Source organism: Bacillus sp. MYb209 (genome assembly GCF_002975175.1).
GTDB lineage: Bacteria > Bacillota > Bacilli > Bacillales > Bacillaceae_G > Bacillus_A.
This window is the reverse complement of record NZ_PCNZ01000013.1, coordinates 1-115,343: the sequence shown is the minus strand read 5'-3', so window position 1 is coordinate 115,343 and position 115,343 is coordinate 1. Positions and strand designations below refer to the sequence as shown.

The window sequence follows — 115,343 nt, the reverse complement described above, 5'->3', positions numbered from 1 at the left end:
AAGTGCTACAACGACCATCGCTATACCAGTTCCCCATTTTGCTGCAAAACGCTGAAGTAAAAAACCTCGAAAAACAAATTCTCCGATAATAGGTGCGATAAATACAACCATAATAAATTGATATACATATCCCCCTGTACTATCTATAATCGGTTCATGCAAGGCATTCATAATAAAATCTGGTGTAATCCAGGCAAAGCTGTACATGTACAAAATAAGATAACCGTAACTAAAAACACATAGCATAATTGCGATGTACAAAACTTGCACCAGGTTAAATGTTTCATTTCTATTAATAAATAATGAAAATGAAACACGATGCTTTCTATATCCATAAAAGAGCCATAGTATTGGAAGGATATAAAATATAAAAATATTTATAAAAGAAGAATTTTGTATATGAAATGTATTTTCTAGCAATTCATTACTATTTCGTGCTATCAAAATTAATAATGCAAATACAATTAAAAAATATCTAGCTCGCATCGTTTGAAACGGATTCACACTCATCTCCTCCCCATGTTACTTTTATCATATCATCTGAATCTTAATTTTTTGTGAAAGGAAACCTTAAAATTTCCTTAAAAATTCCATAAGTTACAAAAAGATGATATGATATTCGAGGAAATTAGGAGGGATTCATATGTATCGCGCAAACATTTTACTCGTTGATGATGAAACAGCAATTTTACAATTACTAACTACCATTCTTGAAAAAGAAGGTTTTTCTCATATTACAACTGCAACATCTGCGGCAATAGCCTTATCTCTCACCGAGCAAAACAATTACGATTTAATCATTTTAGATGTGATGCTTCCTGGACAGTCCGGTTTTGACATTTGTCCGATCATTCGCCAAAAAACGGATTGTCCTATCTTCTTTCTAACAGCAAAAACATCTGATTTAGATAAAATTTCCGGATTTTCATACGGTGCCGATGATTATATTACGAAACCATTTAATCCACTAGAAGTAGTCGCTCGTATGAAAGCACAACTTCGAAGACATATGAAACAAAACATACAAGAACAAAGAATATACTCCTCTTCATTTGGGAGATTTGAAATTGATCAACATTCTGCGGAACTAACGGTAGATGGGAACGTTGTCGAATGTTCCGCTCAACTCTTTCAACTACTACTCTTCTTTTGTGAGAATCCGGACTATGTATTTTCGAAAGAAGAAATATATGAAAAAGTTTGGGGAGCACCTGCCTATAATGGAGATGATAATACTGTTATGGTTCACATTCGAAAACTACGTGAAAAAATTGAACAAGATCCAAGTAATCCATTGTACATCAAAACGGTTCGTGGACTTGGCTATAAGTTCGTTACAAAGTAGGTTAAAGATATGAATTTTAATAAACGACTTATAATCCAGTTTATCTTACAACATGTTTTTGTCTTAGTTACGTTACTTATCGCAGTAGTTGCTTCTTTTTCTTATTTAATTTTTCTTCTTAATAGTACTTTATATGAACCTAATATTTCTGATTATGATACCTTTACAATCTCCCAATATATTTCTTCTGAAGACAATAACATTACTTTAAAATCTGAGGTAAAAGATTTAATAACAGAAAAGAGTGATTGGCTTCAAATTGTAGATGAAGATGGAAAGGTCCTTTACAACTTTAATACACCTAACGATGTTCCGACCGCTTACACAAAGACATCCTTACTTACATATTTACAGAATAGTAGCAACAACATTTATAAATTTAACTATTGGGAAATTAAATTAGAAAAGAAACCAGTGCTCGTTATTTACGGTGCCAAACTAAAAAGTAATGCATTACTAAAAACGATACAACAAGGACATCCTTCTTTATCATTAAATGAATTTGCATTAACTGAACAAGAAAAACAATTACTTTCTAAAGAAAAAGCAACACTGCAAATATTTAATAACAATGGCGAAGAAATTTTTTCCTATCCAACTGGGAAGAAAAAAACATTTTCGGCTATAAAAACAGCTCTTAATGAAAAAGAACCGTGGAATTATAAAGAAAATACATCTAGTTTTTACGATTCAAATAGTGGTCATCTCGTCGTTGTATCCGCCCCAAACGCTCATTATTATCCAGATGATGAATTAGATGATGTATTTACCAAGAAACTTCTAATCGGATGTAGCTTAATCCTCCTTATTGTGTTTGTTTATTTAGTCATTCTTTCAATTTGGTATGGAAATAAGTTTGGAAAGCCTTTATTACACACGATGCACTGGCTTAAAAACATAGCCGGCGGCAAATATGAAGAACCTGTTAGTAAAAAAGGAAAACCCGTTCGGTTCCGGCGCTCCGGTAAAGAAAAATGGTCGTTCCGCATATTTAAAGATGTTACGAACTCACTAGAGCACCTTTCTATTACTTTGAAAAAGAACGATGCAATGAGAAAAGTACTGCAACAAACACGTGAAGAGTGGATTACCGGCCTGACGCATGATCTAAAAACACCGCTTAGCTCTATATACGGCTATGCATTATTATTAGAATCGAAGCAATATAATTGGACTGATCAAGACATTCAACAATTTGGCCATGTAATGAAAGAAAAATCTCAATATATGACTACATTAATTGACGACTTAAGCTTAACGTATCAATTAAGAAATAATGCCCTTCCCGGACAGCATGTAAATGTTGAAATTAACCAGTTCGTTCAAAAAGTACTACTGCAATTTATTAATAATCCAACGCTGCAAAATCAAAATATTGAATTCGTGCCAAGTTCAAGTAAGATTCAATATTTTATTGAAGAAAAATGGTTCCAGCGTATTATCGAAAACTTATTAGCAAATGCTGTAAAACATAATAATGAAACGACAAACGTAATCGTAAAACTTTCCCAAAATGCAAATTCATTTACACTTTCTATTTCAGATAACGGAAAAGGAATGGATGATAAAACGAAAGAGCTTCTATTCGAGCGATATTACAGAGGAACAAATACAGAAGAAAGCAATATAGGAACTGGGCTTGGCCTAGCCATTACAAAACAACTCGTTCATGCCCATAATGGGACGATTTCTATTGATAGTGAACTTGGAAAAGGAACGACGATTATTCTTGTATTTCCATTGTAAACGTCAAATAACTCCAAAATGTACGACTACAGTTAATTTTAGAGTTATTCCCTTATTGAGTAAGAGTGCAACAGTACATGAAATTATATCGACTTAACTACAAAATACGACAATAGTAGCAACTTATTAATAAGAGAAGACCGTCCAGAAATACCTTTTGGACGGTCTTTCTTTCTATTATTTCTTCTTCACCGGTATCCAAAGCTCAACTTGAGCGAACTCACTCTTATCTGCATGGCAGCGCTCATCGTATAGTTCAAACTCTGTAACTCCGCAATGTTCATATCCTGAATGCGGGAACCATTCTGAGAATACCGCATTCCATGTTTGATGAATAGACGATACCATTTCTTCATGAGGAACTTTTGGCGTTGTAAATACTGCATACGTTGCGGATGGGAATGTACGCTTTGCAATTGCATTTGGTACATTTTCAAAGTCTGTAACTTCCATTCCAATAATATAAGTGAAGTCCCCTGTTTCTAAATTAAAATCGGTACATAATCCAAGCTCTACCCATTGGCTCGTATCTTTACGATTTGGAATCGTCGTTCCAAGATCTTTTTGTAAATACTCTTGCCAAAAGGCCGGGATGTCTTGATGATTTTTCCCTTCTTTACTCGTCGTCTTCAGCTCATAACCCGCCATTAAAAATTCCGGTTTATTTACAATACGATATTCCATTTGTATGCCCCCTAAATATGGATTTAATTTTCTTTGTTTTACATTCACTCTATAATACATTGGTGTTTCAATTTCTTGTTTTCGATATTCGCTTGGTGTCATTTGAAATAATTTTTTAAAGGCTCTCGTGAACGTTTCGTGAGATTGAAAGCCATGCTCAAATGCGACATCAATAATTTTTTCATCCGTATGAGAAAGTTGATAAGCTGCCCGGGCCAACCTCCTCTTCCGAACATACTCCATTACTGTATCGCCTACTAACGCCTGGAATACGCGATGAAAATGTGATTCAGAAAAACATGCAATGCGAGCTAAATTACGCAGCGTTTGTTTTTCCATTACATCCTCTTCAATATAATCAATTGCCCTTTGAATTTGAGTTTCATAGCTTTCCACCTCTGTTCACCCGCCTTATATGTATTATGATAAAAGAGAATCCTATCCAATTCTTGACGTTTTTTACTATAATTCCATAAAAAATCGTAACTTTTTTATATGTATTTCGTTGTTATGTATGAAGGGAGGGAGGGAAATGTAGTGAAACAAAGTCAATCATTAGAAGACATTTACTCAGAGCACATGCATGATTTATTTCGCTATCTTCTCTCCCTAACCGGAGATCCCCACTGTGCTGAAGATCTCATGCAAGAAACTTTTTACCGAATGCTCGTCCATATTGACTATTATAAGGGAGAAGAAATTAGGCCGTGGTTATTTACAATTGCCTACAACGCCTTTATCGATTGGTACCGAAAAGAAAAGAAGTATAAAACAACTAAAATTGAAGAATTCCATTTACCAAACGTGCCAAGTACAGAGCACTCTTATTTCGTAAAACATGAGATTACTAGTTGGTTAGAAAGTTTATCTTCTCTTCCGCTCCAAAGACGAAATGTGTTACTACTACGAGATTACTACGGATTCTCCTATAAGGAAATAGCAGAAATGACCGGTCTTTCATTAGCGAAAGTAAAAATTGAATTACACAGAGGGCGAAAAGAAGTAAGAAACATAAAGGAGTGATACAGATGGGATGTACAGAGTTTAAAAAACTATGGGAGAAGTACGAAAAAGGAACGCTCACACATGATGAACAAGAACAGTTAGAAAATCATATTGAGACATGCGAAGAATGTGAAGCTCACTTGGATGAATTATTAACAAAAACAGAACCCGTTAAGAAAAGGTTACCGCCAAAAGACCTTAAAGTTCCTTTTTGGAGGATTAAATGGAAACATCGTTTACAAACGCTTGGTTTTATACTAGCAATTTGTATCGTTATATATATGATCGGCGGGGTATTATCTGCCTTTTATTTTCAAGCTGATAATGATAAAAGACTAGAAGAAATAAGAAGTGTTCCTTCTCTTGCACTTGAAGCAACTATCCCAAATAGCCGTGTTATGGGGGGCGGAACAAGTGTAGAAGCTTTTTTTCGTACGAACAGTCACTTTGATTTAGTGAAGACCGTCGGCAAAAAAGAAATACCACTCGGTACAATAGAAACAAGCAGCTTCTTATCTTCTTTAAATGTCACAAATAAATCTTGGGTGAATATGCACTATCAACCCAACATCTTCTTTGTTCATCCAAAAATAAAACAAGGTGATTATTTAAAAGTAGCATCTAAAAAAGTTTGGGATACACTTGGAAAGGTGCATGAGGGAACCGTTGCAGAAGTAGCAATATCTTTTGACAAACCTTACACTTTAAAAGAATTAGAACCACTTCTATATAGCGTATTTGGGGCACAAGAAATGCCGCCAACTCCTTTATGGTACGCTTTAGATACAGGACAAGAAAGAATAAATGAAGAAGATTTCATCCTATCTGGGAGCGACTTTATAGGATTTCCAGAACATATAGGATTCCTTGATGATGAAACAGAAAATCAGAAAACGCAAGAGGATAAAGTAATTGAAATGATGCGCATTCTTTCTACACATAAAAAAACTGTAAGTACAGTTGCTATGCTTCCTGAAAACGAACTAAACTTAGATAAACGTTATAAATATGTAAAAGATAACGGAGTAAAAGTATACGGCATTGTAATTACTGGACCTTCAAAAGAATTATTAAAATTACAAAATTCCCCTCACGTACGTTATGCTACTCTTGGAGATATTGAGGTTTGGAATTGGTTTGATAATTAATAAGAAAAAGGTAGAGCATCCAAACGATGCTCTACTCTTTTTTAATTAGAAATCACTTTCACATACATCCCTCTCACCGCTTTTTCATAAGTAATATCACTCATCTGTTTTATTCTTTCTGATATGGCAGACGATTGAACAACTTTCCCTTCACGAAGTAACGGAGGATTAATAAGGCGCACTTTATTTTTCTGATGTAAATCATAATCATTTCTATCTTCTTTCACTTCTACACTTGGATGAATTTTATTTAATAAAGCATCTACTTCTTGATCTTTATATTGCTTCAATTTCGAAATTAACTCGTAATCTTCAAGAAGAAAGTCATCTGCATGAATGACCTTTTTATGAAGAGCTACTTTTAACGTTTTAGCTAACATATCATTTCCGTAAATATTCATTGGCTTCATAAAGAAATCGATTACCTCTTTGTAATACGTCTTCGTAAACCATTCAGCAATCTCGATATTTTGAAGAACCATTTTTCCATTAACTGCGATTAAATCCTCTAAAAAATCTTGAGCTTCTTCTAAAGAAATATATCCATATGCATACATATCTCTCAATGTGTAATCCACTCGGTCTGCACATAATTCTGGCGCAGATCTTTCAAGTAATGTCCACTTCGAATCATCTAACAAAATATCTTCATAGTTATAACCATGTTTTAAAAGAATCGCCGGGATTTCCGAGTTTTTAACGACAGCGCTAAATATTTCTTCATGATAACTTTCATTTTCGTTATCAAAAACATAATCAATGACATGCGAAAAAGCAGTGTGTGATACATCATGCAATAAACCAGCAATCTGTTCTTCTACCGGACCACCAAGTTTTTTAATTAACAACATAACACCAACTGAATGATCAAAACGTGTTACATTCCATTTCTCGTTCATTAAGTAACTCGCTCCAGCCTGATGAACCCCTTTCAGCCTTTGCACTGGTTTACTTAAAATTAACTCTTCTAGCACTTTATCTACTTCAAATTCTCCGTATAGTACATCTGATATGATCACTTACAGTCCCCCTTTTTCAAGCAGAGTCTTCTTATAGTATCTCTTTTTTCAGAGAGTAAATAAAGAACTTCACTCGAATATTTTGTACCTTTAAATAAAAAAATAGAGAGCACTCAGCTCTCTATTTCACATACCTATTCAAACGTAACTTCCACCTGCACAATCTCTGACCTGCTTCCAAGTCTTAGCGGTGGTCCCCAAAATCCGAATCCAGAAGAAACAATGGCGTGGAATGCACCTTTTTGTGCGTATCCCCAGTCTAGTTCGTACATTCTTCTCGTCACAATATGATTCGGCGCCATTTGTCCGCGGTGCGTGTGGCCGGATAATAGTAAATCGACGCCGGCATCCGCTGCTTGTTTTAATTCAAATGGCTGGTGATCCATTGCGATAACAGGAAGCGATTTATCTACCGTACTCATTAAACTTTCAAAGCTTTGACGATCACGCTCTGTTTTATCCCTTCTTCCAACGAGATAAAAATGATCTTCAATTGTAATGACTTCATCTAAAAGAATACGAATATCAATCTTATCCATCTCTTGTAAAAACTCAGGAACAGCTCTGCCATAATATTCATGGTTTCCTAACACACCATATACGCCTAATGGAGCTTTCATCTGTTTCATGATTGGTCCCATATTTTTCTGAATGAATACACCTGGATGGTCATCTATTATATCACCGGGCAGTAAAATAATATCTGGTTTCATTTCATTTACATGATGGACAAGTCTCTTTAAATGAGAAACACCAGACAGTTTACCGAAATGCATATCAGAAGCCATCGCAATGCGTAAACTTTTACGCCCTTCTACTTTTTTCGGTATATGCACTTCGTATTTTCTTACTACTGGACTATATGCATTAAATACCCCATATGCGAAGATAAAGACGAACACGAGTAAAACGACCGTTCCTGTCCAAATAATTGCCGTCTCTTTCTCCACTGAAAACTGCAGTAGGAAGACTGCAATATCGGCTAACGGCAATAACATAAGCGCGTATTGTATAACCGCAAACCAAATTGAACCGACCGTTCGCAGGAAAGGAAGGAATTTAAACACTTGCACGAGAATGTACGCATATGAAATAAATCCGACTATGAAAGCGTAATATCCCCAAGATTCCCAGCCCAATACCGTACTGAGCCAAACCCATCCGTTCCAACCGATGTAAAACATAAGTAGCGTGTATACAATTAACATAGTAAATATATTGAAATAACGAAGATTCTTCACAGGCAGCCTCCTTATTGATTTCTTCTATTATATCTTGTTATGCACGTTTAACGGAAATAGTAAGCATTCCAAACGGACCGTAATAAGACTGCTTTATTTATTACAAAACAAAGTTATTTTTACAGGTTTTCTTTATAGTAACCTGCTATTTATGATCCTCTTGCATTAAATCGGACATTTTTTTGTAACTGATATATTAAAACCACCTTTTCTATTTTACACTTGTGAGATTTAATACTCACGTGTATATTTATAATAAAGTGAGCATGAATCTGTTGCATTACAAGGATTAATATCATACACATGATTGTTGTTTAAATCATAAACAACCAACTTTTTATCTCGAGTAATGAATACTACTTTATCTTGAACAACCGCAAAACTTTCTGACCATATTTCCATCGTTAAATTTATTTCATTCCACAACATATGAAAATTTTTATCTTTCATTTGAACTAAAGGAAATTCTGAATAATAATAGAGCCAAACGTCTCCATCTATAACGTTCATTGCATAACAATCATCTATAGGAGGTACATTAAACCTTTCTACATATTGATCATAATTATTAAAAATCAATTTACCTGTAGGATCAAAAGCAACTATACCGTTTGCTCCAATTGGGGACTCTCCAAAAATCCCTTCATCACTATAACTAATCCATATATCTTGATTCACATCAACCTGACAATCTTGAATCCCTTCTCCGGCATAAAACTTACAATATTCACTTCCATCTGTTTCATATAACAGATGAATACTATCTCCATCATAGAAGTAACGTGTCACTTGGCTATTTATATTCTTTTCAATCTGACGGTTATCGTCATCGTACGTATATGTCGCAAATAGAACAACGTATTTATTCATTTTATGTTATTTTGCTAGCAATACTTCAGACCCCTATTTTCACAATAAAAAAGACTATCTAAAATTCAATTTAGAATAGTCTCTCATTATATATTACTCTACAATTTTTGTTTCCCATCCATCATAACTATCACATGTTCCACTGTATAAAATCGCTAACTCCACCATTTGTTTTGTTTCTTCCCAAACATTTCTTTTGTTGGTATACAATTTTCCCCCACTATAAATACATATTAATTTAATAACCCTGTATCTTTATTAAACTTATGGGAGCTTTAATGCAACAAGGACACTCCAAACCAATACGGGGTTTCTTTTAATGTTTAAAAAAATCAACACTATTCTTTAACATAGCTAATAATAAAGAAGACCACTAATTAGTGGTCTTTAATCTAAAATAAGTAAATTAAGTTAATAAGCCGTCCAACCACCATCTACAGCAATAACCTGTCCATTCACAAAACTTGCTTCATCTGAGGCTAAAAAGATGGCCATATGTGCAATTTCTTCTGGTTGTCCAGCTCGTGGATTAATATCCATACCTAATGCTTGGCGACTTGCACCAAATTCGCTCATATTCGTCATTGAAGAGCCAATGTTTGTAATGACTGCTCCAGGAGCGATACCATTGCAGCGAATGTTTTTGTTCGCATACATAAATGCAGTGTTTTTTGTTAAGCCAACAACTGCATGTTTAGAAGCTGTGTACGCAGCACCAGCACGTGCACCGCATAATCCGCCAGCAGAAATGTTATTGACAATTGTACCGTGCCCTTGTTCTAAGAATAGGTTCACAGCAATACGCATTGATTTCATAACAGCTACTGTATTAACCGAAAAAACTTTTTCCCAACGTTCGTCTGAAATTTCACCAACAGGCTCCATCCCATCCATGATACCTGCATTATTAACGAGAATGTCTAATTTCCCAAAAGCTTTTTTTGTTTCAGCGAATAGCTGCTGTAGATCTTCTTCGGAAGCTACGTTTGTTTGAACAGCAATGGCTTCTGCACCTGAAACTTTCATTCCCTCTACTACAGCTTGAGCACCTTCTAAGTTTAAGTCCGATACAACGACTTTTGCACCTTCTTTTGCATAACCTTCTGCAATTGCTTTCCCCATGCCTGATGCAGCACCAGTGACAATTGCTACTTTGCCTTTTAATCTCATTCGAAACGGCCTCCTTTTCTATTGTACAGTTGTTCAATAAAAATTATAATAATATAAACAAACGCTTACAATAAGCAAAAAAACAATATATGTTCATTAAATAACACAAAGCAAGAGATGTGTTCAATAAGAGGTGAAAAAATGACACGTACAGATTTGCGTATTGTGAAAACAAAAGAAGCATTACATAATGCATTATTAGAATTATTAAATGAAAAAGTTCTAGAAGATATCTCAATTTCGGAAATTTGCAGAAAGGCAAAAGTAAATCGTGGTACGTTTTACTTGCATTATAACCAAATTGAAGATTTATTTAAGGATTATTTTAAAGAAATCACAGCAGATTTAGCACGTTCTTATCAAGAACCTTACCGATATGTATCAGTTTTAAAAACGAGTGAATTAGAACCTTCTACAATTCGGATTTTTCATCATATCGAAAAATATAAGCCTTTCTACCGTATTGTTTTTTCAAAAAAAGTCCCTTTAATGTACTATTATTTATTATTCGAGGAAATAACTCATTTATTACTTCAAGATAAAGAAACATTCCTTAAAGAAGGCGTCAATCATCAGCTCTATTGTTCCTATCAAGCAAATGCTATTATTGGCATAATTATTCATTGGTATCAAAATGATTTTTCTTATAGTGCAAGCTATTTAAATAATCAGCTTGTTCAATTTTTAAATATGAAAGTAAACAACTAGTTCCCCTTCACGTTCAGAACTGCGAACTGGGTTGGAAATAATGTAAAAGATGTTGATCAAAAGACGTTTAATAAATCTTTCGTACTAGATTGGAAGAATACAAAATTAGTAAAGAGTAAATAACTATATACACATACAGCAAAGGAAGATTTGAAATTCAAATCTTCCTTTGCTACTTATGCTAATCCTATGTGATCTTATTCAAGGAGAAAATACCGCTAGTCAAAAGGTTCGATTTTTGGGACAGTCCCTTCCCTTCACAATTAAATAACAAAATCCTCCGGAATAAATACCTTCACTTCTTTCGGATGTACGTATACAGACTCACCAGTTTGAATGTTAATCTGTCTGAACTGTTCTTTACTAATTTCCGCCTCTAAATACTCATCTGTTCCGTCGCGCTTCAACTCTACATATACGACAGGTCCAACCACATGTGAGTATGTTACTTTCGCCGGGATTGCATCTACACTTTGTTTCGTACGACCAATTGATAAGTGGTGTGGTCTTACGTACCCCACTCCTTCTACGTTTGAAACGTGCTTATGCTCTGGCGCTTCTAGTTCCACCGATCCTACATTTAGCTTACCTTTATGAACGCGGCCATGAAATAAGTTTACGTTTCCTAAAAAGTCGTACACGAACGGGCTTGCTGGATTTTCATACACTTCTTCTGGCGTTCCCATTTGTTCAATGCGTCCTTCATTCATAACGACGATGCGGTCTGCCACGTCTAATGCTTCTTCTTGGTCATGCGTTACGAATACGCTCGTAATTTGAAATTCGTCATGTAGTTTCCGGAGCCATCTTCGCAATTCTTTCCGCACTTTCGCATCAAGTGCACCGAACGGTTCATCAAGCAATAAAATTTTCGGTTCGACTGCGAGCGCCCGGGCTAATGCGATACGCTGGCGCTGTCCGCCAGATAATTGCGCTGGATAACGTTTTGCAAAACCATCCATTTTTACTAGTTTCAATAGTTCTATTACCTTTTCTTCTATCGCGTATGCTGAAGGCCTTAAACTTTTCTTTCTTACTTTTAAACCGAAAGCGACATTTTCAAATACATTCATATGTTTAAAAAGTGCATAGTGCTGGAAGACGAAACCGACTTGCCGGTTTTTCACGTGAATATCAGTTAAATCTTCTCCATCAAATGAAATCGAACCTTGATCCGCTTCTTCTAGTCCTGCAATAATTCGTAATAACGTCGTTTTCCCAGAACCTGATGGGCCTAATAAAGCGACCAGTTCACCTTTTGGAATATCCAAATGAATGTCTGTCAGCGCTTGAAATGTACCATATTGTTTTGATACATTTTGAATTTGAATACTCACCGCACTCACCCCTTATTGTCGTTTTTCCATTCTCCATTCAATCCAGTTTTTTATAACGAGCGTAAAAACTGCGATGAGTGACATTAAAGTCGCCACAGCAAACGCTGCTGAAAATTGATATTCATTGTACAAAATTTCAATATGGAGCGGCATCGTATTTGTAACGCCGCGCACGTGACCAGACACAACGGAAACAGCTCCAAACTCACCAATGGCACGTGCATTACATAAAATCATGCCGTATAAAAGACCCCATTTTATATTCGGAAGCGTAACGTGCCAAAACATTTTCCAGCCACTTGCGCCAAGTGAAAGAGCTGCTTCCTCTTCACTTTTCCCTTGCGCCTGCATAACCGGGATTAATTCACGCGCAACGAACGGAAACGTAACAAATATCGTCGCAATGATAATACCAGGGACAGAGAAGATAAGTTTTATCCCGTGTTCCAATAACCATCCTCCGAGGGCTGCACGAGGTGTGAAAAGTAAAACGAATACTAATCCTGCAATAACTGGCGACACAGCAAACGGCAATTCAATAAGTGATAATAATAACTGCTTTCCTTTAAACTGAAACTTTGTAATAAGCCAAGCAGCCGCTATTCCGAATATTGTGTTAAGCGGTACAACAATACATGCAACGAGAAGCGTTAACCTGATTGCTGAAAATGCTTCTTGATCTGTTACAGCGGCAATATATACATCAACTCCTCTTTCAAATGCTTTCATAAAAATTGTCACAAGCGGCAGTAATAGAAAGAGAGATAAAAATAAAATTGTGATCGTAATTAATAGAATTGGTACCAATTTAGATTCTTTTTTAGCTGACATGATTTTTACTATTTTCTTCTCCAACACTATTGGCTCCATTTTCTCCCCTCCTATTCGCTTTTCAGTTCATGCCTTCTGCTCCAAGTTTGAATCACATTAATAAGTAGTAGGAAAAGAAGAGAAATAATAAGCATCACAGCCGCTACAGCTGTTGCTCCTGCATAATCATATTGTTCTAGTTTCGTCATAATCATAAGCGGTGCAATTTCTGTTTTCATCGGCATATTACCTGCAATGAACACGACAGATCCATATTCTCCTAATGCCCGCGCAAAGGCGAGTGAAAAACCAGCAAGTAGAGCTGGAAATATTTCTGGAAAAATGATTTTCACAAATATTTGGAAGCGTGACGCTCCTAAACTAGAAGCTGCTTCTTCTACTTCTTTATCAATACTTTGCAGTACTGGTTGCACCATTCGGACGACAAATGGTAAGCCAATAAACGTCAGTGCAATAATAATTCCTAGCTGGGTAAAAGCTACTTTTATATGAAACACACTAAATATTTTTCCAATCCAGCCATTTTCCGCATAAAGCGTCGTAAGTGTAATACCAGCTACAGCAGTTGGAAGAGCGAATGGTAAATCGATTAATCCGTCTAATAACCGTTTCCCTGGAAATGTATCTCGAACGAGCACCCAAGCAATTAATAAACCAAAAATGGCATTTACGATTGCTGCTACAAGTGAAGTTGTGAAACTTACTTGATAGGAATGCAACACGCGCTCACTCGTTATAACTTGTGCGAACTTCTTCCAGCCTAGCTGCGAAGTTTGAATAAATACGATAGAAAGTGGTATAAGTACGAATAAACTCATATACAGCATTGTAAATCCAAGAGATACTCCAAACCCTGGTAAGACACGCTTCTTCCTCATATAACGTCACCTCATCCCCCCTTATTTTTTATACATTTGATCAAATACGCCGCCATCATTAAAATGCTTTTCTTGTGCTTTTTTCCATCCTCCAAATAGTTCATCAACTGTAAATAATTGAACTTTCGGAAATTGTGACGCGTACTTTTCCGTTACTTTCTCATTACGAGGGCGATAAAAGTTTTTCGCTGCAATTTCTTGCCCTTTTTCTGAATACAAATATTCAAGATACCCTTCTGCTACTTTTTTCGTTCCTTTTTTATCAACGACTTTATCTACAACAGCTACTGGTGGTTCCGCAAGTACACTAATCGAAGGCGTTACAATTTCGAATTTATCTTTTCCAAGTTCTTTTTGTGATAACAACGCTTCATTTTCCCAAGCGATTAACACATCACCAATCCCTTTTTCAACGAAAGTTGTCGTTGCCCCGCGTGCTCCTGAATCTAGTACTTCTACGTTTTTATAAATTTGGCTAACAAACTCTTTCGCCTTATCTTCACTATTGTTGTATTTCTTCAGTGCGTATCCCCACGCCCCTAAATAGTTCCATCGTGCTCCTCCAGATGTTTTTGGATTCGGTGTAATGACAGACAAACCTTTTTTCGTTAAATCAGCCCAATCTTTAATTCCCTTCGGGTTCCCTTTTCTCACAAGAAATACAATCGTTGATGTATACGGAGTAGAATTATCCGCAAGTCGCTTCTGCCAATCTTCTGCTAACTGTTTCTTCTTACTAATTGCGTCAATATCATAAGCAAGTGCTAGCGTAACAACATCCGCCTCTAAACCGTCAATAACAGAGCGCGCCTGACTTCCAGATCCCCCGTGCGATTGTTTTACAGTTACTGTCTGACCATGCTTTTCTTTCCAATACTTCGCAAAATCTTTATTGAAATCTTGATATAACTCGCGCGTTGGATCATATGAAACATTTAAAAGTTCGACTGCCTTCTTATCTGTACTTCCTTCAGAGTTACTAGTGGATGTTGCCGAACCACAACCTGACAAAAGAACAAATGCTGATAATAAAACACCTGTACTTTTCATTAATGTTGTCTTACTCCACTGTTTCATATATAAAGCCCCCTTAGTTTGTACAATAGAAAAAGGCCCACAATCTATTCACAAAAGTGAACGTTGTGCGCCTTCAGTTTCTCTGATGAGCTTCTATTGTATTCTGTTTGATTTCTTTTCATTTTAATTCTGTAATTCGTATGTGTCAACTTGGAATTTGTTTTTTTCTTAATAAATGAAAATCGGCGAGGATAGTCCCTCACTGATTTTCATTTCATTTTATTTCTTCAATTTATCCGTCTTCGCAATAAATTGTGCTGCTTCCGCACGGCTTACTGCTTTACCAGGAGCCCAGCCATTATCTGTTCCAATTGAAATGTTTTCTTGGATTAAAATATTGGCATACTTCGCACCCCAATGATTTTTCAAGTCAGCAAATTCTTTTGGTAGTTTAATATTTTCATTTCTTTCTAATTTATATGCATTTACTAGCATAGTAGCCATTGATGCACGGTTAATTATTCCATTCGGATTAAAGTTACCGCTCTCATCACCTTTTACAATACCTGCTTTTTCAACAGCAGCAATATATGGAGTTGCCCAGTGATTTTGCGCATCAGGGAATGATGGCTTCGCATCTTTATTAATTTCTAAACCTAAAACAGTTGCTAATATTTTTGCAGCTGAACTACGATCGATATTTTCAGCTGGAGCAAATGTACCATCTGGCTTACCGTGTACTGCTTCTTTGTCCACTAAATATTGAACTGACTCTTCTGCCCAAGTTGGTACATCAGAGAATTTAGATTTTTTTTCAATCGCACTCGCATCTATTTCAAACTGTACTTGATATTTATGATCATATTTAATTGCTGGAATTAATATATGCATTTGCATATTATATTTTTTCGAAAATTCATCAATTTCAAATTGAACAACTTTCGTACCGTTATTTGTTTTATCTTCGGAGATTACTTTTACATCATGGAATGTCCCTATTTTTTTTGTATCTTCTACTCTAAGATACTGGAAATAGCTACTATCTTGAACTGTTAACGTAACGATTTTTTTGTCACCTTGAATTGTTACTTTAGCATTTTTTAAATATGTAGAAGCAACTGATGTATCATTTGTTTGATCTTTATAAGTCTTCAAAATAACGTCATATGTGCCATCTGCTAGTTTACTATTTGCCTTCATTTCAACCGCTGCATCAGCTTTCGCAATCGGTGCCATAATATCGCTAAATGGAACTACTAAAGTTGCTGCTATAACGAACGCATTAACATGTTTTTTCTTAATCATTATCAATATAACCTCTCTTCTTATATGAATATACTCATAACTATCATATTGATAATGATTATCAATGTCAAATGAAATAAAAAATGTTATTTCCTACATAAGTACGCTTTCCTCTCGTTTTTAAAAAGTAAATAATGGGCCGTATGCACTTTTCTCTCTAAATAGTCCAACGAATACGTACTCGATGGATCTACTAAATCCCCAATCGCTCCTGAAAGGTGATCAATTACCTTTTGCAATGTTTCTAAGTTCTTCTTCTCACTCTCCATATTCATTTCATCCATAATGTCACAAATGAGATATTGCACTTTCCGTAATCGTAATTCCTTCTGCTCCATACATATCCCCTCCGTATTAGTCATATTACGGTTTAAATATATGGGCTTATAGCTTAGTCAATTCTAAAAAACAAAAAGATATCCACCTCTATAACACTTAGTCATAGAGATGAATATCTTTATTTTTATACTTGCAATGCCTTCTCTCTCAAAGCTCTTCGTAACAACTTACCAGTTGTATTCTTCGGCAATTCTGTTAAAAACTCAATGCTCTTTGGTACTTTATATTTCGCTAAATGTAACGTGCAATAATGCATCAGCTCTTCTTCTGTTACGCTCGTTTGTTTCAGAACGACGAAAGCACGCACTGCTTCTCCTAAGTTTTCATCAGGAACACCGATTACGACAACTTCAGCTACCGAATCATGAGTATATAATACTTCCTCTACTTCACGAGGATATACGTTATAACCGCCAACTAAGACAATATCTTTTTTGCGATCAACGATATAGAAGTAACCTTCTTCATCCATTTTCGCTAAGTCTCCTGTATATAGCCAGCCATCTTTAAGTGTCGCCGCAGTATCTTCTGGCGCATTATAGTAACCCTTCATAACGTTAGGTCCGCGAACAATTAACTCCCCAACTGCACCAACAGGTACTTCTTCACCAAGTTCGTTCACAATTTTATTTTCTACATGCCAAATATTTGTGCCAATAGATCCTGGTTTACGAGGACGGTCTAACGGATTAAAACAAGTAACTGGTGACGCTTCTGATAAACCGTATCCTTCTGAAACGATAACGTCAAAACGTTTTTCAAAGTTTTTCAGAAGGGCAACAGGCATTGACGCACCACCTGAAATACAGAGACGAAGCGTCTTCACATCTTCTGCACTTGCTTCTTCAAATAAATATAAGTAATTGTACATTGTCGGTACACCCGCAAAAATCGTTGGTTCATATGTACGACAAATACGGAATACTTCTTTCGGACTAAACTTCGGTAACATTAAAATTGTCGCACCATTAACAATCGGCGCATTTACTGCGACTGTTAAACAGAACACATGGAACATCGGCAGTGCCGCAACGACGCGATCATCGGCAGTATATTGTAAATATGACGCAACATCGCTAGCGTTACTATATAAATTTTTATGCGTTAACATAGCGCCCTTTGGCTTTCCAGTTGTACCTGAAGTGTATAAAATAACAGCTACATCTTCTTCATCTAGTTCAGGACCTTCGTAAGTTAAATCTCCAGTCCCTACAAAACTAGTAAACGTTTTCATTTTTTCGGTTTCTATATGATTAAAATCTGATGAGGTTTCGCATATGATGATATTTTCAAGTGAAGGAAGTCTTGTTGTAAGAGATTGTATAACAGGTAGAAGAACGTCGAGTACGATGATTGTTTTTACATCTCCATTTTGTAATATGTAATGCATTTCGTCTGCTGTATAAATTGGATTAATTGGAATGACAGTTGCTCCTGCTTTCATTGTTCCGTATAAACCTACTAAAAAATGTGGTGAATTGCCAACAGCTAATGCGACATTGTCCCCTTTTCCAATGCCCATTTTTGCTAAATTGCTAGAAAACCTAGTGACCACTTTGTTTAATTGGTCATACGAGACCGACTGATCCATAAATATGTACGCCGGTTTATCCCCCTTCTTTTTTGCCGTTTCAGCCAAAGATTGAACGAGATTCACACAAATCCCACCTTTATAAAATTTAGAATATTTAAAAATTCTAAATTAATTATATTAAAAGAAAATTAAAGTAGCAAGTGATATTCTATTAATCGAATATACAGCAACCACTTTCTTCCAGAACACTTTAGTAAGATACGAGAATTATATGTGAAAGAAACAGGTACAAACATATAGTTAAACTGTAGCTAAAATCATTTTAGGATAATATGCGCTCATCTTGTCTCTAAGCTTATCAAGTTCCTCTTTATTTAAACTCGTATACTCTCCATACAAGTTAATCGCGTCCGCTCCATTTTCATGCAAGTAGACTGTAACATATAGTGTCGGTAATCCCTTATTGTCTTCATCTATCGACAAAATGACATCTGGCGTTTTATTAACAGCACTAAACATTTCATTTCTTTTCTTTTCCATTTCTTATTTTGAAACATAGCTTGTATATCATGTATCTTTCTTTCGTTATCTGTATGCGTATAATATATAACATTATCCCGCATTGGTTTTCCAATAGATAAAATTGTACGACTTGAGGAAGTTTCATCATTACACGCTGTCATTCCGATGCTGAAGCTGAGCAATACTATAACGTACATTACCCTTTTCATTTCGATCCACCTCCTTTTATTATGTATATTCCTTTATAAGGAGCAAATGTCCTGGAAGTGGATGTTTTAATGACGATATTCGTGATAAATGAAATTATATCAGCGATTTTCCGAATATATCGACCGTAACTTAAAATATATCCGCGATTTTTAAAATATATCGATTTCCCGAAAAAACCTGACAAGTTATACAAAAAGAGGCTGTCTTTTATGACAGCCTCCTCTGTTTAGAAGAATAAATGCAAGAAATCTTCTGTTGTAATATTACCGAAATAGCGCGCGATATCTACGCCTTCTAAAGCTACAGTGAATGTATCTTTATCAAATTGTACGCCTGTTAGACGTTCTTCAATGTCATGAACATCTAGTGATCCGAAGAAATCACCGTAAATTTTACATTCTGTTACTGTTCCTTTTTTCACTTCAAGACGCACGTCAACTTGTCCAACTGGGAAACGGTGTGAATGCTGTAAGTTGAACTTCGGAGACTTCCCGTAGTTCCAGTCCCAATTGCGGTAACGTTCTTCAGAAATTTTATAAATCTCTTTCCAATCAGCTTCTGTTAATTCGTACGTTGGAATTTCTGTTTCACCTTCAAAAATTGTTTCTAGAAGAAGTTGTCTAAACTCTTCTGTCGTCATTTTTTCATTTAAGAACTCTGTAATATTCGCAACGCGGCTACGGATTGATTTAATTCCTTTTGATTGAATTTTATCCATTTTCACTTTTAGTGCTGATACAACGTGATCGATTTCAGAGTCAAATAATAACGTACCGTGACTAAACATACGACCTTTCGTTGAAAACTGCGCGTTTCCTGAAATTTTTCTACCTTCAGCTAAAATGTCGTTACGACCACTTAGCTCTGCATTTACACCTAGTTTACCAAGCGCTTTCGTTACAGGTTCTGTGAATTTTTTAAAGTTGCTGAAACTATCTCCATCATCTTTCGTAATAAAGCTGAAGTTTAAGTTTCCTAAATCATGATATACTGCGCCTCCGCCTGATAGACGACGAACGACGTGAATGCCTTTTTCTTTTACGTAATCAGCATTAATTTCTTCCACTGTGTTTTGGTTTTTACCAATGATAATGGAAGGCTCATTAATGTAGAACAGTAAATATGTTTCGTTAATATCTAAATTTTTAACACAATATTCTTCAATCGCTAAGTTTATCGTAGGATCTGTAATCCCTTTATTATCAATAAATAACATCGTATCACCTCATGAATTCCAAACGTAACCACTATGCGCAAGCGTAATATGGCCCCTGAAAATTTGTTTTGCTTCTGTTACTAAATCAGATGGATTGCCTGTATGCGGTAAGTGCGTTAATAAAAGTTCTTTTACATTCGCAGTTTTCGCAATACTTGCTACTTCTGTACTATTCATATGCCCTGCTTTTGCAGCCTCTTGATGTGCATACATATTACATTCACAAATGAAAAGATCAGCATCTTTTGTGAACGGAATAAATTCAGGAATATAGCTTGAATCTGCACTGTATACAACAACATCATCGCCAGCTGTAATACGCATTGCAAAGCATGTAACAGGATGAACAGTTTTTAAGAATGAAATGGAGAACGGTCCAATTTGAAGTGTTTCTTCTGGATTGTACGCGATTCCTTTCGTATGCGGTGCATGCGTTAAAGAATTAAATCCATTCTCATCAAACGAATGACCGTATATTGGTAACTCTGGTAGTTGTCCCTTTGTCGCACTGGTAATTAATCTCGCATATTGCAATACCCCAATGTCTGCAACATGATCGTGATGATAGTGCGACAATACAACTGCATCTATATCAGATGGTGTTATATATTTTTGAAGCTGTGCTAGTACACCACTACCACAGTCTACAAGTAAACGAAAACCATCGTGTTCAAACAAATACCCCGACGTTGCTTCTCCCGCTTCTGGAAAGCCGCCCCAAAAGCCGACAACAGTCATTTTCATATGTATCCATCCTTTCTAAAACCGAGTAGGAATGCCGTTTTTCTCCGTACTTGAGAAAGTTTTTTACTTACATCCTACATTGTTAACTATAATCCATTTCCTAAACTTTTTCATTAATTTTCAACTTTGTTATAAAACAGTTGTTGACTTTTGTTTTTTGTACTAATACAATGATAGTAAGAAATGGAAATGGAGGGATTGACATGATTGATCAACCAATGGAGTTTTTCCGAAATTTACCGACGAAAACTTGTGCACACTGCGGGAAGGAAATTGATGAACAACACGAAGCATACCATAACAAATGTGACGATTGCGTTCACGAAGAATAGTAGTTTGTGAACATAAAAAAACCTAGCAGACATAGTCTACTAGGCTAATAACATCGTATCCTTCATCGTTGAACCTTTCACCAAGAGCTCCAGTTCAAACTCATACAATTCTTTTTGTCGATAATTTTTCGTATGGATTTTATCCATCATTAAGTCGACAACTTTTCGAGCCATCTCGTCGATTGGCTGTTCAATTGTCGTAATGCCTGGCTCTGTAATCTGCGCTAAAATTTGATTATCAAAACCGATCACAGCGAGATCTTCTGGAATACTCCAATCATGGCTTTTCGCCTCCGAGATAATTCCAGCTGCAACCTCGTCGCCTCCTGCCAAAATCGCGGTAGGATTTTTTTTGTCCTTTAATACTTCATGGAATATTCGTTTTCCATCATCCCAAGAGAAAGCGTTTTCAAGAAAATCAATCGCTTCCACTTCTCTACTCTTTTCAGTAATAGCACGTAAAAAGCCCATTTTTCGCTGTTGGCTCACTACTTTCGTTTCGTTACCACGGCAAAAAATAAGATTACGATATCCTTGTTCTAATACATGATTGGCAGCTATGTATGCTCCCTGTGCATGATCGAACTTCACTGTTGGAACATTTGCTTCCTCAATATATTCATTACATAACACGATTGGACCGTGTTGCAAGTATGGCTCCACATTCTCCCATGGATTTTCTAGTGAACATAGAATAATCCCATCTACTTGTTTCGTAGATAATAATTGTAAATACTCCATCTCTTTTTCCGGTAAATATCTTGTTTGACAAATAATCAGTTTATATTTATGTTCAGAAGCAGCAATCTCGATTGCTTCAATAAATCTACTAAAAAAAGGATTTGTAATCCTTGGAACAAGCACCGCAATTGTTTCTGTTTTTTGTTTACGAAGCCTTCTCGCCGCAGAATTAGGAACGAAGCCTAAATGCTTCATTGCTAATTGAACCCTTTTCTTCTTCTCATCTGAAACATATGGATGATTATTGATCACCCTAGAAACCGTTGTCCTTGATAACCCCGCTAATTTCGCCACGTCCTCGATAGTCGACACGAAATTTTCCCCCTTTGCATGAAAACGTTTTCTTATCCTGATTATATAGTATATTATTGGAAACTGCAATATAGGTTCTTATGATTTTACTATATTAATATTATACATAGGGAAAAGTCTGTTAATAGGAGGAGAAAATATGCTGCTTTTAGAATTTCACAGTAAGAATATGAAAAAAGATGTACATACCATAACGTATATACACCTTCTTAATTAATACGAATTCTATTCAATATAAAAAGCCATCAATACGTCGTCTCCATATGATCCATCTTCATATTTAATTTGCTTTCTTTGTCTTCCTTCTTCTACAAATCCAGTACGTTTATACACTTTAATTGCTCTATCATTAATAGAAACTACCCCTAAGCAAATTTTCTCTAAATTTTTCTGCCCTTTAGCCCAACTAATAAGAAATTCAATTAGCTTCGTACCAATGCCTTGATTACAGTACGCCTCTCTAATCCCCATTCCCATTGTACCTGCATGTCGTAAGCGTTCTAGTTCATATCGATTGAAAACCAGAAAGCCAATCACCTTACTATCTACTTCATAAACTATATAAAGATTACCTTTCTCACTACTTTTCCGGATCTTTTCTCTTTCTAAATCAATATCATTTGGTAATTTTTGGGGGGATACTATAAAAAACTTTGTAGTAGTTTCCGATAATATAATTTCTTTTCTAATATCCATAATTGATTCCGCATCAACCTCTTTTGCTAATCGTATCACCGAATCACCTCTTACCTTTTTCTTAAAAGAATAATATTGGAGCTATCAAACTAAGAGTCTCTAAAACTCTCAATATGCAACATTACATATTGAGAATCTTTTCACTTTTGATACAATATTTATAAACCCACATAAAAGGAATGCATACAATGAATCCAATCTTAACAGCTGCAAAACAACTATTATATAAAGGCGAAGTTATTGTCTCTACTTTAAAATGTTCACTTACTGACTATATTAATACGCATAAAGTCCCGTATCCAGGCATGTTATTTGCTACTAACAGAAGACTTCTCTTTTTGGGCCAACATAAAAATACATTGATTGCCGAATTTGAGTATAAAAAAATTGTATCTATAGAAACGAAGAGAAGAATCTTTGACAAAAAAATAATATTTTATTATGAAGATGAATATATAACATTGGGATACATTACAAGCTCGAATATAGACGAGTTCTTAGACTTACTACAAAGAAAATGCACCACTAGTACGGACTCATAATCAGTGAGGCTGTCCCCTCGCTGATTCATTATTTTAACTCCTCCCACTTCGTCCACACTTCTCTCTCATTTACACGATACATATTATCCTCACAATCCATAAACCCATGCACGATAAATTCTCGTCTAATTGTACAAAAATCTTCATGATATTGTTTTATGAACACATTGATTTCTTTCTCAGTATATTGATTCTCTGTATTTAATTTACTGATTAAATGCTCTAACAATACTAGTTTTTTCTTTTTTTGACCTGGAATCGATTTTAAGCGGTCCTCTTTATCGAAAAAGTTACGAATGGTCGTATCCCTAAATTTCATTTCACTTTCGGTCATTTTGTTATCCTCCATCAATTTTTATATAATAAAACTTTATTGTTTATCTTTACCGTTTTTCTTTATTCTTTCACTTAAAATATCAATAAAGTAATATCCACTAATTAACACATAGTAGAATGTAAGTATTCCAAATATATCTTTCATACTTGTATATTCTTCTCTATGAAACAAGATAGGTGAAAGGGTGAAAACAAGAAAGAAGATTAGTGGATATAAGATAAAATAATAAGTTAGATTTCCTTTCATCATATCAACTCCTCTACTCTATGTTTCTCTGTAAATTGTTGTAAATCCTTTTCATTTTTACTCCTCTCATCCACACTTTTTAATTTACTTATCACTCTTATTTTTTTTGTAATTTATTATTCGAATTAATAAATATATGTGGTAAATTATGTTACAATTCACTTATACATACTTTGGAGGGTACATAGTGAAAAAAGCTATTATAGTATTAAGCATCCTATATCTTATTTTAACCGTACATACAGGAGCTGTTCTTTTAGGAAAAGAGGATTACAGAGGTGCTATCAATGCATTAAAGGAAAAGAAGGAAGTCTCTTCCTTTCAATCTGCAAAAGACGGTGTGATTTTATTAAAAGGAACATTAGCTACCGCACAACCTATTACAGAGGAAAAACTTCAAAATAAAGAATTCGCACTTCTTGAAATTAATACATATAAACGACGAAAGGCTAATTGGAAAAACATTGATACCGAGCAGTATATCTCAAAGCAGCTCTTACTAAACAATGAGACTCTTCCTGCATTAAAAGAAATCCGCTTCTCAATGGAACCAATTACACTGTCAGGAAAAGATATTTCCGCCGAAGATTACTCACTAAAAAAGGATGATACTCAATTAACAATTAAAGGTAAAGGATACCGATACACCGGAATAGAAAACAAATCAGACGTTCTTATTTTTGGCATAAAAAAAGGTGATACGCTTGAAGGTTATAGCGGCTCTGAAATTCTAATAGGAAAAACAAAAGAGGACATTGCCAGCAACATGAAACTATATACTTTTGCTGAAAGATATGGCCCATTTGTTTGGATTGTAGCTACAATTATTCTTATAAGTATTGTTATATACTTGTTCCGTAAAAATAGAAAAACAAATGAACTTTCTCAGCCAATAAAACAAGACCAATAAAAAAGGCACCATTTCGGTGTCTTTTTATTTTCCTTATTTAAGCTTCAATTGATTGATTTTCAGCAACATTTCTAAATTGTCGTTTGTGCATCCAAGTTAATGAAGCAATTGTTCCAAGTGATAATAAAACGATAAAGATCATTAGTATCCCTATATTTTGCCACATGAAGTTAAAATCACCGCTTGATACGACTGCTTTAAGTCCTGATACAGAGTATGTCATTGGTAGCCAAGCATTAAAGGGTTGTAAATACTTCGGAATCAACTCTAGTGGGAATGTTCCAGCGCTAGTTGTAAGCTGCATAATTAATGTTAAGATCGCAATGAAACGGCCCGCATCACCAAATGCTGTTACTAAACATTGAATTAATGCGATGAACGCTACACTTGTAACAATGCTAAAGAGTATGAAGTATGGGATGCTTTGTACTTCTACACCTAATCCGAACAGTAATATGACATCTGCTACTATTGCTTGAATAATACCGACTGATAGTAAAACACCAAACTTACTAATAAACCAGCTGAATCCTGATTTCGGAACGCCGACTGTATCGCGTAATGGGTATACGATAGATAATAGTAATGCCCCAACGAATAAACCGAGTGATAAGAAGTACGGCGTAAATCCAGTTCCGTAGTTTGGGACTTCCGCCATTTTCTCCGTCTTCACTTTTACAGGGCTTGCAAACATATCATACGTTTTATCCGTTCCTTTTACTTCACCTGTTTTTTCTGCCCCTTCACCAAGTTTCTCAGCAAGTTCACCTGAACCATCATTTACTTTCACTAGTCCATCTGTCACTCTTCCTGATCCGTCTGCTAGTTTATTTACTCCGTCGATTAGTTGGGTTGAGCCAGTTGATAATGTGCCTAAGCCTGTTGTGACTTGGCCGGAACCATTTGCTAATTGCGTTATGCCACCTGCCATTTGATTTGCGCCTACAGATAATGTGCCTAAACCGCCAGTTACTTGGTTAGATCCATCTGCCAATTGCATTATACCGCCTGACATTTGACTCGCTCCTACAGATAATTGGCCTAAGCCTGCGGTTACTTTTCCTGATCCACTTTGTAATTGAGTTACTCCATCAATTAATTGACCTGATCCTTCTTTCAATTTATCAGTACCTACTTTTGCATTACCTAAACCTTCACCAAGTCTATGAAACTGACTAACAAATTCGTTTTGTGCGTTCGTTAGTTTCGTAATACCACCAGTTAAAGTTTTCAACTCTTTTAGATTTGGTAGATTGTTTTGCGCATCACTTGTTGTTTGATTTATTTCACCTTTTAATTGTTTTACTTCTTCATTTAATTTATTTGTTCCACCTGCTACTCCAATGGCTTTCTGTTGCACCGTCGCTGTACTTTTTACCGCACTTGTTATAAATGGTTGTAACTGCTCTTGATATTCTTTTGGTAAACTCTCGATTTGCTTTTGCAAATTCGCTACATCTTGCGCTGCATTTTTTGCATCTCCTGCTGTTGATTGAGTAAATTCATTTAACTGATTTACATTTTCTCCAGCCCCATCTATTTTCTGATTTACCGTATTTAATATAGTAGGAACTTTCGACTGCATTTCCTCTAAGCCTGCAACAGAATTTTCCACTTTAATATTTAACTCCTGCAAACCCTTTTGAATCTCTTGAGACCCTTTTTCTAATTGTCCTTGTCCTCCAACAAGTTTTTCCATACCATTTGATAGGTCCGTTGTTCCTGTTTTTAATTCACCTGATTTACTTACCAATGTGTTCAAACCGCCGGTCACTTTTTCAGATCCATCACGTAATTCGCCAATTCCTTTTTGCATCTCGCCCGTTTTGCTATTTAACGTATTTAAACCTGCTGTCACTTTCCCAGATCCATCTTGTAATTTCCCAACGCCGGTCTGCATCTCACCTGTTTTGCTATTTAATATATCTAAACCTGCTGTCACTTTCCCAGATCCATCTTGTAATTTCCCTACTCCATCCTTCATCTCCCCAGATTTCCCTTGCAGCGTATAAAGTCCGTCCGTCACTTTACTTGATCCATCATGCAACTCACTAGCTCCATCATGTAACTTATTTGCTCCATCCGCTCCATCTGCTAATCCTTTTGAGACGTCTTTAATAGAATCAAACATTTTCTCTGCATATGTTTTTGTTAACGTGCTTGATACTTCACCTTTAATTTTTTCAATTGCTGTTCCGCCAATTTGTGAAGATAAGAAGTTTAAACTTTCATTTGGAATATATTCTAAGTTTAATGGTTTCGGATCGTCTTTTAATAACGTTGTAGCGTTACTTGAGAAGTCATCTGGAATACGTACTAACATGTAATACTTTCTGCCTTCCATTCCCTCTTTCGCTTCTTTTTCACTTACAAATTCCCATTTAAAACTTTTATTATCTTTTAAGTTATCAACGAGCCCTTTCCCGACCTCAATTGGTTTCCCATCAAGTTCTGCACCTTTATCTAAATTGACTACCGCAACTGGCAAGTCATCTAGCTGTTCATACGGATCCCAAAAGGCCCATAAAAACATACCCGCATATAAAATCGGTACAAATAAAACCGCAATGATTGGGATTAATATTTTTTTACTTTTTATAATCTCTGCAAATTCTTTACTAAGCAACTTATGCCATTTCATAATTTATCCCCCTTTTTAAAAATGACCAAAATGTCTATTTAGTCATTTTCACCCAAATAAAAAGGCTATATCTGTTCATACATATGCCTTATCCCCGAATTTATACTATGCACATTTTCATCTACTTGATTATACTATTTAACCACCCTTCTCATACATTTGACCAATTTGTTCAATTAGTCATTTTTTTATAATATTAAAAGGATTATCTTAATTTGACAATCCTTTTAATAAATAAAGTTCGAATAATTCCGAGATTTTTTCTTTTTCTAACGGTTCATGATTTTTTTCCCAATCAAAAATAAGCGATACGTATAGGCGAAGCATAATAAACGCTGTAATTTCTGGATCACATTTGCTAATCTCACCTTTTTCAATCGCAATCTCTAAATAAGATTGGATGACAGAAATGATTTCCACATCTACTTGTTGCATCACTTCTTGTACTTCTTTCGTTCCCATATCACGCTCTTCTTGAATTAGTTTAATCATGAGCTGATGTTCTTTTCTAAATTCTAATATGCTATATAATGCTCTATGTACATTTTCAAAAAATGAAATATCTGAACGAATTGCATTTTCTGCAACTTGCTTCATTTCTGTAATTAAATTAGAAATAATTTCGCCAAATAGTTCTTCTTTATTTTTGAAAAAAGTATAAATTGTTCCTTTTCCTACATTCGCTAACTTCGCAACTTGATCCATCGTCGTCGCCTTATAACCGAATGCTGAAAAAGACTTTGTTGCAGCTTCAATAATAGAACGTTTTCGATCTATCGCCACATCGTCACCTCCAAAAATGACCAATTGGATAATATAGTCAATCGGTACATATTTGATATTACCACACGCTTACATTCTATACAAGTTCTCTTTTTAGTTATTCCCAGTACAAAAACATTCCAGTCAATCTATATAATACTGTCATAGTGTATCAGAAAAAAAGGGGAAAGGAAAAAATGTTCTTCAGATATAATTTTTATGAACACCTTTTTCTTATTTCAACGTAAAAAGCGTAATTTTATCTGAACTAGAATTCAATATGTCCTCTCTTTTCCTTTCACTCTGACAATCTTCTTCTACAGTTAAACCTTACCTAACAACACAAAAATCCCTCTTTTTCTAATAAACAAATAAAAAAACAAGAAAATCCTTACATTTAATAGTAATATAGAAAGTAGACATATTTATAAAAATAGTGGAGGCTTTTTCAGTCATGATGCGTGCGCTTCGTTTAAATATAAGGCAAGCTTTTTGTAGTCGGGTTTCTTTAATTATTATGTTTAGTGGATTAGTTCTTATTTCTATTTATCATTATTATTATGTAATGCGTTATTTAGGAGACGCAGCGAATGGGGCTATGGCAACTGCTTTTAAATGGATCGGGTTTCGTAATAATGAAATGGATGTTTATTTATTATTAATGCCTGTTATTGCAAGTTTGCCATTTAGTACAAGTTATAATTCCGATAAATCCGATGGTTTCAAAGCTTTTATAAGTAAGGAAATTTCCCTATTCTCGTATTCCTTTACAAAATATATCGTTACATTTTTTTGCGGTGGATTTCTTTATACTTTACCGTTCATTCTTTCTTTATTACTTTGCAAATTAACAATTCCAAATGGAGATCCAACCGTCAGTACTAGCATGATAAACGGCAACGGAATGTTCGCAGAGTTATATTTCTCTTCTCCCATCACTTATATTCATCTATATATTGGGATTAACTTTTTATTCGCTGGTTTAATGGCCCTCTTAGGTTTAGCAGCGTCCACATGGTCACAAAAGGATTACATGGCACTTCTATTTCCATTAGCAGCTACTTCCATTCCTTTCGTCCTGCTAAATACAATATTCCCTACAATAGGCGGAGCACCTATTCACTTATATGATCCGAAACAACCATTACACGGGATGTCACCGTATATTTTACAATGTACATTTTTCTTCCTTGTCAGCTTATTCATGTACATAAAAGGATTACAACGGGACAAAAAAAGATATATGAGAAGACTTCAAAAACGAGATCGATGTAGAAAAGCTTTTCAGCCATTATAAAAACCTAATTTTCTCACGTTATCTTGGAAATTAGGTTTTTTCTATTCATTTACGGCGTACCAGCCAATCCCCACAAAATAACAACAGCCGCAAAGTAAATTGCTTTAATAGCTACCACTAAACATAATGAAATAATTGCATATTTACTTAATTCTCTTCTTGCACCTATTAAAGTAAAAATAACCGCCAAACTAAACGTTACATAGGAAGTTGCTGTATTTATTAAGTAATACATACTATCTAGATTCTGGGTAAGCCCTGTTATATCGGCTACAAACTGAAGCATGACGACTGTACTAAAAAAAATTGCAAGCTGATTCATTAATTTTCCATTTATTTGTGCTACCATATATCTACACCTCTCTCGTTTAAAGTCTGAATATTTAATTAATATTATCACCAAATCATAAAAAAAGGAATTCCCTCTGTATAATTCTATGACGATGTAAAAACAAAAAAGAACGCTTAGTTACCTAAGCGTTCCCCTACTTTAAGAAGCCTTCTTCAAATCAATTTGAGCAAGTACTGGATCGTGGTCACTTACGCGTCCATGTTCTTTCATAATGTTTGAGTTTAAGTGTACAGGGTCTACAATTGTGTGCGGTGCGATGTTATTCGTTACTAAAATATGATCTAGCACTTGTGCATTTCCTTCATGAATGTACGTGTAGCGGTTCTCTTTCGGCACTGTGTTTAACATATCTTTTAAGATTGTTCCTTGCAATGCTTCTAGTGGTTTAGAGAATTCAAAGTCATTCATATCACCTAATACAACAACTGGCGCATTCGTATTCTTTTCTTGAATACCTTGTACGAAATGATTCACTTCTTGTGCTAATTGAACTCGTTTTTCTTCACTCTTTAATACGAGCGGCTGCACTTTTCCAAATGGCGTTGCATCTCCTAATTTTGAGTTTAAGTGATTTGCAACAACAACGACGTTTTGTCCTTGGAATGTAAATTCTGCTGCTAACGGTTTACGTGTACTTTCAAATAATGGATTTTCGTCTCCGATGCGGACTACATTTTTATCTAGTAACTTCGGTACTGTCGCTAATTTCACACGTGATGGATTATAGAAGAAACCGACGCGAATATTAGCTCCTGGTGCTCCTCCGTCTTGATTGTTGCTTGGCGCAATTTCTACATACTCATACTTCGGTCCACGAATTTCTAAAACTGCATCAATAATACGTTTTGCACTTAAAGAAGCATCTGTTGTTCCGTCATTAATCGATCCATTATTATCTTGCATTTCCTCTACACCGATAATATCTGGCATTTTTAAATTGTATTTAATAGAATAAGCTAACGCTTTTACTTTCTCATCTGATGTTTCTTTTTTATTCGCTGAGAAGTTTTCAATATTATATGTAGCAACTGTTAACTTATCAAGACGCGGCTGAATATTTGCCCCTACTTGCTTAAATCCACCGTCTACTGCAGATGGTAATTCCGTTACTGGCGAAATGCGGTATGAACCGTAGTCATATCCTACTACTCCCGTTATATCTCCAGTGAACGTATCGCCTACTTTCGCGACATAATCACGAGGTACCTTTACAGAAAGACGTTCAGGGTTTAATTGGTTTTCATCTAAAAGCGGTGTACCATATTTCGTTACTACTTTATCTCCGCCATTTTTTACTGTTACATATAAATTTCCGTTTTTCTGAGGAGCGATAATTTTTGGCGCTGGCATCGTAACACGCATACCTTCTACACTTTCATAAAAATCGATTGCATCTTCATTTGGATCAAATAAACCGAATGCATCATTATCGATAATTTGATCAGGGATTTTCACACCGTTTTCTCCTAGTACAATCGGTGCTGGTAAAGGTTGATCTTTTGCGATTACAGCAATGCGACTCGCCTTAATTTCAGTCGTCGTTAAGTCTGTTTCAAAACGTTCTGCATATCCAGGTCCAACATATTCTTCTACTTCTCCATCAACTTGAATAAGATCTCCTACCGCTACATTCGCATCTTTTTTGTATACGTAAATACCTTCTGAAGTAGCTGGATCATTATCCGGCTGATTATCTTCTATATAAAAACCATTTTTATCAAGCGCTGTGACAACGCCTTCCACATTATTTACTTTCTTCCCATTGTAAGGAGAAATATGTGATTTCCCTTGAATATCATGAATACGAACTGGTTCATTTGTTACGATTATAAATGAAAATGTTGAAATCGCTGAAGAAGTAAGCCCTTCTTTTTCTGCGATTGCTTTCACTACACTATTTTCATTCACTACAATTTGTCCGTTATAGCGAACGCTTTTATTTGTAGGATTAGAGCCATCTAACGTATAGTAGATTGTTGCTCCTTCTGTGTTCGTTGTTAATGTTACTGCTGTTCCTTTAGCAACTTCCCCGCCATTTGGTGATGCTACTACATCGCTAACACGGTTTTGTTCTTCCCCTTGAAACTTATGAGCTGTTACTGATTTTAAACCTGGGCTACTAAAATATAATTCAAGCGTCCCTGTCAACCTAACTTTCTTCCCGATATTTTCAGGGTGATCTTTCACATTTACTGCCGATCTCACATCGCCTTTTGGCAACTGAACAGGCATGATCTTGTCTGGATTCGTTTCGTTTGGCGAATCGGCAATTGCCACATTTGTGTCGTCAAACTTAGCCGGATCCTTTGTGTACTTAGAAGGACTTTGCGTATATCCAACGATATATCCTTCCACTATCCCCTTCGTTTTCCCTTGCTGCTTGAATACTTGAATTGCTTTTTCTACTGACATAGAAGTAGTTTCTTCCGCCTGCGCTAAAGTTCCAGTAAATGGAAGCAATAGCAATAATGATAAAAAGATACTTAACAATTTCTTCACAGCCATTTTCCTCTCCCTATTTCATATTTTCTCAGCATTTCTATCATATCAAATGATTCGTTATATAGAATGCTATTTCGACAAGTTTTACACAAAATTTATTTAATTTACAAGTTTTCAAACTATAATACAAAATAACTTATATAGGTTTATTGACTAACAGGTATTTTATCCAATAAACAAAACGCCTTCAATATAATTGAAGGCGTTTTGTTTGAAATATTTTAATGTGCGACTAATTCGGTTCCAATTACTTTCTCTAAATGAGATAACACACGCTGTGCCGCTCTCTCACCTTGCTCAATACAAGCCGGAAGACCAGAACCAGCGTAAGAACTACCTGCCAAATACACACCTGGCAATTCTTCCTCCATAAATGTTGTGAGCTTCTGCATTCGCTCCTTATGGCCTACTGTATATTGAGGCATCGCTTCTTTCCATCGGCTTACAATTGTAAACTCTGGATCCTCTGTAATATCCATTGTCTTTTGTAAGTCTTCTAATACGAGCTGCACAATTTCTTCGTCCGTTTGTTCGACAATCGCTTCATCACCTGGGCGTCCGACGTAACAGCGAAGAAGCGTTTTTCCTTCTGGCGTTGTATGTGGCCATTTTTTATGTGTCCACGTACACGCTGTAATCGTGTAATCACTATTTCTTGATACGACAAATCCGGTACCATCAATATCACGCTGAATTGCAGACTTCGGGAAAGCGAGTGCCACGTTTGCAACTGATGTAGACGGAATGTTACGGAAGAAACGAAACTGCTTGTACTGCGCAAACATAGACGGTAATACTTTATGCGGTGCTGCAACTACAATCGCATCTGCTTCCATTTCTTTTCCGTTACTAAGAGTAATCGTATAACTATCACCAAGTTTTGCAACTTTTTCAATACGAGTTCCCTTCATTACCATATCATTAGGAATCTTCACTTCAAGAGATTCTACTATAGATTCTAAACCGGTTTTCACAGTTTTAAAGATTCCCTTTTTCATTTCAGCCTTCTCTTGTTTTGGAGCGAGCGTACGCATACCGAGTGAAATACTACGGTGCTCCTGTTCAATTTGATAAATTTGAGGGAATGTTGACATTAAACTCATTTCATCAATATCCCCTGCATAAATACCAGATAATAATGGCTCAATTAAATTTTCAACGACTTCATTTCCAAGACGATGCCTGAAAAACTGCCCGAGTGATTGATCAGAAACTGGTTTTGATCTAGGCATTAACAAGTCAAAACCAGCTCTTAATTTACCAATTGGGGAGAACAATCCGGAAAAGAGAAACGGCGTAATTTGCGTTGGAATTCCCATCATTGAACCGCTCGGCATTTTATGTAGCCGATTGTTTACGAGAACGAACGATTGACCAGTCGCATTATTTACAAGTTCAGCATCAAGTCCTAATTCTTTCACTAATTTAGCTGCACTCTTTTTTCTTGCTAAGAAGGAATCAGGGCCACGTTCAATTGTAAATCCATCTTTTTGCACGGTTTGAATTTTCCCACCAAGTTTACCAGACGCTTCTATAAGCAATGCATCTATCGGCAAGTTTTTTTCACGAATTTCTTTTTGTAAGTTATACATTGTTGTTAATCCTGTGATGCCACCGCCGATGATCACAACTTTTCCCCTCAAGTAAGCTCCCCCTTTCTACTTACATTACAGATTCTTTTTTCTTTAATACAACATCTGCTAAACAGTCAATAAATGCAGATGATGCGTTTGGCATTTCTGGACGATAATATTTCGCGCCAATTTCATCCGTTACAACTTTACACTCAAAGTCATTGTCATATAAAACTTCTAAATGTTCCGCAACAAATCCAACTGGTGCATATACGAATGAACTGTAGCCGTACTTTTCATTTAGTTCTCTCGTTAAATCTTGTACATCTGGACCAATCCAAGGATCTGGTGTATTTCCGGCACTTTGCCAGCCAACTGCATAATTTGCTACTTCAGCACCACGTGCAATATAGTCAGCTGTTTCATTTAATTGATCTGGATATGGATCGCCGAGTGTGATAATTTTCTCTGGTAAGCTATGTGCAGATACGATTAACACTGCTTTTTCACGTTCTGCTTCTGACATACCGTTATATATACCTTTCACTGCATCGACCCAATACTGAATAAATTTCGGTTCTTTATACCAGCTATCAATGCCGTGAATTGTTAAGTTTCCAAGTTTTTCTGCTTCTTCTTGCGCTCGTCCTACATACGACTTCACGCTAAAAGTAGAATAGTGAGGGGCAAGAACGAGTGCAATTGCATCTTCTATTCCATCTTTATGCATAGCTTGTACTGCATCTTCAATGAACGGTTCAATATGTTTTAAACCAAGATACATGTGGTACTCTACTTCATCTTGCATTTCATTTAAACGCGTCTCTAACTTTTTAGCTTGCTCTAATGTAATAGTAGCTAAAGGAGAAATACCACCAATTGCACGGTAACGCTCTGTTAAATCTTCTAGCATTTCAGGACTTGGCTTTCTTCCTCTGCGAATATCTGTATAGTAACGTTCAATATCTTCTTCTTTATATGGCGTTCCGTATGCCATTACAAGCAAACCAATTTTCTTTTTCATACAGCCAATCTCCTTTACTTCGCTAACTGCTCTTTAGAGTATTCATGAATAAATGTAGTTAAGCGTTTTAATGTATCTGGATTTACTTCTGGGAATACGCCGTGACCTAAGTTAAATACGTAACCTGGCTGCTTCATCCCTTGATCTAAAATACCTTTTACATGTTCTTCAATAACAGGCCAAGGCGCTAGTAAGAACGAAGGATCCATATTTCCTTGTACCGCCTTATGAACACCGCGCGCGCGTGCTTCTTCGATTGGTAAGCGCCAATCTAAACCTACTACATCAAGAGGCAAGTCGTGCCATTCATTCACTAAGTGTCCAGCCCCAACGCCGTGCATAATCATTGGAACACCCATCGTGCGAACTTCTGCAAAAATACGCTCCATCGCTGGTTTAATAAATATGCGGTAATCCGCTACATTTACTGTTCCAACCCAAGAATCGAAAATTTGAACAGCTTTTACTCCTGCGTTAATTTGCGCTTTTAAATATGTAATAACCATATCTGCAAGCTTATCCATTAAAGCGAACCAAGCTTTCGGCTCTGCATACATGAACGCCTTCGTATTATGATAGTTACGAGAAGGACCGCCTTCAATCATATAGCTCGCTAACGTAAATGGAGCTCCCGAAAAACCGATTAACGGTACATCTAACATTTCTGTCGTTAATAAACGAATTGTATCTAATATGTAAGGTACATCATCTTCTGGATTGATTTCCCCTAATTTTTCTACGTCTTGTAAAGAACGGATTGGATTATCGATAACTGGACCAATGCCAGATTTAATTTCCACATCAACACCAATTGCAGGTAGTGGTGACATAATATCTTTATAAAGAATTGCTGCGTCTACGTTATATTGATCAACTGGCAACTTTGTAACGTAAGCGCACAACTCTGGATTATGTGTAATTTCAAATAAAGAATATTTCTCTTTTATCTTTCTATATTCCGGCTGTGAACGACCCGCTTGACGCATATACCATGCTGGTACATACTCTGTACGTTCCCCCTTACATGCTTTTAAAAATGTCTCATTTATAGTTCTTACCAAGACCCTAGCTCCCTTCCTTACCAATGCTTTTTCTTTAAATATGCTCTATTCCGATATTTATCTTTTTTTACTATACAGCTTGTAAAAACAAAATGCATAACATTATGTACGTTGTTCATTAAATTGACACAAACGTTCGTAAAACCGTTTACTATTTTCACAACATTCTTATTATAGCACAGAGAAAAACTACGGTTTAGCTACTTTTGACTTTTCTCCTTCACGGTTCGTTTGTGTGTTATATGGCACAACGTAAAAACTTGGTTTTGAGAATATATTAATAAACTTTTCCTCATATTTCCCTGTTCCTTTTACCGTTCCAACGTGAGTATGCATTCCTTTTTCAACTTTATAAATTCGATACATAATTCTCTCATCAGGAAGCGGCGTCCAGCTTAGTTTCATTGCAAATAAACCGAAAGGACTAAAAGCTAGTTTTGCTTCCACGTTTTTAATCTTATCTAAACGAATCGGCAGCCCAATTGTTTCAACACCTTTTGGTCTATGAAAACTCGCTTTATCTTGTATATTTGCTTTCGTTAAAATCTTTTTAAATAACATCGTTGCAGATGCATTCCCATCTTGTAATTGATGCTCTTTATCGGTGCGGTCATAGCCAATCCAAACTGCACCTACTAAATTCGGTGTATATCCAACAAACCACATATCACGCGCGCCATGGTCATCATTCGGCAATGAAGTTGTGCCTGTTTTTCCAGCTAAAGCTCCATTATATACGCCAGCTTTCGCCGTACCTTCTTTCACAACTCCTTCAAGCATCTTTGTCATATACCATGCCGTTTGCTTCGAAAAGACTTTCGTTTCAGCTTTTGATGATTCTCCAATGACTGCTCCGTGTCTATTTAATACTTTATCGATAACGTGCGGTTCGATAATATTCCCATTTGCTAAAAAAGATCGGTACATTTTGACAAGATCAAATGGAGAAACACCATTTTTCAGCCCGCCAAGTGCTGTGCTTAAACCTGAGTCCGCAATATGAACATTCCCTTTCTCTAAATATTGCTTTCCCTCATCTACCCCTAATTCATTTAATAAAGATACAGCTGGCACATTTGCTGATTCTAATACCGCATCGTACATCGTCATCTCTTTCGCATACTCATGATTATAATTTCGAGGTTCATAGCCTTCAAACGAACTTTTTTCATTCGTTAATAAAGAATATGGATTATATTTCTTCGTCTCGAGTGCAGGTCCATATACAATAAGCGGCTTTAAAACAGAACCAGGCTGCCGCTTTGCAAAAACGCGATTAAGCCCTCTCGGAACATACCCTCTTCCTCCAATCGCGGCTTTAATTCCGCCAGTCTGATTATCCATTAATAAAAATGCACCTTGCGCCCCGTTTTCTTTACCAGGGAAATTTCTCGCATCTTGAAACTGGTTATATGCTACCTTTTGAACTTTTTCATCCATCGGTACGACAAACGTATATCCTCCGCGCAGTACTTCTTGATGCGATAAACCATATAAACGCGCCGCTTCATCTATAACCATATCGATATACGGCATATATGCGAGTTCACGTTCATCTGAATTTTTATAAAGAGCGATTGTTTTTCCTTGGTAACGAACACTATCTTCCGCTGTTAAATAGCCTTGTTTATGCATAAGTGACAAAATAAAATCACGGCGTGCCTTACTCTTCTCAGAAGATACGTACGGTGAATAGCCATTTGGCGCTTTCGGAAGCCCTGCAAGCATGGCTCCCTCTTCCACTGTTAAATCTTCTACATTTTTATTAAAATACAACTTTGCTGCCGCTTGAATACCATATGCCCCATGACCGAAATAAATATGGTTCATATACATTTCAAGAATTTGCTGCTTCGTATATTTTTGCTCTAATTGAAGAGAAATTGCGACCTCTTTCAATTTACGCGTAAATGTTTTTTCGTGAGTTAAAAAGACATTTTTAGCTAGTTGCTGCGTAATTGTACTACCGCCTTCTACCTTCTCTCCAGCTAATGCGTCTTTATAAAGCGCCCGAAATATAGAAGGGTAATCAATTCCTTGATGCTCATAAAAACGAGAATCTTCCACAGCAATAAATGCTTGCTGCACGTACTTTGGAATTTCTTCGATCGGCACGAGCTCTCTATTTTCTACATATAACTTCGTAATTTCTTTTCCTTTCTGGTCAACGATACGTGATGAAGAGTGGAAAACAAGCTGCTTTTCATCCATCATATAGCCACCAGTTAACACAATAAGTTTATAGAGTACAATCGCTACTACAAACGTTGCTACCCCGCCTAATAAAGTCCACTTTGCTTTCTTCATACATCGGCCTTCTTTCCAAATGATGGTACATTTATTATTTGAAAAAGGACTATCTTTATGTATATAATCTTCGAAGTTTTTCACAAGAGTTGATATAATAGAGACAAACTATAAAGGGGGCATTAAAATGAAGGCTATTATTTCATACGAAACACCTCTAGAACAGGCATATTTCACTGCAAAAAATAACGAAAAAGATATGTTTTACAAAGAAAATACTGAAGAATCTGTAGAATCTGCACTTCAGTATGACGTATTAGACGCTGTTGGAGAATTTAAAGGACAACCTGGCTACATCGTTTGTAACAACATTTCTGTAACAGACGAAGGTCGCCCTGTATTTGAAAACCGTTTTAAAAACCGTGCAGGTCTTATCGAAAACGAACCTGGTTTCCAGGCAATCCGCGTTCTTCGCCCATTAAGTAATGATACATATGTCATTTTAACGATGTGGGAAACAGAGCAAAACTTTAAAAACTGGACAGAATCACGTTCATTCGAAAACGCTCATAAAAAACGCCCTGCACATGCAGAAGCACAGGCGCATCCACATGCAGAACAGCAAAAAAGCATTTTCTCTCGCCCGTCGTTCGTGACTACTTTTGATGTGTTAGTTTAGTTTGCTGAGTTCGGAGCCCACGGTATGTGAAATTATATGAACGATTTTTTCAATATATCTATCACATCTTGAAATATATCAACGATTCGACTAAAGATATCGATTTAACGACAAAAAAGGAAACACCATTACACACTGGTGTTTCCTTTTTCTTTGTACCAATTATATATGCAAAGCGCGTCTTCTTTTCGCATATGCTTCACTTTATACCTATGCCCCGCTACCGATATGGCAGCTGTACATAACTCGTCTTTCTTTTGAAAATGCGACTGATTATATCCTACTACTTGAACATGCCTTCTTCGCATGCTTCCTGTATATTTCGCAAGGCCTCGGTACACCATTATTAACTGATTTTCTCGTATCATATATCCACCACTTTTATACCTAGCGTATGCAAGTATTGTAAATACAATAAATAGCAGTATAAGAACGAACAACGCAGTATGTTGTTTAAAATATATACTCGCACCAGCGATTGGCACAGCGAGCACAGCACTTGTAATCCAGCCCATTACGACGTAACGGCGCAATGCAGCCTTCGGTAAATGAACGATTTCTTCTTCTATTTCATACGGCAACTGTAAATAGGCAAGTAACTGCTGTACATCTTTTTTCTTCATGAAAGGATGTAACATCACTTCATTACCGGCGGATTCTATACTTTGAATGATTTCCACTTCGACAGAACAATAACCGAAAGGCTGGCGAAGAATTCCTTCTTTCACAGTAATCGCTTGAATGCGGTGTAGTTTTAAAACAAACTCTTTCTTATCAAATAATCCTTGTACGATGCGAATTTCATTTCCGTTTCGCTCTACTTTAAAGTTCGCATATTTTAACGCATAGCCAATTGTAGAAATGACCCACGAAATCGCCATTAAAATCGCGGCCATAACAATTAATTCATATACACCGTTATCCATCACATACGCTTCTACTTTATTTATGAGCCATTTCGGAAGAAATTCATTAAACTCTGTGTAAATAAGCAGTAGTCCAGAAAATACTAACCCGAATCTGCCAGATGTAATGGATGCGAATAAAATTTCTTTCGCTGTTAACTGATAAACCGTCTTACTTTCTTCTTCTGCGGGCGCCTCTTCACTCAAAACGCTGCTCTCTTTATGTAATAAAGCAATCAGTTCCTTCGCTTTATCTTCTTTAATACCAGCTAACATCACTTCTGGCTCACTACCGCCGCCCGCTACTTCAATATTTAATTTCGCAAGTCCAAGCAGTTGGTAAATGACATTAGAAGATGTACTAATGTTTTGCACACGGTCTTTATTTAAATAACTTTCCTTCTTCACAAAAACACCGTGTTTTATATGTAAAATATTATTCTCAATCCAGTACACTTTGAAATACCATTTTACAGCTGAAAAGATTGCCATAACGAATAATAGAAACAACAAAACAAAATAAAACAAATACCAAGGCTCGTTCTCATCAGAGCGAAATATTACAAGAAAGATAAAAGGCAATAAACCCGCAATTCTAATACCTAATAATATCGTGATCGGATGTTGCCTCTTATACACCCTCATCACTCACTTTCGCAAGTTCTCCAATTTGTCTTTTCAACTGCTCTGCTTCTTCTTTCGTTAAGCCTGGAATACTATGAGAAGTTGCCGCTGTTGAAATATGTAATTCTGCTAAATTATACTTTCTCATAATTGGCCCTTGCTCAATCGTTACGTGCTGCACGCGGATCATCGGAATAAGCACGCGCTTTACAACGAACATTCCTTTTTGAATTTCAATCTCTTCTTCATTTAATCTGTAACTATAATAACGCTGACGTAAATTTGGAAACACAAAATAATCAAGTGGTATAAATGTAATAGCGCCTGTTACTAACAATCCAAACAACCAGCCCCACCAATTAAAATTGATCATAAAAAAGAAATACGCAATTACGACTGCTAGTATAACTGCCGCCCCAATTAAAGCGTGACTTCTCCACACTTTTAGCATATTAGAATGAATCTCCTTTTCTAACGGCTGCATCTCATCACTCCAATTATATGAATTTATTAATTATATATTAGCAGAAAATAAGGTTTTATATACAGTTTTGTAAAATTATAGTTATCACATCGTATCGAGCATTTCTTTAAAATTCCCTTCATTAATCGAATACACTTGAAACTGTATGTAATCTATTTCATTCGTATTAGGACGAGCATATGGCAAAATGTTAAATTTAGAAGCAGATCTTCCTAACATATCTGTAACCATAAGAGCAACATCTACATACTCAAAATCTATACGGAACGCTACCGATTTGCCTGTAAATTCATAATCTTTAATCGCGTCATAAGACTTATTTGCACTAATCAGCATCACTTTTAATAGTTGGTTTAAATTTTCTGGTTTGAAATTAATCATGGACACAACTCTTTTTTTAATAAAACACTACGAAAATAGTGTAATCTTTTACTTTCATAGCTTCACACATCAATTATATTAAAAATAAAGCTAGTTTTTTATAATTTTTTTGATATAATTACTTACGGGAAACGGGAAGACATTTATCTTCCCTTGTGTTTTTATTTGCATCTAGTACTTTTGCTAGATGCTTTTTTTATATCATTTTTATTTATAAAATTTGCTTCCAACTAACATCCTTCACATCTTCGCTAGTCGGCTTTCTAACTAATCCCATACAACATTCCTCGCAAGCACCAAACGCAATGAAATTTTTCTGCGCTTGCCTTAACGAGGCCTTATTTGCTCCGCCTTCAAAGTCATGATCGTTAAACTGAACCTCATCATCTTCCCAATAACATATTTTACAAATTTCATATGTACCTGGTGGTTCTTCTTCTAATGTTTTATATCCGCAGCATGGACAAGTGTATTTCATTTGTTCACTCCATTATTAACTTATTTTTTCTCCCATATATTCCGGTTCACAAAGAATGTAACAGCGCAAATCATAGTTATCCCCATGAAATACATCATTTGAAGAGTACTAGAATCTTCATATGTAGTTGGCATTCCTATCGTTACGAAAAAAAAGATAAAAACAATACTAAAAGCTAAAAGCAAATATAATAGTAAAGATATAATATAGCTCAATTTAAATGGTACAATGATAAATCTAAACAATAACTCTCCAAGAAGACATCCACCTAAAATAATAGGTGCTCCAAAATACAATGTAAGGACTCCCATTTGCGCAGTAGCTTGAATTATATTTCCAAGTATGGTCGAAGTCTCCTCATTAAATCTTTCCATTCTATCATATAAATCAAGTACCGTTAATGAAACAAATAAACTTAATATAGAAAATGAATACGGTATTAAAAATTTCCCCAATCACATTCACCTCACTTTTTTCTTTACATATATTATTAATTATTTTCTATCATTTTTATATAAAAAAATAACCCGTCTTCCATGAAAGACGAGCCATTCCAATTAATTCTCACTTAATCAAGACCAACTAACTTTCTATTCTATAGTATAAATTAGCATAACACAGCAAAAAGAACCCTCTATGATAAAACATAGAGGGAAGAATTTCTATATAAAAACCTATACCTTATCCTGAAGTGAACCCCGAAAACGGGCCACATATTAAATCTGTTCCCTATATTCTTTAGGGGATAGGTGGTTTAGATGTTTTATTAGAAGATAGTATCTTCTTTTTTATAATATTCTTTTGAAATCTCTTCATAAAATGCTGCCGATGTCGCGTAAAAATAAGGCGCTAACCATAAGAAACCGATTCCCATAGTAAGAATACTTAAAATGAACCAGCCAAGGAAACTTAAGCATAGTAAAAAGTAATCCATTTTATGTCCATTCATCATACGGCGACTTTCGGTAATTGCTTGATTCGCTGTGTATTCTGGATGATCATTCAAAATAAAATACGTCATAGAATAAGAAAATGATTTAATAATACCCGGAATAATAAGAAGTAATGTCCATAGCATCAAGTATACATACATTAGTAAATATGTTAAAAATGACTTCATAAACTTACTTCCATCGCTAAACCATCTAAATAAATGACCAATGCGAGCACTAGTCCCACGGATTACATTTAAAACAAGATAATAGGCGCCTATTGTTAACGGACCGATAACAAGCATTGCAATAATATTTACTGTAAGCGAATCACTTGCTTCTTTCCAGCCCCAAAAAATCGAGAAAACACCTGTGATTAGAAGTTCGACAGCTCCAATAAGGATTCCAAGTAATATGGTTGCCCCTACCGCTAATCCCCATTTTCCTTTTAATGCATCAAGTGCTTCTCTTTTCAACTGACTTATCATATACAACCTCCTAATACTATTTCTATTTTAGTATACCATTTATATCAAAACTTCCACAAAATTTCTAGAAATAGAAGCGTACTACCTTTTTTCTAATACATATTAATAAATGTGCACTGTAGTTGTACTAATATATGGATTAAACTAAAGAAAGCCTAGTCCGATTTCAAGCTACTCATTTCTCTATAACAAAAAAGCCTGCCTTTCATAATAGGCAAGCCTTTTCAAGTTAATCCTCACTTATTCTCTTCTTATACCAATCCTGCATTCTCTCCGCATCTTCTACTCTTATATGCTCTAGTTTGTAATCTGATGATGCACTAGAGAACTTATACGTACATAAATCCGCTCGGCGCTGGAAATATGCTTGTGTCTTTTCAATTGACTGCACGTGTCTTCTTCTGACAAGCCCTGTATATTTCCCAATACTGCGGTAAACAAGTGTAATTTGTTCTCCGTTTACACCGTAACCATTTGTTTTAAATGTTGCATATCCAAGTGTAAAGATGAGGATAGCAAGCGGTAATACAGCCCACATGATGAAATACTTTTCAAAGTATATACTTATTCCAGTAAGCGGGATTGCTAGCATAGCGAAGAAAATAAAACTATCTATTAAGTAGCGGCGTAGTGCCGCTTTTGGTAATGATGTAATGTTCGTATTCAGTTCATATGGTAATTGTAAATGTACAAGTAAATCTTGCACACGATCCTTTCGAATAATCGGATGCAGTGTAACTTTTTCTTTCTCTTCTCCCATTCCCTTACTTTGAATGACTTCTACTTGTACAGCACAATAACCGAACATCTGACGTAAAATACCTTCTTTTATCGTAATACCTTGAATACGGTGTAACTTTAGTACAAGCTCTTTCCTTTCAAGCAAACCTTGAGAAATACGCACTTCATCATTTTTTCGATTTACTGTGAAATTCCCATGTTTTAATGCATAACCAATCGTGGATACAATCCACGAAATGACGAGTAAAATAGCTGCCATGTAAATCCACCCATATACATCATGGTCCATAACATAAGACTCTACCCTGTTTTTAATCCATTTCGGAATGTACTCATCTACTTGATGGTAAACGAAAAATATTAAGGAGAATAGTAATCCAAATTGACCAGATGTAACAGATGCTAATAAAATTTCTTTCAAAGTTAATTTGTACTCTGTCGCTTGCTTTTCCTCTGTAATGACTTCTTTTTCTACTACTTCTTCTAACGTTTCTTCTGCTTTCACTTCTGGAGTTGGCTCATTTAGTAAGGAAATAAGCTCCTTCGCCTCATCTTCCGTAATACCAGCTAGGCTTACTTCTGCATCATCGCCTCCGCCAGCTGTTTCGATTTGAATTTTCTTTAAACCGAGCATTTGATATAACACGTTAGAACTTGTATTAATCGTTTGAACACGTTCTTTATTTAAGTAGCTCTCCTTCTTCACAAAGAGCCCTTGTTTAACATGTAATACGTTATCTTCAACCCAGTATGTTGTGTAATACCATTTTTCAAACGCTGAAAAAACGGTGAGTAAACCGAATGCAGCGGGAATTAAATACCAAAATGGAAACTTTCCATTTAAACTAAACATGAAAATAATTAATGGTATAAAATCTGTTATTTTTAATTCTAATAACATCGTGATTGGATGCTGCCTCTTATACATCCTCATCACTCACTTTCGCTAATTCTGCGATTCTCGTTTTTAACATTTCTGCTTCATACATCGTTAAGTCGGGAATACTATGAGAAGTTGCCGCTGTTGAAATATGTAATTCTGCTAATCCATGTTTTCTCATAATTGGCCCTTGTTCAATCGTAACGTGCTGTACACGAATCATCGGTACTAATACGCGCTTTACAACGAAAAGACCGTGTTGAATTTCAAGCTCTTCTTCATTTAATTGATAGCTATAATAACGTTGACGAAGTTTCGGAAACGTAAAGTAATCAAACGGCGTATATACAATTGTTAATCCGATGAGCACATAGAAAATCCAAGCCCACCAATTAAACTTAATCATAAAGAAAAGATATGCCAAAATGACTATAATACTAATTCCTAGCTCAATTAAGGAACGCGTTTTCCACACCTTGACCATGTCAGGATGAATTTCATTTTTCAATGGCTCCATATAACCACTCCAAATCTAGTAATATAATATATGAATACTCTCAATCTATATTTTACATAACTTTACATAAAATTGAAATTTTATTGTTTATCCTCTTTTTTCTCAGGAATAAAATATCCGAACCAAAGTAGCCAAACTAAACTAATTAATGCAAACCAACCTTTATCCGCTTGAAAAGCTTCAATCATACCTGGAATTTTATACACTCCAATAAACCCCAAAAACCCGAGCCACCAGTTTTTTTGCATTTTCATCTTTATTCCCCCTTCATTACGTTTTTCACATTTTGAATCCAAATTTCTTTATACTTTAAATCGAATCCTATTAATATGTAATTACTCATATTATCAATAACGAGCGCTAACGTATGCGCGTTTTCTTCTGTTGCATGTTGTGACACAACGCCAAGTTCCACACCTTGCTTTAATAAATCGTGGAATCCATTTAAAAACTCTTCTTGTATTTCAAATAAGCGTTTCTGGTACTTTTCATTTCGCGTCGCAGTTACGATAAATTCATTTATGACGCGTAGTATGCCTTCTTGACCTTTATACTCAGACAACATATGTAAACCATCTGCGATTAACTTTTCTGCAAAGTTTTCTTTCGTATATTGTTCTTTATCGAAGTAATTGACAAAATGATATCCAGAAAATATTTCTTCAAATAAAAAATCAACTAGCGCTTCTTTAGACGGAAAATGATAATAAATAGCTGGCTTTGATATGCCTACTTCTTTCGCAATCATTGAAAGACTCATCTTCTCAATACCGTGCTCTGCCATTAGTTTAAATGATGCCTCTACAATGTTCTGCGATGTTTGTAAATTTTTTGTCATACTGTACCTCTTCTTTTTTTACTTACCGGTCGGTAAGTAAATTGTAAAATGAAAATGAATGATTTGCAAGTTAATTAGAGTTTTTAAAGGAACTTCTTGATGAACCTAGAAAAATATAAAGTAAAAACAACGTATAACAATAAGGGAGCCATTCATATGGGATATGGCGGTAAAGGTGATAGTGGTAGCCGCGGCGGTGAAGATGGCAAAGATGGTAAGGGCGGTAGTAGTGGGCTTTTATTACTCATTCTGCTCTTTATCGTATTCATTATAATTGGAGCTAGTTATAGTGTGCTTAGCTTCTAAGAAAAGACACAATTCAGTTAGTTATAGTAGCGTAGAAAACTGAAACAGATTACATTTTTCCTTCTTAGGATTTCTCCACCAGTTGCCTGCCAGCCACTAGGCGACTGGACTTTCACCAATAAGGGCACGCAAAATAAAAAGCACCAGTTATATTTAACAGCCAGCGCTCTCTATTTTCGGTATTCTTATAATGTTTCATCTATATTTCCAACTCGCATGCGTGGGCGCTCTGTCGCAAACGTAAATCATTATTGATCATCCACAATAATGTACGCTGTTCTGATTGGCCCGTGTACACCTACGACAAGGTTCATTTCAATATCTGCGCTATTTGACGGACCAGAAACGAAATTCACACAAGCCGGCAGTTTTTCTCCCGCTTTATTTTGATCATGAATAAGTTTTGTAGCATGTGTTAATCTTGGTACAATCGTACTTTTAGGAACGATTGCAATATAGGACTCTGGAAGAAGGCTAACATGTCTTCCTTTTAACCCGTCATTAAATAGCACAACGGTTCCTGATTCTGCCAAAGTCATATCACTGAACGTAATGCCAAGGTCAGCAGCTTTCGCAAATTCTATGTCTTCTTCCTTATGTTCTAATCCCCATGTACGAAAATGTGTTGTACCTTCATTTTTGAAACATGGAGTGAGACCATACTCATTAAAGCGCTCATCATTCGAACACATAACTGATTTAATGTTCCATTTTTTTATAAAAGATTGAAATGTTTCAACAAGATTTTCCTTTGTTGTTCGCTTTACTTCTGTATGAATCACTTCGCAGTGCTCCATTAACTTTAATACAAGTTCATCTTGTGTGAGTCCGTCAAATACATTCCACTGCGGGGCAAAAAACCATTTCGGTCTTTTCACTGCTTCTGGACGTTTCCTACCAAGCTTTTCTGATAATTGGAGTAAAAATTCCTCACGATTTTGGATGGCCATCATCGTTCTCCTTTACGTGTTTTTCAAACCACTCTCGAAACGGTTGTTTTTTCGGAACTGGAAAATCTCTCGCGTCCGTCCAAGCTTTTAACGGCCCAATTCCGCGCTCGATCTTATCCCCTTTTGCAAGAGGTTTTAATGCATACGGAGCGCTCTTCGCAGCAAAAGAAAATAGTCTAGGACTCTTCACCGCTTTTTCAAAACCTTTCATAGCCACGTTCCAAGCTACAGGTGATTGTTTTTCTTCTACAATGCGGCTGCGATGTTTAATTAATAAGTCATGTAACGGGATTTTCACTGGACACGCTTCTGTACAAGCACCACAAAGACTAGATGCATAAGGTAAATCTTTATATTCATCATATCCCCCTAAAAGCGGTGTCAACACAGCTCCAATTGGTCCTGGATAAATAGAGCCATATGCATGTCCACCAATATGCCTGTATACAGGACACACATTAATACATGCCGCGCAACGAATGCACTGAAGGACACTTTGGAATTCTGTTCCTACAATATCGGAACGACCATTATCAACAATGACTAAATGAAATTCCTCAGGTCCATCTGTCCCGCCAGGCTCAGTTAACCCTGTAATATAACTTGTTAACTTTTGCCCTACAGAACTTCGGCATAGAAGTGTTACTAAAACATCAAGCTCTTCCCACGTCGGAACAATACGTTCCATCCCCATAACTGTAATCAACGTTTTCGGAAGTGTCGTAGTAAGTCTTGCATTTCCTTCGTTTGCTACGATAGAAATTGACCCAGACTCTGCAACAGCAAAGTTACATCCAGTCACCCCTATATCCGCTGCAAAAAAATCATCACGTAAATAAGATCTTACAAACCTCGCCATTTCCGTAGGATCAGATGTTCCAGTATAATCTAACTTTGTTTTAAATATTTCACAAATGTGTTCTTTATCCTTGTGAAGACACGGAACAACAATATGTGACGGAGGATCGTGGTCGTTCACTTGTAGAATAAATTCAGCAAGATCTGTTTCTAACACTTCCGCTCCAGCTTCTTCAATCGCTTCATTTAAACTAATCTCTTCCGTTACCATAGATTTTGATTTCACAATTTTTTTCGCATTTTTCTTTTTTACAATCCCTTTTACATATTCCCTTGCGTCTTCTGCAGTCTTTGCAAAATAAACAAAACCACCGTTTTTTTCAATATTTTCACTCAGTTGATATAAATAATAATCCAGGTTTTCTAATGTATGCTTTCGAATTTCTTCTCCTAAAGCTCGCCATTCCTCCCAATTCCCAAGACTCTCAGTAGCTTTTAATTTCTTGATTCTAAGACCATCTTGCGCTTTCCTAACAGCCTGTCGCATAAATTGATCCCCGATGCCTGTTTCAGTACGCTTATGAAAGGGATCGTTCCCAATTTTCATTCCCATCTCTATATCCCCCTCTTATTTTCGATCTTCATTTAATACTTGAGCAATATGTTTTACATCAATTGGATAACCATTACGTGTTAAACGTCCCTTTATATTCATTAAGCAGCTACAATCCATCCCAATTAACACTTCCGCACCGGTTTCCATAATATGCTTTACTTTTTCCTCAACCATTTGCTCAGAAATTTCTGGCATTTTCACTGAGAATGTACCCCCGAATCCGCAGCAATCATAATTATGCGGTAGTGAAACAACTTCCAGTCCCTTTACACATTTTAATAATTTTTGCGGCGGTTCCTTAATCCCCATTAATCGGCTCATATGACAAGATGTATGAACCGTTGCTTTTTTATGAAGCTCCGCACCTAAGTCTTCTTTCCCTAATACTTCAACAAGAAATTGCGTGAACTCATATGTTTTATTTGCAAGTTCAGTAGCTTTTTTCTTCCACTCCGCTTCACTTTCAGAAAATAAGCTAGAAAACTCGTGAACCATCATAGCGCAAGACCCTGATGGTGCCACAACATATTCTGAACTAGCAAAGGCTTCAATCATATGTTTTGCAGCTGTTTTTGTTTCTTTAACATACCCGCTATTATAAGCAGGTTGTCCGCAGCACGTTTGATTTTTAGGAAAATCAACTTCACACCCTAAATCTTCAAGAATTTCCACAACATCTCTTCCTACTTCTGGATAAAAAACATCTGCAACACAAGTGATAAATATTGATACTTTCATATTTTGCACCCCTAAATACAGTAAAGTAAGCTCAAGTAACTTTATAACCAAATATCCTTTATCTGTATATTATTGGTAATATTTTTAAAAATATGAATAGAAATAGCAAAAAACATCCTAAATTACACATTTAGGATGTTTTTTGTTAAGCAAATCAATTTCTATTAAGCAAGCGCATACGATAACAATTCATCGTCACTTCCCCAAGCCTTTGCAGTAATTGATAGTTCGCATATGCACCGACCGGGGCACCGATTATCGGGACGAGCTGAAGCATTTTTGCTAAATCTATATAGTCTCGGTATTCTGTTTGGAACTTTTCCCAGTCCATATGATTTTCTTCTTCTGTATCCCACGTTTCAATTGCTTTCCATACTTCTTTTCTATAGTCATCACTCGAAAAAGCAAGTTGGAAAACGTGAAGGATAAAAAGGCGTTCTTCTTTTTTACTCGTATCAAATCCGTACAATGTTGCTGCATCAAATAAAAATTTTATTTTAATGGTAAGTAGAAGCGGAAAATCAGCAAGGCCGAGGAGAATACCACCTGCTCCTGTTCCGGCCCCTTCTGCCGCTGCGACTTTTTTGTACTCATCCATTTTTTTACGTACTTCATCGTCTCGTCTTTGCAGTGACCAGTTCGTTTTTTTTAGCTTCGGTTTTATGAAGTTTGATCCAGCACTAATTGTTTGTACCATCATCCGAATCGTTTCTGTTAGTACCTTTTGTACTTTCGCGGGCACTAGCTGCTGCACTTTCACCTGCACTTTTTTAGAGAACCGTGTCATCATAGAAGAATCTTTCATGAATGTAGCTTTCCACTGCTCCAATTCTTTTATAACCTTCTCTTCATATGTAATCATAGGTTCATTCCTTTCAGTTTAAACGCTCAATGCGCTTTGCACCGTATTGATAAACGAAACCAATACTAAATAATATGCTTACGACAAATAAAATGCCGGTCATCATGAAATCTTTCGTCGCAAATGCAAATATAACTGTAAACACAACGCTACCGATGATGAGAATCGCATTTAATAAAGTAAGAAAATCTTTCTTCTTCTCATCTCCCCCTACTGGATATAAATCAAGCCAAATTTTCATGCGGTGATGTTTCCAAAGGGTTAATAGCTGATAGCCGATTAAGTATAAGAAAATAAGACTTACGATAAAGCGTCCATATAAAAATGGGATGAAGTAAAGAATAATCCCGCCAAGAGCGAGTAAACGCACATATAATCCGAAATAGTTACCTGATCTTAAAAATGTTCTCGTATATAAGTATAAATATGTACGTTTCTCACCGATCATCGAAAGAATGAAATCAAGCCATTTTCGGCGTGATACTCTCTCTTTTAACGCTGGTACATCAACGAACATATTCGCAATGCGGTACAGCAGCATCATTTTTTTACCTTCTTCAGAAATTAAATACTCCCAGTTTAGCGGCTTTCCCTTCACCTTTTGATGCATAACAGCAAGGTATAGCGCCATTAAAAAGACAATTACACCGGTAAAAATGACTGAAGTACGTTCTACAAGGAAGTACACAAATAAGCCGTTTAAGATAAAACGAATGAACCAATCTGCTTTTTGAACGCTTTGATCTGTTAAAAATGATTTTTCCCACGCTACGAATAAATTCCACGCCTTTACAATGACAAACGCGATTACAATCCATATGTAAGCCGCTCCTGTTTGTTTCATTTGCTGGAAGTATAACGGGGCAAGCGCAGCTGCTACCATTGCGATTATGTATAACTGAATCATAAACGTAAAGAGAAATGCCTTTGTAAAGTAAGGCTTTAACTTTTCTTCAACTGGCAGTAAATAAACGAGGTCCGCTTCTTTTAATAACGTTTGTATGGATCCGGCTGTTAATACGAGGCCAAGTAAGACTGCCATAACAATCGCTGTCGGAAACGAAGGTGTTAACGTTTGTAACCATTGCTGGTAATAATACGCTCCTGCGCCGATGATAAATACGAAAATAAATTTCAAATGATCATTAAATACGTATTTACTATATGTACGAACTTCTTTTAGAAAGTGCCGAAATCGTTCTTTCCATAACGCTGTGCTATTCATAATCTTCTTCCTTTGTTAATGCAATGTAAATATCATCTAACGTTGCACCAGGCATATTAAATTGTGATTGAAGTTCTGATAATGTTCCCATCGCTCTCACTTCACCTTGATGTAAAATAATGAATGAATCACAATAGCGCTCTGCTGTCGCTAAAATATGTGTACTCATTAAGATGCCCGCACCACTCTTTTTCATTTGATCCATCATTTGAAGGAGTGATTGAATCGCTAACGGATCAAGACCAACGAAAGGTTCGTCCACAATGTAAAGAGATGGTTCAACTAAAAATGCACTCATAATCATCACTTTTTGTTTCATCCCTTTTGAGAAATGAGACGGAAACCATTTTAAACGATTTTTCATGCGAAACTCTTGTAATAATTGTCCTACGCGTTCTTCATATTGTTTTTCATCTACACCGTACGCCATCGCTGTCAATTTCAAATGTTCTTCTAACGTTAACTCATCATATAATACTGGCGTTTCTGGAATGAAGGAGAAACTAGAACGGTACGCTGTCATATCATCACGAATTGTTTTCCCATTAATTGTGACAGTTCCTTTTTTCGGCTCCATTAAACCGATGATATGTTTAATTGTCGTACTTTTCCCAGCTCCATTTAAACCGATTAAGCCGACAAGTTCGCCTTTATTAACAGAGAACGAAACATTTTGCAGTACAGGCCGTTTCGTATATCCTCCTGTAACATTTTCTACACGCAATAACTCGCTCATACGACACCACTTTCTTCATTTATATTCATTCTCTTTTGTAAGAAATGTATATATTCATCTTACCAAAAATCATGGTGCACTACATAGTATCGATGCCTTCAAAAAAAATTTTAAATTTTTTGGCATATATTTTTACGAAAGCGGACATCATAATTAGTGAAGAAGGAACACATTGAAAAAGCAACCACCAATTGATGAGTACAACAACACAGTGAAGTCATCATGAAATGGGGTGTCCATGTTGGACAAAGAAATTTACACATAACCAGATCATTTGTTTCATTTTCGAAACGGGGTGTCTCCGAAAGAGCATATACTGTTTTAAAAAATAAACAATTTCATTTTAAAAAAAGATTGCAATTCATTTCACTTGAAAATGGGGTGTCTACGGCAGAAACTTTAGCCGATTTACCGTGCATTTCTTAAATAAATGAGGTGTCTGCGAACCGTAAATTATAAAAAATGCTTTTTCAATCCCTCTTCAGAAAACAGGAAGCTGAGTCAGCTTCCTGTTTTTCGTGTTTGTTCTCCTATGTAATTATGGTAAAATACGGCTAAGGCTATTTGAAAGGATGAGATCGATGAATCATACAGCGGACAATTGTATTTTTTGTAAAATCATTGACGGGCAAATCCCTTGCTCAAAAGTATACGAAGATGAACATGTACTCGCATTTTTAGATATTAGTCAAGTAACAAAAGGACATACTCTTGTTATTCCGAAAGTACACAAACAAGACATTTTTGCGTTAACGCCAGAAATCGCATCACATATTTTTGCTGTCGTTCCAAAAATCGCAAATACAATGAAAGCAGAATTTAATCCAGTTGGTTTCAACCTACTTAACAATAACGGCGAGAAAGCTGGACAAACTGTATTCCACTTCCACCTTCATTTAATTCCACGCTACGGTGAAAACGATGGTTTCGGTGCTGTTTGGAAATCACACCAAAATGAATACACAATGGAAAATTTACAAAACATCGCAAGTACAATTGCAAATGGTGTGAAATAGTGCCACTATAATAAGAAGTAATACATAACAAACCGATTCCTCTGGCATTTATTGCATGGCTTGTTTCTTCACAAAAAATGCCGGGGGTATGATTTTTTGTGCATAGCATGTACAAGAGAGAAAAGCTCACTTTTCTTCCCCTTGTCTTAAAGATATGCACACTTTTATACATCATGAATACGAACGAAAAATAAGGAGGTTTCCTTTTATGTCAAAAGCTAAATCCTTTATTACAGGTGTACTTTGCGGCGGAGCAGTTGCTGGACTAGCCGTTCTTTTCTCAACTCCTTCTTCTGGTAAAGCTATGCGCGGTAAGCTGAAAGAAAAAGGGACTGATATTAAAAAGACTTTAGCTGATATTACAGCTGATACAAAGTTATTAAAGCGTCAAATCGTTGAAACTGCTTCAGAAGGTAAAGAAGTATTCCAAGAACTAAAAGACGATATGCATGACACTCTTTCTAACTGGAAACAAGATATTTCTCAAAACAAACGACATATTGAAAAAGAAATTTTAGACATTCAAAAGTCAATTGAGAAACTACAAGAAGCCGTTCCAGAAAAAGCGTAAACATATTCCTGCTTAGTTTTTTGCATATAACAAATATTTTTCATACGAATTGACATTGACACGGCATATCACATAGATATACCGTGTTTTTATGCATTTACAATATATGTTATCCCTTAACATGTAAAGACAACACATGTATTCTTGACTCATAAAACGCTTCCATAGTTATGCATGATTTGTATAGAATATCGTTTTTCCGAAAAATTTTCACAATTCTCACAAAAAGACTTTATTAATTTTTATTTTACTGGCATAATAGATAATAATGAAAAAAGAATGTTAAAGTGGGTGAGTAAATGAAAAGTGGAGAAAAAAATTACTCGGTAAAAGAAGCGATGATTTTCAGCCAACGTATTGCTCAATTATCGAAAGCGTTATGGAAATGCGTAGAGAAAGATTGGCAACAATGGATTAAACCTTACGATTTAAACATTAACGAGCATCATATTTTATCAATCGCTTATCATTTAAAAGGGGCTTCTATTTCTGAGATTGCTAAGTTTGGAGTTATGCACGTATCAACGGCGTTTAACTTCTCTAAAAAGCTAGAAGAACGCGGCTATCTTGTATTCTCTAAAAAAGAAGATGATAAACGAAATACGTACATTGAAATTACAGACAAAGGGGAAGAATTACTACTTCGCTTAATGGAGGAGTATGACCCTGAAAATAATTCTGTTTTTAATGGGGCACTTGAACTTCGTAATTTTTACGGTAAGTTCCCAGAAAATATCGAACTTATTGCGATCCTTCGCAATATTTACGGACAGGACTTCATCGATATTTTTGAGAAATCATTAGAGAATATTGAGGAGAACTTTACGGAGACCGATCAAAAATTAGTTAAGAAATAATCTATTTATCCTTTTGCAATCATGCGTAAGAATTCATTCATAAGTGGCACAAATAAGCCCTGTTTTGCTAGCGCTTCCGCAGTTTCGTGTACTTCGAGCTGATGTGGAAGCGCTTTTTCAAATTGATCTAGCAGCGCATCGAACAAAAGCAGCCCTTCTGCTTTCTCCACTACATATTGTTCGTTCAGCTTTTCACAAAGTTTTATTATACGTTCAATGTCTTTTTTACGAGCTTTTTTCTTTATGATTAAAGAATAAAATGGACACTTTTCTTCATCAATCATTTTAAATAGTAGGTCTACGTAGTATTCAGCTTGTTCTAGTCTTCTTACAACGTCCATTTTCTCCCTCGCTTCCTAACACAAAGTCTTCTATTTCTGAATTTTGTAACACGAACAAAATATCGTATGATACAATATATAAAGTATATGTATTTTAGCCAAAAGGAGGTCTCGCCTCATGACTCTTATAACCGTTGTTTTTGTCGCATTCGCACTTCTTGTTATATTTTACACGAATTTCATGACACATACACTGTGTGAGCGAAAACAAATATCTGCGAGCCGCCAGCCCGGTGTCTTTCGAGTTATTAATGTATGTATTACCATTCTATTAATTTCTAGTTATATAGAAATTATATTTCATGGAAAGTGAGGAAGGAAAGCCCCTTCCTCATTTTTTTCCTCTATAAGCAAATTATACCTACTATAACTAATAAAATAAACAGTACAAGTAATAAAATAAGTTTTGAATTCATCCCCCATCCCCTCCTATTTTCTGTATATGCGACATGCGCCCAATATGGTACCCTTTCAAAATCTGACACAAACTGGTTAAAATTTCTTTATCCCGCATTAACGGGCAGTAGGCAAAATGAAGTAAAACCTAATGAAACTGCCCGTTAATGCCCGATTCGTTCAACTAATAATCCTTTGGGACACTTCACCCAAAGGATTAAAGTTTCACTTTATCAATAGGAAAACCCGTCGAAATATGATATATTAAATTTTGTACATATTGCTTATACTATGAAATAAACGACACGCATCTAAACTTTATCCTAAAGCCTCGGTAAGCCCTGTTAAGCGTGCTTTTACATATTAAAAAAGCAAAGACATCAGTGAGACTTAATCAGGTTCTTATGAACGAAAATAACCTATCATAAGGCGTTTCTTCATTTGTACGGGATAAATTAAAAATACATAATAGTAGGAGTGTTTATTGAATGAAGAAAGCTATGCTTGCCTTAGCCGCTACAAGTGTAATCGCATTATCAGCATGTGGAACATCATCATCATCAGACAAAATTGTTACATCTAAAGCTGGTGACATTACAAAAGAAGAGTTCTACACTCAAATGAAACAAACAGCTGGTAAACAAGTACTAAATAACATGGTTATGGAAAAAGTACTTATTAAAAACTACAAAGTCGATGACAAAGAAGTAGACAAAAAGTACGATGAAATGAAAAAGCAAGTCGGTGACCAATTCGATACACTAATGAAACAACAAGGTCTTAAAGAAGAAACAGTTAAAAATGGCGTTCGCGCTTCATTAGCTCAAGAACAAGCGATTGAAAAAACAATTACTGATAAAGAACTAAAAGAAAACTACAAGCCTGAAATTAAAGCAAGCCACATTCTTGTAAAAGATGAAGCTACTGCGAAAAAGGTTAAAGAAGAGCTTGGACAAGGTAAATCTTTCGAAGATTTAGCGAAACAATACTCTGAAGATACTGGTTCAAAAGAAAAAGGCGGAGACCTTGGCTACTTTACAGCTGGTAAAATGGTTAAAGAATTCGAAGATGCTGCTTATAAAATGAAGAAAGATGAAGTAAGCGAACCTGTAAAATCACAATTCGGTTACCACATCATTAAAGTAACAGATATTAAAGAACAAAAACCATTTGATGAAGTAAAAGGCGACATCAAAAAAGACCTTGTTCAAAAGAAATCACAAGATGCTCAATTTATGAACGATCTTATGATGAAAGAAATCAAAAAAGCTGACGTAAAAGTTGACGATAAAGATTTAAAAAATCTTTTCGAAGAGCCAAAAGCTGACGCTAAAAAAGACGAAAAGAAATAATGAAGTGAAAAAAGCTTGGGAATATCCCAAGCTTTTTTATTTTGTAGTAGTTTTTTTGCCGATAAATCGATATACTCCCCCGCCTTACTCCATTCAACACAAAAAAACCTTGATTCGCGCAGAACGAAACCAAGGTTTATCTCATTATCATTGATTAAATTAAAAAACTATGTTAAATTAGTACAGAAACGCTCATCAAAAACAATAGAATGTATTTATCCGCATCTTAATTATACACCAAAACACATCTTCAGTCAACCTCTATTTTTCACTTTTAAAGGAGTGCTTACGTATGAACAAAAAACTTGATTTAGAGCAAAAACGATTGGATACCGTAATAGAAACGATTACGGAGCAAATTGATAAACTGGAAAGCGAAACTGGCAGACGCCGGGCAGAAGTAATCAACATTCGCAAACACTTCTGGGATGATGTAAAAGTTAATACTGATACTTTTGACGATTATCTTGAAACAGTTATCAACTTAAGACAACAAGCTCAGTCACTAGCCGTAACACAAATTACCCATAAGCACACCTTTAATCGACTTGCCGCACTACGCCGTATGCATAAAGCACCTTACTTCGGACGAATCGATTTCAAAGAAGAAGGAGAAGTTGATGCAGAACAAATTTATATCGGGGTGGCTACCCTTACCGATGCAAGCGGAGAAAACTTTCTTATATACGATTGGCGCGCACCCATTTCAAGTGTCTACTACGATTATCCACCAGGACCAGCTGAGTACAGTACACCAGGAGGCGTAATCCGCGGCAATGTGGAGAAAAAATTACAATATATTATTCAAAATGGCGAGATTGACTCCATGTTCGATACGAGCCTTACAATTGGAGATGAGATCCTGCAACAAGCGCTCGGAAAAGGTACAAACAAACATATGCAAAGTATTGTTGCTACTATCCAGCGCGAGCAAAATGAAATTATCCGTCACGATGAAGGGCGACTACTTATCGTTCAAGGAGCTGCTGGTAGCGGTAAAACATCAGCTGCTCTGCAGCGAATCGCCTACTTACTATATAAATATCGCGAATGGCTAAAAGCAGATCAAATCATTCTCTTCTCCCCTAACTCCATGTTCAACAGCTACGTATCTAACGTATTGCCAGAACTCGGTGAAGAGAATATGCAGCAAGTTACCTTCCAGGAATATTTAAACCATAGACTAAGCAAGTCATTTGACGTTGAAGACCCTTATGAGCAATTAGAATATATGCTAACTGAAACGAATAGCCCTGCCTATAAAACTCGAAATGCGAGCATTCGATTTAAAGCATCCACCCAATTTTTCGAGACAATTAGGATGTACAGACAATCTCTAGAATCGTCCGGTATGTTGTTTAGAGGAATGAAATTTAGAGGAAAACCAATTGCCTCTGCTAAACAAATTACAGAACAATTTTACAATACCGATCCCTCCCTCCGCTTCCATAATCGAATTGAGAAGTTAACGGAGTGGCTAAATAAACAAATAGATGAACTTGAAAAAAGCGAACGGACGAAACCTTGGGTGCAAGAAGAAATTGAACTGCTTAGTAAAGATGAATATCAAAAAGCTTATAATTACTTACAGAAAAAAGGAGAGTTTGCAGAAAACTCATTTGACGATTACGAAAGTGAAAATAAAGTACTTAGCCGTATGATTATCCGTAAAAAGTTAAAACCGCTGCGTAAAGGCGTTCAAACGCTACGTTTCATCAATTTCACAGGAATATATAAACAGCTCTTCACAGATTCATCATGGGTTACTGGTGAAAAACCTAAAGAATGGGACGACATTTGTTCACTAACTTTAAACATGTTAGATGAAGGAAAGCTACATTACGAGGATGCGACTCCATTTTTACTTTTAAAAGAATTAATTGAAGGCTTCCAAACAAACAGATCAATTAAACACGTACTCGTAGATGAAGCGCAAGATTATTCTCCGTTTCAGTTCGAGTTTTTAAAACGCTTATTCCCTGCCGCAAAAATGACTGTGCTCGGAGACTTTAACCAAGCAATATTCGCCCATGCTAGTGAAACAGTTGATTTCCATACACTTGCTAGCTTATACGGGCCTGATGAAACAAACGGCATCAACTTAACTCGTAGCTATCGCTCAACAAAACCGATTATTGAATTCACACGTGATCTCGTACCTGAAGGAAAGAACATTAACGCCTTTGAACGCGACGGCGAGAAACCTACAGTGACTAGAGTTTCTGATTACAGTGAACTGCATGATCGTATCACTTCCAAAGTTGCAGAACTACAAAAACAACAGCACAATACGATCGCAATTATATGTAAATCCGCAGCTGAAAGTGCCGCTGCATACGAAGCACTCAGTCATATCGAGAATATTAAACTTGTGAAAAGTAACTCAGCCGAGTATGAGCAAGGCATTGTCGTTATCCCTGCTTATTTAGCGAAGGGTATCGAATTTGATGCTGTTATTATTTACGATGCTTCTAAAGAGGTATACAGCGATGAAAGCGTTCGTAGATTGTTCTACACTGCTTGTACGCGCGCAATGCATGAGTTGCAGCTTTATAGTGTTGGGGATGTGAGTCCTTTTGTGATGGGGGCTGATTTGGAAAGTTTCAAGTTAATAACTAAGACACCTTGATTTTTTATCAAGGTGTTTCTTTTGTATACAATACCTTACCTTCTTCAGCAATCTTGTATTCCATCGTTACAGGGTTACCAGAGCGCTCATTAAATTCTTCAGAACCGTAAACAAGTAAATCGACTGGCGTTTTCATTACATCAAATATACTTAAATTCAATTCCTTTAAGGCTTCTCTTTTTCTTTTACCAATACCATCAACCACTACACATAAATCAAAATCACTATCCTCATTAGGTGTACCGTAAGCATGAGACCCAAATAAAATAATTTTATTAACATCAAAAAGAGAAGAAGTCATTTTATCTATTAATTGATTTAACTCTTTTTGAACATTAGTATTCATTCCATTCACCTCTTTAAATTAATCCTATCTAGTAAAAGCAAATTAATAAGCTGATTCATTTCAACTCCAACACTACTGCATTTTTCAAACGTTATAATAATACTTATTATACCTTTCATATTTATATCCTGTTAAGCAACAAAAACACCTCGATAATCATCAAGGTGTTTTCTTCATTCTAAATGACATATCTTTACGTCGATATACACTCAGCACGATCCCCATTAATAGCGCATGAAATAAAGTTGGCGTTAATCCATAACTAATAAAAGGCAATGCTATAGAAGCAATCGGCAATAAGCCTAATATCATTCCAACGTTATAAATGAACTGGACTACAAAAAGAGTCATCCCACCGACGAGAAGCAATTTACCATACCGATCATTTATTTTATAAGATATGAACATTAACCTTGCTACAAAAAGAGAAAGAATGAAGACAAGGATTAGCGCCAGCACATATCCATAATAGTAAGTCAAACTTGCAAATACAAAATCAGTATCTGGAGCAGGGATGAACTTTGTATCCCCAGATGTACCAAACCAACCTGCTGACGACATTACCTCTTTTAAACGTACATACATAAACCCTGCGCCCCCTGCATCACGCTCTGGGTTTAAATACCCTAAAAATCTATCCAAATGATATCCTTTTACTGAGGACCAGGAAAAAGATACCCTTATAATCAATAAACAAATTGGTACAATTGTAATAATCAATGCCTTTTTCTTTCCTAAATTACTCCACCAAAGCATAACGAATACCATCGTGATATAGATAAAAACCGTTGAAAGAGTTGCTACAGTTAAGAATAAACACAAAGAAAATAAATACAAAACCACAAGATGCATAACCTTTATCCTACTATTATTGAAAAAAGAAGACCAAGCTAGAAAAAAGAACGGCACTGACATTAAACAGTCAATTGCAATGGGACCAATGTTTATTAACGGTTCTCCAGCCATCGAAGCGTTTGGAAAACAGTATAGCATTAACAGGATGAGTACTCCGATTGTATAAAACAGCCATCCCATTCTCTCTAACTTCCGATAATCAAGCAGCATCATCCCAAAAGCTGCTGCAACGCCGAGAATAACAAATATTATCTTATTCATTAGTAAATCATTCGTATGTCCAAAAGCTATAACTGGCAGAAAACCTAATCCCATAGCAGTCACCAATAAAATAATAAGGAACCAATCAACCTTTGGCTTATGAAGTTTGTTAAGTTCCCTGCCAAGTTTGATCGGACTTCCCATTTGTTCAACAGCCTTATTTTCAGCAACTTCCTCACTTAACCCTTTTTCTATCCACGTATTCTTCGCCTGTTTTAAGTGAAAATCTAGTTCAGTTGTCACAAAGCTCTTTGCTTCTTTTGATTTAATATGATTGGTAACTTCCGTTAAAAAACGCTCCCCTTTTTTATTCAATTCCGCCTCACTCCTGTACTAATCCTTTTAATATAAATCGTGCTTTTGTAGAATTTTTTTCTGCCTTTCGTAGCATCTTTCTTCCCTTATCATTTAATTGATAATATTTAGCTCCTGAATGATCCCAACTTGATTGGATAAAACGATTCTGTTCCAATCGATGTAATACGGTGTATAAAAAACCTTCATTTCCTTCGAATTTTTGAATCCCTCTCCCCCGAAGTAGCTGCATTAGTTCGTACCCTGTTTTTTCATTCATGAGAAGTTGTAAAACTGCTAAAGAGATGTCTTCTTCCTTTTCGTGTGATTGATTGATTTTTTCACGCACCTGCTTCCGATGCTGATCGGAAAAACTCAAATGTTTAAAAGTTGTATTTTCCATTGATTTCCGTAGACCTTTTAATCGATCTTCCATTTGATTATTCCTCCAATCCTTTCTTCAATAGTTCCTTAGCTCTTTTCAGTCTTGTTTTTATCGTGTTTTCCTTCATTTCTATTACAATAGCAATATCTTTAATTGGTAATTCTTCATAATAAAATAGATAAATGACTTCTCGATATTTTATCGGTAAATTCATTACTGCAGAAGCCAGCCTACGGTCCTCTGCATTTTGAATAACAGTTTGTTCAACACTATCATGTTGAATCCCAATATACGTAGATTCAACCTCTGTAACGATTACCTTTTTGTTATACCAACTTTTTATATAGTCCTTACAATGATTAATGGCAATTCTCCACAGCCACGTTTTTACATTTGATTTCCCTTTGTATGTATGAAGAGATTTATAACATTTAACAAATATATCTTGCGTTAAATCCTCAGCGACCTCTTTATTATTCACATATGAATAAACAAGTTGTAAGATTTCCTGCCCATACTTGTTCATTATTTCATCGATAAAGTCCTCCTTATCTTCTATTTCAAACATCTCTACTGTTAATTCATCCACATCATTTCCTCCTTCCCATATATTAGACGACGCACTCTATGGAAAAGTTTTATAAAGTGAAACTTTAATCAGTGGGGGTTTTGTTCATCCCCCACTGATTATCAGCCCTCACCAATCGGGCATTTACGTGCAGTTGATCTCCCACCTAACTTCTTTGCTCCAGTCGAATTTTGAGGTGGGAGTTTTACTGCCCGTTAATGCGGGATAAATTCATAAAAAAACGGTTAGCAATGTCCATACCGTTTTTTGAAACCTTAATTTTTCTTCACTAAGAGTAAACCTTTTATTATGATACAACATTTTATATTCACTTATAGTCAAGATTTTAGTGCATTCATAATAAAACAAAAACCACCTGAAGGCTCCCCTTCAGGTGGTTCTCTATTTTACGCTAACGCAGCTGCTTGCTCTTGTTGATCTACAGGAATTACAGCGTCTGTTAATGCTTTTTCTAGTTCTGCTGTGTATTTCATTTGCTCTTCTTTGCTCCAGCCTAGTTTTGCAGCCATGTAGTTGATTACTGCTTCTTTCCACTCATATACCCAGTGGATGTTGAAGAATACAGCGCCTCTGCGGCGTACGAAGAAGTCAACTGGTTTCGCTGTCATTTCGTAATCCATCGCGTATACAAGCGGGATTAGAACATCTAATGGCATGTTGTATTCTTTCGCTTCGTCTTTATGTTTTTTCGCTAAGTCAAACAATACGTCAACGTTAGAGCCGTAGAATTTCGCGAACTCTTCCGCTTGCGCTGTCGTTAAACCGTATTTCGTACCTTCGCCTGCTTTTTTCGCGATAAATGCTGAGAATCCGTGTGAACCACTTACATGACCACCAGAGATTGGCATATGTTTCGTATCGCTCTTCGGATATACGCTATGTCCTTCTTTTTGTAATAGATTCGTTACGTAGTCTACTACCATTTCAGCCATTTTGCGGTATCCTGTTAATTTTCCACCTGCGATTGTAATTAAACCAGATTCAGAAGTCCAAATTTCATCTTTACGAGAAATTTCAGATGCATTCTTACCTTCTTCATAAATTAACGGACGTACACCAGCCCAGCTTGATTCAACGTCTTTCTCCGTAATTTTCACGCTTGGGAACATGTAATTAATCGCATTAATGATATATGTGCGATCTTCTGTTGTCATGTGCGGTACAGCTGCGTCTTTATCATAGAACGTATCTGTTGTACCTACGTACGTTTTTCCTTCGCGAGGAATCGCGAACACCATACGTTTATCTGGTGTATCAAAGTAAATCGCTTGACCTAATGGGAAACGTTTTTGGTCAATTACTAAATGCACACCTTTTGATAACTGAAGTACTTTCCCTTTTTTAGAGTTATCTTTTTCACGAAGTGTATCTACCCAAGGACCAGCTGCATTTACAATTTTCTTACCGTAAACTTCATACACTTCTCCGTCTAGTAAATCGATTACACGTACACCGCATACTTTTCCATCTTTATATAAGAAACTGTCTACTTTTGCGTAGTTAACAGCTTTCGCACCGTGTTCAATTGCTTCTTTCATTACTTCAATTGTAAGACGCGCATCGTCTGTACGATATTCTACGTAGTAACCGCCGCCCTTTAATCCTTCTTGTTTTACAAGAGGCTCTTTATTCAATGTTTCTTCACGGTTAAACATCTTTCTGCGCTCGCTTCGTTTTACACCTGCTAAGAAGTCGTATACACGAAGACCAATTGATGTACTAAATGACCCGAACGTGCCGCCTGTATGGAACGGAAGTAACATCCACTCTGGTGTCGTTACATGGGGACCGTTCTCATATACGATCGCACGCTCTTTCCCCACCTCTGCTACCATTTTCACTTCAAGTTGTTTTAAATAACGTAAACCGCCGTGTACAAGTTTCGTTGAACGACTTGATGTACCTGCTGCAAAGTCCTGCATTTCAAACACAATCGTTGATAAACCGCGTGTTGCCCCATCTAATGCAATACCAGAACCAGTAATACCTCCACCAATTACGATCACATCTAACTCTTGTTTATTTACTCCGTTTAATACGTCTTTACGTTGTTTACTTGAAAATTTCATGGTAATTCCTCCCTTTGATAACGAAAAAAGAGACCACGAACTACGCTATAGATTTCGCCTCTATAGCGTGTTGTGGTCTCTCCAAATCTCCTACCGAATTATTAACTTGTCATCATTATAACACTGTTTATGATTATTTGAAAGCTTTAGTTGCTTCAATTGCCTTTTTCCATCCAGCATATAGCTCTTCGCTTGTTTCCGCTTCCATTGCTGGTGTAAAGCGTTTATCCATATGCCACTGTGCTTTAATTTCATCTTGGTTTTTCCAATATCCAACCGCAAGACCTGCTAAGTATGCTGCGCCTAATGCTGTCGTTTCACTGATCACTGGACGCTCTACAGGAACGTCTAACATATCGCTTTGGAACTGCATTAAGAAGTTATTCTTAACTGCCCCGCCATCAACGCGTAATGTGTTCAGTTCAATACCTGAATCAGCTTCCATTGCGCATAGTACATCTTTCGTTTGGTATGCTAAAGATTCTAGCGTTGCACGAATGAAGTGCTCTTTCGTCGTACCGCGTGTTACACCAAACATAGCGCCGCGTACTTCACTATCCCAGTACGGTGTACCTAATCCTACGAATGCCGGTACTATGTATACACCTTCAGTTGATTCAACACGGCTAGCGTACACTTCACTCTCACTCGCATCTTTAAACATGCGCATTCCGTCACGTAACCACTGAATTGCAGAACCTGCTACGAAAATACTTCCTTCTAATGCGTAATTCACTTTACCATCTAAACCCCATGCAATTGTTGTTAATAGGCCATGCTCAGAAGCTACTGCTTTTTCGCCTGTGTTCATTAACATGAAGCAACCAGTTCCGTAAGTGTTCTTCGCCATACCTTCACCGAAACAAGCTTGTCCAAATAATGCTGCTTGCTGGTCACCAGCTACACCTGCGATCGGTACATTTTGACCGAAGAAGTGGTAATCAATTGTTTCTCCATATATTTCAGATGATTGACGTACTTCTGGAAGCATGCTCTTTGGTACTGTTAACATGTCTAGAAGCTCATCATCCCACTGTAAGTCGTGAATGTTAAACATCAATGTACGTGATGCATTTGAGTAGTCTGTTACGTGCGCTTTACCACCAGACAATTTCCATACAAGCCATGTATCAATTGTTCCGAATAATAACTCGCCGTTTTCTGCTTTTTCTCTTGCACCTTCAACGTTATCTAAAATCCATTTTACTTTCGTACCAGAGAAGTATGCGTCAATTAAAAGACCTGTTTTTTCGCGAACCATATCGCTATACCCTTTTTCTTTTAACTCATCACAAATTTCAACTGTTTGACGAGATTGCCATACGATTGCGTTATAAATTGGTTTTCCAGTCGTTTTATCCCATACAACCGCTGTTTCACGTTGGTTCGTAATACCGATACCAGCGATTTGTTCTGGCTTCACATCTGCTTCACTTAAGCAAGTTGCGATAACTGCTAAAATAGATCCCCAAATTTCTTGTGCATTATGCTCAACCCAGCCTGGCTTTGGAAAATGTTGTGTAAACTCTTTTTGAGCTGAATGAACGATTTTTCCTTCTTTATTGAAAAGAATTGCGCGTGAGCTTGTTGTTCCTTGGTCTAATGAAAGAATATATTTTTTCATATCAGTTTCCCCCTATGCTACTTTTCTACTATTTGTAGTAGCTCCACTTTTTTTACTTGTCATATAAGAGATTGCTAGTACAATCACAGTTGTAATAATCACATAAATAAGTGCTGAATTTTGTTTTCCTTCAAATACAACTTGATGGAATAATCCTGCAAGTGATCCACCTAGAATTGGACCAACTACTGGAATCCATGCATACTTCCAGTTTGAACCGCCCTTTCCTGCAATCGGAAGGAAGAAGTGTGCAATACGCGGACCTAAATCACGAGCCGGGTTGATTGCGTATCCTGTTGTTCCACCTAATGATAAACCAATACTTACAATTAAGAAACCTACGATAAATGGATTTAAACCATCTGCAAATTTATTTGCTCCAATTGCTAATATACCAAATACTAAAACGAATGTTCCAATCATTTCACTTAAAAGGTTTGTAAATGTGTTCGGAATTGCTGGACCTGTTGCAAATACACCTAACTTTGTTCCTGGATCTTCTGTTTCTTTCCAGTGTGGTAAGTAATGTAAATATACGAGAACTGCCCCGATAATTGCCCCAATCATTTGTGCTGCGATATACATAGGTACGTCACTCCATGGGAACGCTCCCTTAAAAGCAAGTCCTATCGTTAAAGCCGGATTCAAATGTGCCCCACTAATTGATCCAACTGCATACGCTGCCATAGCAACCGCTAAGCCCCAGCCCATTGTAATTACAATCCAACCGGAATCTTTCGCAAACGATTTCTTTAAACTTACACCAGCGCAAACACCGCCACCAAGTAAGATTAACAACGCAGTCCCTATTAACTCTCCTAAAAATGCTGACATAGTATCCCTCCACTATCAATTTTAACGTTTTCAAGTGTGATAGAGGTAAAATGAATGGCCATTCGTTTTTTTTCAAAAGAAAAAGATCCACAGCTTACATGCTTCTATATAAGAGTATATAGAAACAATGAAATGTGGATCTCTTCTTTTCTCCGTCACGTTTATTAACTTGTCTATAATGTTAACCCTTAATGAAAGCGGTGTCAACAGAATTTTTTCACATTTTCGTCACTTTTTTTGGTAATGTTTCCATAGTTCTTTTTTCGATGTCGTAATTGCTGTCGCACCAGCATTTAACGCTCTTTCAACATCCTCCACAGTACGAATAAAACCACCTGCTAAAATTGGTACACCTGTACGCTCTTTCACTTCAGCGATCACACCCGTTAGCGCACCAGGAAGCACCTCTATATAATCCGGCTTCGTCTTTTCTAGCAAATTACAGCTCTTTTCCATTGCGCTAGAATCAATTAAAAAGATGCGTTGAATGGAGACGACACCTTTTTGCTTCGCCTTCATAATTACGCTCGCCTTTGTCGATAATAACCCGTACGGTTTATATTCTTGGCATAAAAACTCCGTCGCATGCCCATCACTTTGTAATCCATGGATCAAATCCACATGTAAAAACACCTTTTTCCCACGCTGCTTCGCGAGCGACACAACACTCTTCAATTGACCGACATGAATATCTAAAATAACAATATACTCATACGAACTATGTAATAGCTTTTCCAAATCTTTAATTTGCCTCACTGCCGGCAAAATCTTCTGTTCATGAAATTCCATTCTATATGTCCCCTTCCTATCTATTCTTTATAGTACACAATTTGAATAGAAAGAACAGCTAGTGTGGGGAATTTCCTTCATTACCTATATATTTTCTTCAACTTATCAGAAACCGTACCACCTATAACCATTAATATGAAGGGTAAAAAATTCATTACATATGGTGCATCTGCTACAATTGTAATGCTTGCTCCTGCAAACTTATTTAACATCCATACAACGATTTTTGTAATAAACAAAAATACCCCCATCATGAATAGACTATCAAAAAACACCTTCCATTTTGGATACGCCAATTGTTTACTATCTTCAATTACTTTCTGCGTCAACTCTTCATCACTCCTCAATAACTCATCAATCGTAATACCGAACAGATCACTTAAATGAATAATAATTTCAATGCTCGGATAGTTCTTTCCCGTTTCCCATTTCGAAACAGACTGCCTACTTACATGAATTTTTTCAGCCAAATCATTTTGCGACCAATTTCTTTTTCCCTTTCTTCTTTTAAACGCTCGCTAAAAATCATACTGTTCTTATCACCTCTCTACGTCTAGTATGGTCAAATAAATGATGAAGAGTAAAGCTAGTTATCGTTGCATAGCCTGTGCAACTTGTGCGTTACACTTCAAAATAGCACTATGTAGTATTTAGATTCCATATACTTTTTTCCTATAATAATTTCCCGAACAATAATACAAATAACGAATACTAGTAAAGACAGGACTAGACATAAAAAATACGCCATTCCTTCCTATCGTTCTCCAGAAAGAATAACGCATATATCCATGTTTACTCATCCGTTTTCGGTTTATAAGAAAAACCCGGATATTTCACAACAGGCCACTTTTCTTTACGTAAAGAATCCATCAATTGCGGGCCAACATGTACATTACTTTCCACTATTTCTTTAGGAGTCAATGCCATCCATTGATTTAACGATACATCTTCAAAGCGGTTGCTTCTGAACATCTCTAAAAACCATAATGTTTCGTCACCTGTGTTTTGAATATAGTGTCCAGTCGCAAACGGTACATATCCGACATCACCAGCTCTATAATCAAATGTACGAGCTGTACCGTTTCCAAGAAACACAGTCATTCTCCCTTGCCCTGTCAAATAATATTGCCACTCATCATTGTTCGGATGCCAATGAAGTTCTCTCATACCACCAGGCTCAATCTCAACGAGCGCCGCTGCAATTGTTTTTGAAATAGGAAAGTTTGTAGAATCTACAATTCGAACGCTACCACCAGGTGTCTTAATCGGTTTTTGTTTTAACAGTTCATGTTTAAACGTTAAAGGAACTTCTCCTTTTGGCGACTGAACTTCCTGACTCTCAAGCGAACCCGGCACCTCCCCTTGATAAATATAAACTTGATCTGAAGGAATGGAGTTAAAAGCACTCTCTGGCACTCCGAAATTAGCCGATAGAACTTCTTTTGGCGTATGTGCAAACCAGTCGGAAATAGCTAAGGTAGATAAATCAGAAAAGTGTCCATCATCGAAGACAAGCAGAAATTCGCAATGCTCCAATCCTTGAATGGAATGCGGGATGCCAGAGGGAAAGTACCAAAGATCACCTGGACCAACGTCAGCAATGAAATTTCTCCCTTCTTGGTCAACGGCAGTTACTCGTGCCTTTCCTAAAAGCATATATGCCCATTCTGCTTGTTTATGCCAATGGAGTTCACGTACTCCTCCGGCCGTTAAACTCATATTTACACCAGCAATCGTAGTCGAAACCGGAAGTTCCCGAGCAGTAATCTCCCGAGACCACCCACCTTGTTTTAAGATCATAGAAGTGTCTGAAAATGAAAATTTCAAGTTAGGAACTAGCCCAGCATCTGTAATAGGTGGAACGAGCATATTCGGATTTTGAATATCCCGCATAACATTACGTGGTCCAGAATCAATCGCACCTGCTCCATCACTGCGGATTGGTTGTGGTATACTCCCTCCTGTTTCATTAACATTACGTTCTTTCATCATTACACTCCTTTTTCATCCGATTATTAAGTAAAAAGCTTCCGTCATAGTGTATGAATTGGGCTTTGGATGGTTACTGTGCCTATGGATACAAGGGGTTCTGCCTTAACAATCCAATAAAGCTTGATTCGACCTTAATGTAAAAGGGAGTATCCAACAAACTAACATATAAAAAAGAAGAGAAATCCCTTTCTCTTCTTCAAAAGTTTCTATTAAAGCAATACCGAATCTTTATCACTATCCTGATTACGTTTCTCTCGCTCTTCTTCTAAACGCTTCATATATACTTCTCCTTCTTTTTCGATAAACTCATTATCCATCTCTTGCTCTTTTTTCGAAGTATATAAAACCATGTAGCCACTCAATACGATCCCAATAATTACAAGATAAACCCACCATGGTAAAGTTTCCACTTTCGTTCATTCCTTTCCTTAGACAAGCCTTATTAGTTTCACTCTATGAGGAAAGAAGTGGATTTATGCTTAAATTTTCATTGTGGATTCTTCGCGAAGAACGCTTGTACATATTCCATAAACTCGATTGGCTCTTGACGGAACGGCGCATGGTATCCTTTTTCAATTATATGGAACGTACTATTTGCAAATAACTGATGATACAGTTCACCATTTTTCCAAGAAACGCTCTTATCATGCCAACCCCAAATAATTAAAGTCGGCACTTTAATTTTATCAGCTTCCATCGCAATGCGGCGCTCTCTCATTTTCGTAAGCTCATCATAATGCTTTTTATCATCGCGACTATTTTTCACTTCATTTTTATTATAATCCGTAATCTCTGTTACAGTTTGTAAGTCCGTCGATAGCGGCGGCACTTCATAACTTTCTTTTTGCTGGAAAGATTCAATCCCTGTAGAATCCGCTAAAACGAGATGGGTAACCGCGTCCGGATATAAATACGCTAAATTAAGCGACATCTCTCCCCCCATCGAATGACCAAGTACTGCAAATTGATCATACCCAAGTTTCTTCATTAACTTATAATATAAATTCACTTGCGCAGGAAACGAATACTGAAAATCAATCGGCTTAGAAGAACGCCCAAACCCTAAAATATCAACAGCGATAATCGTATGATCTCTCGCGAGTTCCGGATAAATATCACTAAACCCATCTGAAGAACCACCAAACCCGTGAAGCATAAGTAACGGCGGTTTCCCCACGCCAATTTGCTTAAAATATATCGTCTGCCCATCGATCTGCGCCATACTCTCTTTCGTATTTATCTTCATCATAACAGTATCCTTCACTTCTTCAACCTTCGCAATCGGCTTATCAACGAAGTTACATACTACTAACAAAACGAGCACAATACCGCTAATCATATAAAACTTAAACCGTTTCAAAATCCCCGTCTCCTTTCTCATGTTGCTATTTAAAGTTTTTACATTTTTTGGTTGTTTTATGTTTTCTTTTTTGTTGTAACTATTACAGTTACAATTATATCAAAAAAATATAACTCACCGCTATTACAGATGGTTATTTTGTAACTATTATAGTTACATATGAAAAGTAAGTCAATTCTTTTCTCTACATGGCCTAAAAATAAAGAAGGAACTTCCACGTGAAGTCCCTTCTTTATTTTTATTATAGTTGGCTTACTCCGCCGTCGCCTCTATTGAAATCTGCTGGAGCTCCACCAGTTTCACCAATATTAACGTAGTCTGGTCTTGCTGGCGCTGGAACATCACCATGCTCAGCTTGTTGTACAAAAGAACTACTTAAACCAACAGATACAATACCAACTAACGCTATACCAGTTACCGCGATACGAATTTTTTTAAACATTATTTTAATGCCCCCTTCTCCATCTTCTTTTCTTTTGCTTGTAATACTTTGTAAAAATACTCACTTGCTTTCATGTAATTAGCATCATCATAAAATTTAATTGCAAGTTTTTCTGCATACTCTTGAGTGTAACTATATAAAGATTCTTTATCGAAATACGTAATTGCTTTAAGGATAATCGTCTCTAATTCTTTAATAGAAACATTATTATTTACTGCTTTTAAAATGCTGAAATGATGTATATACTCTTCATTTTCTAACTCAATACAAATATTTAATCCTCTATTAATTAATTCTTCAGCAATATTTGTTTCTCCTAGTTTAAAATGTTCCCTAGCTTGTAGGAAAATCGCTTTGAAGTGTGTTGGAATTTTCTCTGTTACTTCTGAAAGCTGTCGAATTGCCAGTGCAGAAAGATTTTGACTTGCGTATAGCCATCCTAAATTATGACGTACTCTCAAAAGCAAAATAGCGTTATCCTGTTTTTGTAGGATATCTATCGCAGAATTCAGACACTCTTCTGCTTGTTCATATTGCTCTATTTGTATAGCGGTTAATCCTAAAAGACTTTGACATAAAGCAATATTCATATCTTGCCCTGCTTGTTTCAAGAAAATTTCTTTAGCTTTATTTACATATTTTATAGTATTCATTGGTTGCCTTGTATTGTAAAAAAATGCAGAAAGACGATAATAGAATTCACCATATTCTAATTCATCAGGCACATATTTTATTAGTTTTTCAGCCTTCTCATAATATCTACTTGCATCATTGTAATTCGATATTAAGGTCGCATGCATTGCCTTAAAAAAATAATAATAGTATGACAGACGATTTTCAGATATTTTATAAATTTCATCAATTTTATCAAAACTATTTTTAGTAATTTTCAAGCCATCCGCCAACACTTTATATCTAAAATCTAATAAAGAGTAATATAGCCATAAATCCACATCCTCTTTGGCATCAGAAAGTTTACTATCAATCTCCTCTTTCATTTCCGTAGCTTTCTCTATTTGTTGCTGCAACATTACATGATACCAATCATCTAAAGAATGTTTCATTTGCTCCTTTGTTACTACATCTACTCCCATACCTTAGCATCCCCCTTGCCCCAATTTACACATTTGGGATATTTATACAATTATTTAAATTGTATATTATCACCCCTTTTATATGTATTGAAAAATAATTATCAGAAAATTTATAATTTAAATTAATTATACCAAACATTTCCTTTTTGGAAACTTGAGAAACATTTGTCAGAATATTTATCAATCCAAATAAAAAAGCAAGCAATTCTAGCTATCAGCTAAAACTACTTGCTCTTCTACTTTATTATCTCTAAACAAAAACGTATGCTAAATCGTATATCCTTACTCTTTAATAAATTCCTTCGTGCTTCTCACTGTATCAATCGGGCGAACTAATTTTTCAATTTCTTCACGTTTTGGCTCTAGGAATGGAGGTAAAGATAATTTTTCTCCAAGTGTTTCATAAGATTCATCTCCCATAAATCCAGGGCCATCTGTCGCAAATTCGAATAAAATTTGCGGTGCAACTCTTGCGTATAATGACTCAAAGAAGTGACGATTTACATAACCAGATGTAGGGAGTCCAACACTACTCATTCTCTCAATCCATTCTTCTAATACAGCACGGTCCTCTACGCGGAATGCCGCATGATGCACTGTACCAAAACCTTGTTGTGCTTCAGGAAGAACCGTATTATGTTCTACAATGACAGAAGCACCGTTTCCACCTTCACCTACTTCAAATAAGTGGAACTCTCCTTCTTGATCAATCTCTTTAAATAATAGAACTTTTTCTAGCACTTCTTTGAAATAACTAAAGTTTGCGATGCGAATAAATACAGGTCCTAAGCCAGTAATTGCATATTCTAATGGAACTGGCCCATTTTGCCAAGGTGTACCTGATTCCACACCTTTATCCAATTCATCTGAGATTAATTGATAGTGTTGATCATCAAAATCAACGAAAGAAAGAGTCTTCTTACCGAATTGCTCTTTAACTCCAGTATGTTTCACTTCAAGACGATCAAAACGTTTCATCCAATATGCTAATGCTGCATCACTTGGAACTCGGAACGAAGTCTTTGAAATTTCATTTGTTCCGTGTACACCTTTAGGAACGCCTGGGAAGTCAAAGAAAGTCATATCCGTTCCTGCACTACCTTTATCCTCTGCAAAGAATAAATGATAAGTTTGAATATCATCTTGATTTACCGTTTTTTTAACGAGACGCATTCCTAAAACGTAAGTGAAAAATTCATAGTTCTTTTCTGCACTACTTGTAATCGCTGTAACATGGTGTATTCCTTTTAGTTGGTTCATTTTATATTCCTCCAATAGTTTTAATTTATCTTTTTACGGTTATATGTCTGCTTGCTGTTCCCACCAGTAAGGCTGGAAACGAAGCACGTGTTTATAAAAGTAATTATTGAAATGTGAGGATGCCTCTTCATTTTACTAATCAAGTGATAGCTAAAAAATAATTCATACGAAAGCAATTTAAAGAACGAAGTGTACCTTTCTCATATGACTCATTTCCTTTCGTTACTATCACTTTACAACTCAAGTGATTAAAAAGCAAGAGATTTATCTCGAATTCGAGATATTTTTTTAATATGTTATTCATACAAAAAAAGCCTCATTAAGTTTAACACTTAATGAGGCTGTTCTATTTACAATTTTAATTATGGAACGTCGGCTTATAGAACGAACGATTATCAAGAGCAAAGACACGCTCTGTGTATTCGCCTGGTTTTGTGCGTCCTAATGCGCGGTCCATCATGTTCATTTTTGCATCTAAGTTGTCGATGTAGTGCAGAATTTCTGCTTCTTTTACTAATGGTGGTTTTGGGCTACCCCATTCTGCTTTTCCGTGATGGGAAAGGACGATGTGCTGAAGGATTAATACTTCTTCTGCATCGATTTGTAGTTCATCAGCTGCTTTACCAATTTCGTTCACCATGATAGAGATGTGGCCAAGTAAATTTCCTTCTAACGTATACGTTGTAGAAATTGGGCCAGATAGTTCGAATACTTTACCAAGGTCGTGTAAAATAACGCCTGCATAAAGTAAATCTTTATCTAACGATGGGTATAGAGCCGAGATAGCTTTCGCTAAATCTAACATCGATACAACATGATAAGCTAGTCCAGATACGAACTCGTGATGATTTTTCGTCGCTGCTGGATATTCTAAAAATTCATTTTGATGCTTATTTAATAAATGTCTTGTTAGACGCTGAATGTTCGGGTTTCTCATTTCAAATATGTATTGCGTAATTTTCTCAACCATATCTTCTTTTTTTATTGGAGCTTTTTCTACAAAGTCCGAGATGTCCGTTACTTCATTCTCATTCGCAACTCGAATTTGTTTCACACGTAATTGAATACGTCCTTTGTAGTTTAGAATATCACCAGCTATTTTAACGATCGTTTCCGCTACATATTGTTTCTCAACTTCTGGTGATACATCCCATAGCTTCGCTTCAATATCTCCACTTGGGTCTTGTAAGATTACTGTTAAAAACGGCTTCCCATTACTTGCGAGACCTTTTGTCGCTGTTTTAATTAACAAGAAAACATCGACTTGTTCACCAACTTCATATTCTGCAATTTTCTTTTTCATTCGAATTCCTCCACCAAATCAATTACTTTTAGTATAGCATACTACAACTCATTTTCTTTACGCTTACGTGTTAATTTTATAATCTCATTTTCTGTAAAATACGTTAATAAATGCGCATGACATGTAAAGAAGATAACTTGTCTATCTTTTGCGATTTCTTTTATAAGTTCAATCGTTCGATTCGTCCTTACCGCATCGAAATGCACGAAACTATCATCAATAATAAATGGATAATCATGCTCAAATGTTTTCGCTAGCGCAAATCGTAACGATAAATATAACTGCTCAGCCGTCGCTTGGCTTAGTTCATGACTGTAAAAACGCATACCATCATTACGCTCAACAATGAAAGGTTCCGCCTCTGACGGTGAAAATATTTTACTATATCTTCCCCCCGTTAAATAAACGAAATACTCTTCGGATTTTTGTAAAATACGCGGCAGATGCACTTCATGATAATATTGCTTCGTTTTCGTTAGTACTGTCTTCGCGGCCGCATATGCCGCCCACTTCTTCACTTGTTCACGCACTTGTGATTTTTTCATTTCCCACTCATGTAGCAAATCACCGTACGTACTGCCTTCTTCCAAATTCGCAATTTCTATTCGATGCTTCGCAATACGCTCTGTTAGTTCTTTCTCTTTCGCAAGACAGTTTTGCGCGGCTGTAATTTCTTGCTTTAATTTTTCATCATAACCGTCAGCCTCATAATGTTCAGCTAATGATAAACTCGTTAAGCGCTGTTCTAAAAGATCAATTTGAGGTAATAAACGCCCCACTTGCTTATCCGCATCTTCACGTTTTTCCGCCAATTTTCCTGCTTCTAAAAACATCTCTTCATCTGTAGATTCTGCGATATGCCATAACCCATCTCGCTCTACTAAAAGTTGTTTTAATTGCTCTTGCATGAACTCGTATTCTTCTTGCCATTCCGCCAGCTTCTCTTTCACCTGCTTACAAGTTTGGCACTTCTCTTTCTCATTTTGCATACGACTTTGCGCCTCATGCAAATTACTATATTCTGTGCTACCAATAACAGTTTCTAGTTTATGTTCAAAGTGCGAAATCATTTCATATAATGAAGATTTTCGCGCGCCTTGCTTCTCTAAATGACGATATAATGACTGCATTTTTTCAATACGCTCAAATGCTGGCAATATGTGTGCATACGTATAAAATTCAGGGAACATATAGCGCGTGTTATACGCATCTACTTGTTCGCTAGCACGGAAAGTTTCTCTCTCCCATTCCTCATACGATGAAACGACTTTATCATAAGTACGTTCCATTTGTTGTAATTTATACGACTCTCGCTCAAATAACTTGCGAATCTCTTCATCCTTTTCTAACTGATAGCGAACTGACATCGCTTCTTCACTTTGACGGCCGCCAGCACTTTGCTGAAGAGTAAGAAGCTCTTCTTGTAATCCACCTGATGGATCTTTATATAAAACGAGCGCTAAAACAATCCCTACAAAAACAATAACACTAATAAATAACATCGCGCGGTTATCTATAAACAAACTCGTGAATAAAACAAGCGTGTTAATAAGAAGTAACAGAAGACAAATTCTTTGCCACTGTTTTTTCTTTTGTATAGCCGCTCCTGCTTTTTCCTCATACTTGTGCTTCATTCTCTCTGCGCCCATACCAATAAACGCCGCATCTTGAAATGATTTTTCTTTCTCAACTAACGTATTTCGTTCTTCATCAGCTAACAATTGCTGTCTTATTTGTCTTATATTTTCTTCTTGCTCTTCTAATTGCTCTTGAGCCGTTTTAAAACGATCATCAAGCTGCGTTTTTTGCGTTTCTAACTCTCTCGCTTTTTGCACCGCTTGTGTAATTAATTCTTTCGTCGCTAAACTTATATCAAATGAAAGAACAGTCTCTTGTTCAAAAGTAGCGCCAATTTGTTGCTCTAATTCTGCGATTTCTTCTTTTATATTCGTAATACTTCCCGTCATATCACGCATTTCTTGGCGTGCATTTTCATAAGACATATGCTGCATACGCAGTTCTTCTACATAACTTTCTTTTTGTAAAAATGCTTCATCTATTTCTGTGGAATCAATTTCTGATTGCACTGTTTCTATCTTTTTTTGAAGTGAATCTACTTGTACCTGCAGCGGTTCTATCTTTGCCTTTACCGCCTCATAACGCGCCATCCCGTTTACAGGAAACTGCCCGTTCTCGTTTTCTAACACTTTCTCGTGCGCACTCTTTTCAATAACGAGAGGCTCAAGCGCCGCTAATATTTCATAGTCTTGCTTTCGTCTTTCGGCTGACTCTTTTTCCGCACGAACAGAAGCAAGTTTTTCTTCACTTTCTTTTAACTGCGCAACTTGTTTTTCATACGTGCCAATTTTTCCTTGCCACTCTTTCAACTTTTCCTCGAGCTTTTTCATGTCTTGCAGTGACACGTTAATTTCAGGCTTTCGACCACTCGGCTTAAAGCGCTGTTCCATTTCTTTTTCTAGCTTTTTATCTAACTGCAATAACGCATCGCTGCCGACTGCACTTGCAGAAAATAAATAATTGCCGATATCCGCTTCACCAAGCTGATGAATATTTTGAAGACCATGCATATCAAACGAAAAGACTGAATCAAATAAGCTTTCATTCATGCCGCTTAATGTATCTTTTAAAATATCTTCGCCGCCAGTTTTCCCGTCTTCAAAATAAACGGTCACCTCACCAGATGCCGTCTTTGGCAATCGTTCAATTTTCAAACGGCCGTACTTCTCTGTTTGCACGGTGATCGCTCCGCCGTACTTCCCGCCTTCTTTCGGCTCATAACGGCGCTGACCTCTCGTCGGAAAACCGAATAAAATACTTTTCATAAACGAGCGAATTGTCGATTTACCCGCTTCGTTTTCACCGTACAACACCGTCAGCAATGAAAGATCCATTTCCACATTTTCTAGTTTTCCATAGCCATAAATATGGAGTTTTTCAATTCTCATTTTTTATCCCTCTCTTGCTGGAATAATTGCTCTAAAATAATATTTTCCGCTTCCTTTTGAATCTCTCTCTTCTCTTCTTCTGTGAAAGATTCAATGCTATTACGCGCCACAGGAGATGTCCAAATCGTGCGCAACACTCCGTCCATATTTGTGAAAGTTTCTAACTCCTTTAGCACACTACCGACGAAATGATTTTCTGCTTTCAAACGTTCGATTTCTGCAAAAGAAACCGTCTCATTTTTCCACTTCATCGCATATACAAAATCTTTTCGCTCTTCTCCCGCTGCTAAAATATGAAAAATCTCTTCCACGCGCTTGTCTTCACGTAAATAAGGAGAAAGTGGCCCCTGTCCTGTAAATACAACAGTTAAAAGTGTGCCGTCCTCTTCTCTTCTACATTCATTCATCGCAGTTGACGCCGCCGTCATAAGATCATCAACAGTTTCAAGTCCATCGATACTAACTTCTATCTCATCCCATACAACATCCGCAGTATGGAAAAACGAACAATGCGATCCTTGTTTCGTGAGTTCGATAAGATACGCACCCTTTTCTCCTGTTTCCTTACGATGACGCCCTTGTATGTTACCTGGATAAATAATACATGGCTCTTCTGATAAAATTTCACGTTTATGTATATGGCCAAGAGCCCAATAATCGAACTGCTTTTCTTTCAGCTCACGAATTTGAAACGGTGCATAGCGATTATGCTCCGCATCCCCTTCCACACTTCCGTGAAGCATCCCAATATGAAAAGGCGCATCACTCATTTTCGTATATTGCGCTGTCATATTATCCGTTACTGCTTGCTGCAAATAACTAAACCCATAAATAGAAGCTAATAGCTCACCATTTTTATAAAATGATCTCTCTTCTACATAAGGCTCAATAAACACATGAACATTTTCCGGAAACTCAATTGCTGCCCAGCTTCCCCCTAAATGATCGTGGTTACCGTGAATAATAAATACGGGAATATCATACTGCGAAAGTCTCTTCATTTGCTCACGCACAAACACTTGCGCTCTCAAACTTCTTGTCTCCGCATCATACAAATCCCCAGCTAGTAATACGAAATCAACGCGCTCTTGAATCGCTTTATCAACAATACGCTCGAACGATTCAAACGTACTTTTCTTCATTCTCTCCCAAACAGACGATGGTATATTCATTTCCATCCCTTTAAACGGACTATCCAAATGCAAATCAGCCGCATGTATAAACTTCACTTGTTTCACAAATAAACGATCCTTTCTATGTTTCAAAAGTTTCATCTTATCAACATTAAAATTGCTGAAAACTAATAATAAGCAGGGGATGAAAAAACTCCCCCACTTATTAAAGTTTCACTTTACCCCGAATTAACGGGCAGTAAGGCTAAGAAGCTAATTTGAAAGCAAACTGCCCGTAATTACCCGATTGGTTCAACTAATAATCAGTGGGGATGAAAAAACTCCCCACTAATTAAAGTTTCACTTTACCCCGTATTAACGGGCAGTAGGGCAAGGAAGCCAATCTGAAAGCAAACTGCCCGTAAATACCCGATTGGTGAAAGCTAATAATCAGTGGGGATGAAAAAACTCCCCGCTGATTAAAGTTTCACTTTATTGTAACACGCAATGTCATATATTTCTTTGCATATTCTAGTGATTTATGACAAAATAGTTATAAGATTCTGATTTTAATTATTGGAGGGAATTTTCATGGGAGTATACATTCTAACAGTCTTTGAAAAAGATGGTTCAAAAGCATTAGACGAATCATTCGAGGCGGCAACTGAAAAAGAAGCGAAAGCAAAAGGTGAATCTATTTTACAGGAAAAAGGATTGCATGAAAAAACGCATCGCTGCACATCTTCTGCAGGTAAGCTCGTTTTATTCCAGCGCTAAAAAAAAGAAGCGTCATCCGCTTCTTTTTCACTCTACTATATCTTCGTCACACCACGTAAACGCCACATCTAGAATACGATTACCGATACGTACGCGCTTATTCCATTTACCTGTTTGGATCTGATGTTGCAATTCCGCTTTCATCTTTTCCGTCCAGTCGTGAATCGTTTCACTACCGCCGTACGGATATACGCTCGGAAACTCTTCCTGCAGAAGATGCAAGCTCTCTGCATCAAAATGAAAATGGAAGAAGTAGTTTGCTGTAAGCGATGGTTCTTGCAATCGTAAAAAATGATCGTCAATTTGCTTTCTATTTCTATAAAAAGTAAAGATGTTCACTTTTCCGCTCGTAATTTGGTCAATTTGAATTTCGTGCTTCTCTATAATCACGTCTTGCCCACCTCGTTGTATACTACCTTTAGTATATATGTCTTTTGCAACAAAGTTAACCATTTTCGCGCGAAATCCATTTCCTTCATTATATTACCTGTACCTCCAAGTACAATCAGAACAAATAAAAAAGTTGAAGGGGAGCGTTCACATGTATTTCGGAAGCAAAGGTTGGTATGTAAAAGAACTGAAAAAATTAGGTATTCGTACTTACGAAGGTAAAAAACTAGAATCTTATCGTACACATATTTTATCTAGTTTACTTGAAAGAATGAAGAAAGCTTCGGCTTAATAGATGTAGGAAGCGGCTACGGTTGCTTCCTTTTTATTTAGTAGATAAAAAGGAAATCACGATACCTTAGCATTCTATCTTTACCGTTATACTCTCTTGATAAAAACCACCTAGTATCAACTGAATCTCTATTATCAAATACTCTTCCAGATGATTATTCGTATATATTTTAAACTCTCCATACTCATTAACCCGTCCACTTCCAACAAGCATATCGCCGCTCGTTATGACAATTGTTGCATAAGGTTCCGCATGGCCCGATACATAATTATCACCATATTTCACAAAATCTATCGTTATTTTCTCATGAATATTACTAACTGAATCTATACATTTCTTTTCATACAAATTAGCATTTAGTTCTTCGGCCCTCGAAAACGCTCGATTCCTGCTAACCTTTTCTGAAGAGAAAGCAAAACTCCCCAGCCAACTAAACCTATAAAATGCAGTAATAGGTAGAAACATCTGTGTTAACTCCCCCATTTCTTATCAACTGCAATCTTTGAATGAATTTACAGCAATACGTTCTATGTTGGGATAAAAGAAAACGTCTGTAATTGTACTGTTCTTAAATCTCTCATACTTTCTGAAGCATAACATGAGAAAGAAATAAAAAAATCGTACAAAAGGGCAAGCCTATAATGTACGATTGGGCATATATAATGTTTTAAAAATGAATTAACTTCCTTTCAATAGATACAGCTACTGCTTCTGACCGCGAATTAACACCTAGTTTATTGTATATATTCGTTAAATACGCTTTTACCGTTCGCTCAGCTATCCCCATATCAAATGCAATTTCTTTATTCTTATATCCGCGCGCAATAGCTTTCAACACAAACAGTTCTTTTTCTGTTAAGTTATTTTCTTCAACCTTATCAGCATGTATTTCTTTCCTTTTATACTTCACTATCTTTTCCATAATATTTGGTTGTAGTAAAATCTCACCTCGAATAGCCGCTTCCAATGTTCGAAACAAATTCTCACGATCCGTATCTTTTAGCAAATATCCTTTTGCTCCTAACTCAATTCCCTTTAACATTAATTCATCTTCGTTATAAGTAGTTAATATAATAATCGGCGTATGATTTTGTTTTTTATTTAAAGCCTCAATTGTTTCTAAACCACTCATTTTAGGCATATTTAAGTCCATTAAAATGACATCAGGTTTCTTTTTTTCTATGAAAGAAAGGGCTTCTTCTCCGTTTGCAGCCTCACCTATAATTTGAAATGAATCACTCGTTTCTATTATTAATTTCAGACCTTCTCTTACAACGAAATGATCATCCACAATTAATACGTTATACTTCATGGCTATCTCCTTCTTTATTTATAGGCACTTGAATATACACTTTCGTACCATTCATCTCTTCACTCAATATATGTATTTCTCCCTTAATCAATCGAACACGCTCATTTAAGCCAATTAAGCCATAATGTCCAGGATTCTTACCGATATATCTAGTGTCAAAACCAATTCCATTATCTTCAACTTCAATAGTAAGTTTTTCAAGGTCATCGATATATTCAACTTTTAAATTTACATCTGTTGCCTGCGAATGTTTTGCGATATTCGTTAAACATTCACTAATTACATATAAACAGTGCTCCTTTACTAAGCTTGAAATATGCGGGGGGCTTTGAATAGTAAATCTCACATGTATAGACGTAGCCTCAGAAAAACGTTGAACCTCTTCCTCTACTGCTTCATTAAATGAATTGGTAGTATGACGCAAATCATCAATAACCAACCTTGCATCATGTAAAGTTTGTCTCGCTCTTATCATAGTTTGTTTCATAATCTCTTGAGATCGTCCTGTATTTCCTTTTTGCATATGGGCATCTATTGCTTCCAATTGCATAATTAAGCTCGCTACACCTTGCGCTAACGTATCATGTAAATCTCTTGCCATTCGCTGCCTTTCATTAGCTAATGTCAATTCTTCCACTCTCATATATGCAGACTCTAACTCTTGAATGTAGCTCTGTATACGATTACGTGCATCAAATTGCTGCTTATTAATATAGGAAAAAGGAATAATAATTGCTAATACTAAAAGGAACATAGAGATAAGAATAGCTACTTTATTCACACCATAATTGATACTGATTGCAGTACAAAATATGGCATACATGAGAGTAAAAACTGCCATTACTTTAAATATATTGTTATAAACATATAGACTTTGGGCAATTAAAATAGGGGTTAATCCAACAAAAATAGCTATTGAACCATTTGGTACAATAAATGCAGCGAGAAACACAATGAAGAGTTGTACAAAAAAGAAGTACAACAATTGCCTATTCTTTAATGAACTCGCATACCAATGAAAAATAGTATGAATAACAATGACTATTGTAAAGAAGAAACTATCCATAGAGTAAATATTATTACGAAATTCTAAAAGCATAGAAGCTATATATACGAGTGTAATCCATAAAACAATAAACCTTCTTGGAATAAATACTACTTCTAATACATTCGTATCCAAATCTATATTTGAATTTATTTTTTTCATATTCGACCTCCACCATTACATTATACTATATAAGATGCGACTGACATTTTGATAAATTACTGATTCTTCATTACCGAATGCGAATATGAAATATTGCATATCGAAATGTGTTGATGCACTTGTGAACGCTTACTATAATGAGGGTATAAAGATTTATTACATCTTACTATTTAAAAAAAGGAGGCAATCATATGGAAATCGCAATGGCAGTTTTAAAATTTGTAGGTGGAATAATTCCATTGGTTCAAGAACTTTTAAAAGCATTCATGTAAGGTTATCATTCAGCAATTATCATACAAATGATCTGTATATCAAAACAAATTGATACACAGATCATTTGTATGAGTAAACTTTAAACGAGAGCTATGTATCCTAACAGAACAATAATGATACATCTATCTCAAGTCGGAAAAAGGCGCTCACAAGGGCGTCTTTTTATTATATTACTATGTACCTAATAGCTTATTCAGGAAATCCATTTTACAATCCATACAATGTTACATAATTCATGTATCTTTTTGAAATTTGCACAATAAAAATCCCCTCAAAGCATATACTTCAAGGGTCGAGCCTATTTTTCATTAAATTTTTCACACACAGCAATACTATTTTCTACAATTTTATCAAATGGATAAACGACGACTTTCTGTTCCCCTTTATTTAGTGCTACTGAAATAATCAATTAAGCTAAAAATGCTATAATCAATCCAATCACACTAAGGGGGACCAATTATTTTGCTTAGAAAATGCATTCAATTTCATGAGTTTGGCAATCCGAAAGATGTGTTACAGGTTGAATATAAAAATATAGAACCATTAAAAGATAATGAAGTTTTAGTTCGTATGCGAGTCAGACCGATTAATCCATCTGACTTAATTCCAATAAGCGGAGCATACTCACATAGAATTACTTTACCTAACATACCTGGGTATGAAGGTGTTGGTATTGTAGAAGATGTAGGCTCTTTCGTTTCTAGAGACCTTATCGGTAAACGTGTTTTGCCATTACGCGGAGAAGGTACTTGGCAAGAGTTCGTTACAACATCAGCTGATTTTGTAGTCCCTATTCCTGATTCCATTGATGATTTTGCAGCGGCACAAATGTATATTAATCCCCTTACAGCGTGGGTCACATGTACAGAAAATCTAAACTTAAAATGTAATGATGTTTTATTAGTGAATGCTTGCGGCTCCGCTATTGGTCTTCTATTTGCTCAGTTATCACAAATTTTAAACTTCCGATTAATTGCAGTTACAAGGAGTAATAAGCATACAGAGGAATTACTTCGCCTCGGTGCCGAATATGTCATAGATACTTCCGCTTCCCCACTTTATGAAACAGTTATGGAATTAACAAACGGGATAGGTGCAGATGCTGCGATTGATTCTATTGGAGGATCAGATGGAAATGAATTAGCTTTCTCCTTACGTCCAAATGGGCACTTTTTAACTATCGGTCTTCTATCAGGAATACAAGTTAACTGGGCAGAGATTGTCACGAAAGCAAAAGTGCACGCGAACATATTTCATTTACGACATTGGAATAGTGACGTGTCAGCATATAAATGGCAAGAAACGTTCCATCATTTAATCCGTTTAGTAGAAGATAAAAAATTACGTTTCATGACGGTACATTCTACGTATGACTTAGCAGATATGAAAAATGCAATTGATGTAGTTCAATCTGCCGAAAAAACAAAAGGGAAAGTGTTTTTAACGAGTTATTAAATTCGTTTTGATTAATCTTTTAAATAGACCAAATTAATCCGTGGATATTACGTTTAACGAAAAATAATTGTAAATATATGGTATGGTTTAATTGAAAAGCGAAAGGAGATTCTAACATGTGGTTAATTACGGCAATTGCGCCTGTTGTAATAGTCGGAGGAATTGTAGTATTTGTAATTGAAAGACTTAAACATAAATATAACCAAGGAAAATTAGGTAAGAAAAAATCAAAAGAAGCTCAAAATTTATTAGATAGTTTAATACCTATGGGAATGCTTTTTGGCTGTGCTATCGGTTTGATTTTCGGCATATTTTTCCCGGATTCTTTACTGTTTACAGTTAGTTTAGGAGCTGGAATAGGCTATTTATTTGGATTTTTTGCTTATGAAATTTATAGCACGAAAGGCAACAATTATTCATAATCGAGAAACAGACGCGATTGTGGCATAAGCGGGGACAGTACATATTAGTCATGTAAAATATGTACTGTCTTTAACTTAAAAACAAAAAAATCCCCTCAAAGCATAAACTTCAAGGGGTGAGCCTGTTTTTTATTTAATTATATACGTACAGCTGTACCGCTTACAGCAACCATTAACATTCCATCACGAACAACTTCGTAATCTACGTCAATACCAACGATAGCGTTCGCACCTTTTTGTTTTGCAAGTTCTTTCATTTCGTCCATCGCAATATCACGAGCTTCTTTTAGCTTACTTTCATAAGCACCAGCACGACCACCGACAACATCACGAACTGAAGCGAATAAATCGCGGACAATGTTTGCACCCATAATAGCTTCACCATTTACAATATCAATATACTCTATAATTTCTTTACCTTGAATTCCAGACGTTGTTGTTACAATCATGACTGACACTCTCCTAATAACTTATAGTTTTTTGATTAGCTTTCTTATGTCTTTATTATGACATGGAAAAAGTAACTAATCTATTGAATTACCTTACATGAATGTGACAATTTTGTAAGAATGAAATATTATTTTACCTTCTTCTTACAATAACCGCATTAATAGACAGAAAATTGTTATAATTAAATCGAAGGAGGAGATAAAATGAAAAAAATCACTTACATATGTGCTCTAAGTGTTCTATCTTTCACTTTAATTGGTTGTACAAGTACCTCGACTACAGATAAAGCTTCACAAACTAAGCAAGAACATGTACAAAATGCCATTCCATTCAACTCCGCAAACATAACAAACATTGAATTACTTAGAACAACAAGTAATACTAGTTCCAAATCTCAAACAGATAACGAAGAAATGATACAATCAATCGCTTCAGCAGTCCAAAACGGAACAACGAAAACAATCACATTAGATCAAAAAAAGAGAGCATCTGCACATTCTACAATAACCGTTACATATAAAGATGACTCAAAAGAAGAATTTCTTGTGTGGGTTGATAATAAGGAGCAAATTACGATCGCTAAAGATGAGAAGAAAGATAAAGTAGAAGCTGTGACATTGAACATTGCAGGCGCTAAAATGATGAAAGATTTCTTTAAAAATGACAAAACATAAAAAGGATCCCCCTCAACTTAAGGGTTCAAAATCAGCACAAAATTTTGTTCAGAAACACTATAAAATTTCAGCTTGATAAGTATGTGGTGAGACCCCTATTATTAAACTTAAAATGTTTCAAATCGAAGGAAGACGCCTTAGAGGGTGTCTTTTTTTTATTTTCAAAAGGACCTGCTCAATTAATGCGTAAATACATAAAGTAAATTGAACCCGTTAAAATACATGAGTGACCCCTTGTTTTATCCTCTTATCTAAAGGAGGAACTATTATGGGCTTTGGTGGTAGTTGTGGTAGTTGTGGCGGCGGCGGCTTCGCTGGAGGATTTGCTTTATTAGTTGTATTATTTATTTTATTAATCATAGTTGGAGCTAGCTGCTTCTGCTAAAAAACTATCGGAAAAGACACTCTCATATGAGTGTCTTTTCTTTATACGTTAAAAAATCCCACCTATTTCCGTAGGCGGGCCTTATCTTTATTACACAATACCAAAGTATACTCTCTTTTCCCCTTAAATTTTATGTAATTATACATATTCATGAAAATACAAATAGTAAAATATAAATTGTAGGCATGCTCTATAAAGTAGATTCTTTTGAAAGACGTAACATATCAATCATTATAGGAAATGTGTCGAGACTCCTACTTAATTAAATGCCTTTTTTGATTTATAAAAAGTAAAATCATGATAATTTGTTTCCAATCCACATCATCGCTTCCCCCTAACTATACATTTAATAAGCTTTTTGTAACTCCAACAATGTGCTGCATCCTCATAAAGTCTACATGTAATACTTCTTTCCCGCGTTCAGTAATTACATACACTTTTCTTCGTTTGTCTTCACTCTTTACCGACTCTATTAATTGTTGCTTTAATAAATTTTCAACCGCACCATACAATGTACCCGCTGCGATTTTCACTTGATGATTACTAAGTTCTTCCACCTTTTGCATAATTAAATAACCATGAGCTGGCTCCAGTAAAGCTAAAAGAACATAATACGTTGTTTCCGTTAATGGTAAATTTTTATCTCTATTCATAAAGACCTCCAATATAACGATAAATATATAGTCAAACTGTATATGTAAAATGTAGGAAGAATTTTATTGTCCATAAAAATCAAAAACGCTACCTTTTTAAAAGATAGCGTTTTTAGTATTACCCTTGCTTATTCTTCGCTTTCATTTGCTCTTCATAAACAAACTTCACTGTCATAAAGTCGTTAGAGAAATCTCCGAGCGCTTTCTTCATAACATTCAATTCTTCTTGTGATTTAATTTCAATCCCATTTAAGAAGTCAAATGCTTTCGATTGCTCATCAGCAACAAAATTTTGCGTCATGTAGTCATCCTGGAAATCTTGCTTCGCCTTTTCTTTCACTTTATTCATTGCCTCTGTTTTATTTATACTTTTTACAGGATTTGCGAATGCACCAGTAGGTTGTTCCGGTTTAGGTTCTTCTTTCTTTTCTGGCTGTGGAGTTGGTGCAGGTTGCTGTGGTTCTTGTTTAGGTTGTTCTTGTTGAACTGGCTGCTGCGCTACTTGCTGTTCTTTTTTAGCCAATTCATCTTTTAACTTCTTAACTTGTGCATCAAGAGATTTTTTTTCAGTTTCTAGTATACTCATATCACTTTTTAGCTTTTGCGTTTCTTCAAAATGCTCATCTACTAATTTATTGTACTCTTTCTCCGTGTACATTTTTTCACTAGTTGATGTTGATGCCGTTTTCCCTTTCGTTACAACTACATTAATAATTACAATTAAAACTGCGATTCCTATTAATGCAGCAAAAATCTTCTTTTTGTTCATTACTAATCCTCCAAAATGTAAAATTCCCAAAGTTATCATAACAGATGCAGTTATGTTCCTTTGTCACATTATGTCGAACCGAAATAATAAAAAAAGCACCTGAAACAGGTGCTTTTTTCATTATCAATATATAAACGTAATCGTCACCAAAGAATATCCTTCTTTTGCATTATACGGTTCCGCTTTATAAGAAACACGGTTAGCCCCTTTCGGAAAACCGATTTCTCCAATTGCTTTTTTCACATCTTGCAGTGAACCGTCCATTGATTGCTTATAAAGAACTTCAATTTTTTCTGTTTTTACACTATAGCGCTGCTGCATTTTATTTTTCAATTCGTTATAGTTATTCGCAACGTACTCGTTTGCTAAATAATTTAGTTTTGTATCTTTTAATATTTGCCCGTATGCAGGTGCTTTAGAACCGCCTGCTGCAATTTTATTTGTAAGTGTATCATAATAATTTGTAGTAGCCTGTGGATATTCACCACGGTTCCACTCATGATTTGTTGCAATTTGTTCATCCGATAAGTTGAAATAAGAATACGTTACTCGGCCTTGTTCATCAGGTATTGGATCATCGAATGTTGTATCAAGGTGGTACCATTTATTTTCGATTTTCACTAAATTCCAAGCATGAGGTTGGCCGTCTCCAGTTCCTACTACAAAATGATTCTCAATTCCAGCTTCTTTTAATAATTGGTAGGTTAATAGTGCGTAACCTTGGCAAACTGCTGAACGATTCGCTAACGCCTCATATGCTGTATACGCTTTATAAGACGTATCATAAGAAACATGTTTTACTACGTAATCATGAATCGCCTTCACTTTTTCGTGATCATCCATTCCCACTTGAATAATAGATGAAACGATTGCTTTCGCTTGTTTCATTACATACTCTGTCTGTTCTTTCGTTTCACGATATGTAATTTTCAGCGTAAATGTATAATTTCCAGGTGATCCAGAAAGTCCATATGAAACATTCGATCTATTATAATTTGTATACTCATTTTTATTTGCGACTTCTTTATATGCGTTAAAAAGTGTATTCATCACTTCTTCTGTATTACTATTTTTCGTTTTATATGGAAGTGTAATGTTCGTTTCATATGTATTAATACGCTTTTGTACTTCATCTTTAAATGCTGTTAATAATGCCGCATCCTCTGCATCTTGCGTATTAGTATTTTTATATTGTAAAGTTTTATATAAAAACTGTGCATATTGTTCACGTGTTACAGTAGAATATGGCCCAAACTTCCCTTCACCTGTCCCAGCTGCAATCCCATTTGACTGCACCGCACTAATCGCGTTTTCTGCCCAAAAACCATTTGGAATATCGTTAAATGTATGTTTTTTCGTTGCAGAGACTTGAAAAGCATTTGTAAGAATTTGTGCCATTTCCGCACGACTAACAGAATCTTTCGGTCTAAAACCGCTATTTCCATCACCTTTAAAAATCCCTAATTTCGTTAACGTTAAAACCTCTTCAGGAAACGCTGTAGAACCTGAGCGAATATCACGATACGGATTGTTTAAAGTAGATCCATCTTTTAATACATAACGAGTTCCATCATTACTAAACGAACCGCCTTGCTTATTCGGTACTAACACTCGATAAACTAAAGCCGCAACTTGCTCCCTCGTCGCAACATCACCAAAACCAAACTTCCCATTTCCATAGCCTGAAATAATATTTTTACTCGCTAAGTCTTTAATCGCAGGATAAGACCAGTGCGATGTCGGCACATCAGAAAAAATGCCTGCTTCAGCCGCTTTAATCTCACCAACATTTGTATATAATAAAGCGCTACCAATAAGCGTTAATGATGTAATTGATTTTAATAGTTTTGTGTACATAATACCCTCTCCCCATACGTCTTCTATTGTTGTTATTTTTTGTCGAAAAATCTAAAAGACTATGACAAAACACATTATACAATTAAAACTTTTTGGAGGATATACTAAATTTTAAAATATGCAAAAACTCATATTGTTATAGGAATTCATATTGATATTATGCTATTTTACTTACGAATATATAAATAAAAAGAAAAACACTAATGTAACATTGTTAATATACATATCGCTTTTTGAGCTTTTATTTCGCTAAAATGTAGCCTATAAAAACAATGCTATCCTCATTAAAATCGCAATAGAATCCTGAGAACATACCTTTTAACACGATTCATTATATGATTGCCAATTTCATGTCCTTTATTTAAAACAGTTTTTACTAATTATAATTATTGGAATCCACTTCATACCTCCATGCAATATTCTTTGGAACTTTTGGACACATTAAATATGCATAGCATTGTAGTTTGTATATATTTCACTTTTGTATTTTTGAACCAAGTATTAGGAGGGTATTTATGATGAAAAGCTGTACAGCATTCCTTATTGTTGATGTACAGGTAGGTTCATTTGAAGAGAGAAAAGTCCTATATAATGGAATGGAATTATTAAGAGTTATTCAATTATTGATTTCTAAAGCCCGTTCTGCTTCAGCCCCTATTTTTTATATGAAGTTTAACGGGAAGTCTGGTTCCTCGCTTAGACAAGGGACACCTGGATGGGAAATTCATAAATCAATTGCTCCAGCAACAGAAGATGTCGTTCTTGAAAAGAATCATCCGGATTCTTTTCATAAAACGAGTCTTCAACAAGAGCTGGAAATGAGAAATATAAACCGAGTTGTTATAGCAGGAATTCAATCTGAAATTTGCATAGATGCAACATGCCGGCGTGCATACAGCTTAGGATATGACGTTACTCTTGTAAAGAATGGACATAGTACATATAATTCTACAGTATTATCGGCGTCTCAAATTATTAAGCATCATAACGAGATAATAGGTCAATGGTTTGCTTGCGTAAAAAATTCCGAAAGTATAGAGTTTTAATTCCATTTCCATATTCGATAGTCTATATATTTTTTACTATAGTCTCTTTCACTTTCAAAGTATTGCTTTCCAATGAACTGGTTCCTAAACTAAACTGCCCCGTTTCTACAATAAGAAGAGAGCTGTCCATAAGTCGGTTTCACCAACTTATGGACAGCTCCTCATAGTTTCACCTTATTCTATCGATGAATCCAAACTGCACCTGCAGACTTGTCGTCAGCTTGACCTACTACTTCAAACTTCAATCCTAGTTTCGGCAACTTACGTCCTGCATCTGGAATGGCGCTGTTGATGTACTGCTTAGAATCATCAAATTTTGCAACTCCTGGTAATCCTTTATAGTCAAAGATACCGCGAGTTGGCGAATCTACTCTCCATGCTGGCGCTTGATCAAATGAGAATGCCGCATCGGCAATTTGATAACGCGTACTGCTCTTCACAGTCGGTTGTCCGTTTAATGTACCTACGATTGCCTCTGGATGAGAATCTACTACTCCTAAGAATCCTTCACCTGGATGAACGCCTACCCAGTTATCTGTAAAGCTTTGATCCGCATACCATACAACCATTCCTGTATTAAACACTGGGCCACGCGCATGTTGTAACGCCGTGTCAGAACCAGCGTAATTTCTCCACTCTACATAGTAGTTATTTTTTTTCTGTTCCAATCCGTTAGATACAGTAAATCCTTTTAATGTCATTGCTGGCTGGCCTTCTGCATCATCCGAGAAAACAACTTTGCCATCTACAGTTAATGCTGCATTATCTAACGCAAATCCTTTATAAGCTACTGCAATATCTGTTAAATACTCAAATTGCAGTTTTACTTTTTTCCCTTTGAATTGGCTTAAATCATATGATTTATCAACCCACTTACCATCAGTTGTATCCGCGCCGCCTTTTACATCTTTTTCGCCCATTCTATCAATACGTACCTTCGTTCCATCTTCTGTAATTGCATTTACATCAAGGAAATCATACTTCGCTTCAAGTTCGTAGAATGCCTTATAATCGAACTTAGCATCTTTTGCATTTGTTAAGTCAAATACTGGTGTTTCAAGTGTTGTATGAATGTCATTTCCTTTTGTGCTGTAATAAAACTTCTTACCAAATGCCGATTCGATATTTTTGATATCTTTGTCTGGCAAGTTAACACGAACGATTCCTGGTCGTTTTGATTTTGTAACACTTTGATCTAAATATGTTGCAACACCGACTCCCGTGCGAAGTTTATCGTAATCTACCTCAACGATATTCGCCCAATTGCCCTTCATATTCTTTTGGAAAAACTCTTTATTTTGTGGTGAGAAACTTGTTGGCTCTGTTCCTGCAATTTTTCCAGCCCAGCTGCCGCCGCTCATAATAGACCATGACTCAACAGGTTCACCTTGTCCTGAGTACTTCGTATCGTACTCATCTGGTAATCCTAAATCATGACCATACTCATGCGCAAACACACCAACCGCTCCATCTTCAGGCTCGATTGTATAATCGTATGCAGCCATCTTTCCGCCCCAATTTGAAACAGAAGATTTTGTGCCATCAATCGCATATGGTTTTGACCCAAGTTTTGAACGATGAGACCAAATTGCATCATCTTTCAATTTACCGCCGCCAGCTTCTTGACCAACGCCAGCATGTACAACCATTAAATGATCAATAATGCCATCTGGCTCGTTTTTATTTCCATCACCATTTTGATCGTATTGATCAAATTGGTCATAATCAGCTAAGTTGATTCCTTTTGCTACCGCTGCTTTTAATGCTTCTTTCACAAGATCACGTGGCCCTAAAGGACCTTTGTTATCATGTCCAGTGCCCGCATCCGAACCGTAATCTGAAGCTTTCCCTGGAACAGTAAGCCATTCCGTTACAGTTCCATCAACTGTGTAGCTGCCACCAGATTGTTCTTCATAATATTGTTTAAATGTATTAATTTTCGATCCATCAAATAACGTAAATGGTTCATCACCAAATAACATTTTTTGATAATGTTCACGATTAAAGTCCTTAGAATACATGTATCCTGGCTCTTGATCAATATTGTTATGCTTAAAATCGCTAAATTCTACGAGTAAAACAAGTACTTTATCTTTTCGAACAGCTCCGTTGTACTCTTCTTGCTTCGCTGGTGCAGTAGGTACTTTTCCATTTAATTTACTAGAATTCAATCCTGCATCTTGTCCAGCTACTGGCCCTACTGCCGGCTGCTGCGCCTGTTCATTTTCCTTCATTTTTGCATCTTTTACTTTTTTCATAAAATCAGAAGCCTCTTGCGTAAGACTATCTTCTTTAATGATTTCTTTCCCAGGGTTTTCCCCTTTCTTTTTCTCAACATATTTTTCGACAGCCTTTGACGTCTCAGCTTGTGATGCAGATTGATCAATTACGCCCCGTTGTTTTAGCGCTTCTGCCAAACGCTCCTCCGGTATTAAATGCTCATCTATTGGTAGAGATGATGGCGCATCAGCATACGCTGCATGACTTCCAAAAGCAAAACTACTACTTAGTACTGCGGCTGTTGCTAAAACTGATAATGGTTTTAACTTCTTATTCTTTTTCAATGCATTTCCTCCCCAGTGTCTGCGAATTATCGTTTTTTTTGCCGATAGCAATATAATATTCTTTATAATAAGAATATTCAATATTTTTCAATAGATAAAATGTTGAGAAATATTTTTTCGTGCAGGGTGGGAATGCGTAGGATAGCAAAATTAAAAGGAAGACAGTTGGGAATTTATAGTTATTCCAATCAAGATTTTACAATATACTTAATGCTAATTACATCTGACTATAATTAAGAAGATTTATAGGAAATCATAAAAAAATGGATTGTAAGATCCTACCCTTACAATCCATTTATAACTCGAACTAAAGAGGACACAAATATTCTGTAGCACAATATACCCACTTCGCTATACTATCTAATACGTTTTATGTAAAAGCGAATAATTTACCAACGAAAGGACACAATCCTTATGAAGAAAATACGAAAAAAACACTTCTTGATTACTACTATTCATCCCATATTTAACATAGGTACCACTTGTAGCATTCAGAATCGATGTTAATACTTTAATACGTGTTGCATCAGAACAGGCGGATCTATTCCCAAAAATATTACTAGCATGTACCGTTATTGGAACTGCACTCACTTTCCTTTACCTAATGACTCTTAATAAGAATCAAGTAAAAGAACAAAAAAATGCCAAATCTCTATTAGCTATGTATATAGTCGTTGTAATTATGACCTTATATTCTACTGATATTACTACATTCATTAAAGGTTTTATTTAAATAAAACTCATTAAATAATATATGCCCTAGTGAATCCAATTAGATTCCTTTTTATTGTATTCTAATCACTTTTAAATTATCTGAAAATTGTTGAAAAACATTTTCCTTTCAAAACAAAGCTCTACTACCCCATTTTTCTTGCTAGTATATACATACTCATATATAAATAAAATACAGTTGACAGCGGGGAGAATCATGGTAAACCAGCTTAAAATTGGCGATAAAATTACACAACTGCTAAATACCTGGTATCAAGAGATACGTGCCCAGCATCTAAAGGAAGCACAGCACTTAAAAGACGAGATTGATAAATACATAAATAGTATTAATGAAGATTCAAATTTACTATTCCATTACTCACTTCTTACTTTTCGCTTTAAAGTTCTGCTTGATCATTTAAGCATCACACCAACAAGCTTCCAGGCAATTGATTCACTGGATATACCAAAAAATGAATCGTTGTCTTATTATTATCACTTTTTCAAAGGAATTCACACTACACTAATTTCAAACAACAATGAAGCCTGGGAATACTACGAAAAAGCCGAAACGCTATTACAACATATTCATGACGATCTTGAAATAGCCGAATTTAGCTATCGTTTTGCTAACTTCTATCTTCATACCTATCAACCTCTATTAGCAATTCAACATGTGACTAAAGCTAAAGAGATTTTCTCTAAACATAATGGTTATGAAAATAATGTTGCCGCTTGTGAGAACTTATACGGTTTAGCATGTATTGATATAAGACAATTCCCTGTGGCAGAAGAAAAATTTAATTCTGCAATAGATATTTTACGTAAAAATAATGAGGATTCCCTAATATTAAGAGTCCGCAATAATTTAGGGTTTTTATATAGTAGCCAAAACTTATCCACTTTAGCAATTCGACACTTATCAGAAGTAACAACTAAAACTCCAGAGCATTTTAGGGCCATCTTCCTTAAAGCTAGAGAGCATTTAAAGATTGGTGAACTTGAACAGTCTGCCGAGTTAATCGAACGAGGATTAGCAATTTGTGAGAAGCTAGACAACAAAGAATACCTATATCATTTCAAACTTTTAGATTGTATGAATAAAGGTGTTTCAGCTGTTATTCTCGAAGAATTATCTTTGGAAGCTATCTCATTTTTCGACACACAACAACTCTATAATTACACACAAGAATACACTGAAAAACTAGCAGTTAAGTTTTACGAAGAAAGTAACGACTTAACTGCTAGTAAATACTTTTATCTTAGTCATCAAGCTAAAGAAAAAACTTTCGAAAAAGGAGCGTTAAAATAATGAAGAAAATTTTCGGAACGATTTTAGGTTTAACCCTTTCAGCTGCTTTATCTATAGGATTAGCATCACCTTCACAATCAGAATCTAAGGAACAAGTTGATTCGACTAAATCTAGTACAATTATGTACATGCAATCCAGCCACGGTGACTCCTGGTAATACAAAGAGTTTTTTATCCGTTAACATCATTAATTACGAAAAGGGCACTCCCTCAATGGAGTGCCCTTTCTTAAACAACATATAGCAGACTACTTATTAACTTCAGCCCATTTAACCTTGAACTCTGCACCGAAATCATTTGCAACTAAAGTAATTGATTTGCTTCTAAACCACATTAATATATCATTCAACTATATTAGAAGATCCCCTCCACCTTAAGGCAGAGGGGATCTTCTATTTACTATTTTAAACTACCCGCAATCTCCGTAAAGATAACCCCAAGCGCATGTGCACCTGCATCCGGATATCCTAAACTTCTTTCACCAACTGTACCGGCGCGGCCCATGCGAGCGACGATTTCTTTCGTATACTCTGCGCCTTTAACCGCTGCTTCTGCTCCTTTTTCAAAGGCAGTTTTCACATCTACTTCGTTTGAAGCACTGTCAATCCATGAATCTACACAAGGTGCAAGTGCATCAACAAGCGTTTTATCACCAACTACCGCTCCTCTACCGAATGATCTTTCACCGATAGACTGTATGCCGTGAAGTGCCGCTTGTAACATTTCAGCGAACTCTTTGGCTGTTAGCTCACATTTTTCGCCTGCCGCTTTACTAGCTGCGCGGAATGCTCCGCCCCAAATTGGACCTGAAGCGCCGCCGCAATGTTCCATAATAATCATTGAACAACTGTCAAGGAATGATTCAATCGTTACATTCTCTTGTTCTAAAATAGAATGCCACTCACGTTTTAATTGCTTAAACCCTTTCGCAACACTCATTCCGAAGTCGCCGTCACCTGCATGCGTATCTAACTCACAAAACGGTACTTCGTTTTTAATAATGATGTCACTCATTTTATCAACGAGATAAATCATGTTGTTTAATGTAATGACATTATCTTTAATAACAGCGTGCTCTTCCGCTGTTTCTAGTTCAAATGAAACTTCTTTCTCTTCTACATCTTCAAGCACATTCACGTACTCTACACTTTCAACTGGTCCATCTACTTTAAACGCAGGTGTATTACACTCTTTCGATAGTAATGTTTTTAGCTCGTCATCTAACTTCATCACTGTTAAAGACATACCTGCCATGTCGATACTCGTCATATAGTTACCGACGAATACTCTATTTATTTTAATGTTTCTAGCAGCTAATTCTCTCGTAACTGCGTTATTAAATAAGTAAAGTTCTTGCAGTGGTGTGCCGCCAAAACCATTTACAAGAAGCGCGATTTCCTCGCCATCTTTTACTCCTAAATCTTTCATTAGATCATTTGTCATACGGTTAGCTAATTCATCAGCTGACATCGTTTTTTCACGTTTAATTCCTGGTTCACCGTGAATACCAACGCCGTATTCCATTTCATCTTCAGCAAGTGTGAAAGTAGGTGATCCACTCGCTGGAACTGTACAAGAAGTTAGTGCTAAACCGATCGTACGCACGTTAGCCGCTGCTTTTTCCGAGGCGGCTTTCACCGCTCCTAAATCCATACCTGCTTCCGCTGCTGCGCCGGCAATTTTATGAACTAAAATAACTCCCGCAACGCCGCGGCGTCCTACTGTATAAAGACTATCTTCTACCGCAATATCATCGTCCACTTTTACGTAGTCGACTTCAATTCCATCTTCAGTCGCTAAATGCGAACCATTTTTGAAATTCATAATATCGCCGCTGTAATTTTTAATAATTAATAACGTTCCTTTTTTACTAGCTGTCTCTTTAATTGCTTGATATACCTGAATTTGTGAAGGAGAAGCAAACACATCTCCGCACACTGCTGCATCTAACATCCCTTTTCCGACTAGCCCTGCATGCGCTGGCTCATGACCACTACCGCCGCCGCTAATTAACGTCACTTTATTTTCATTCATTTCTTTCTTCTTAATGACTTTATATTTTTTCAAAAACTCAAGTTCTGGATGAGCCATAACCATTCCGTTGCACATCTCCATTACTAATGTTTCAGGTTTATTTATAATCTTTTTCATTGTGATTTTCCCTCAATTCCTTTAATATATTGTGATATATTTGAAATCTTCTTCTTACTACTCATGTTAAAATGAAAGCGTTTTATAGTAAACGGACAAAATGGGCAATTTGTCTAAAGACACTTCTTTCATTTGTAGATAGGATTTTCATATTACTACATTCTAGGGATGATTAAGATGACCTCTTCTATAATTTCTAAAAAGATAATCGCTAACTCATTGAAACATTTAATGGAAACGGAATCGTTTCATAAAATATCAGTAAGCGATATTATGTTACACTGTCAAATGCGCAGGCAAACCTTTTATTATCATTTTAAAGATAAATTCGAACTATTAAGCTGGATTTATAGAGAAGAAACGAAGGAAAACATTATAGACTTTCTCGATTATGAAACATGGGAAAATATTTTCGATTTATTATTTGATTACTTTTATGAAAATCAAAAGTTTTACCGAAATGCATTTAAAGTAACAGAGCAAAACTCATTTAATCACTATTTATTTGAGCATACGAAAAACTTATATATGAAGATTATTGATGAACTATCCATGAGCTGTAGATTCAGCCTTTCGAATGAGACAAAAAATACAATTGCCTCCTTTTATAGTCACGGCTTCGTTGGAACGATAAAAGATTGGATTGAAAGCAAATGCGAAGTAGATCCATCCATTATGTCTTCACTCATGAAGAATATGATAAATAATCAATTATTACTTTTACTCGAACAATCAGCAAACAAATCATAAGGTGGCAAGAACAATGAAAAAGATTATGAATGATGTAGAAAATATTGTTCAAGATATGCTGCATGGCTTTTATTTTGAACATAACGACAAAGTAAATTACGACGAAACAAATAACATCATTTATGTAAAAGATATCGCAGAAATGAAGCAAAATGTTGTCATTATAAGCGGCGGTGGTAGCGGACACGAACCTGCTGATATTGGTTATGTAGGAAAAGGAATGCTTACGGCGGCAGTAAACGGCAGTATTTTCACTCCGCCTACAGTCGAACAAATTGAAGCGGCAACTCGCCTTATGCCCAAGGATAAAAGCATTTTATTCATCATTAAAAACTTTAAAGATGACGTAGAGAACTTTTTAGCGGCAGAACAAATCGCTAAAGAAGAAGGTAGACACATTAACCACATCATCGTAAATGACGACGTTTCAATTGAAGATGATGCTTCTTTTAATAAAAGAAGACGCGGCGTCGCTGGCACTGTTTTCGTTCAAAAAATACTTGGTGCGGCCGCTCTTGAAGGACATACTTTAGAAGAATTAACAGCACTTGGCCGTTCTGTCACCGAAAACTTACACACATTAGGAGTCGCCCTTTCACCTGCGAATGATCCAGTCCAAGGAAAAGCTTCATTCACATTAAACGACGATGAAGTCTTTTACGGAGTCGGCATCCACGGTGAACAAGGTTACCGTAAAGAAGCGCTATCCTCTTCTGAAATATTAGCGATCGAACTAATGAATAAACTAAAAAGCATTTATCGCTGGAGAAAAGGCGACAACTTCGCCATCCTCATTAATGGACTCGGTGCGACACCATTAATGGAACAATACATTTTCGCAAACGACATTCGCCGTTTATGCGAGCTGGAAGGCTTACAAGTTAAATTCGTAAAGGTTGGTACGCTGTTAACTTCTTTAGATATGAAGGGTGTTTCATTGAGTTTGCTTAAGGTAGAGGATTTGGATTGGGTGAAGTGGTTGAAGGCTGATGTTGGAGTGGGTAGTTGGTAAGATTAAATAAAATTGATCAGAGAATATAGGGGTTTATACTATCCAATATAAATATCCATCCCCCTTCTTCTCTTCCATTGGCTGAATTTATAGTAATTATAAATCAGTTAGTAAAATGAATCCTGAAATTTCCAAATAGAAATTATGCGATGCATTAAGTAAATAATTTATATAAGTAATATCTTTTTTTAAAGATATTACTTTTGCTACAAAATATAGATTTGATTATTAAAGACATCCTAAATATATATTTAGCAAAGACTTCATTATTTCAAACTATTTTCAAAAAGTAGTTTTATCTCTTTTATTTGTTCTATGTGACGCTGTTCATGCAAATATATCAGTTCTATCCACTGATTAAGAAGTAATTCTCCCAGAGCAGGATGCTTCACTGATTTTTTCGCTAACATAGATTCATCTTCTATTGTACTAAGGAAAGTCATCAATTTTTTTCTCGAATCGTTTAACAAATCAATCATTTGTTGAACTTCAAATGGTTCTAAGCTTGGTTCAAGAATTTCTGGAGCTGTAAATTTTTTCGTTCTATTTAACAATATAGAGTGAATTTCTTGACACTCTTTTTGGCTACTATTAATCTCTTTTAATCCAAATGAAATAACTTTTATAGCTGCCTCATCTAATAAAACTAAGTGATGACAAACTTGTGCTATACTCCATTTATTCATATCTGGCTTACTATTGAATTGAGCATCACTCAATAAATTAATCTCCTTTAATAGGTTATTTCTCGTTTCATAAAACTTATCATTTACAAATTTATTCATGAAATTTCTCCCTCCACCTGAAAGTACATACTTAGATTCCTATTCTGTATATATTCTCTATGACAAAAAAGTTTCCCTTCACCATTCTACGTTAAGGAGTAGTACCAACTACCCTGTCATCACCCCCATTTATCAGTTCAACAAGTTGTATCTAGGAATGAAAGTAAGACTATGACCTATTTTTGCACCAGAATCGCTTATCTTGAATAACTGTAAAAAAATCAAATTTTCGTTATGGAGAACAATGAATTTCTTCATTTTATGGTGCAATACCCTATAAAAAAAGACACTCTCATGAGTGCCTCTCCTTAGCAGCCGAATCCGTTGCAGCTAGCTCCAACTATTATTAATAAAATAAAGAGCACAACAAGTAACGCGAATCCACCACCAAAGCCACAGCCTCCACCGCAACTACCGCCATATCCCATATCAATCCCTCCTTTTTTAGGAGAAAACGCGAGGTAACACATGCATTCCACTGGGTTCACTTTACTTTATGTTTTTAGGGATTAATTGAGCAGGTCCCTTTGTAAATAAAGAAAAGACACCCTAAGGTGCCTTCCTCCGACTTGAACCATTTTCATTTAATACAAATCTATCCGTATTACCCCTTGTTATACCTGTAAACACACCCTATAAAACAGAATCGTCTATATACACCAGATTGTTAGTTCACAAAATATAAGAGATTTGAGATCAGTATTGGAGTGACGCCACATCTTATATACTGATTGATATGTTACGCCTTTCAAAAGAATCTGCTTTATAGAACGTGTCCACAATTTGTATTTTACTACATGTAATATTTATTTAGTGTATTTTTTACAAATATGTATTACATAAAGTTTACGATATGGTGACCCTATAATATAAAAAGAGCACCACTTTTTGGATGCTCTTCGTTATAACTATATACTATTTAATTTCCTTTTTTGTTGGTGAATTTTTCCCTTGTTGAAAATCTGTGCCTTCTGATCTTTCAACAGTTTTTGCATGTTCCATTTTTTCAGGGGCTCCAATTTCGAATCCAGTTTGTGATTCAGTGTCCTCAGGCATTTCAAAAGTTTGACTATTGTTAGATTTTACATCTTCGTTAGGAATTGCTGGCACTGCGTCTTCAGGTAAGTTATGGATTGGCGAAGAAGTTGTTGTTCCATCTACACTTGTTGTAACTGACATCGGTTGATTTTGACCAACTTCTGTACCTTTTCCCATCTTTTTTGCGGATTCTTTTTCACTTTTATTTGTTTGTCTCCATTCTATTTTTTCATTTGACTTTAGTTTGTCCGTTTTCACATCTTCTGTGCCTACTGCACCACCCGCTAATAATCCTGTACTTAAAAGTGTTCCTGCTAATAATGTTTTAAACATGTCTATCATCTCCTTGTGTTTGATGAACTTCATCTTAAAACAAGTATCTGGAGTTACTGTGAATGTTATCTGTAATCTACGTAAAGTTTCGGACAAACAGAAACTTTACCGAGCACCTGTGCCAAAATGCCCTTATAAATCCAAAAAGTACCCACATTTTAAAAAATGTGGGTACTTTTTGGATTTATTCTTTTTCTTTTAGGGTTCTCGCCGCATAGCCATTAAGCTAATAGAACGGATTGACCCCAAGAAGAAGATTGACGGTACATTTTGTTATGATGATCCTGTGATTGAAGATTTGATATAACTAAATATAATACTTGCACATTGTGTAGGTATTTTTTCATAAAGAAAAGACACTCATATATGAGTGTCTTTTCCGATAGTTTTTTTAGCAGAAGCAAGAAGCTCCAACTATGATTAATAAAATAAATAGTACAACTAATAAAGCAAATCCTCCAGCAAAACCGCAGCCTTCGCCGCAACTACCACCAAAGCCCATGTTAATCTCTCCTTTGAGTAGGAGGGGAAATGCAAGGTCACACATGTATTTTAACGGATTCATTTTACTTTATGTTTTTAAGCATTAATTGAGCAGGTCCTTTAAGAAAAAAAGACCGCCTACTATGGGCGATCGATTTTTACTAAGTATTTTTTAATGCTTGTTTTAACGTTTCACCTGTTTGTTCAAGCCATTCTAGGGGAGTTAGTTTTAAAGCAGGAAAATAAATGTCAGTATAATATTCAATGAATTCTTCTTTTTTTCCGTGGATGGATCACTGTTTAAAAATGCAGTTATGTACTTTATAGTATTTTCTATACAAACTTTGTGGGCTTCTTCTATAAATTCGTGTAAGGCTTTTTCTGGTGTTCCCATATCTTGATGGAATGTTCCATCTAAAAAGTCACTTAATTCTTCATAAATATAATCTTTATCATTTATAAATAGCCTCCTAAATTTCTATCTTACGGGATATCCTGTTCGAATATAACGTCCTTGCTCTTCTTTTGTAAGACAATTTTAGCAATAGTCATCTCTAAAATATCTTCAGAACCTCTTGCGATGACTATTGCTAATAATTATCTAGAAAAAACGATCTTAAAACGTAAGATAACGGGAGATGTGTGAAATAATAGATAAAGCCGACTTCATATAGAAGTCAGCCACTTAAATTATTACAATTCTTTATTTTTCCCTTTTTTAAATTCTTTTCGTTTATCTAGCCAAATATGAATTAAGTCTACTAATTCAACCGTTTCTATCTCGCAAAATTCTCCCTTACCATCTTCGGCCAAATTGTCTAGGACGATAGTTGTATCTTTCCGAATTTCTAAACCGCAAATGTTTCCATTTACTTCCACGCAATCTTTTTCCCCGTTTAAAACACTATGTATTTCTTCTAAAATCCAATCTCCAAATGCAGAAACTTCAACGCCTAAACAAGTTTCAATAAGTTTAATTTCTCTGGGAAGTCTCATAACTAATTTTCCGTTGGTAAGTACTTCAAAACTATATGGATATTTCATTACTATTGTACTCCTTTATACTAAAAATAAAATTTATTCCGATGGGAAAGCAGAGATGATTTCCCCATTTTTATCTAGATACACGCTAATCTCTATACCATCTGAGCCTATTCCTGAGTATGTGTTACCAAATTCATAAGTTCTATTATTATATGCTTCATTTATATTAGCTACAATTTTTTGTGGGCTCCAATCTTTATGGAAGGGATTTAGATAGGGCATCTAGAAAGCTAAAGTTATTCCCCAAAAAGGGCAGTATTTTCGCCCTGCTCGGCTCCAATGGGGTGGGCAAGACAACGCTTGTAGAATAAACATCTGATGAACACATGGCTCTATGCTAAGTGCAGGACATATCTCAATTCTGATAACCTAGAAAAGGAAGTGAGTCAGATTTTGATTGCCAATATTCATTCTCTTTTGTTATTCATGCATCGAATCCACCTTTTTGACAAAGGTCTTTCAAGCATGAATAACAAAAGAGAATTTGTATTTTTAAAACAATAGGGCTGGGAAAAAAGGAGAGATTCATGATGGGACAAAGTAACAAAGGCTTCTCCGAAACAGGGCTGCACAAAATGCGCAACATGCTGGCACGACATGTCGATTCCGGGAAGATTCCTGGGGTCGTCGCCTTAGTCAGCCGGAACGGTGAGACGCAAGTCGAAGCGCTCGGCACGATGCGCCATGATGGTGGTGCGCCGATGCGCCGGGACACGATCTTTCGGATGGCCTCGACGTCCAAGCCGCTTGCGATTGCGGCGGCAATGATCCTGCTCGACGAGTGCAAGCTGCGGCTGGATGACCTGGTAGACACATGGCTACCGGAACTCGCTGACCGGCGGGTGCTGAAGCGGATCGACGGCCCGCTGGACGATACCGTGCCAGCGCGGCGGCCGATTACCGTACGGGACCTGCTGACTTCCACGTTCGGGCTCGGCATGGATATTACGTCGCTGGGCACTCCGATCATGAACGCGATCTTCGAGAAGGGGCTCACGCCCGATCTACCGGTGCCGATGCCCGAGCCGGATGAGTGGATGCGCCGCCTTGGCGAGCTTCCGCTGATGTACCAGCCCGGAGAGCGCTGGCAATACCATATCAGCAACGATCTACTCGGCGTACTCATCGCCAGGGTCACGGGCCAGTCCTTTGAGACGTTCCTGCGCGAACGCATCTTCGACCCCCTAGGCATGAAGGACACCGGTTTTCACGTGCCCGCCAACAAGATCGACCGGTTGCCCACCCTCTACGCCCCCGACCCACAGACTGGAGAGTTCATCGTGTGGGACGAGGCCAAGGGGGGACGCTGGAGCCAGCCTCCGGCGTTCCAGGGCGGCGGCGGTGGGCTGGTCTCCACCGTCGACGATTACAACGCTTATTTACGGATGCTGCTGAATCATGGGATGCACGAAAGCGAACGGATACTGTCCCGGCCCGCCGTCCAGCTGATGACCACCAACCGCCTCACGCCCGAGCAGCAAGCAGCTCGAAACGCCATGGCCAAGGGCAACGTCCATGTGTCATTCGGCCAAGGGCAGCACGGTGGATGGGGCTTCGGGATGGCGGTGCGCACCTACCGTGGCGACTACGCGCCCATCGGCCAGTTCGGCTGGGACGGTGGAAGCGGCACCACGACCTACGCCGACCCGGACAACCAGCTCACCGGAATCTTGCTTACCCAGGTCGGGCTATCAGTCCCGAATTCCGCACGGCTTATCCACGACTTCTGGACCATGGTCTACCAGGCAATCGAAGACTGACACCGAGCCTGCGGTTCGTCGTTCGTTTAAAAAAGTCGATCTTTTTTAATGGGTTAAAACTTCCTAAACGTTATAAATCCGCATAAACCTGACGCTACCCCTATAAACAATGATGCACGGGAACAGTTGGGCATTATTAATAAGAGCCAAATAAAAAATTCTCTTGGATGCAAGAGGATTTTTTATTTGGGAATAGTAAGGGTGAGGGGAGGTGCATTACATATGGGAAAAGGTAGAAGTAATAATGCTAGTAAAAAGCAACCGAATTTCGATGATTCATCTAATTTCGCTAAACAAAGCCAACCGACAGAAAAGAAGAAGAAATAGGAAAAGAAGCTCTCTTGATAAAGAGAGCTTCTTTTTAAGATATATTGACGTTTCAGCACAACATATCGATTGCTAAACCAAATAGTCATAAGTGCAAGGCTTAAATTCCTGCGAATGGCAGCCAATTTAATATTATTGTCCTGCTTTTTCTAATGCTTCTTGCCGTTGACAAACATAATATATAACAGCAAACGAAGAAAAAATAAGCCCGTTACTAGATTACCTCATTCACATTTAAAAGAATCTACATATACCTTCTTTCCTTAAAATCACCAAAACCCATTTACAAATCTATAAAAGTAGATATAATATCCTTATGGAACCTTTATTAATTTATAAAGCATTGTCAAATGAAACAAGATGTCAAATTTTATCATGGTTGAAAAATCCAGAAAACCATTTCGATGAAAAACCTTATCTAGAGCAAGGCCTTAACTTTCAAGTTGGAGTGTGTGTAGGAGATATCCAGCTTAAAACTGGCTTAGCCCAATCGGTTATTTCTAGTTATTTATTAACTATGAAAAAAGCAGGACTACTAGACTCTGACCGAATTGGAAAATGGACATACTATCGTCGAAATGAAAAAACAATACGAGAGTTTTCTGAATACGTTCAAAACGAATTATAAAATGAAAGCTAATAATCAATCTGCATATCAATTGATTATTAGCTTTCACATAATCTGCTTTTTTACAGGCATCCAATTACTTTTTTATAAAATTGCACTACCTATAAAAGCAAGAAACATAGAAAGGAGAATTTTTTTAACATATCATATCTAGTTATTTAGATATCTGTTATTGTGTTTCGAATTACATAATCCTAATAATATTGACATCCAATCATCCTTGTAATAATGCTTCTTTGTTAATGAATTCACTTTCAAAATACTGATACGAATGGAGAGTTTTATAAATGAAAAAAGTAAATCCTTTACTTATTCTGACACTCGCAATAGGTGTGTTCGGAATTATTACTACCGAGATGGGTATTGTCGGCGTATTACCACAAATCACTCAAAAATTCGGTATTTCAACTGCACAAGCCGGATTTTTAGTAAGTATATTCGCACTAGTTGTTGCTATTTCTGGTCCGTTTTTAATTCTGCTCGTCTCTAGTATTAATCGCAAAATAATTTTATTAACAGCAATTTTTACATTTGTTATTTCAAATATAATCTACGCTTATACAACACAATTTGAAATCATGCTTATTTTTCGTATTTTACCGGCAGCACTTCACCCACTCTTCTTTTCAATCGCTCTTGTAACAGCTGCTAAACTTGTCCCTCCAGAAAAAAGCGGTCAAGCGGTTACAAAAGTTTTTATGGGAATTACGGTTGGCTTTGCTTTAGGTGTACCACTAACCTCTTACCTTGCAGACCAATTTTCACTCGAAATTGCTTTCTTATTCGGAGCGCTTGTTAACGCCCTTGCATTCATTGGAATACTAATCTTCCTTCCTTCTATGCCTGTTAAAGAAAAAATGTCTTTCGGCAAACAAATTCGTATACTCAGCAAACCAGGATTATGGTTAAATATTTTAACCGTCACATTCCTTTTTGCAGCCATGTTTTCCGTATACAGCTACTTCGCCGAGTACCTTGCAAAAGTAACTTCCATGAATGGATCTCTCATCAGTATCATGCTATTCATATTTGGTATAGTTATGATTTTAGGTAATCATTTATTTGGTAGTCTCCTGCAAAAAAGCATAATAAACACCGTAATATCATTCCCTATTCTATATTCTGTTGTTTACATATTGGTTTATTATTTAGGTTCCTACCTTGTTCCGATGATTTTTATCGTATTCATTTGGGGAATCGTACATGCTGGTGGATTAATTGTTGGTCAAACATGGTTAATAAGCGAAGCAAAAGAAGCACCTGAATTTGGTAATAGTCTATTCGTTTCGTTCTCAAATCTCGGAATTACTCTAGGAACAACTATTGGAGGCTGGTTTATTTCAAACCTAGGTATTCACCAGCTTATTTGGAGCGGATTTATATTCACACTACTCTCATTTCTATTAATTATAATAAAACTAAAATTCTTCAATTCTAATAGCCAAGCTTCATTATCAAGCTAGTACATTTTCAGTTCCAAATTTGATAAAAAAACATTATAAATTCTTCTCTATATAAAATACAGGTTCTTTTTCTTATAAGATTTTATAAACTAAAAGTATAATGCTCAAAGCCTTTAGCCATAATTACGACTAAAGGCTTTTTTGTATATAAAAATAAATCTAAAAGGAGCTAATTTTATGGAACATAATCAAAATGGAATACTTGCTTTAATTGTTTTTGTTTTAGGATTAGTGTTTTTTGTTAGTGGAATGGTTTATCATTTATGGGGTTCTTTTTAATTTCAACTTTTAGACAGATACATAATTCAAAAACTAAAACGTGTATTGTAATGATTGATATGGAATATTTCCAAAAACAACAAAATATAGATTTGAATTTTATTTCTCAATGAATAAAACAACTTAACATGGTAAAATAATATTTGGATGGAAGTCCAATACATATTATTAAAATTAAGATGGTTCAAGTCGGAGAAAGGCACCTTAGGGTGTCTTTTCTTTATTTTCAAAAGGACCTGCTCAATTATTGCATAAAAAACATAAAGTAATTTGAATCCGTTAAAATACATGAGTGACCCCTTGTTTTCCCCTCTTATTAAAGGAGGAACTATTATGGGATTTGGTGGTAGTTGTGGCGGCTGTGGATTTTCTGGAGGCTTTGCTTTATTAGTTGTATTGTTTATTTTATTAATCATTGTTGGAGCTTCTTGCTTCTGCTAAAAAACTATCGGAAAAGACACTCTTATATGGGTGTCTTTTCTTTATCCGTTAAAAAGGCCACCTATTTCCGTAGGTGGCCTTTATCTTTATTACACAATACCAAAGTATACTCTCTTTTCCCCTTAAACTTTATGTAATTATGCATATTAACGAAAAATACACTTAGTGAATATTAAATATAGTAAAATATAAATTGTGGACACGTTCTATAAAGCAGATTCTTTTGACAGGCGTAACATATCAATCATTATAGGGGATGTGGCGTTACTCCGATACTAATCTCAAATTCCTTGTATTTTATGAACTAACAATCTGGTGTATATAAACGATTCTGTTTTATAGGGTGTGTTTATACTTATAACAAAGGGGTAATACGAATAGATTCGTATTACATGAAAATGGTTCAAGTCAGAGGAAGGCACCTTAGGGTGTCTTTTCTTTATATCCATAAAAACATTATGAATTATCCCATTCAAGTTTTTTTGTGTTAAAATTGGATAAATTTATTATTTTAAAAAGGAATTATCTTATGAATGTAACTACTTTTTGGAAAACTATTTTTGGATTGTATATTATATTACTAATTAACTTCATAATATTTAAATTTTTTGGTAATGTGCAAGATGTCATAAATATGGCTCAAGATAACTATCGAAACATACATGAACTAGGAGGAAACAGAACGAATTTTATTCCTTTTAGAACTCTAAAAGAATATATATCAAATATGAATATTACTTCTAGTTTTATAAATATTATAGGTAACATTATCCCTTTTATTCCTTTAGGTTTTTTAATTCCTATCGTATTTCCTATTAAAAAGACATTTATAAAAACTATGATTATCTGCTTTATTATTATAATGTTGATAGAAAATATACAACTTTTCACTTATTTAGGTTCTATGGATATAGACGATGTAATATTAAATCAAATCTCTTGCATGATCGGATACATATTCTATCTCAGTTACATTAAAATAAAAAACAGGCTAATTTGAATATTATCGGGGGATTTAATGATGAGTAATGAAATTTTCGAAAACATTGATACAGCCATAAAAAAAACGACAAACGAGTATCAAGTCGAAGAAATCCTCATTAAGTTTCCTTCCCCCTCCAAAAATCAATATAATAAAACGAAACATTTAATACATATAAAGAAAAATATAGATTTATTAAATCATTATGGCACCCATGAAAGTGCTTTTATTTTGGAAGGAAGGAACAGACTATGAACAAAAAGTTATTAACATCATTATTATGTAGCACATTCTTATTTGGATTATCAGCTTGCAGTTCACATAATACATCTAGCAGTAACACGAAAAGGGAACAGGAGACTTCTAAAGAAACAAAGAATGATGAACTTAGCAACAAGGATCCTCAAAAAGAACTTCCCACCCATGGAGATTCTTCTGATATATACATATCAATAGGCTCTGTCGATTCATTAGATGTTATAGGCAACGGAGAAGTTAAAGCACGAGGTGTATTTAAAGTATTAGACGTCGTAGTTTATAATCGTCAAGAGGAACCCATTACACTAAATAGCAACAACTTTAAATTAATTGACGGAACCGGAAGAGAATATTACATTTCTAATGAATCTCAATTAGTACTTAAAGCTGCAAATACCGCTACATTTAAATTTGGTGTTCTTAATCCTAGTGAAAATTCGGAAGGGAACATTGTATTCGATGTACCGAAAAATACGCAAGGATTAACTTTAAAAGTTAATGGAGATATGTTGGATAAAGGGATCGAGTTAAAAGTGGAGTAGTCAAAGAAAATATAAAGTGAAACTTTAATCAGTGGGGGTTTTGTTCATCCCCCACTGATTATTAGTCTTCACCAATCGGGCTTTTACGGGCAGCAGGGCTCCCACCTACCTTCTTTGCTCCAGCCGCATTTTGAGGTGGGAGTTTTACTGCCCGCAAATAGCGGGATAAAAGTTGTTTTTCTACAAAATAGATAAACCGCCTATCAAAACTTATACTAACATAACAAAAAGTACAGCCTCTGTATTAACTACAGTAAACTGTACTTTTTCATTTATGATTTTGTATAACTTACTATAACAGGATTCCTTAATCCCTTTGAGTTGATGTTCTCCAATCACGAAAAGATGTTGGACGTCCAGAATTAGCTCTTTTCTTTGAAGCAGCTGGTTTTTCTTCAAGAGCAGTTGGTTTTTCTTCAAGAATGGTCAATGCTGTTTGCATTTTCTCCAGCTGTTCTCTTAAAGCTTGCTGTTCAATCTTTAAATCCGTAAGTAAACGTAATATCATCTCAGAATTAGCCATAACGATCTCCTTTCCCCAAATGTACAGAATAAAATACCATATGTAATAAGCGTAATACTCGTGACAAAAATAAGTTCGTCACCTCTCTTAAAATACCGAGTGCTTTTATTTTTTCAAAAGGACCTGCTCAATTCATCCGTAAAAACATAAAGTGAAATAAATCCATTAATATATGGACTTTATGGAAGGAGGAGTTAATATGGGCTATGGTGGAGGCTATGGTGGAGGCTATGGTGGTAGTTGTGGTGGAGGCTGTGGTTTTGGCGGTGGATTCGCCTTACTTGTTGTGCTCTTTATTTTATTAATCATCGTTGGAGCTAGCTGTTGGGGCGGCGGATTAGGCTGCTAATAAGAGGCACTCTTGAGAGTGTCTTTTTTTATTTCTCAATATGCAACTAACATATATGTGTTACTATCAAAGTGCGAGATTCCCTAAGCGTAATATAGTAGTTTACCAACTATGAAAGCCACTGTCACAAGAAAACAGTAGGCTTTTATTTTGTTATTTAATAAGATTAAAACAGGGATTACCATTTCCCCTCAGTAACATTTGAATTGCACATTTTAAAATTGACATAGAAATTCATTCACCATATACTGTTAACAACAGTATACTGTCATTAACAGTATATATTCCAATTCATTCTAGGAGGTATATTCATGAAACATACAGGAAGACATACAGGTGCATTTCTTTTGTTATTTTTAGCGGAAGGTGATAACTATGGCGGGCAGCTACTTCAGAAATGTGAAGAAGAACTTCCGGTCAATCCAATCGATAGTGCCATCCTTTACCGCACGCTGAAGAAATTAGAAAACGAAGGTGCTATTGAATCTTATGTAAGTACATCCGTTCCAGATAAGCCGAGAAAGATGTACAAAATTACTACAGCCGGAAAAGAACAATTAGCAGATTTTCAAATGGATATTGAAGAAAAAATGAAAAACTTATCATTTTTCTTAGACAAATATAAAGACTTAAAGGAATCTAATCATGATTAATGGTGCTATCCTTTACACTTTGGCTATTATTCTTACGGGGATTTCTTTTATGAAGGATCGGAATAAAACGAAAGTTGTCCTATTAAAATCATGGAAAATATTTCAAAACCTTCTCCCTGCCATGCTCTCCATTATGCTTTTCGTTGGACTATCACTTTCTATCTTAACACCGTCCTTCATCTCTTCCATCATTGGAGAACAGTCTGGATTCTTAGGTATTATTTATTCTGCAATACTCGGCTCCGTTGCACTTATCCCAAGCTTTGTCGTGTTCCCACTTGGTAATACGTTAGTACAGCACGGCGCAGGCCTTCCTCAAGTTGCGGCACTCATGTCTACATTAATGTCAGTAGGAATTACAACCTTGCCGATGGAACAAAAGATATTCGGACGAAGCTTTGCTTACGCTCGTAATGCATCTGCATTACTCATGTCACTTCTATTCTCATATATCATTTGGGTGGTGATGGTATGAATGAACTAAAAAGATATCGCTTCTTTTTCATATTACTGTTTGGGCTCCTCTTATTAACTTTTATAAACCAATCTTTAGGATGGAGCGCATTAAAATTAACGGGAAATAGCATTTTAGATATGCTGTTTCTACTCCCCCCTGTCCTAATATTTGTAGGGTTACTTGATCAGTGGGTGAAGAAAGAAACACTAATGAAATATATGGGAGAAAAGTCCGGCATATATGGAATCTTATTCTCCCTATTATTAGGCGGAATTGCAGCCGGTCCACTCTACATCGCCTTTCCGATTGCAGCACTACTATTAAAAAAAGGCGCAAGCATTAGGTACATCGTATTTTTCTTAGGCGTTTGGACAACTGCGAAATTACCAATTATGGTGTATGAATTTTCTTCATTTGGAGCTACCTTTACACTCATTCACATTTGCTTTGGTCTATCGTTCTTCTACGTAATGGGCATTATTTTTGAGAAGTTTTATGATCAAAAGCAATTGTTGCAGTATGATATTACGAAAGAAATGTAGAAAGGCATCTTTACGAGATAAAGATGTCTTTTTATATGAACCTTAATTCTCGTTCTGTAAAACCCCCGCTGCCTTTACTTCCTTTTTCTCTTCTTTTAAGAACAACGATATGATAAAAGCAATATCGATAAAAAAAGCCCATATGAAATGGGCTTTTTTGCATACTATTTATTCTCTTTTAACTTCTCTAACTCCCGCTGTACTTCTTCTTGCAAATTTTGATCTAACACTTCTTGTTGATTAGGAGACTTCAAATTGTAAAAATAGTTACTAGCAGCTGTTTCTGCTTCTAGCTTTTGCACATAAGATTCAATGCGTGCAAAGCCTTTCGCTGTACTTTCTGTATGGAAAGAATCAATTGCCGTGTTGCTCTCTTTTATCGCTTGTGCCGCATTTAACCGCGAAACAAGAACTAGTTCTTTATATTGCAACTCTCCATATTTCTTTTGCAATTTATCAATTTGTTCATAAAGCGTCGCTGTTTGCTCTTTTGTTATTTCGTACTGCTTACGATATAGTTCCGCTTTTTTCTCATTCACAATCTTTTCTTGCAAAGCTAACTGCGCCATATGATCTTCTTCGCGTGATACTGCAAGCTCAGCTTGGCGGGTTCTCTTCACAATAAGGTAAACGTCAAGTAACTCCAAAATATACAATAAAAGTTGATTTTGGAGTTATTTTTTGTTTGCTTCACTTTTTTTCGGTACTCTACAGCTAGATGGTAAATCCTTTGACCACGGCAAGACTTTATCAATTTCTTCTTTATTGTTTAAATTGATGTTGGGAAGCGTTTCAAACAAATAACGAAGATAATGATAGGGACTTAGATTGTTCTCTTTTGCGGTTTCCACCACACTATACATGATCGCACTTCCTCTAGCACCTCGCGGTGTATTTGAGAACATCCAATTTTTTCTCCCGATTACAAACGGTTTAATAGAACGTTCACTTCTATTGTTATCAATTTCTAAATGACCTTCTAATAAAAAGGCTTTAAGATGCTTCCATTGATTCAAACAATAAGTGATGGCTTTTCCTAGCGCACTTTTTGGTAAAACACGATCTTTATGTTCATGAAGCCATGCCGAAAAAAGGTCCAGAATGGGCCTGCTTTTTTCAAGTCTCTGCCTATATCGCTCGGTAGGCTTGACGTGCTTGAGCTTCCTTTCAATCGAATAGAGTTGATTACAGAAGTGTAAGCCTTCGCTCGCCTTCACTTTTTTCCCCTTCTGTGATTCAGGTAAAGCTTTTAAGGCTTCATCAAACTTTCGTCTCGCATGCGCCCAACATCCGACAAGGGTGACATCCGGTACTTGATGATACCCACTATATCCATCTACCTGTAAATATCCTTCAAAACCAGTTAAAAAACGTTTCGGATGTTCGCCTGCTCTTGTAGGTTGATAGTCATAGAGGACAATAGGGATATCCTCTCGTCCTGTACGATATAGCCACAGATAGGACTTCGTTGTTGCGGCCCGCCCAGGTTCGCGTAAAACTTGGAAGGTTGTTTCGTCCGCATGAAGAATGGTTCGAGTAAGTAGGTGTTCATGCATCCTTTCATACAAAATCACTAACCATCGATCAGCCCCATATAATAACCAATTTCCCATCGTTTGTCGTGATAAGAAGATCCCCATTCGTTCAAAATGTTTTTCCTGACGATAAAGAGGCAATCCCTCTACATATTTTTGTGTCATAATGTAGGCCATAATCGATGGAGAAGCGATACTTTTAGGAAAGGCGGGAGCTAGCATCTTGGCCGTTACAATCGGTGTGGATACCTCGTCTAATTCACACTTACGACAAGCGTATACATATCTCTTATGTTCTGTTACTTTTACTTCCGCAGGAACAATCGTCAGTTCCTTTCGGACTTCTACACTCATCTCATGCAAAGCACCACCACAACACGAACAAACCTGTTCCTCATCAAGTAAACGATATTCAACCGTTTCAATCGGAAGGTTTTGGACAGACTCATCCCTATGACCGCGTTTCTTTTTGCGACGATAGGTAATCGTTTCAACAGCTGGTTCGGGGGTTTCAGAATCACTTTCTTTCTCAGCCTCATTAAACAGTTCTAAAGCGATTTGATTATTAGGTGTTTTTTCGCTAGACGTACCAAACTGTTTTTGTTGACTCAGACGAAATTGTTCTTCATACCATCTCACTTTTGCCGTGAGTTCCTCTATTTGAGCTTGAAGTGATTCAATTGTGGGTTGGTTTGAATGTGAGAGTGTTGTTTTCATAGATAAATCCATTCGACAAAATTATCCAAATTCCTTTTACATATATGATTTTTATAGAATGGATCTCGCATGTACGGCTTGATGCCCTTGTTTTTTTTGAAAAGAAAATCCATCAAGAAGCCATCTCAATTGTCGTCTTGATATAGTAAGTGGCACACCCCTATGCTCAGTTGGCCAGTAAAACGTTCCCTTTTCCAATCTGCGATAGTGCAACCAGAAACCATTATGTTCCCAAACCAGAATTTTTAGCTTATCGCGTGAGCGATTGCAAAAAACAAATAAACAGGAAGAAAAGAGATCTAACTCAAATTCTTCGTTTACAATAGCCGCTAGTCCATCAATTGATTTACGTAAATCTGTTGCCCCTTGTGCAAGATATACT

118 protein-coding genes and 8 pseudogenes (1 of these 126 running past the window's edge) are annotated in these 115,343 nt (G+C 36.2%); 41 read left to right on the top strand and 85 right to left on the bottom strand.

Annotated features, from left to right (window positions below; genetic code table 11):
- Positions 1–504 carry the 5' portion of a CPBP family intramembrane glutamic endopeptidase gene (locus CQZ94_RS18905; protein ID WP_105586595.1) on the bottom strand. Its footprint begins 345 nt before the window's first position, so only the first 504 of its 849 coding nucleotides appear in the window; it begins with the start codon at positions 502–504; its stop codon lies beyond the left edge, outside the window.
- 139 nt (positions 505–643) lie between these two features.
- Between CQZ94_RS18905 and CQZ94_RS18900 the strand changes: the two genes are divergently transcribed.
- Together CQZ94_RS18900 and CQZ94_RS18895 are read left to right on the top strand one after the other, a co-directional pair.
- Positions 644–1,345, top strand: a complete 702-nt coding sequence (locus CQZ94_RS18900) for a response regulator transcription factor (protein WP_105586594.1) — start codon at positions 644–646, stop codon at positions 1,343–1,345.
- Between the two features lie 9 nt (positions 1,346–1,354).
- Positions 1,355–3,091, top strand: a complete 1,737-nt coding sequence (locus tag CQZ94_RS18895; protein WP_105586593.1) for an ATP-binding response regulator — start codon at positions 1,355–1,357, stop codon at positions 3,089–3,091.
- Positions 3,092–3,268: 177 nt separating this feature from the next.
- Here CQZ94_RS18895 and CQZ94_RS18890 read toward each other — a convergent pair whose 3' ends face one another.
- Positions 3,269–4,171, bottom strand: coding sequence for an AraC family transcriptional regulator (locus tag CQZ94_RS18890; RefSeq protein ID WP_105586592.1), 903 nt, complete (start codon positions 4,169–4,171; stop codon positions 3,269–3,271).
- 141 nt (positions 4,172–4,312) lie between these two features.
- Here CQZ94_RS18890 and CQZ94_RS18885 point away from each other — a divergent pair, with 141 nt between their 5' ends.
- Together CQZ94_RS18885 and CQZ94_RS18880 are read left to right on the top strand one after the other, a co-directional pair.
- Positions 4,313–4,798: an RNA polymerase sigma factor gene (locus CQZ94_RS18885; protein ID WP_105586591.1), complete on the top strand. Its 486-nt coding sequence runs from the start codon at positions 4,313–4,315 to the stop codon at positions 4,796–4,798.
- Between the two features lie 5 nt (positions 4,799–4,803).
- Complete coding sequence (locus tag CQZ94_RS18880; protein WP_105586590.1) at positions 4,804–5,928, top strand: anti-sigma factor; 1,125 nt, start codon at positions 4,804–4,806, stop codon at positions 5,926–5,928.
- 41 nt (positions 5,929–5,969) lie between these two features.
- On the opposite strand, the gene CQZ94_RS18875 is transcribed toward CQZ94_RS18880, so the two are convergent.
- The 5 genes and pseudogenes from CQZ94_RS18875 to CQZ94_RS18855 form a co-directional block, all read right to left on the bottom strand.
- A complete protein-coding gene (locus tag CQZ94_RS18875) occupies positions 5,970–6,947 on the bottom strand; it encodes an HD domain-containing protein (protein ID WP_105586589.1) in 978 nt (325 codons plus the stop codon).
- Between the two features lie 134 nt (positions 6,948–7,081).
- Complete coding sequence (locus CQZ94_RS18870; protein WP_105586588.1) at positions 7,082–8,188, bottom strand: metallophosphoesterase; 1,107 nt, start codon at positions 8,186–8,188, stop codon at positions 7,082–7,084.
- 279 nt (positions 8,189–8,467) lie between these two features.
- Positions 8,468–8,935, bottom strand: a pseudogene (locus tag CQZ94_RS18865) (hypothetical protein); the annotation flags it as partial.
- Positions 8,918–9,037: pseudogene (locus CQZ94_RS32405) on the bottom strand (RHS repeat domain-containing protein); the annotation flags it as partial. The pseudogenes CQZ94_RS18865 and CQZ94_RS32405, both read right to left, overlap by 18 nt.
- A 432-nt stretch (positions 9,038–9,469) precedes the next feature.
- Positions 9,470–10,228, bottom strand: coding sequence for an SDR family oxidoreductase (locus CQZ94_RS18855; protein ID WP_105586587.1), 759 nt, complete (start codon positions 10,226–10,228; stop codon positions 9,470–9,472).
- Positions 10,229–10,369: 141 nt separating this feature from the next.
- On the opposite strand from CQZ94_RS18855, the gene CQZ94_RS18850 reads away from it, so the two are divergent.
- A complete protein-coding gene (locus CQZ94_RS18850) occupies positions 10,370–10,936 on the top strand; it encodes a TetR/AcrR family transcriptional regulator (RefSeq protein WP_105586586.1) in 567 nt (188 codons plus the stop codon).
- Between the two features lie 6 nt (positions 10,937–10,942).
- Positions 10,943–11,059, top strand: a pseudogene (locus tag CQZ94_RS18845) (beta-channel forming cytolysin CytK2); the annotation flags it as partial.
- Positions 11,060–11,199: 140 nt separating this feature from the next.
- Here CQZ94_RS18845 and CQZ94_RS18840 read toward each other — a convergent pair.
- From CQZ94_RS18840 to CQZ94_RS18790, 10 genes and pseudogenes are all read right to left on the bottom strand, one after another.
- Complete coding sequence (locus CQZ94_RS18840) at positions 11,200–12,273, bottom strand: sulfate/molybdate ABC transporter ATP-binding protein (RefSeq protein ID WP_105586585.1); 1,074 nt, start codon at positions 12,271–12,273, stop codon at positions 11,200–11,202.
- Between the two features lie 12 nt (positions 12,274–12,285).
- Positions 12,286–13,143: a sulfate ABC transporter permease subunit CysW gene (gene cysW, locus CQZ94_RS18835; RefSeq protein ID WP_105586584.1), complete on the bottom strand. Its 858-nt coding sequence runs from the start codon at positions 13,141–13,143 to the stop codon at positions 12,286–12,288.
- A gap of 11 nt (positions 13,144–13,154) precedes the next feature.
- Complete coding sequence (cysT, locus tag CQZ94_RS18830) at positions 13,155–13,982, bottom strand: sulfate ABC transporter permease subunit CysT (RefSeq protein WP_105586583.1); 828 nt, start codon at positions 13,980–13,982, stop codon at positions 13,155–13,157.
- 21 nt (positions 13,983–14,003) lie between these two features.
- Positions 14,004–15,059 (bottom strand): sulfate ABC transporter substrate-binding protein, encoded by a 1,056-nt coding sequence (locus CQZ94_RS18825; protein WP_105586582.1) that lies wholly within the window; start codon positions 15,057–15,059, stop codon positions 14,004–14,006.
- A 219-nt stretch (positions 15,060–15,278) separates the two neighbouring features.
- Positions 15,279–16,304, bottom strand: a complete 1,026-nt coding sequence (locus CQZ94_RS18820; protein ID WP_105586581.1) for an S-layer homology domain-containing protein — start codon at positions 16,302–16,304, stop codon at positions 15,279–15,281.
- An 86-nt stretch (positions 16,305–16,390) separates the two neighbouring features.
- Positions 16,391–16,642: a hypothetical protein gene (locus tag CQZ94_RS18815; protein ID WP_105586580.1), complete on the bottom strand. Its 252-nt coding sequence runs from the start codon at positions 16,640–16,642 to the stop codon at positions 16,391–16,393.
- Positions 16,643–16,767: 125 nt separating this feature from the next.
- Positions 16,768–18,300 (bottom strand): fatty acid--CoA ligase family protein, encoded by a 1,533-nt coding sequence (locus tag CQZ94_RS18810; protein ID WP_105586579.1) that lies wholly within the window; start codon positions 18,298–18,300, stop codon positions 16,768–16,770.
- 177 nt (positions 18,301–18,477) lie between these two features.
- A pseudogene (locus tag CQZ94_RS18805) lies at positions 18,478–18,908 on the bottom strand (hypothetical protein).
- A 227-nt stretch (positions 18,909–19,135) separates the two neighbouring features.
- Entirely contained in the window at positions 19,136–20,125 is a 990-nt protein-coding gene (gene lplA, locus CQZ94_RS18795) for a lipoate--protein ligase (RefSeq protein ID WP_002158958.1), read from the bottom strand.
- 9 nt (positions 20,126–20,134) lie between these two features.
- Positions 20,135–20,869 carry an MBL fold metallo-hydrolase gene (locus CQZ94_RS18790; protein ID WP_105586577.1) on the bottom strand — a complete coding sequence of 245 codons (735 nt, stop codon included), beginning with the start codon at positions 20,867–20,869 and terminating at the stop codon, positions 20,135–20,137.
- A 203-nt stretch (positions 20,870–21,072) separates the two neighbouring features.
- Here CQZ94_RS18790 and yhfH point away from each other — a divergent pair, with 203 nt between their 5' ends.
- A complete protein-coding gene (gene yhfH, locus CQZ94_RS18785) occupies positions 21,073–21,201 on the top strand; it encodes a protein YhfH (protein ID WP_000567010.1) in 129 nt (42 codons plus the stop codon).
- A gap of 39 nt (positions 21,202–21,240) precedes the next feature.
- Here the strand turns inward: yhfH and CQZ94_RS18780 are convergent, their stop codons facing one another.
- A complete protein-coding gene (locus CQZ94_RS18780; protein WP_105586576.1) occupies positions 21,241–22,254 on the bottom strand; it encodes a LacI family DNA-binding transcriptional regulator in 1,014 nt (337 codons plus the stop codon).
- Between the two features lie 225 nt (positions 22,255–22,479).
- A complete protein-coding gene (locus CQZ94_RS18775) occupies positions 22,480–22,989 on the bottom strand; it encodes a GNAT family N-acetyltransferase (RefSeq protein WP_105586575.1) in 510 nt (169 codons plus the stop codon).
- A 149-nt stretch (positions 22,990–23,138) separates the two neighbouring features.
- Here CQZ94_RS18775 and CQZ94_RS18770 point away from each other — a divergent pair, with 149 nt between their 5' ends.
- Positions 23,139–23,492, top strand: coding sequence for a PH domain-containing protein (locus CQZ94_RS18770; RefSeq protein ID WP_105586574.1), 354 nt, complete (start codon positions 23,139–23,141; stop codon positions 23,490–23,492).
- A 28-nt stretch (positions 23,493–23,520) separates the two neighbouring features.
- Here the strand turns inward: CQZ94_RS18770 and CQZ94_RS18765 are convergent, their stop codons facing one another.
- Together CQZ94_RS18765 and CQZ94_RS18760 are read right to left on the bottom strand one after the other, a co-directional pair.
- Positions 23,521–23,826, bottom strand: coding sequence for a DUF2087 domain-containing protein (locus CQZ94_RS18765; RefSeq protein WP_142395870.1), 306 nt, complete (start codon positions 23,824–23,826; stop codon positions 23,521–23,523).
- Positions 23,827–23,862: 36 nt separating this feature from the next.
- Positions 23,863–24,078 carry a hypothetical protein gene (locus CQZ94_RS18760; protein WP_105586572.1) on the bottom strand — a complete coding sequence of 72 codons (216 nt, stop codon included), beginning with the start codon at positions 24,076–24,078 and terminating at the stop codon, positions 23,863–23,865.
- Between the two features lie 145 nt (positions 24,079–24,223).
- Here CQZ94_RS18760 and CQZ94_RS18755 point away from each other — a divergent pair, with 145 nt between their 5' ends.
- The gene (locus tag CQZ94_RS18755) at positions 24,224–24,985 is read left to right on the top strand and encodes a hypothetical protein (RefSeq protein WP_105586571.1); all 762 of its coding nucleotides are present in this window, start codon (positions 24,224–24,226) and stop codon (positions 24,983–24,985) included.
- Between the two features lie 37 nt (positions 24,986–25,022).
- Here CQZ94_RS18755 and CQZ94_RS18750 read toward each other — a convergent pair whose 3' ends face one another.
- Positions 25,023–27,626 (bottom strand): YhgE/Pip domain-containing protein, encoded by a 2,604-nt coding sequence (locus CQZ94_RS18750; protein WP_105586570.1) that lies wholly within the window; start codon positions 27,624–27,626, stop codon positions 25,023–25,025.
- A 210-nt stretch (positions 27,627–27,836) separates the two neighbouring features.
- Entirely contained in the window at positions 27,837–28,409 is a 573-nt protein-coding gene (locus tag CQZ94_RS18745) for a TetR/AcrR family transcriptional regulator (RefSeq protein ID WP_088077914.1), read from the bottom strand.
- Positions 28,410–28,842: 433 nt separating this feature from the next.
- On the opposite strand from CQZ94_RS18745, the gene CQZ94_RS18740 reads away from it, so the two are divergent.
- A complete protein-coding gene (locus CQZ94_RS18740; protein WP_142395869.1) occupies positions 28,843–29,685 on the top strand; it encodes a hypothetical protein in 843 nt (280 codons plus the stop codon).
- 49 nt (positions 29,686–29,734) lie between these two features.
- Here the strand turns inward: CQZ94_RS18740 and CQZ94_RS18735 are convergent, their stop codons facing one another.
- The 6 genes from CQZ94_RS18735 to CQZ94_RS18710 all read right to left on the bottom strand — a co-directional run bounded on the left by CQZ94_RS18735 (position 29,735) and on the right by CQZ94_RS18710 (position 38,505).
- On the bottom strand, positions 29,735–30,034 hold the full coding sequence (locus tag CQZ94_RS18735) for a hypothetical protein (protein ID WP_105586568.1): 300 nt from the start codon (positions 30,032–30,034) through the stop codon (positions 29,735–29,737).
- A gap of 141 nt (positions 30,035–30,175) precedes the next feature.
- Positions 30,176–32,542, bottom strand: a complete 2,367-nt coding sequence (locus CQZ94_RS18730; protein WP_105586567.1) for a DUF6359 domain-containing protein — start codon at positions 32,540–32,542, stop codon at positions 30,176–30,178.
- Positions 32,543–32,760: 218 nt separating this feature from the next.
- Entirely contained in the window at positions 32,761–34,182 is a 1,422-nt protein-coding gene (hemY, locus tag CQZ94_RS18725; RefSeq protein WP_105586566.1) for a protoporphyrinogen oxidase, read from the bottom strand.
- 19 nt (positions 34,183–34,201) lie between these two features.
- A complete protein-coding gene (hemH, locus tag CQZ94_RS18720) occupies positions 34,202–35,137 on the bottom strand; it encodes a ferrochelatase (RefSeq protein ID WP_105586565.1) in 936 nt (311 codons plus the stop codon).
- A 14-nt stretch (positions 35,138–35,151) separates the two neighbouring features.
- On the bottom strand, positions 35,152–36,198 hold the full coding sequence (gene hemE, locus CQZ94_RS18715; RefSeq protein ID WP_105586564.1) for a uroporphyrinogen decarboxylase: 1,047 nt from the start codon (positions 36,196–36,198) through the stop codon (positions 35,152–35,154).
- 189 nt (positions 36,199–36,387) lie between these two features.
- Positions 36,388–38,505, bottom strand: coding sequence for a transglycosylase domain-containing protein (locus tag CQZ94_RS18710; protein WP_105586563.1), 2,118 nt, complete (start codon positions 38,503–38,505; stop codon positions 36,388–36,390).
- Positions 38,506–38,632: 127 nt separating this feature from the next.
- Between CQZ94_RS18710 and CQZ94_RS18705 the strand changes: the two genes are divergently transcribed.
- On the top strand, positions 38,633–39,124 hold the full coding sequence (locus CQZ94_RS18705) for an antibiotic biosynthesis monooxygenase family protein (RefSeq protein WP_105586562.1): 492 nt from the start codon (positions 38,633–38,635) through the stop codon (positions 39,122–39,124).
- A 128-nt stretch (positions 39,125–39,252) separates the two neighbouring features.
- Here CQZ94_RS18705 and CQZ94_RS18700 read toward each other — a convergent pair whose 3' ends face one another.
- From CQZ94_RS18700 to CQZ94_RS18655, 10 genes are all read right to left on the bottom strand, one after another.
- The gene (locus CQZ94_RS18700; protein WP_105586561.1) at positions 39,253–40,668 is read right to left on the bottom strand and encodes a PH domain-containing protein; all 1,416 of its coding nucleotides are present in this window, start codon (positions 40,666–40,668) and stop codon (positions 39,253–39,255) included.
- A complete protein-coding gene (locus CQZ94_RS18695; RefSeq protein ID WP_105586560.1) occupies positions 40,661–41,137 on the bottom strand; it encodes a PH domain-containing protein in 477 nt (158 codons plus the stop codon). The genes CQZ94_RS18700 and CQZ94_RS18695 overlap by 8 nt, the downstream gene beginning before the upstream one ends.
- Positions 41,138–41,221: 84 nt before the next feature.
- On the bottom strand, positions 41,222–41,518 hold the full coding sequence (locus CQZ94_RS18690) for a protoporphyrinogen oxidase (RefSeq protein WP_105586559.1): 297 nt from the start codon (positions 41,516–41,518) through the stop codon (positions 41,222–41,224).
- Positions 41,519–41,729: 211 nt separating this feature from the next.
- Complete coding sequence (locus CQZ94_RS18685) at positions 41,730–41,996, bottom strand: CPCC family cysteine-rich protein (protein WP_105586558.1); 267 nt, start codon at positions 41,994–41,996, stop codon at positions 41,730–41,732.
- Between the two features lie 20 nt (positions 41,997–42,016).
- Positions 42,017–42,451 (bottom strand): hypothetical protein, encoded by a 435-nt coding sequence (locus CQZ94_RS18680; RefSeq protein WP_105586557.1) that lies wholly within the window; start codon positions 42,449–42,451, stop codon positions 42,017–42,019.
- A 311-nt stretch (positions 42,452–42,762) separates the two neighbouring features.
- Positions 42,763–43,416, bottom strand: a complete 654-nt coding sequence (locus CQZ94_RS18675) for a DUF975 family protein (RefSeq protein WP_105586556.1) — start codon at positions 43,414–43,416, stop codon at positions 42,763–42,765.
- A gap of 229 nt (positions 43,417–43,645) precedes the next feature.
- Positions 43,646–45,085, bottom strand: a complete 1,440-nt coding sequence (locus CQZ94_RS18670; RefSeq protein WP_105586555.1) for a PH domain-containing protein — start codon at positions 45,083–45,085, stop codon at positions 43,646–43,648.
- The gene (locus tag CQZ94_RS18665; protein WP_105586554.1) at positions 45,078–45,554 is read right to left on the bottom strand and encodes a PH domain-containing protein; all 477 of its coding nucleotides are present in this window, start codon (positions 45,552–45,554) and stop codon (positions 45,078–45,080) included. Before CQZ94_RS18665 ends, CQZ94_RS18670 begins: the two co-directional genes overlap by 8 nt.
- Positions 45,555–45,634: 80 nt before the next feature.
- Complete coding sequence (locus tag CQZ94_RS31250; RefSeq protein ID WP_181149522.1) at positions 45,635–45,808, bottom strand: hypothetical protein; 174 nt, start codon at positions 45,806–45,808, stop codon at positions 45,635–45,637.
- Positions 45,809–45,810: 2 nt separating this feature from the next.
- On the bottom strand, positions 45,811–46,392 hold the full coding sequence (locus tag CQZ94_RS18655; RefSeq protein ID WP_105586552.1) for a TetR/AcrR family transcriptional regulator: 582 nt from the start codon (positions 46,390–46,392) through the stop codon (positions 45,811–45,813).
- A 99-nt stretch (positions 46,393–46,491) separates the two neighbouring features.
- Here CQZ94_RS18655 and CQZ94_RS18650 point away from each other — a divergent pair, with 99 nt between their 5' ends.
- Positions 46,492–46,698, top strand: a complete 207-nt coding sequence (locus CQZ94_RS18650) for a sporulation protein YjcZ (RefSeq protein WP_258166031.1) — start codon at positions 46,492–46,494, stop codon at positions 46,696–46,698.
- Positions 46,699–46,946: 248 nt separating this feature from the next.
- Here CQZ94_RS18650 and CQZ94_RS18645 read toward each other — a convergent pair whose 3' ends face one another.
- From CQZ94_RS18645 to ecsA, 6 genes are all read right to left on the bottom strand, one after another.
- Entirely contained in the window at positions 46,947–47,648 is a 702-nt protein-coding gene (locus tag CQZ94_RS18645) for a LutC/YkgG family protein (protein WP_105586550.1), read from the bottom strand.
- The gene (locus tag CQZ94_RS18640; RefSeq protein WP_105586549.1) at positions 47,629–49,059 is read right to left on the bottom strand and encodes a LutB/LldF family L-lactate oxidation iron-sulfur protein; all 1,431 of its coding nucleotides are present in this window, start codon (positions 49,057–49,059) and stop codon (positions 47,629–47,631) included. The genes CQZ94_RS18645 and CQZ94_RS18640 overlap by 20 nt, the downstream gene beginning before the upstream one ends.
- 15 nt (positions 49,060–49,074) lie before the next feature.
- On the bottom strand, positions 49,075–49,800 hold the full coding sequence (locus CQZ94_RS18635; RefSeq protein ID WP_105586548.1) for a (Fe-S)-binding protein: 726 nt from the start codon (positions 49,798–49,800) through the stop codon (positions 49,075–49,077).
- A 154-nt stretch (positions 49,801–49,954) separates the two neighbouring features.
- Positions 49,955–50,662 (bottom strand): ecs operon protein EcsC, encoded by a 708-nt coding sequence (ecsC, locus tag CQZ94_RS18630; RefSeq protein WP_105586547.1) that lies wholly within the window; start codon positions 50,660–50,662, stop codon positions 49,955–49,957.
- 13 nt (positions 50,663–50,675) lie between these two features.
- A complete protein-coding gene (locus tag CQZ94_RS18625; protein WP_105586546.1) occupies positions 50,676–51,887 on the bottom strand; it encodes an ABC transporter permease in 1,212 nt (403 codons plus the stop codon).
- On the bottom strand, positions 51,880–52,623 hold the full coding sequence (gene ecsA / locus CQZ94_RS18620; RefSeq protein WP_105586545.1) for an ABC transporter ATP-binding protein EcsA: 744 nt from the start codon (positions 52,621–52,623) through the stop codon (positions 51,880–51,882). Before ecsA ends, CQZ94_RS18625 begins: the two co-directional genes overlap by 8 nt.
- Before the next feature lie 581 nt (positions 52,624–53,204).
- On the opposite strand from ecsA, the gene CQZ94_RS18610 reads away from it, so the two are divergent.
- The 3 genes from CQZ94_RS18610 (at position 53,205) to CQZ94_RS18600 (ending at position 55,067) form a co-directional block, all read left to right on the top strand.
- Positions 53,205–53,639, top strand: coding sequence for an HIT family protein (locus CQZ94_RS18610; RefSeq protein ID WP_105586543.1), 435 nt, complete (start codon positions 53,205–53,207; stop codon positions 53,637–53,639).
- Between the two features lie 208 nt (positions 53,640–53,847).
- On the top strand, positions 53,848–54,210 hold the full coding sequence (locus CQZ94_RS18605) for a YtxH domain-containing protein (protein ID WP_002011120.1): 363 nt from the start codon (positions 53,848–53,850) through the stop codon (positions 54,208–54,210).
- 299 nt (positions 54,211–54,509) lie between these two features.
- The gene (locus tag CQZ94_RS18600; RefSeq protein ID WP_002011118.1) at positions 54,510–55,067 is read left to right on the top strand and encodes an HTH-type transcriptional regulator Hpr; all 558 of its coding nucleotides are present in this window, start codon (positions 54,510–54,512) and stop codon (positions 55,065–55,067) included.
- A gap of 5 nt (positions 55,068–55,072) precedes the next feature.
- Here CQZ94_RS18600 and CQZ94_RS18595 read toward each other — a convergent pair whose 3' ends face one another.
- Positions 55,073–55,408: a DUF1878 family protein gene (locus CQZ94_RS18595; RefSeq protein WP_105586542.1), complete on the bottom strand. Its 336-nt coding sequence runs from the start codon at positions 55,406–55,408 to the stop codon at positions 55,073–55,075.
- A gap of 118 nt (positions 55,409–55,526) precedes the next feature.
- Here CQZ94_RS18595 and CQZ94_RS18590 point away from each other — a divergent pair, with 118 nt between their 5' ends.
- From CQZ94_RS18590 to helD, 3 genes are all read left to right on the top strand, one after another.
- Positions 55,527–55,721, top strand: coding sequence for a hypothetical protein (locus CQZ94_RS18590; RefSeq protein ID WP_000172692.1), 195 nt, complete (start codon positions 55,527–55,529; stop codon positions 55,719–55,721).
- Between the two features lie 571 nt (positions 55,722–56,292).
- Positions 56,293–57,156 carry a peptidylprolyl isomerase PrsA gene (prsA, locus tag CQZ94_RS18585; protein WP_105586541.1) on the top strand — a complete coding sequence of 288 codons (864 nt, stop codon included), beginning with the start codon at positions 56,293–56,295 and terminating at the stop codon, positions 57,154–57,156.
- Between the two features lie 292 nt (positions 57,157–57,448).
- The gene (helD, locus tag CQZ94_RS18580) at positions 57,449–59,785 is read left to right on the top strand and encodes an RNA polymerase recycling motor HelD (RefSeq protein ID WP_105586540.1); all 2,337 of its coding nucleotides are present in this window, start codon (positions 57,449–57,451) and stop codon (positions 59,783–59,785) included.
- 7 nt (positions 59,786–59,792) lie between these two features.
- On the opposite strand, the gene CQZ94_RS18575 is transcribed toward helD, so the two are convergent.
- The 18 genes and pseudogenes from CQZ94_RS18575 to CQZ94_RS18490 all read right to left on the bottom strand — a co-directional run bounded on the left by CQZ94_RS18575 (position 59,793) and on the right by CQZ94_RS18490 (position 79,486).
- The gene (locus CQZ94_RS18575; RefSeq protein ID WP_105586539.1) at positions 59,793–60,131 is read right to left on the bottom strand and encodes a nucleotidyltransferase domain-containing protein; all 339 of its coding nucleotides are present in this window, start codon (positions 60,129–60,131) and stop codon (positions 59,793–59,795) included.
- Positions 60,132–60,290: 159 nt separating this feature from the next.
- Positions 60,291–61,562 carry an FtsW/RodA/SpoVE family cell cycle protein gene (locus tag CQZ94_RS18570; protein WP_105586538.1) on the bottom strand — a complete coding sequence of 424 codons (1,272 nt, stop codon included), beginning with the start codon at positions 61,560–61,562 and terminating at the stop codon, positions 60,291–60,293.
- A gap of 7 nt (positions 61,563–61,569) precedes the next feature.
- Positions 61,570–61,977: a PadR family transcriptional regulator gene (locus tag CQZ94_RS18565; RefSeq protein ID WP_105586537.1), complete on the bottom strand. Its 408-nt coding sequence runs from the start codon at positions 61,975–61,977 to the stop codon at positions 61,570–61,572.
- A gap of 4 nt (positions 61,978–61,981) precedes the next feature.
- On the bottom strand, positions 61,982–62,515 hold the full coding sequence (locus tag CQZ94_RS18560; protein ID WP_105586536.1) for a sigma-70 family RNA polymerase sigma factor: 534 nt from the start codon (positions 62,513–62,515) through the stop codon (positions 61,982–61,984).
- Positions 62,516–62,901: 386 nt separating this feature from the next.
- Positions 62,902–64,584, bottom strand: a complete 1,683-nt coding sequence (gene glpD / locus CQZ94_RS18555; protein ID WP_105586535.1) for an aerobic glycerol-3-phosphate dehydrogenase — start codon at positions 64,582–64,584, stop codon at positions 62,902–62,904.
- A gap of 133 nt (positions 64,585–64,717) precedes the next feature.
- A complete protein-coding gene (gene glpK, locus CQZ94_RS18550) occupies positions 64,718–66,208 on the bottom strand; it encodes a glycerol kinase GlpK (RefSeq protein ID WP_105586534.1) in 1,491 nt (496 codons plus the stop codon).
- A gap of 12 nt (positions 66,209–66,220) precedes the next feature.
- Positions 66,221–67,042 carry a glycerol uptake facilitator protein GlpF gene (glpF, locus tag CQZ94_RS18545; RefSeq protein ID WP_002030197.1) on the bottom strand — a complete coding sequence of 274 codons (822 nt, stop codon included), beginning with the start codon at positions 67,040–67,042 and terminating at the stop codon, positions 66,221–66,223.
- Between the two features lie 228 nt (positions 67,043–67,270).
- The gene (gene glpP, locus CQZ94_RS18540) at positions 67,271–67,831 is read right to left on the bottom strand and encodes a glycerol uptake operon antiterminator GlpP (RefSeq protein ID WP_105586533.1); all 561 of its coding nucleotides are present in this window, start codon (positions 67,829–67,831) and stop codon (positions 67,271–67,273) included.
- Positions 67,832–67,911: 80 nt separating this feature from the next.
- Positions 67,912–68,360, bottom strand: a pseudogene (locus tag CQZ94_RS18535) (helix-turn-helix domain-containing protein).
- 263 nt (positions 68,361–68,623) lie between these two features.
- Positions 68,624–69,820: an oxalate decarboxylase family bicupin gene (locus tag CQZ94_RS18530; protein ID WP_105586532.1), complete on the bottom strand. Its 1,197-nt coding sequence runs from the start codon at positions 69,818–69,820 to the stop codon at positions 68,624–68,626.
- Positions 69,821–70,032: 212 nt separating this feature from the next.
- A complete protein-coding gene (locus CQZ94_RS18525; protein ID WP_105586531.1) occupies positions 70,033–70,233 on the bottom strand; it encodes a sporulation YhaL family protein in 201 nt (66 codons plus the stop codon).
- A gap of 77 nt (positions 70,234–70,310) precedes the next feature.
- The gene (locus CQZ94_RS18520; RefSeq protein ID WP_142395868.1) at positions 70,311–71,183 is read right to left on the bottom strand and encodes an alpha/beta fold hydrolase; all 873 of its coding nucleotides are present in this window, start codon (positions 71,181–71,183) and stop codon (positions 70,311–70,313) included.
- Positions 71,184–71,424: 241 nt separating this feature from the next.
- Entirely contained in the window at positions 71,425–71,625 is a 201-nt protein-coding gene (locus tag CQZ94_RS18515) for a Phr family secreted Rap phosphatase inhibitor (protein ID WP_105586530.1), read from the bottom strand.
- Complete coding sequence (locus CQZ94_RS18510; RefSeq protein ID WP_105586529.1) at positions 71,625–72,719, bottom strand: response regulator aspartate phosphatase; 1,095 nt, start codon at positions 72,717–72,719, stop codon at positions 71,625–71,627. Before CQZ94_RS18510 ends, CQZ94_RS18515 begins: the two co-directional genes overlap by 1 nt.
- Positions 72,720–73,001: 282 nt before the next feature.
- The gene (locus tag CQZ94_RS18505; protein ID WP_105586528.1) at positions 73,002–73,979 is read right to left on the bottom strand and encodes a ring-cleaving dioxygenase; all 978 of its coding nucleotides are present in this window, start codon (positions 73,977–73,979) and stop codon (positions 73,002–73,004) included.
- 358 nt (positions 73,980–74,337) lie between these two features.
- On the bottom strand, positions 74,338–75,282 hold the full coding sequence (gene yhaM / locus CQZ94_RS18500; RefSeq protein ID WP_105586527.1) for a 3'-5' exoribonuclease YhaM: 945 nt from the start codon (positions 75,280–75,282) through the stop codon (positions 74,338–74,340).
- Between the two features lie 41 nt (positions 75,283–75,323).
- Positions 75,324–78,248 (bottom strand): ATP-binding protein, encoded by a 2,925-nt coding sequence (locus CQZ94_RS18495; protein ID WP_105586526.1) that lies wholly within the window; start codon positions 78,246–78,248, stop codon positions 75,324–75,326.
- On the bottom strand, positions 78,245–79,486 hold the full coding sequence (locus CQZ94_RS18490; RefSeq protein WP_142395871.1) for a metallophosphoesterase family protein: 1,242 nt from the start codon (positions 79,484–79,486) through the stop codon (positions 78,245–78,247). Before CQZ94_RS18490 ends, CQZ94_RS18495 begins: the two co-directional genes overlap by 4 nt.
- 465 nt (positions 79,487–79,951) lie before the next feature.
- On the opposite strand from CQZ94_RS18490, the gene CQZ94_RS18485 reads away from it, so the two are divergent.
- A complete protein-coding gene (locus CQZ94_RS18485) occupies positions 79,952–80,137 on the top strand; it encodes a YhzD family protein (protein WP_105586524.1) in 186 nt (61 codons plus the stop codon).
- Between the two features lie 27 nt (positions 80,138–80,164).
- Here the strand turns inward: CQZ94_RS18485 and CQZ94_RS18480 are convergent, their stop codons facing one another.
- Positions 80,165–80,527 carry a hypothetical protein gene (locus CQZ94_RS18480; protein ID WP_142395867.1) on the bottom strand — a complete coding sequence of 121 codons (363 nt, stop codon included), beginning with the start codon at positions 80,525–80,527 and terminating at the stop codon, positions 80,165–80,167.
- A 151-nt stretch (positions 80,528–80,678) separates the two neighbouring features.
- Between CQZ94_RS18480 and CQZ94_RS18475 the strand changes: the two genes are divergently transcribed.
- The gene (locus tag CQZ94_RS18475; RefSeq protein ID WP_000273535.1) at positions 80,679–80,819 is read left to right on the top strand and encodes a YflJ family protein; all 141 of its coding nucleotides are present in this window, start codon (positions 80,679–80,681) and stop codon (positions 80,817–80,819) included.
- A gap of 66 nt (positions 80,820–80,885) precedes the next feature.
- Here the strand turns inward: CQZ94_RS18475 and CQZ94_RS18470 are convergent, their stop codons facing one another.
- The 3 genes from CQZ94_RS18470 to CQZ94_RS18460 form a co-directional block, all read right to left on the bottom strand.
- Entirely contained in the window at positions 80,886–81,284 is a 399-nt protein-coding gene (locus CQZ94_RS18470; protein ID WP_105586522.1) for an Ig-like domain-containing protein, read from the bottom strand.
- A gap of 202 nt (positions 81,285–81,486) precedes the next feature.
- Positions 81,487–82,131, bottom strand: coding sequence for a response regulator (locus tag CQZ94_RS18465; RefSeq protein WP_105586521.1), 645 nt, complete (start codon positions 82,129–82,131; stop codon positions 81,487–81,489).
- Complete coding sequence (locus CQZ94_RS18460) at positions 82,121–83,338, bottom strand: sensor histidine kinase (protein ID WP_105586520.1); 1,218 nt, start codon at positions 83,336–83,338, stop codon at positions 82,121–82,123. Before CQZ94_RS18460 ends, CQZ94_RS18465 begins: the two co-directional genes overlap by 11 nt.
- A gap of 85 nt (positions 83,339–83,423) precedes the next feature.
- Between CQZ94_RS18460 and CQZ94_RS32235 the strand changes: the two are divergent.
- The 3 genes and pseudogenes from CQZ94_RS32235 (at position 83,424) to CQZ94_RS18445 (ending at position 85,488) form a co-directional block, all read left to right on the top strand.
- Positions 83,424–83,610 (top strand): annotated as a pseudogene (locus tag CQZ94_RS32235) (hypothetical protein).
- 463 nt (positions 83,611–84,073) lie between these two features.
- Entirely contained in the window at positions 84,074–85,066 is a 993-nt protein-coding gene (locus tag CQZ94_RS18450; RefSeq protein WP_105586519.1) for a zinc-dependent alcohol dehydrogenase family protein, read from the top strand.
- A gap of 116 nt (positions 85,067–85,182) precedes the next feature.
- Positions 85,183–85,488: a hypothetical protein gene (locus tag CQZ94_RS18445; protein ID WP_105586518.1), complete on the top strand. Its 306-nt coding sequence runs from the start codon at positions 85,183–85,185 to the stop codon at positions 85,486–85,488.
- A gap of 137 nt (positions 85,489–85,625) precedes the next feature.
- Here CQZ94_RS18445 and CQZ94_RS18440 read toward each other — a convergent pair whose 3' ends face one another.
- Positions 85,626–85,937 (bottom strand): YbjQ family protein, encoded by a 312-nt coding sequence (locus CQZ94_RS18440; protein WP_000637507.1) that lies wholly within the window; start codon positions 85,935–85,937, stop codon positions 85,626–85,628.
- 204 nt (positions 85,938–86,141) lie between these two features.
- Here CQZ94_RS18440 and CQZ94_RS18435 point away from each other — a divergent pair, with 204 nt between their 5' ends.
- Both CQZ94_RS18435 and CQZ94_RS18430 read left to right on the top strand, forming a co-directional pair.
- Positions 86,142–86,612, top strand: a complete 471-nt coding sequence (locus CQZ94_RS18435; RefSeq protein ID WP_105586517.1) for a hypothetical protein — start codon at positions 86,142–86,144, stop codon at positions 86,610–86,612.
- 268 nt (positions 86,613–86,880) lie between these two features.
- Positions 86,881–86,997, top strand: a complete 117-nt coding sequence (locus CQZ94_RS18430) for a YjcZ family sporulation protein (protein ID WP_002069235.1) — start codon at positions 86,881–86,883, stop codon at positions 86,995–86,997.
- Positions 86,998–87,335: 338 nt separating this feature from the next.
- On the opposite strand, the gene CQZ94_RS18425 is transcribed toward CQZ94_RS18430, so the two are convergent.
- The 3 genes from CQZ94_RS18425 to CQZ94_RS18415 all read right to left on the bottom strand — a co-directional run bounded on the left by CQZ94_RS18425 (position 87,336) and on the right by CQZ94_RS18415 (position 90,276).
- On the bottom strand, positions 87,336–87,650 hold the full coding sequence (locus tag CQZ94_RS18425; protein WP_142395866.1) for a PadR family transcriptional regulator: 315 nt from the start codon (positions 87,648–87,650) through the stop codon (positions 87,336–87,338).
- Between the two features lie 118 nt (positions 87,651–87,768).
- Positions 87,769–88,419, bottom strand: a complete 651-nt coding sequence (locus tag CQZ94_RS18420; protein WP_142395865.1) for a hypothetical protein — start codon at positions 88,417–88,419, stop codon at positions 87,769–87,771.
- A gap of 123 nt (positions 88,420–88,542) precedes the next feature.
- The gene (locus tag CQZ94_RS18415; protein WP_105586514.1) at positions 88,543–90,276 is read right to left on the bottom strand and encodes an S-layer homology domain-containing protein; all 1,734 of its coding nucleotides are present in this window, start codon (positions 90,274–90,276) and stop codon (positions 88,543–88,545) included.
- Between the two features lie 515 nt (positions 90,277–90,791).
- Here CQZ94_RS18415 and CQZ94_RS18410 point away from each other — a divergent pair.
- The gene (locus tag CQZ94_RS18410; RefSeq protein WP_105586513.1) at positions 90,792–91,322 is read left to right on the top strand and encodes a cysteine hydrolase family protein; all 531 of its coding nucleotides are present in this window, start codon (positions 90,792–90,794) and stop codon (positions 91,320–91,322) included.
- A 179-nt stretch (positions 91,323–91,501) separates the two neighbouring features.
- On the opposite strand, the gene CQZ94_RS18405 is transcribed toward CQZ94_RS18410, so the two are convergent.
- Positions 91,502–93,886: an immune inhibitor A domain-containing protein gene (locus tag CQZ94_RS18405; RefSeq protein ID WP_181149521.1), complete on the bottom strand. Its 2,385-nt coding sequence runs from the start codon at positions 93,884–93,886 to the stop codon at positions 91,502–91,504.
- 928 nt (positions 93,887–94,814) lie between these two features.
- On the opposite strand from CQZ94_RS18405, the gene CQZ94_RS18395 reads away from it, so the two are divergent.
- Both CQZ94_RS18395 and CQZ94_RS18390 read left to right on the top strand, forming a co-directional pair.
- Positions 94,815–95,909 carry a response regulator aspartate phosphatase gene (locus tag CQZ94_RS18395; RefSeq protein WP_105586511.1) on the top strand — a complete coding sequence of 365 codons (1,095 nt, stop codon included), beginning with the start codon at positions 94,815–94,817 and terminating at the stop codon, positions 95,907–95,909.
- Positions 95,909–96,067 (top strand): general stress protein, encoded by a 159-nt coding sequence (locus CQZ94_RS18390; protein ID WP_105586510.1) that lies wholly within the window; start codon positions 95,909–95,911, stop codon positions 96,065–96,067. The genes CQZ94_RS18395 and CQZ94_RS18390 overlap by 1 nt, the downstream gene beginning before the upstream one ends.
- Before the next feature lie 241 nt (positions 96,068–96,308).
- On the opposite strand, the gene dhaK is transcribed toward CQZ94_RS18390, so the two are convergent.
- Positions 96,309–98,060 (bottom strand): dihydroxyacetone kinase subunit DhaK, encoded by a 1,752-nt coding sequence (dhaK, locus tag CQZ94_RS18385; RefSeq protein ID WP_105586509.1) that lies wholly within the window; start codon positions 98,058–98,060, stop codon positions 96,309–96,311.
- A gap of 177 nt (positions 98,061–98,237) precedes the next feature.
- Between dhaK and dhaS the strand changes: the two genes are divergently transcribed.
- Together dhaS and dhaQ are read left to right on the top strand one after the other, a co-directional pair.
- Positions 98,238–98,810, top strand: coding sequence for a dihydroxyacetone kinase transcriptional activator DhaS (gene dhaS, locus CQZ94_RS18375; RefSeq protein ID WP_105586508.1), 573 nt, complete (start codon positions 98,238–98,240; stop codon positions 98,808–98,810).
- A gap of 13 nt (positions 98,811–98,823) precedes the next feature.
- The gene (gene dhaQ / locus CQZ94_RS18370) at positions 98,824–99,822 is read left to right on the top strand and encodes a DhaKLM operon coactivator DhaQ (RefSeq protein WP_105586507.1); all 999 of its coding nucleotides are present in this window, start codon (positions 98,824–98,826) and stop codon (positions 99,820–99,822) included.
- 266 nt (positions 99,823–100,088) lie between these two features.
- Here the strand turns inward: dhaQ and CQZ94_RS18365 are convergent, their stop codons facing one another.
- From CQZ94_RS18365 to CQZ94_RS18335, 7 genes and pseudogenes are all read right to left on the bottom strand, one after another.
- Positions 100,089–100,607, bottom strand: coding sequence for a DinB family protein (locus CQZ94_RS18365; RefSeq protein WP_105586506.1), 519 nt, complete (start codon positions 100,605–100,607; stop codon positions 100,089–100,091).
- Positions 100,608–100,915: 308 nt separating this feature from the next.
- Positions 100,916–101,035: a YjcZ family sporulation protein gene (locus CQZ94_RS18360; RefSeq protein WP_105586505.1), complete on the bottom strand. Its 120-nt coding sequence runs from the start codon at positions 101,033–101,035 to the stop codon at positions 100,916–100,918.
- 487 nt (positions 101,036–101,522) lie between these two features.
- Positions 101,523–101,978 (bottom strand): hypothetical protein, encoded by a 456-nt coding sequence (locus tag CQZ94_RS18355; protein WP_105586504.1) that lies wholly within the window; start codon positions 101,976–101,978, stop codon positions 101,523–101,525.
- A gap of 391 nt (positions 101,979–102,369) precedes the next feature.
- Complete coding sequence (locus CQZ94_RS18350) at positions 102,370–102,480, bottom strand: YjcZ family sporulation protein (protein ID WP_000505669.1); 111 nt, start codon at positions 102,478–102,480, stop codon at positions 102,370–102,372.
- A 142-nt stretch (positions 102,481–102,622) separates the two neighbouring features.
- Positions 102,623–102,921 (bottom strand): annotated as a pseudogene (locus tag CQZ94_RS18345) (contact-dependent growth inhibition system immunity protein).
- A gap of 233 nt (positions 102,922–103,154) precedes the next feature.
- A complete protein-coding gene (locus CQZ94_RS18340; protein ID WP_070141113.1) occupies positions 103,155–103,505 on the bottom strand; it encodes a hypothetical protein in 351 nt (116 codons plus the stop codon).
- A gap of 33 nt (positions 103,506–103,538) precedes the next feature.
- Positions 103,539–103,727, bottom strand: coding sequence for an EndoU domain-containing protein (locus tag CQZ94_RS18335; RefSeq protein ID WP_374954550.1), 189 nt, complete (start codon positions 103,725–103,727; stop codon positions 103,539–103,541).
- Between the two features lie 308 nt (positions 103,728–104,035).
- Between CQZ94_RS18335 and CQZ94_RS18330 the strand changes: the two genes are divergently transcribed.
- The 7 genes from CQZ94_RS18330 (at position 104,036) to CQZ94_RS18290 (ending at position 110,185) form a co-directional block, all read left to right on the top strand.
- On the top strand, positions 104,036–105,265 hold the full coding sequence (locus CQZ94_RS18330; protein WP_105586502.1) for a serine hydrolase domain-containing protein: 1,230 nt from the start codon (positions 104,036–104,038) through the stop codon (positions 105,263–105,265).
- 643 nt (positions 105,266–105,908) lie between these two features.
- Positions 105,909–106,220 carry an ArsR/SmtB family transcription factor gene (locus CQZ94_RS18320; RefSeq protein ID WP_002011018.1) on the top strand — a complete coding sequence of 104 codons (312 nt, stop codon included), beginning with the start codon at positions 105,909–105,911 and terminating at the stop codon, positions 106,218–106,220.
- Positions 106,221–106,507: 287 nt separating this feature from the next.
- Positions 106,508–107,683 (top strand): MFS transporter, encoded by a 1,176-nt coding sequence (locus CQZ94_RS18315; RefSeq protein WP_105586500.1) that lies wholly within the window; start codon positions 106,508–106,510, stop codon positions 107,681–107,683.
- Between the two features lie 612 nt (positions 107,684–108,295).
- Positions 108,296–108,403, top strand: coding sequence for a YjcZ family sporulation protein (locus CQZ94_RS18305; RefSeq protein ID WP_000505673.1), 108 nt, complete (start codon positions 108,296–108,298; stop codon positions 108,401–108,403).
- Positions 108,404–108,932: 529 nt separating this feature from the next.
- A complete protein-coding gene (locus tag CQZ94_RS32400) occupies positions 108,933–109,403 on the top strand; it encodes a VanZ family protein (protein ID WP_105586498.1) in 471 nt (156 codons plus the stop codon).
- Positions 109,404–109,424: 21 nt separating this feature from the next.
- The gene (locus tag CQZ94_RS18295; protein WP_105586497.1) at positions 109,425–109,640 is read left to right on the top strand and encodes a hypothetical protein; all 216 of its coding nucleotides are present in this window, start codon (positions 109,425–109,427) and stop codon (positions 109,638–109,640) included.
- Entirely contained in the window at positions 109,637–110,185 is a 549-nt protein-coding gene (locus CQZ94_RS18290; RefSeq protein ID WP_105586496.1) for a DUF4352 domain-containing protein, read from the top strand. The genes CQZ94_RS18295 and CQZ94_RS18290 overlap by 4 nt, the downstream gene beginning before the upstream one ends.
- Before the next feature lie 307 nt (positions 110,186–110,492).
- On the opposite strand, the gene CQZ94_RS18285 is transcribed toward CQZ94_RS18290, so the two are convergent.
- Positions 110,493–110,708: a preprotein translocase gene (locus CQZ94_RS18285; RefSeq protein WP_105586495.1), complete on the bottom strand. Its 216-nt coding sequence runs from the start codon at positions 110,706–110,708 to the stop codon at positions 110,493–110,495.
- 199 nt (positions 110,709–110,907) lie between these two features.
- Here CQZ94_RS18285 and CQZ94_RS18280 point away from each other — a divergent pair, with 199 nt between their 5' ends.
- The 4 genes from CQZ94_RS18280 to CQZ94_RS18265 all read left to right on the top strand — a co-directional run bounded on the left by CQZ94_RS18280 (position 110,908) and on the right by CQZ94_RS18265 (position 112,709).
- Positions 110,908–111,057 carry a YjcZ family sporulation protein gene (locus tag CQZ94_RS18280; RefSeq protein WP_105586494.1) on the top strand — a complete coding sequence of 50 codons (150 nt, stop codon included), beginning with the start codon at positions 110,908–110,910 and terminating at the stop codon, positions 111,055–111,057.
- 311 nt (positions 111,058–111,368) lie between these two features.
- Entirely contained in the window at positions 111,369–111,710 is a 342-nt protein-coding gene (locus CQZ94_RS18275; RefSeq protein WP_002159060.1) for a PadR family transcriptional regulator, read from the top strand.
- Positions 111,703–112,185 carry a hypothetical protein gene (locus tag CQZ94_RS18270; RefSeq protein ID WP_105586493.1) on the top strand — a complete coding sequence of 161 codons (483 nt, stop codon included), beginning with the start codon at positions 111,703–111,705 and terminating at the stop codon, positions 112,183–112,185. Before CQZ94_RS18275 ends, CQZ94_RS18270 begins: the two co-directional genes overlap by 8 nt.
- On the top strand, positions 112,182–112,709 hold the full coding sequence (locus CQZ94_RS18265) for a permease (protein ID WP_142395864.1): 528 nt from the start codon (positions 112,182–112,184) through the stop codon (positions 112,707–112,709). The genes CQZ94_RS18270 and CQZ94_RS18265 overlap by 4 nt, the downstream gene beginning before the upstream one ends.
- Positions 112,710–112,873: 164 nt before the next feature.
- Here the strand turns inward: CQZ94_RS18265 and CQZ94_RS18260 are convergent.
- The 3 genes and pseudogenes from CQZ94_RS18260 to tnpB form a co-directional block, all read right to left on the bottom strand.
- Positions 112,874–113,335 (bottom strand): annotated as a pseudogene (locus CQZ94_RS18260) (PspA/IM30 family protein); the annotation flags it as partial.
- 48 nt (positions 113,336–113,383) lie between these two features.
- Entirely contained in the window at positions 113,384–114,973 is a 1,590-nt protein-coding gene (gene tnpC / locus CQZ94_RS18255) for an IS66 family transposase (protein ID WP_105586491.1), read from the bottom strand.
- Positions 114,974–115,012: 39 nt separating this feature from the next.
- Positions 115,013–115,343: IS66 family insertion sequence element accessory protein TnpB (tnpB, locus tag CQZ94_RS18250; protein ID WP_142395863.1), on the bottom strand; the 331-nt coding region annotated here is incomplete at its 5' end.

What these genes read in the sequence shown, in the direction of transcription:
- CQZ94_RS32400 (WP_105586498.1), top strand. Translation starts at nt 108,933, where the DNA reads ATGAATGTAACTACTTTTTGGAAAACTATTTTTGGATTGTATATTATA.
- cysT (WP_105586583.1), bottom strand. Translation starts at nt 13,982, where the DNA reads ATGAGGAAGAAGCGTGTCTTACCAGGGTTTGGAGTATCTCTTGGATTT.
- CQZ94_RS18820 (WP_105586581.1), bottom strand. Translation starts at nt 16,304, where the DNA reads ATGATTAAGAAAAAACATGTTAATGCGTTCGTTATAGCAGCAACTTTA.
- CQZ94_RS18685 (WP_105586558.1), bottom strand. Translation starts at nt 41,996, where the DNA reads ATGAAATACACTTGTCCATGCTGCGGATATAAAACATTAGAAGAAGAA.
- CQZ94_RS18365 (WP_105586506.1), bottom strand. Translation starts at nt 100,607, where the DNA reads ATGAATAAATTTGTAAATGATAAGTTTTATGAAACGAGAAATAACCTA.
- CQZ94_RS18730 (WP_105586567.1), bottom strand. Translation starts at nt 32,542, where the DNA reads ATGGCTGTGAAGAAATTGTTAAGTATCTTTTTATCATTATTGCTATTG.
- CQZ94_RS18770 (WP_105586574.1), top strand. Translation starts at nt 23,139, where the DNA reads ATGAATCCAATCTTAACAGCTGCAAAACAACTATTATATAAAGGCGAA.
- CQZ94_RS18360 (WP_105586505.1), bottom strand. Translation starts at nt 101,035, where the DNA reads ATGGGATATGGCGGTAGTTGCGGTGGAGGCTGTGGCTTTGGTGGTGGA.
- CQZ94_RS18625 (WP_105586546.1), bottom strand. Translation starts at nt 51,887, where the DNA reads ATGAATAGCACAGCGTTATGGAAAGAACGATTTCGGCACTTTCTAAAA.
- CQZ94_RS18395 (WP_105586511.1), top strand. Translation starts at nt 94,815, where the DNA reads ATGGTAAACCAGCTTAAAATTGGCGATAAAATTACACAACTGCTAAAT.
- yhfH (WP_000567010.1), top strand. Translation starts at nt 21,073, where the DNA reads ATGATTGATCAACCAATGGAGTTTTTCCGAAATTTACCGACGAAAACT.
- glpK (WP_105586534.1), bottom strand. Translation starts at nt 66,208, where the DNA reads ATGAAAAAATATATTCTTTCATTAGACCAAGGAACAACAAGCTCACGC.
- CQZ94_RS18465 (WP_105586521.1), bottom strand. Translation starts at nt 82,131, where the DNA reads ATGAAGTATAACGTATTAATTGTGGATGATCATTTCGTTGTAAGAGAA.
- CQZ94_RS18445 (WP_105586518.1), top strand. Translation starts at nt 85,183, where the DNA reads ATGTGGTTAATTACGGCAATTGCGCCTGTTGTAATAGTCGGAGGAATT.
- CQZ94_RS18790 (WP_105586577.1), bottom strand. Translation starts at nt 20,869, where the DNA reads ATGAAAATGACTGTTGTCGGCTTTTGGGGCGGCTTTCCAGAAGCGGGA.
- CQZ94_RS18305 (WP_000505673.1), top strand. Translation starts at nt 108,296, where the DNA reads ATGGGATTTGGTGGTAGTTGTGGCGGCTGTGGATTTTCTGGAGGCTTT.
- glpF (WP_002030197.1), bottom strand. Translation starts at nt 67,042, where the DNA reads ATGTCAGCATTTTTAGGAGAGTTAATAGGGACTGCGTTGTTAATCTTA.
- CQZ94_RS18410 (WP_105586513.1), top strand. Translation starts at nt 90,792, where the DNA reads ATGATGAAAAGCTGTACAGCATTCCTTATTGTTGATGTACAGGTAGGT.
- CQZ94_RS18575 (WP_105586539.1), bottom strand. Translation starts at nt 60,131, where the DNA reads ATGAATACTAATGTTCAAAAAGAGTTAAATCAATTAATAGATAAAATG.
- CQZ94_RS18635 (WP_105586548.1), bottom strand. Translation starts at nt 49,800, where the DNA reads ATGAAAGTATCAATATTTATCACTTGTGTTGCAGATGTTTTTTATCCA.
- CQZ94_RS18425 (WP_142395866.1), bottom strand. Translation starts at nt 87,650, where the DNA reads ATGAATAGAGATAAAAATTTACCATTAACGGAAACAACGTATTATGTT.
- CQZ94_RS18475 (WP_000273535.1), top strand. Translation starts at nt 80,679, where the DNA reads ATGTATTTCGGAAGCAAAGGTTGGTATGTAAAAGAACTGAAAAAATTA.
- CQZ94_RS18675 (WP_105586556.1), bottom strand. Translation starts at nt 43,416, where the DNA reads ATGATAAGTCAGTTGAAAAGAGAAGCACTTGATGCATTAAAAGGAAAA.
- CQZ94_RS18485 (WP_105586524.1), top strand. Translation starts at nt 79,952, where the DNA reads ATGGGAGTATACATTCTAACAGTCTTTGAAAAAGATGGTTCAAAAGCA.
- CQZ94_RS18825 (WP_105586582.1), bottom strand. Translation starts at nt 15,059, where the DNA reads ATGAAACAGTGGAGTAAGACAACATTAATGAAAAGTACAGGTGTTTTA.
- CQZ94_RS18895 (WP_105586593.1), top strand. Translation starts at nt 1,355, where the DNA reads ATGAATTTTAATAAACGACTTATAATCCAGTTTATCTTACAACATGTT.
- CQZ94_RS18590 (WP_000172692.1), top strand. Translation starts at nt 55,527, where the DNA reads ATGACTCTTATAACCGTTGTTTTTGTCGCATTCGCACTTCTTGTTATA.
- CQZ94_RS18740 (WP_142395869.1), top strand. Translation starts at nt 28,843, where the DNA reads ATGATGCGTGCGCTTCGTTTAAATATAAGGCAAGCTTTTTGTAGTCGG.
- CQZ94_RS18765 (WP_142395870.1), bottom strand. Translation starts at nt 23,826, where the DNA reads ATGACCGAAAGTGAAATGAAATTTAGGGATACGACCATTCGTAACTTT.
- CQZ94_RS18565 (WP_105586537.1), bottom strand. Translation starts at nt 61,977, where the DNA reads ATGGAAGATCGATTAAAAGGTCTACGGAAATCAATGGAAAATACAACT.
- CQZ94_RS18695 (WP_105586560.1), bottom strand. Translation starts at nt 41,137, where the DNA reads ATGCAGCCGTTAGAAAAGGAGATTCATTCTAATATGCTAAAAGTGTGG.
- CQZ94_RS18690 (WP_105586559.1), bottom strand. Translation starts at nt 41,518, where the DNA reads ATGATTAATTTCAAACCAGAAAATTTAAACCAACTATTAAAAGTGATG.
- CQZ94_RS18650 (WP_258166031.1), top strand. Translation starts at nt 46,492, where the DNA reads ATGAACCTAGAAAAATATAAAGTAAAAACAACGTATAACAATAAGGGA.
- CQZ94_RS31250 (WP_181149522.1), bottom strand. Translation starts at nt 45,808, where the DNA reads ATGAAAATGCAAAAAAACTGGTGGCTCGGGTTTTTGGGGTTTATTGGA.
- tnpC (WP_105586491.1), bottom strand. Translation starts at nt 114,973, where the DNA reads ATGGATTTATCTATGAAAACAACACTCTCACATTCAAACCAACCCACA.
- CQZ94_RS18595 (WP_105586542.1), bottom strand. Translation starts at nt 55,408, where the DNA reads ATGGACGTTGTAAGAAGACTAGAACAAGCTGAATACTACGTAGACCTA.
- CQZ94_RS18265 (WP_142395864.1), top strand. Translation starts at nt 112,182, where the DNA reads ATGAATGAACTAAAAAGATATCGCTTCTTTTTCATATTACTGTTTGGG.
- CQZ94_RS18315 (WP_105586500.1), top strand. Translation starts at nt 106,508, where the DNA reads ATGAAAAAAGTAAATCCTTTACTTATTCTGACACTCGCAATAGGTGTG.
- CQZ94_RS18390 (WP_105586510.1), top strand. Translation starts at nt 95,909, where the DNA reads ATGAAGAAAATTTTCGGAACGATTTTAGGTTTAACCCTTTCAGCTGCT.
- CQZ94_RS18340 (WP_070141113.1), bottom strand. Translation starts at nt 103,505, where the DNA reads ATGAAATATCCATATAGTTTTGAAGTACTTACCAACGGAAAATTAGTT.
- CQZ94_RS18270 (WP_105586493.1), top strand. Translation starts at nt 111,703, where the DNA reads ATGATTAATGGTGCTATCCTTTACACTTTGGCTATTATTCTTACGGGG.
- CQZ94_RS18750 (WP_105586570.1), bottom strand. Translation starts at nt 27,626, where the DNA reads ATGAAATGGCATAAGTTGCTTAGTAAAGAATTTGCAGAGATTATAAAA.
- helD (WP_105586540.1), top strand. Translation starts at nt 57,449, where the DNA reads ATGAACAAAAAACTTGATTTAGAGCAAAAACGATTGGATACCGTAATA.
- CQZ94_RS18880 (WP_105586590.1), top strand. Translation starts at nt 4,804, where the DNA reads ATGGGATGTACAGAGTTTAAAAAACTATGGGAGAAGTACGAAAAAGGA.
- CQZ94_RS18900 (WP_105586594.1), top strand. Translation starts at nt 644, where the DNA reads ATGTATCGCGCAAACATTTTACTCGTTGATGATGAAACAGCAATTTTA.
- CQZ94_RS18850 (WP_105586586.1), top strand. Translation starts at nt 10,370, where the DNA reads ATGACACGTACAGATTTGCGTATTGTGAAAACAAAAGAAGCATTACAT.
- CQZ94_RS18440 (WP_000637507.1), bottom strand. Translation starts at nt 85,937, where the DNA reads ATGATTGTAACAACAACGTCTGGAATTCAAGGTAAAGAAATTATAGAG.
- ecsA (WP_105586545.1), bottom strand. Translation starts at nt 52,623, where the DNA reads ATGAGCGAGTTATTGCGTGTAGAAAATGTTACAGGAGGATATACGAAA.
- CQZ94_RS18665 (WP_105586554.1), bottom strand. Translation starts at nt 45,554, where the DNA reads ATGGAGCCATTGAAAAATGAAATTCATCCTGACATGGTCAAGGTGTGG.
- CQZ94_RS18495 (WP_105586526.1), bottom strand. Translation starts at nt 78,248, where the DNA reads ATGAGAATTGAAAAACTCCATATTTATGGCTATGGAAAACTAGAAAAT.
- CQZ94_RS18320 (WP_002011018.1), top strand. Translation starts at nt 105,909, where the DNA reads ATGGAACCTTTATTAATTTATAAAGCATTGTCAAATGAAACAAGATGT.
- glpD (WP_105586535.1), bottom strand. Translation starts at nt 64,584, where the DNA reads ATGAAATTTTCAAGTAAACAACGTAAAGACGTATTAAACGGAGTAAAT.
- CQZ94_RS18420 (WP_142395865.1), bottom strand. Translation starts at nt 88,419, where the DNA reads ATGAACAAAAAGAAGATTTTTGCTGCATTAATAGGAATCGCAGTTTTA.
- CQZ94_RS18655 (WP_105586552.1), bottom strand. Translation starts at nt 46,392, where the DNA reads ATGACAAAAAATTTACAAACATCGCAGAACATTGTAGAGGCATCATTT.
- cysW (WP_105586584.1), bottom strand. Translation starts at nt 13,143, where the DNA reads ATGGAGCCAATAGTGTTGGAGAAGAAAATAGTAAAAATCATGTCAGCT.
- CQZ94_RS18735 (WP_105586568.1), bottom strand. Translation starts at nt 30,034, where the DNA reads ATGGTAGCACAAATAAATGGAAAATTAATGAATCAGCTTGCAATTTTT.
- CQZ94_RS18430 (WP_002069235.1), top strand. Translation starts at nt 86,881, where the DNA reads ATGGGCTTTGGTGGTAGTTGTGGTAGTTGTGGCGGCGGCGGCTTCGCT.
- CQZ94_RS18855 (WP_105586587.1), bottom strand. Translation starts at nt 10,228, where the DNA reads ATGAGATTAAAAGGCAAAGTAGCAATTGTCACTGGTGCTGCATCAGGC.
- CQZ94_RS18335 (WP_374954550.1), bottom strand. Translation starts at nt 103,727, where the DNA reads ATGCCCTATCTAAATCCCTTCCATAAAGATTGGAGCCCACAAAAAATT.
- CQZ94_RS18330 (WP_105586502.1), top strand. Translation starts at nt 104,036, where the DNA reads ATGGGACAAAGTAACAAAGGCTTCTCCGAAACAGGGCTGCACAAAATG.
- prsA (WP_105586541.1), top strand. Translation starts at nt 56,293, where the DNA reads ATGAAGAAAGCTATGCTTGCCTTAGCCGCTACAAGTGTAATCGCATTA.
- CQZ94_RS18515 (WP_105586530.1), bottom strand. Translation starts at nt 71,625, where the DNA reads ATGTTTAAAAAAATTCGTATCGCGGTAACTGGTATAGCGTTAGTTGGT.
- glpP (WP_105586533.1), bottom strand. Translation starts at nt 67,831, where the DNA reads ATGGAATTTCATGAACAGAAGATTTTGCCGGCAGTGAGGCAAATTAAA.
- CQZ94_RS18755 (WP_105586571.1), top strand. Translation starts at nt 24,224, where the DNA reads ATGTTACAATTCACTTATACATACTTTGGAGGGTACATAGTGAAAAAA.
- CQZ94_RS18415 (WP_105586514.1), bottom strand. Translation starts at nt 90,276, where the DNA reads ATGTACACAAAACTATTAAAATCAATTACATCATTAACGCTTATTGGT.
- lplA (WP_002158958.1), bottom strand. Translation starts at nt 20,125, where the DNA reads ATGTTATTTATTGATAATAAAGGGATTACAGATCCTACGATAAACTTA.
- CQZ94_RS18670 (WP_105586555.1), bottom strand. Translation starts at nt 45,085, where the DNA reads ATGTATAAGAGGCAGCATCCAATCACGATGTTATTAGAATTAAAAATA.
- CQZ94_RS18285 (WP_105586495.1), bottom strand. Translation starts at nt 110,708, where the DNA reads ATGGCTAATTCTGAGATGATATTACGTTTACTTACGGATTTAAAGATT.
- CQZ94_RS18530 (WP_105586532.1), bottom strand. Translation starts at nt 69,820, where the DNA reads ATGAAAGAACGTAATGTTAATGAAACAGGAGGGAGTATACCACAACCA.
- CQZ94_RS18645 (WP_105586550.1), bottom strand. Translation starts at nt 47,648, where the DNA reads ATGGCCATCCAAAATCGTGAGGAATTTTTACTCCAATTATCAGAAAAG.
- CQZ94_RS18760 (WP_105586572.1), bottom strand. Translation starts at nt 24,078, where the DNA reads ATGATGAAAGGAAATCTAACTTATTATTTTATCTTATATCCACTAATC.
- CQZ94_RS18705 (WP_105586562.1), top strand. Translation starts at nt 38,633, where the DNA reads ATGAAGGCTATTATTTCATACGAAACACCTCTAGAACAGGCATATTTC.
- hemH (WP_105586565.1), bottom strand. Translation starts at nt 35,137, where the DNA reads ATGAAAAAGAAAATTGGTTTGCTTGTAATGGCATACGGAACGCCATAT.
- CQZ94_RS18600 (WP_002011118.1), top strand. Translation starts at nt 54,510, where the DNA reads ATGAAAAGTGGAGAAAAAAATTACTCGGTAAAAGAAGCGATGATTTTC.
- CQZ94_RS18605 (WP_002011120.1), top strand. Translation starts at nt 53,848, where the DNA reads ATGTCAAAAGCTAAATCCTTTATTACAGGTGTACTTTGCGGCGGAGCA.
- CQZ94_RS18280 (WP_105586494.1), top strand. Translation starts at nt 110,908, where the DNA reads ATGGGCTATGGTGGAGGCTATGGTGGAGGCTATGGTGGTAGTTGTGGT.
- CQZ94_RS18290 (WP_105586496.1), top strand. Translation starts at nt 109,637, where the DNA reads ATGAACAAAAAGTTATTAACATCATTATTATGTAGCACATTCTTATTT.
- ecsC (WP_105586547.1), bottom strand. Translation starts at nt 50,662, where the DNA reads ATGATTACATATGAAGAGAAGGTTATAAAAGAATTGGAGCAGTGGAAA.
- CQZ94_RS18815 (WP_105586580.1), bottom strand. Translation starts at nt 16,642, where the DNA reads ATGGAGCAGAAGGAATTACGATTACGGAAAGTGCAATATCTCATTTGT.
- CQZ94_RS18435 (WP_105586517.1), top strand. Translation starts at nt 86,142, where the DNA reads ATGAAAAAAATCACTTACATATGTGCTCTAAGTGTTCTATCTTTCACT.
- dhaS (WP_105586508.1), top strand. Translation starts at nt 98,238, where the DNA reads ATGACCTCTTCTATAATTTCTAAAAAGATAATCGCTAACTCATTGAAA.
- dhaK (WP_105586509.1), bottom strand. Translation starts at nt 98,060, where the DNA reads ATGAAAAAGATTATAAATAAACCTGAAACATTAGTAATGGAGATGTGC.
- CQZ94_RS18505 (WP_105586528.1), bottom strand. Translation starts at nt 73,979, where the DNA reads ATGAACCAACTAAAAGGAATACACCATGTTACAGCGATTACAAGTAGT.
- CQZ94_RS18460 (WP_105586520.1), bottom strand. Translation starts at nt 83,338, where the DNA reads ATGAAAAAAATAAATTCAAATATAGATTTGGATACGAATGTATTAGAA.
- CQZ94_RS18610 (WP_105586543.1), top strand. Translation starts at nt 53,205, where the DNA reads ATGAATCATACAGCGGACAATTGTATTTTTTGTAAAATCATTGACGGG.
- yhaM (WP_105586527.1), bottom strand. Translation starts at nt 75,282, where the DNA reads ATGAAAAAGAAAATTGCAGAATATGAAGTTGGTGAACAAGTCGATGTT.
- CQZ94_RS18295 (WP_105586497.1), top strand. Translation starts at nt 109,425, where the DNA reads ATGAGTAATGAAATTTTCGAAAACATTGATACAGCCATAAAAAAAACG.
- CQZ94_RS18710 (WP_105586563.1), bottom strand. Translation starts at nt 38,505, where the DNA reads ATGAAGAAAGCAAAGTGGACTTTATTAGGCGGGGTAGCAACGTTTGTA.
- CQZ94_RS18470 (WP_105586522.1), bottom strand. Translation starts at nt 81,284, where the DNA reads ATGTTTCTACCTATTACTGCATTTTATAGGTTTAGTTGGCTGGGGAGT.
- dhaQ (WP_105586507.1), top strand. Translation starts at nt 98,824, where the DNA reads ATGAAAAAGATTATGAATGATGTAGAAAATATTGTTCAAGATATGCTG.
- CQZ94_RS18510 (WP_105586529.1), bottom strand. Translation starts at nt 72,719, where the DNA reads ATGGGAGTAGATGTAGTAACAAAGGAGCAAATGAAACATTCTTTAGAT.
- CQZ94_RS18350 (WP_000505669.1), bottom strand. Translation starts at nt 102,480, where the DNA reads ATGGGCTTTGGTGGTAGTTGCGGCGAAGGCTGCGGTTTTGCTGGAGGA.
- CQZ94_RS18275 (WP_002159060.1), top strand. Translation starts at nt 111,369, where the DNA reads ATGAAACATACAGGAAGACATACAGGTGCATTTCTTTTGTTATTTTTA.
- CQZ94_RS18355 (WP_105586504.1), bottom strand. Translation starts at nt 101,978, where the DNA reads ATGTTTAAAACATTATTAGCAGGAACACTTTTAAGTACAGGATTATTA.
- CQZ94_RS18640 (WP_105586549.1), bottom strand. Translation starts at nt 49,059, where the DNA reads ATGGGAATGAAAATTGGGAACGATCCCTTTCATAAGCGTACTGAAACA.